The sequence below is a fragment of the Allobosea lupini genome (assembly GCF_900109525.1).
GTDB lineage: Bacteria > Pseudomonadota > Alphaproteobacteria > Rhizobiales > Beijerinckiaceae > Allobosea > Allobosea lupini.
In genome coordinates this window covers 220,187-331,179 of the sequence record NZ_FOAN01000006.1, presented here as the reverse complement: position 1 = coordinate 331,179, position 110,993 = coordinate 220,187, and the positions used below count along the sequence as shown (strand labels likewise).

At 67.0% G+C, this 110,993-nt stretch carries 104 protein-coding genes, 1 tRNA gene and 1 riboswitch (2 of these 106 running past the window's edge); of the genes, 47 read left to right on the top strand and 58 right to left on the bottom strand.

The features are described 5' to 3' along the window. Nucleotides 1–736 carry the 5' portion of a mandelate racemase/muconate lactonizing enzyme family protein gene (locus tag BMZ21_RS19410; protein WP_091837868.1) on the bottom strand. The gene continues 395 nt to the left of window position 1, outside the view, so the window shows 736 of its 1,131 coding nt (coding positions 1–736); the start codon lies at nt 734–736; its stop codon lies off the left edge, out of view. Between the two features lie 23 nt (nt 737–759). Beyond that, nucleotides 760–1,443, bottom strand: coding sequence for a GntR family transcriptional regulator (locus tag BMZ21_RS19405; protein ID WP_091837865.1), 684 nt, complete (start codon nt 1,441–1,443; stop codon nt 760–762). A gap of 145 nt (nt 1,444–1,588) precedes the next feature. On the opposite strand from BMZ21_RS19405, the gene BMZ21_RS19400 reads away from it, so the two are divergent. The 3 genes from BMZ21_RS19400 to BMZ21_RS29980 all read left to right on the top strand — a co-directional run bounded on the left by BMZ21_RS19400 (nt 1,589) and on the right by BMZ21_RS29980 (nt 4,614). Continuing rightward, entirely contained in the window at nt 1,589–2,293 is a 705-nt protein-coding gene (locus BMZ21_RS19400) for a GntR family transcriptional regulator (protein WP_091837863.1), read from the top strand. A gap of 175 nt (nt 2,294–2,468) precedes the next feature. Beyond that, on the top strand, nt 2,469–3,428 hold the full coding sequence (locus tag BMZ21_RS19395) for a dihydrodipicolinate synthase family protein (RefSeq protein WP_091837861.1): 960 nt from the start codon (nt 2,469–2,471) through the stop codon (nt 3,426–3,428). A 436-nt stretch (nt 3,429–3,864) separates the two neighbouring features. Beyond that, nucleotides 3,865–4,614, top strand: coding sequence for a hypothetical protein (locus BMZ21_RS29980; RefSeq protein WP_143079738.1), 750 nt, complete (start codon nt 3,865–3,867; stop codon nt 4,612–4,614). Nucleotides 4,615–5,034: 420 nt separating this feature from the next. On the opposite strand, the gene BMZ21_RS19390 is transcribed toward BMZ21_RS29980, so the two are convergent. Next, entirely contained in the window at nt 5,035–6,069 is a 1,035-nt protein-coding gene (locus BMZ21_RS19390; protein WP_091837858.1) for an Ldh family oxidoreductase, read from the bottom strand. 97 nt (nt 6,070–6,166) lie between these two features. Between BMZ21_RS19390 and BMZ21_RS19385 the strand changes: the two genes are divergently transcribed. Continuing rightward, nucleotides 6,167–7,168 (top strand): 4-hydroxyproline epimerase, encoded by a 1,002-nt coding sequence (locus BMZ21_RS19385; RefSeq protein ID WP_091837855.1) that lies wholly within the window; start codon nt 6,167–6,169, stop codon nt 7,166–7,168. 55 nt (nt 7,169–7,223) lie between these two features. Here BMZ21_RS19385 and BMZ21_RS19380 read toward each other — a convergent pair whose 3' ends face one another. The 8 genes from BMZ21_RS19380 to BMZ21_RS19345 form a co-directional block, all read right to left on the bottom strand. Further along, the gene (locus tag BMZ21_RS19380; RefSeq protein WP_091837852.1) at nt 7,224–8,063 is read right to left on the bottom strand and encodes a sugar phosphate isomerase/epimerase family protein; all 840 of its coding nucleotides are present in this window, start codon (nt 8,061–8,063) and stop codon (nt 7,224–7,226) included. A gap of 116 nt (nt 8,064–8,179) precedes the next feature. Continuing rightward, nucleotides 8,180–8,794: an NIPSNAP family protein gene (locus BMZ21_RS19375; protein ID WP_091837849.1), complete on the bottom strand. Its 615-nt coding sequence runs from the start codon at nt 8,792–8,794 to the stop codon at nt 8,180–8,182. 21 nt (nt 8,795–8,815) lie between these two features. Then, on the bottom strand, nt 8,816–10,534 hold the full coding sequence (locus BMZ21_RS19370) for an FAD-dependent oxidoreductase (protein ID WP_091837846.1): 1,719 nt from the start codon (nt 10,532–10,534) through the stop codon (nt 8,816–8,818). Further along, a complete protein-coding gene (locus BMZ21_RS19365; protein ID WP_091837844.1) occupies nt 10,531–12,267 on the bottom strand; it encodes an FAD-dependent oxidoreductase in 1,737 nt (578 codons plus the stop codon). The genes BMZ21_RS19370 and BMZ21_RS19365 overlap by 4 nt, the downstream gene beginning before the upstream one ends. Before the next feature lie 9 nt (nt 12,268–12,276). Then, on the bottom strand, nt 12,277–13,083 hold the full coding sequence (locus BMZ21_RS19360; protein ID WP_091837841.1) for a shikimate dehydrogenase family protein: 807 nt from the start codon (nt 13,081–13,083) through the stop codon (nt 12,277–12,279). An 81-nt stretch (nt 13,084–13,164) separates the two neighbouring features. Next, nucleotides 13,165–15,687: a branched-chain amino acid ABC transporter ATP-binding protein/permease gene (locus BMZ21_RS19355; RefSeq protein WP_091837838.1), complete on the bottom strand. Its 2,523-nt coding sequence runs from the start codon at nt 15,685–15,687 to the stop codon at nt 13,165–13,167. Beyond that, nucleotides 15,684–16,553, bottom strand: a complete 870-nt coding sequence (locus BMZ21_RS19350; protein WP_091837835.1) for a branched-chain amino acid ABC transporter permease — start codon at nt 16,551–16,553, stop codon at nt 15,684–15,686. The genes BMZ21_RS19355 and BMZ21_RS19350 overlap by 4 nt, the downstream gene beginning before the upstream one ends. Nucleotides 16,554–16,645: 92 nt before the next feature. After that, nucleotides 16,646–17,917, bottom strand: coding sequence for an ABC transporter substrate-binding protein (locus tag BMZ21_RS19345; protein WP_091837832.1), 1,272 nt, complete (start codon nt 17,915–17,917; stop codon nt 16,646–16,648). 201 nt (nt 17,918–18,118) lie between these two features. Between BMZ21_RS19345 and BMZ21_RS19340 the strand changes: the two genes are divergently transcribed. The 4 genes from BMZ21_RS19340 (at nt 18,119) to BMZ21_RS30410 (ending at nt 21,233) form a co-directional block, all read left to right on the top strand. Further along, entirely contained in the window at nt 18,119–19,165 is a 1,047-nt protein-coding gene (locus tag BMZ21_RS19340; RefSeq protein ID WP_091837829.1) for a Gfo/Idh/MocA family protein, read from the top strand. Between the two features lie 4 nt (nt 19,166–19,169). Beyond that, nucleotides 19,170–20,027, top strand: coding sequence for an IclR family transcriptional regulator (locus BMZ21_RS19335; protein WP_091837826.1), 858 nt, complete (start codon nt 19,170–19,172; stop codon nt 20,025–20,027). A gap of 42 nt (nt 20,028–20,069) precedes the next feature. Then, nucleotides 20,070–20,903, top strand: coding sequence for a sugar phosphate isomerase/epimerase family protein (locus BMZ21_RS19330; protein ID WP_091837823.1), 834 nt, complete (start codon nt 20,070–20,072; stop codon nt 20,901–20,903). A gap of 174 nt (nt 20,904–21,077) precedes the next feature. Next, nucleotides 21,078–21,233, top strand: coding sequence for a hypothetical protein (locus tag BMZ21_RS30410; RefSeq protein WP_167561679.1), 156 nt, complete (start codon nt 21,078–21,080; stop codon nt 21,231–21,233). A gap of 33 nt (nt 21,234–21,266) precedes the next feature. On the opposite strand, the gene BMZ21_RS19325 is transcribed toward BMZ21_RS30410, so the two are convergent. The 3 genes from BMZ21_RS19325 to BMZ21_RS19315 all read right to left on the bottom strand — a co-directional run bounded on the left by BMZ21_RS19325 (nt 21,267) and on the right by BMZ21_RS19315 (nt 23,679). Beyond that, entirely contained in the window at nt 21,267–21,956 is a 690-nt protein-coding gene (locus tag BMZ21_RS19325) for a GntR family transcriptional regulator (protein WP_167561678.1), read from the bottom strand. Between the two features lie 153 nt (nt 21,957–22,109). Further along, nucleotides 22,110–22,928: a sugar phosphate isomerase/epimerase family protein gene (locus tag BMZ21_RS19320; protein WP_167561677.1), complete on the bottom strand. Its 819-nt coding sequence runs from the start codon at nt 22,926–22,928 to the stop codon at nt 22,110–22,112. A 10-nt stretch (nt 22,929–22,938) separates the two neighbouring features. Continuing rightward, nucleotides 22,939–23,679: an SDR family NAD(P)-dependent oxidoreductase gene (locus tag BMZ21_RS19315; protein WP_091837813.1), complete on the bottom strand. Its 741-nt coding sequence runs from the start codon at nt 23,677–23,679 to the stop codon at nt 22,939–22,941. Between the two features lie 151 nt (nt 23,680–23,830). Here BMZ21_RS19315 and BMZ21_RS19310 point away from each other — a divergent pair, with 151 nt between their 5' ends. The 8 genes from BMZ21_RS19310 to BMZ21_RS19275 all read left to right on the top strand — a co-directional run bounded on the left by BMZ21_RS19310 (nt 23,831) and on the right by BMZ21_RS19275 (nt 29,892). Then, the gene (locus tag BMZ21_RS19310) at nt 23,831–24,559 is read left to right on the top strand and encodes a hypothetical protein (RefSeq protein WP_091837811.1); all 729 of its coding nucleotides are present in this window, start codon (nt 23,831–23,833) and stop codon (nt 24,557–24,559) included. Further along, nucleotides 24,556–25,461, top strand: coding sequence for an NAD-dependent epimerase/dehydratase family protein (locus tag BMZ21_RS19305; protein WP_091837809.1), 906 nt, complete (start codon nt 24,556–24,558; stop codon nt 25,459–25,461). The genes BMZ21_RS19310 and BMZ21_RS19305 overlap by 4 nt, the downstream gene beginning before the upstream one ends. A 126-nt stretch (nt 25,462–25,587) precedes the next feature. Continuing rightward, nucleotides 25,588–26,418 carry a transporter substrate-binding domain-containing protein gene (locus tag BMZ21_RS19300; protein ID WP_091837806.1) on the top strand — a complete coding sequence of 277 codons (831 nt, stop codon included), beginning with the start codon at nt 25,588–25,590 and terminating at the stop codon, nt 26,416–26,418. An 89-nt stretch (nt 26,419–26,507) separates the two neighbouring features. Next, nucleotides 26,508–26,942, top strand: a complete 435-nt coding sequence (gene aroQ / locus BMZ21_RS19295) for a type II 3-dehydroquinate dehydratase (protein WP_091837803.1) — start codon at nt 26,508–26,510, stop codon at nt 26,940–26,942. Then, on the top strand, nt 26,939–27,769 hold the full coding sequence (locus tag BMZ21_RS19290; RefSeq protein ID WP_091837801.1) for an aldo/keto reductase: 831 nt from the start codon (nt 26,939–26,941) through the stop codon (nt 27,767–27,769). The genes aroQ and BMZ21_RS19290 overlap by 4 nt, the downstream gene beginning before the upstream one ends. A gap of 27 nt (nt 27,770–27,796) precedes the next feature. Next, nucleotides 27,797–28,459, top strand: coding sequence for an amino acid ABC transporter permease (locus tag BMZ21_RS19285; protein WP_091837798.1), 663 nt, complete (start codon nt 27,797–27,799; stop codon nt 28,457–28,459). A 10-nt stretch (nt 28,460–28,469) separates the two neighbouring features. Continuing rightward, on the top strand, nt 28,470–29,114 hold the full coding sequence (locus BMZ21_RS19280; protein ID WP_091837795.1) for an amino acid ABC transporter permease: 645 nt from the start codon (nt 28,470–28,472) through the stop codon (nt 29,112–29,114). Nucleotides 29,115–29,118: 4 nt separating this feature from the next. Then, nucleotides 29,119–29,892 (top strand): amino acid ABC transporter ATP-binding protein, encoded by a 774-nt coding sequence (locus BMZ21_RS19275; RefSeq protein ID WP_091837792.1) that lies wholly within the window; start codon nt 29,119–29,121, stop codon nt 29,890–29,892. Between the two features lie 26 nt (nt 29,893–29,918). On the opposite strand, the gene BMZ21_RS19270 is transcribed toward BMZ21_RS19275, so the two are convergent. The 9 genes from BMZ21_RS19270 to BMZ21_RS19230 all read right to left on the bottom strand — a co-directional run bounded on the left by BMZ21_RS19270 (nt 29,919) and on the right by BMZ21_RS19230 (nt 41,482). Beyond that, nucleotides 29,919–30,188, bottom strand: a complete 270-nt coding sequence (locus BMZ21_RS19270) for a formate dehydrogenase subunit delta (RefSeq protein ID WP_244543915.1) — start codon at nt 30,186–30,188, stop codon at nt 29,919–29,921. Then, complete coding sequence (gene fdhD / locus BMZ21_RS19265; protein ID WP_091837789.1) at nt 30,185–31,030, bottom strand: formate dehydrogenase accessory sulfurtransferase FdhD; 846 nt, start codon at nt 31,028–31,030, stop codon at nt 30,185–30,187. Before fdhD ends, BMZ21_RS19270 begins: the two co-directional genes overlap by 4 nt. After that, entirely contained in the window at nt 31,017–33,899 is a 2,883-nt protein-coding gene (gene fdhF / locus BMZ21_RS19260; protein WP_091837787.1) for a formate dehydrogenase subunit alpha, read from the bottom strand. The genes fdhD and fdhF overlap by 14 nt, the downstream gene beginning before the upstream one ends. A 10-nt stretch (nt 33,900–33,909) precedes the next feature. Next, a complete protein-coding gene (locus tag BMZ21_RS19255; protein WP_091837784.1) occupies nt 33,910–35,481 on the bottom strand; it encodes a formate dehydrogenase beta subunit in 1,572 nt (523 codons plus the stop codon). Then, nucleotides 35,478–35,948: an NAD(P)H-dependent oxidoreductase subunit E gene (locus tag BMZ21_RS19250; protein ID WP_091837781.1), complete on the bottom strand. Its 471-nt coding sequence runs from the start codon at nt 35,946–35,948 to the stop codon at nt 35,478–35,480. Before BMZ21_RS19250 ends, BMZ21_RS19255 begins: the two co-directional genes overlap by 4 nt. Before the next feature lie 227 nt (nt 35,949–36,175). After that, the gene (locus tag BMZ21_RS19245; protein WP_244543914.1) at nt 36,176–37,090 is read right to left on the bottom strand and encodes a LysR family transcriptional regulator; all 915 of its coding nucleotides are present in this window, start codon (nt 37,088–37,090) and stop codon (nt 36,176–36,178) included. 160 nt (nt 37,091–37,250) lie between these two features. After that, nucleotides 37,251–37,475: a hypothetical protein gene (locus tag BMZ21_RS19240; protein WP_091837779.1), complete on the bottom strand. Its 225-nt coding sequence runs from the start codon at nt 37,473–37,475 to the stop codon at nt 37,251–37,253. A 255-nt stretch (nt 37,476–37,730) separates the two neighbouring features. Further along, complete coding sequence (locus tag BMZ21_RS19235) at nt 37,731–40,361, bottom strand: AAA family ATPase (protein ID WP_091838332.1); 2,631 nt, start codon at nt 40,359–40,361, stop codon at nt 37,731–37,733. Then, entirely contained in the window at nt 40,361–41,482 is a 1,122-nt protein-coding gene (locus BMZ21_RS19230; RefSeq protein WP_091837777.1) for a metallophosphoesterase family protein, read from the bottom strand. Before BMZ21_RS19230 ends, BMZ21_RS19235 begins: the two co-directional genes overlap by 1 nt. A gap of 326 nt (nt 41,483–41,808) precedes the next feature. On the opposite strand from BMZ21_RS19230, the gene BMZ21_RS19225 reads away from it, so the two are divergent. The 5 genes from BMZ21_RS19225 to BMZ21_RS19205 all read left to right on the top strand — a co-directional run bounded on the left by BMZ21_RS19225 (nt 41,809) and on the right by BMZ21_RS19205 (nt 48,110). Then, nucleotides 41,809–43,284, top strand: a complete 1,476-nt coding sequence (locus tag BMZ21_RS19225) for a sensor histidine kinase (RefSeq protein WP_091837774.1) — start codon at nt 41,809–41,811, stop codon at nt 43,282–43,284. Then, nucleotides 43,263–44,681 (top strand): sigma-54-dependent transcriptional regulator, encoded by a 1,419-nt coding sequence (locus BMZ21_RS19220; protein ID WP_091837771.1) that lies wholly within the window; start codon nt 43,263–43,265, stop codon nt 44,679–44,681. The genes BMZ21_RS19225 and BMZ21_RS19220 overlap by 22 nt, the downstream gene beginning before the upstream one ends. A 99-nt stretch (nt 44,682–44,780) precedes the next feature. Continuing rightward, on the top strand, nt 44,781–45,479 hold the full coding sequence (locus tag BMZ21_RS19215; protein WP_091837769.1) for a hypothetical protein: 699 nt from the start codon (nt 44,781–44,783) through the stop codon (nt 45,477–45,479). A 106-nt stretch (nt 45,480–45,585) separates the two neighbouring features. Then, the gene (locus BMZ21_RS19210) at nt 45,586–46,872 is read left to right on the top strand and encodes an MFS transporter (protein WP_091837766.1); all 1,287 of its coding nucleotides are present in this window, start codon (nt 45,586–45,588) and stop codon (nt 46,870–46,872) included. A 5-nt stretch (nt 46,873–46,877) separates the two neighbouring features. Next, nucleotides 46,878–48,110: an anion transporter gene (locus BMZ21_RS19205; RefSeq protein WP_091837763.1), complete on the top strand. Its 1,233-nt coding sequence runs from the start codon at nt 46,878–46,880 to the stop codon at nt 48,108–48,110. Nucleotides 48,111–48,586: 476 nt separating this feature from the next. Here BMZ21_RS19205 and BMZ21_RS19200 read toward each other — a convergent pair whose 3' ends face one another. From BMZ21_RS19200 to dapA, 6 genes are all read right to left on the bottom strand, one after another. Further along, nucleotides 48,587–49,762: an alpha-hydroxy acid oxidase gene (locus BMZ21_RS19200; RefSeq protein WP_244543913.1), complete on the bottom strand. Its 1,176-nt coding sequence runs from the start codon at nt 49,760–49,762 to the stop codon at nt 48,587–48,589. 33 nt (nt 49,763–49,795) lie between these two features. After that, entirely contained in the window at nt 49,796–50,557 is a 762-nt protein-coding gene (locus BMZ21_RS19195) for an amino acid ABC transporter ATP-binding protein (protein WP_091837760.1), read from the bottom strand. A 10-nt stretch (nt 50,558–50,567) separates the two neighbouring features. Next, nucleotides 50,568–51,233 carry an amino acid ABC transporter permease gene (locus BMZ21_RS19190; RefSeq protein WP_091837758.1) on the bottom strand — a complete coding sequence of 222 codons (666 nt, stop codon included), beginning with the start codon at nt 51,231–51,233 and terminating at the stop codon, nt 50,568–50,570. 90 nt (nt 51,234–51,323) lie between these two features. Next, entirely contained in the window at nt 51,324–52,172 is an 849-nt protein-coding gene (locus tag BMZ21_RS19185) for a transporter substrate-binding domain-containing protein (RefSeq protein ID WP_091837755.1), read from the bottom strand. A gap of 128 nt (nt 52,173–52,300) precedes the next feature. Beyond that, nucleotides 52,301–53,728, bottom strand: a complete 1,428-nt coding sequence (locus BMZ21_RS19180) for an FAD-binding oxidoreductase (protein WP_091837752.1) — start codon at nt 53,726–53,728, stop codon at nt 52,301–52,303. A 10-nt stretch (nt 53,729–53,738) separates the two neighbouring features. Beyond that, nucleotides 53,739–54,638 carry a 4-hydroxy-tetrahydrodipicolinate synthase gene (gene dapA, locus BMZ21_RS19175; RefSeq protein WP_091837749.1) on the bottom strand — a complete coding sequence of 300 codons (900 nt, stop codon included), beginning with the start codon at nt 54,636–54,638 and terminating at the stop codon, nt 53,739–53,741. 234 nt (nt 54,639–54,872) lie between these two features. On the opposite strand from dapA, the gene BMZ21_RS19170 reads away from it, so the two are divergent. The 7 genes from BMZ21_RS19170 (at nt 54,873) to BMZ21_RS19140 (ending at nt 63,703) form a co-directional block, all read left to right on the top strand. Next, on the top strand, nt 54,873–55,511 hold the full coding sequence (locus tag BMZ21_RS19170; protein WP_091837746.1) for a helix-turn-helix domain-containing protein: 639 nt from the start codon (nt 54,873–54,875) through the stop codon (nt 55,509–55,511). A 122-nt stretch (nt 55,512–55,633) separates the two neighbouring features. Then, nucleotides 55,634–56,794 carry an ABC transporter ATP-binding protein gene (locus BMZ21_RS19165; RefSeq protein WP_091837744.1) on the top strand — a complete coding sequence of 387 codons (1,161 nt, stop codon included), beginning with the start codon at nt 55,634–55,636 and terminating at the stop codon, nt 56,792–56,794. Then, nucleotides 56,791–57,669 carry an ABC transporter permease gene (locus tag BMZ21_RS19160; protein ID WP_091837741.1) on the top strand — a complete coding sequence of 293 codons (879 nt, stop codon included), beginning with the start codon at nt 56,791–56,793 and terminating at the stop codon, nt 57,667–57,669. Before BMZ21_RS19165 ends, BMZ21_RS19160 begins: the two co-directional genes overlap by 4 nt. After that, nucleotides 57,666–58,490, top strand: a complete 825-nt coding sequence (locus BMZ21_RS19155) for an ABC transporter permease (protein WP_244543912.1) — start codon at nt 57,666–57,668, stop codon at nt 58,488–58,490. The genes BMZ21_RS19160 and BMZ21_RS19155 overlap by 4 nt, the downstream gene beginning before the upstream one ends. Nucleotides 58,491–58,534: 44 nt before the next feature. Beyond that, nucleotides 58,535–59,572: an extracellular solute-binding protein gene (locus tag BMZ21_RS19150; protein ID WP_091837739.1), complete on the top strand. Its 1,038-nt coding sequence runs from the start codon at nt 58,535–58,537 to the stop codon at nt 59,570–59,572. Nucleotides 59,573–59,666: 94 nt separating this feature from the next. Beyond that, complete coding sequence (locus tag BMZ21_RS19145; protein ID WP_091837737.1) at nt 59,667–61,715, top strand: hydantoinase/oxoprolinase family protein; 2,049 nt, start codon at nt 59,667–59,669, stop codon at nt 61,713–61,715. Then, nucleotides 61,712–63,703, top strand: coding sequence for a hydantoinase B/oxoprolinase family protein (locus BMZ21_RS19140; protein WP_091837734.1), 1,992 nt, complete (start codon nt 61,712–61,714; stop codon nt 63,701–63,703). Before BMZ21_RS19145 ends, BMZ21_RS19140 begins: the two co-directional genes overlap by 4 nt. Before the next feature lie 589 nt (nt 63,704–64,292). Here the strand turns inward: BMZ21_RS19140 and BMZ21_RS19135 are convergent. Further along, nucleotides 64,293–64,369, bottom strand: a tRNA-Arg gene (locus tag BMZ21_RS19135). Nucleotides 64,370–64,516: 147 nt separating this feature from the next. Here BMZ21_RS19135 and BMZ21_RS19130 point away from each other — a divergent pair. Further along, the gene (locus BMZ21_RS19130) at nt 64,517–64,915 is read left to right on the top strand and encodes a hypothetical protein (RefSeq protein WP_091837732.1); all 399 of its coding nucleotides are present in this window, start codon (nt 64,517–64,519) and stop codon (nt 64,913–64,915) included. 25 nt (nt 64,916–64,940) lie between these two features. Here BMZ21_RS19130 and BMZ21_RS19125 read toward each other — a convergent pair whose 3' ends face one another. From BMZ21_RS19125 to BMZ21_RS19085, 9 genes are all read right to left on the bottom strand, one after another. Then, nucleotides 64,941–68,075, bottom strand: a complete 3,135-nt coding sequence (locus BMZ21_RS19125; RefSeq protein ID WP_091837730.1) for an efflux RND transporter permease subunit — start codon at nt 68,073–68,075, stop codon at nt 64,941–64,943. Between the two features lie 4 nt (nt 68,076–68,079). Beyond that, nucleotides 68,080–69,234 carry an efflux RND transporter periplasmic adaptor subunit gene (locus BMZ21_RS19120; protein WP_244543911.1) on the bottom strand — a complete coding sequence of 385 codons (1,155 nt, stop codon included), beginning with the start codon at nt 69,232–69,234 and terminating at the stop codon, nt 68,080–68,082. A 159-nt stretch (nt 69,235–69,393) separates the two neighbouring features. Beyond that, complete coding sequence (locus BMZ21_RS19115; protein WP_208862324.1) at nt 69,394–71,001, bottom strand: FMN-binding glutamate synthase family protein; 1,608 nt, start codon at nt 70,999–71,001, stop codon at nt 69,394–69,396. 104 nt (nt 71,002–71,105) lie between these two features. Next, complete coding sequence (locus BMZ21_RS19110) at nt 71,106–72,113, bottom strand: DUF6925 family protein (protein WP_091837724.1); 1,008 nt, start codon at nt 72,111–72,113, stop codon at nt 71,106–71,108. Next, entirely contained in the window at nt 72,110–72,901 is a 792-nt protein-coding gene (locus BMZ21_RS19105) for an ABC transporter ATP-binding protein (protein ID WP_091837721.1), read from the bottom strand. The genes BMZ21_RS19110 and BMZ21_RS19105 overlap by 4 nt, the downstream gene beginning before the upstream one ends. Continuing rightward, nucleotides 72,901–73,926, bottom strand: a complete 1,026-nt coding sequence (locus tag BMZ21_RS19100; protein ID WP_091837718.1) for a FecCD family ABC transporter permease — start codon at nt 73,924–73,926, stop codon at nt 72,901–72,903. The genes BMZ21_RS19105 and BMZ21_RS19100 overlap by 1 nt, the downstream gene beginning before the upstream one ends. After that, nucleotides 73,923–74,744: an ABC transporter substrate-binding protein gene (locus BMZ21_RS19095; RefSeq protein WP_208862323.1), complete on the bottom strand. Its 822-nt coding sequence runs from the start codon at nt 74,742–74,744 to the stop codon at nt 73,923–73,925. The genes BMZ21_RS19100 and BMZ21_RS19095 overlap by 4 nt, the downstream gene beginning before the upstream one ends. 287 nt (nt 74,745–75,031) lie before the next feature. Next, entirely contained in the window at nt 75,032–76,975 is a 1,944-nt protein-coding gene (locus BMZ21_RS19090) for a TonB-dependent receptor plug domain-containing protein (protein ID WP_244543910.1), read from the bottom strand. A gap of 120 nt (nt 76,976–77,095) precedes the next feature. Continuing rightward, a riboswitch (cobalamin riboswitch) is annotated at nt 77,096–77,295 on the bottom strand. A 47-nt stretch (nt 77,296–77,342) separates the two neighbouring features. After that, nucleotides 77,343–78,098, bottom strand: a complete 756-nt coding sequence (locus tag BMZ21_RS19085) for a GntR family transcriptional regulator (protein ID WP_091837712.1) — start codon at nt 78,096–78,098, stop codon at nt 77,343–77,345. 137 nt (nt 78,099–78,235) lie between these two features. Here BMZ21_RS19085 and BMZ21_RS19080 point away from each other — a divergent pair, with 137 nt between their 5' ends. Next, the gene (locus tag BMZ21_RS19080; RefSeq protein ID WP_091837709.1) at nt 78,236–80,623 is read left to right on the top strand and encodes an AI-2E family transporter; all 2,388 of its coding nucleotides are present in this window, start codon (nt 78,236–78,238) and stop codon (nt 80,621–80,623) included. Nucleotides 80,624–80,638: 15 nt separating this feature from the next. On the opposite strand, the gene BMZ21_RS19075 is transcribed toward BMZ21_RS19080, so the two are convergent. The 3 genes from BMZ21_RS19075 to BMZ21_RS19065 all read right to left on the bottom strand — a co-directional run bounded on the left by BMZ21_RS19075 (nt 80,639) and on the right by BMZ21_RS19065 (nt 83,300). Further along, complete coding sequence (locus BMZ21_RS19075) at nt 80,639–81,535, bottom strand: hypothetical protein (RefSeq protein WP_091837707.1); 897 nt, start codon at nt 81,533–81,535, stop codon at nt 80,639–80,641. A gap of 120 nt (nt 81,536–81,655) precedes the next feature. Beyond that, nucleotides 81,656–82,231: an NUDIX hydrolase gene (locus tag BMZ21_RS19070; RefSeq protein ID WP_091837704.1), complete on the bottom strand. Its 576-nt coding sequence runs from the start codon at nt 82,229–82,231 to the stop codon at nt 81,656–81,658. A 37-nt stretch (nt 82,232–82,268) separates the two neighbouring features. Next, nucleotides 82,269–83,300: a DUF3616 domain-containing protein gene (locus BMZ21_RS19065; protein ID WP_091837702.1), complete on the bottom strand. Its 1,032-nt coding sequence runs from the start codon at nt 83,298–83,300 to the stop codon at nt 82,269–82,271. 380 nt (nt 83,301–83,680) lie between these two features. Between BMZ21_RS19065 and BMZ21_RS19060 the strand changes: the two genes are divergently transcribed. Then, nucleotides 83,681–84,124, top strand: a complete 444-nt coding sequence (locus BMZ21_RS19060; RefSeq protein ID WP_143079737.1) for a hypothetical protein — start codon at nt 83,681–83,683, stop codon at nt 84,122–84,124. A gap of 78 nt (nt 84,125–84,202) precedes the next feature. On the opposite strand, the gene argC is transcribed toward BMZ21_RS19060, so the two are convergent. Continuing rightward, nucleotides 84,203–85,177 (bottom strand): N-acetyl-gamma-glutamyl-phosphate reductase, encoded by a 975-nt coding sequence (gene argC, locus BMZ21_RS19055; RefSeq protein ID WP_091837697.1) that lies wholly within the window; start codon nt 85,175–85,177, stop codon nt 84,203–84,205. Nucleotides 85,178–85,512: 335 nt separating this feature from the next. Between argC and BMZ21_RS19050 the strand changes: the two genes are divergently transcribed. Continuing rightward, nucleotides 85,513–85,905, top strand: coding sequence for a hypothetical protein (locus BMZ21_RS19050; protein ID WP_091837694.1), 393 nt, complete (start codon nt 85,513–85,515; stop codon nt 85,903–85,905). A gap of 98 nt (nt 85,906–86,003) precedes the next feature. On the opposite strand, the gene aceB is transcribed toward BMZ21_RS19050, so the two are convergent. Then, a complete protein-coding gene (gene aceB / locus BMZ21_RS19045; RefSeq protein ID WP_091837691.1) occupies nt 86,004–87,611 on the bottom strand; it encodes a malate synthase A in 1,608 nt (535 codons plus the stop codon). Nucleotides 87,612–87,809: 198 nt separating this feature from the next. Here aceB and BMZ21_RS19040 point away from each other — a divergent pair, with 198 nt between their 5' ends. Beyond that, on the top strand, nt 87,810–88,097 hold the full coding sequence (locus BMZ21_RS19040; protein WP_244543909.1) for an SH3 domain-containing protein: 288 nt from the start codon (nt 87,810–87,812) through the stop codon (nt 88,095–88,097). Nucleotides 88,098–88,205: 108 nt separating this feature from the next. Here the strand turns inward: BMZ21_RS19040 and BMZ21_RS19035 are convergent, their stop codons facing one another. Genes BMZ21_RS19035 through ygfZ form a run of 3 tightly spaced genes read right to left on the bottom strand, consistent with a single transcriptional unit; the run spans nt 88,206 to nt 90,327 of the window. Next, a complete protein-coding gene (locus BMZ21_RS19035; RefSeq protein ID WP_091837685.1) occupies nt 88,206–88,808 on the bottom strand; it encodes a YfbR-like 5'-deoxynucleotidase in 603 nt (200 codons plus the stop codon). After that, nucleotides 88,808–89,443, bottom strand: coding sequence for a DNA-3-methyladenine glycosylase I (locus tag BMZ21_RS19030; protein WP_091837682.1), 636 nt, complete (start codon nt 89,441–89,443; stop codon nt 88,808–88,810). The genes BMZ21_RS19035 and BMZ21_RS19030 overlap by 1 nt, the downstream gene beginning before the upstream one ends. After that, nucleotides 89,440–90,327, bottom strand: coding sequence for a CAF17-like 4Fe-4S cluster assembly/insertion protein YgfZ (ygfZ, locus tag BMZ21_RS19025; protein WP_091837679.1), 888 nt, complete (start codon nt 90,325–90,327; stop codon nt 89,440–89,442). Before ygfZ ends, BMZ21_RS19030 begins: the two co-directional genes overlap by 4 nt. A 287-nt stretch (nt 90,328–90,614) precedes the next feature. On the opposite strand from ygfZ, the gene BMZ21_RS19020 reads away from it, so the two are divergent. The 4 genes from BMZ21_RS19020 (at nt 90,615) to BMZ21_RS19005 (ending at nt 93,632) form a co-directional block, all read left to right on the top strand. Further along, on the top strand, nt 90,615–91,277 hold the full coding sequence (locus tag BMZ21_RS19020) for a dihydrofolate reductase family protein (protein WP_091837677.1): 663 nt from the start codon (nt 90,615–90,617) through the stop codon (nt 91,275–91,277). Between the two features lie 115 nt (nt 91,278–91,392). Continuing rightward, nucleotides 91,393–91,815 (top strand): YciI family protein, encoded by a 423-nt coding sequence (locus BMZ21_RS19015; RefSeq protein ID WP_091837674.1) that lies wholly within the window; start codon nt 91,393–91,395, stop codon nt 91,813–91,815. A gap of 74 nt (nt 91,816–91,889) precedes the next feature. Continuing rightward, complete coding sequence (locus BMZ21_RS19010) at nt 91,890–92,315, top strand: YciI family protein (RefSeq protein ID WP_091837672.1); 426 nt, start codon at nt 91,890–91,892, stop codon at nt 92,313–92,315. A gap of 42 nt (nt 92,316–92,357) precedes the next feature. Next, nucleotides 92,358–93,632 (top strand): RNA polymerase sigma factor, encoded by a 1,275-nt coding sequence (locus tag BMZ21_RS19005; RefSeq protein WP_091837670.1) that lies wholly within the window; start codon nt 92,358–92,360, stop codon nt 93,630–93,632. Nucleotides 93,633–93,737: 105 nt separating this feature from the next. Here BMZ21_RS19005 and BMZ21_RS19000 read toward each other — a convergent pair whose 3' ends face one another. The 5 genes from BMZ21_RS19000 to pdxH all read right to left on the bottom strand — a co-directional run bounded on the left by BMZ21_RS19000 (nt 93,738) and on the right by pdxH (nt 96,627). Further along, on the bottom strand, nt 93,738–94,007 hold the full coding sequence (locus BMZ21_RS19000; protein ID WP_244543908.1) for a hypothetical protein: 270 nt from the start codon (nt 94,005–94,007) through the stop codon (nt 93,738–93,740). Between the two features lie 274 nt (nt 94,008–94,281). Next, on the bottom strand, nt 94,282–94,731 hold the full coding sequence (locus BMZ21_RS18995) for a TIGR02301 family protein (protein WP_091837667.1): 450 nt from the start codon (nt 94,729–94,731) through the stop codon (nt 94,282–94,284). Continuing rightward, nucleotides 94,728–95,222 carry an NUDIX hydrolase gene (locus BMZ21_RS18990; protein WP_342029040.1) on the bottom strand — a complete coding sequence of 165 codons (495 nt, stop codon included), beginning with the start codon at nt 95,220–95,222 and terminating at the stop codon, nt 94,728–94,730. Before BMZ21_RS18990 ends, BMZ21_RS18995 begins: the two co-directional genes overlap by 4 nt. After that, complete coding sequence (locus BMZ21_RS18985; RefSeq protein WP_091838316.1) at nt 95,219–95,941, bottom strand: SDR family NAD(P)-dependent oxidoreductase; 723 nt, start codon at nt 95,939–95,941, stop codon at nt 95,219–95,221. The genes BMZ21_RS18990 and BMZ21_RS18985 overlap by 4 nt, the downstream gene beginning before the upstream one ends. A gap of 71 nt (nt 95,942–96,012) precedes the next feature. Further along, nucleotides 96,013–96,627: a pyridoxamine 5'-phosphate oxidase gene (gene pdxH / locus BMZ21_RS18980; protein ID WP_091837665.1), complete on the bottom strand. Its 615-nt coding sequence runs from the start codon at nt 96,625–96,627 to the stop codon at nt 96,013–96,015. Nucleotides 96,628–96,775: 148 nt separating this feature from the next. Between pdxH and BMZ21_RS18975 the strand changes: the two genes are divergently transcribed. From BMZ21_RS18975 to BMZ21_RS18955, 5 genes are all read left to right on the top strand, one after another. Then, on the top strand, nt 96,776–97,216 hold the full coding sequence (locus tag BMZ21_RS18975; protein ID WP_244543907.1) for an RT0821/Lpp0805 family surface protein: 441 nt from the start codon (nt 96,776–96,778) through the stop codon (nt 97,214–97,216). A gap of 85 nt (nt 97,217–97,301) precedes the next feature. Further along, complete coding sequence (locus tag BMZ21_RS18970; protein ID WP_091837660.1) at nt 97,302–98,225, top strand: DnaJ C-terminal domain-containing protein; 924 nt, start codon at nt 97,302–97,304, stop codon at nt 98,223–98,225. A gap of 97 nt (nt 98,226–98,322) precedes the next feature. Beyond that, the gene (gene fabI, locus BMZ21_RS18965) at nt 98,323–99,162 is read left to right on the top strand and encodes an enoyl-ACP reductase FabI (RefSeq protein WP_091837658.1); all 840 of its coding nucleotides are present in this window, start codon (nt 98,323–98,325) and stop codon (nt 99,160–99,162) included. A 108-nt stretch (nt 99,163–99,270) separates the two neighbouring features. Continuing rightward, nucleotides 99,271–99,525, top strand: coding sequence for an AbrB/MazE/SpoVT family DNA-binding domain-containing protein (locus tag BMZ21_RS18960; RefSeq protein WP_091837655.1), 255 nt, complete (start codon nt 99,271–99,273; stop codon nt 99,523–99,525). Next, complete coding sequence (locus BMZ21_RS18955; RefSeq protein WP_091837652.1) at nt 99,519–99,839, top strand: type II toxin-antitoxin system PemK/MazF family toxin; 321 nt, start codon at nt 99,519–99,521, stop codon at nt 99,837–99,839. The genes BMZ21_RS18960 and BMZ21_RS18955 overlap by 7 nt, the downstream gene beginning before the upstream one ends. On the opposite strand, the gene folK is transcribed toward BMZ21_RS18955, so the two are convergent. From folK to folP, 3 genes are read right to left on the bottom strand one after another with little or no spacing between them, the layout of a single operon-like run. Then, entirely contained in the window at nt 99,827–100,351 is a 525-nt protein-coding gene (gene folK / locus BMZ21_RS18950) for a 2-amino-4-hydroxy-6-hydroxymethyldihydropteridine diphosphokinase (RefSeq protein ID WP_091837646.1), read from the bottom strand. The two genes, BMZ21_RS18955 and folK, sit on opposite strands and share 13 nt — an antisense overlap. Beyond that, a complete protein-coding gene (gene folB, locus BMZ21_RS18945) occupies nt 100,348–100,716 on the bottom strand; it encodes a dihydroneopterin aldolase (RefSeq protein WP_091837644.1) in 369 nt (122 codons plus the stop codon). The genes folK and folB overlap by 4 nt, the downstream gene beginning before the upstream one ends. Continuing rightward, on the bottom strand, nt 100,713–101,546 hold the full coding sequence (folP, locus tag BMZ21_RS18940) for a dihydropteroate synthase (protein ID WP_091837641.1): 834 nt from the start codon (nt 101,544–101,546) through the stop codon (nt 100,713–100,715). The genes folB and folP overlap by 4 nt, the downstream gene beginning before the upstream one ends. Before the next feature lie 145 nt (nt 101,547–101,691). Here folP and BMZ21_RS18935 point away from each other — a divergent pair, with 145 nt between their 5' ends. Beyond that, nucleotides 101,692–102,300, top strand: a complete 609-nt coding sequence (locus tag BMZ21_RS18935) for a histidine phosphatase family protein (protein WP_208862322.1) — start codon at nt 101,692–101,694, stop codon at nt 102,298–102,300. Between the two features lie 224 nt (nt 102,301–102,524). Further along, on the top strand, nt 102,525–106,532 hold the full coding sequence (locus BMZ21_RS18930; protein WP_091837638.1) for a Pls/PosA family non-ribosomal peptide synthetase: 4,008 nt from the start codon (nt 102,525–102,527) through the stop codon (nt 106,530–106,532). Between the two features lie 12 nt (nt 106,533–106,544). On the opposite strand, the gene BMZ21_RS18925 is transcribed toward BMZ21_RS18930, so the two are convergent. Further along, nucleotides 106,545–106,982, bottom strand: coding sequence for a type II toxin-antitoxin system VapC family toxin (locus tag BMZ21_RS18925; protein ID WP_091837636.1), 438 nt, complete (start codon nt 106,980–106,982; stop codon nt 106,545–106,547). After that, complete coding sequence (locus BMZ21_RS18920) at nt 106,979–107,221, bottom strand: type II toxin-antitoxin system Phd/YefM family antitoxin (protein WP_091838311.1); 243 nt, start codon at nt 107,219–107,221, stop codon at nt 106,979–106,981. Before BMZ21_RS18920 ends, BMZ21_RS18925 begins: the two co-directional genes overlap by 4 nt. A gap of 140 nt (nt 107,222–107,361) precedes the next feature. Between BMZ21_RS18920 and aroC the strand changes: the two genes are divergently transcribed. Then, a complete protein-coding gene (aroC, locus tag BMZ21_RS18915) occupies nt 107,362–108,480 on the top strand; it encodes a chorismate synthase (RefSeq protein WP_091837634.1) in 1,119 nt (372 codons plus the stop codon). 4 nt (nt 108,481–108,484) lie between these two features. On the opposite strand, the gene BMZ21_RS18910 is transcribed toward aroC, so the two are convergent. Next, complete coding sequence (locus BMZ21_RS18910) at nt 108,485–109,117, bottom strand: TetR/AcrR family transcriptional regulator (protein WP_208862321.1); 633 nt, start codon at nt 109,115–109,117, stop codon at nt 108,485–108,487. Between the two features lie 116 nt (nt 109,118–109,233). Between BMZ21_RS18910 and BMZ21_RS18905 the strand changes: the two genes are divergently transcribed. Both BMZ21_RS18905 and ribB read left to right on the top strand, forming a co-directional pair. Continuing rightward, nucleotides 109,234–110,385, top strand: a complete 1,152-nt coding sequence (locus BMZ21_RS18905; RefSeq protein ID WP_244543906.1) for a serine hydrolase domain-containing protein — start codon at nt 109,234–109,236, stop codon at nt 110,383–110,385. Between the two features lie 84 nt (nt 110,386–110,469). Then, on the top strand, nt 110,470–110,993 hold the 5' portion of the coding sequence (gene ribB / locus BMZ21_RS18900; protein ID WP_091837631.1) for a 3,4-dihydroxy-2-butanone-4-phosphate synthase. The gene runs 763 nt beyond the window's last position; 524 of the gene's 1,287 nt are visible here — the first part of the coding sequence; it begins with the start codon at nt 110,470–110,472; its stop codon lies beyond the right edge, outside the window.

Genomic DNA, 110,993 nt, shown 5'->3' with positions numbered 1-110,993 from the left:
CGATCGGCACCGTGGTCGATTGCGACAGGCGGCGATGGCCACCGACATCGTCGGCATGGATCGGCTCCTCGAACCAGGCGACGTCGAGCTTTTCATAGTGGCGCGCGCGCCGGATCGCCTCGTCGAGCGAGAGGCCCTGATTGGCGTCGGTCATGATCTCCCAGCCGAAACCGACCTTGTCCCGCACGGCCGAGAGGCGCTTGACGTCCTCGGCGACATGCGGGCGCCCGACCTTGACCTTGGTGCCGCCGAAGCCGCGTTCCTTGGCCTTGACGGCTTCGTCGACGAGCTCGGCCTCGTCCATGTGGAGCCAGCCGCCCTCGGTGTAGTAGAGGTCGATGGCGTTCTTGGCGCCGCCGGCGAGACGGTGCAGCGGCAGGCCGGCCTTGCGGGCGCGCAGGTCCCAGAGCGCGGTATCGATCGCGGCGAGTGCGATCGAGGTGATGGCGCCGACCGTGGTGGCGTGGACGCGATAGAACAGCGTGCGCCAGAGCCCTTCGATCTCCTCGGCATCGCGGCCGATCAGCACGGGCGCGAGATGGTCGTCGATCAGCTTGCAGACCGAGGAGCCGCCGGTGCCGATGGTGTAGCTGTAGCCGGTGCCGGTGACGCCGTCGGCATCGGTGATGCGTACCAGCGGCGTCTCCTGCAGCTCGAAGCTCTGCACGGCGTCGGTGCGCTTGACCTTGGGCTTGAGGTCGGCCTGCAGCACGTCGACGGATACGATCTTGGCCATTCCGGAGGTCCTTGTCGGGGGTGTCAGCGCGCGCCCGGCTGGTCGGCATGCCAGCTGCCGTAGCGGCGCCACGAGGTCGTCAGATGGGCGGCGACGGCCGCCTGCGCGCCGTCCTCGTCGCCGCGCTCGATCGCGTCGAGGATGGCGCGGTGCTCGTCCAGCAACGGGCCGATGTCGTGCGGGATGCGGCTGAACAGGCGGGCGTGGTGCAGATGCGGATGCAGGCTGCGGACCGCCTGGGCCAGGATCTCGTTGCCGCTGGCCGCCAGGATTGCCTCATGGAAGGCCTCGTCGGCCTGGCTGGCGCCGACATAGTCCGATGTCTGCCCGTGCAGCGGGACTGCCTCAATGGCTGCGATGCTCTCTCGCATGCGGGCGATGGCATCGGGATCGCGGCTGCGGGCGAGCTGCCTGGCGGCCCAGCCCTCGTTCAGGATGCGGAAGTCGCGCAGCTGCTCGAACCAGTCCCGCGACGGTTCGGGTGCGACGGAGAAGCCGGTGAAGGACGCTGCGGCGACGAGGCCGAGACCTGACAGGCGGGTCAGAGCCTCGCGGATCGGCGAGGAGCTGACCTCGAATTCGCGCGACAGCGCATCGATGTTGAGCTTCTCGCCGGGTGCGTAGTCGCGGTCGAGGATGCGCTCCATCAGCAGCGCCGTCACCTGATCGACCAGCGCGACGCGCGCCAGAACGGGCTTGCGGATCATCCTCGTCTCCTCCCTGACGATCACTATCGAAGATGAATCATCGATCGTCAATGACCGATCGTGCACGATCTACGAAATGACGATGCGGCCTTGTTTGCGGCGCTCTCTGCGGAGCTGTATTCGTCATGTCGACAAGGGACCGCACATGACCGACAAGACCATGGCCGTGCCGGCCGAGCGCAAGCGGGGCGAGGGCGTCAAGCTCGTCTACGACATCCTGCGCGACGACATCATCGACCTCGTGCTGCCGCCCGGCAGCCCGATCGACGAGATCCAGCTCGCCGAGCGGCTGTCGATGTCGCGCACGCCGATCCGCGAGGCGCTGGTGCGCCTGGCGAGCGAGGGGCTGGTGACGACGCTGCCCAACCGCTCGACGGTGGTGTCGAACATCGACTTCCTCAACCTGCACACCTTTTTCGACGCGATCACGCTGATGTACCGCGTCACCACGCGGCTGGCCGCCGAGTTCCATGTGCCGGCCGATCTCGACGTCATCCGCGCCCGGCAGGCCGCCTTCGCGGCGGCCGTCGCGGCGCAGGACGCGCTCGCGATGATCGCGACCAACCGCGATTTCCATGCCGCGATCGCCGGCGCTGGGCGCAATCCCTACTATACCGGGCTGTTCTGCCGCCTGCTCGACGAGGGCCGGCGTATCCTGCGGCTCTATTACTCCTCCTTCGAGGATCGGCTGCCGCAGCGCTATGTGGCGGAACATGAAGAAATGATCGCGGCGATCGCCGCCCGCGACGTCGAAGGCGCCGACCGGCTGGCCAGAGCCCATGCCGACCAGATCGTCCAGCAGATCCAGCAATTGATCGCGCGCGACCGGCGCCAGACGCTGGCGCTGTAGCGCGCACTCCAAACCTCGCCTTTCGCCGCTCCGGAGCCGTCTGTGACGTCCCGGAACGGTGAGTTCTTGCGCGGTGATTTTTCTTGTCGACAAAAAAAATACAAAGAGTATTATCATTGTCGATCAAGGCGGCGAGACAGGCCGTCCATGGAACCGCCAGCCCGAGGAGCGCGTGATGAAGGCCCAGATATTTTCCGGCTGCATGCCGGCGCTGATGACCCCCTGCAAGGACGACCGCAGCCCCGATTTCGAAGCGCTGGCGCGCAAGGGCGAGGAACTGATCGCCGCGGGCATGTCGGCCGTGGTCTATTGCGGCTCGATGGGCGATTGGCCGCTGCTGACCGACGCGCAGCGCATGGAAGGCGTCGAGGCCCTGGTGAAGGCCGGCGTGCCGGTCATCGTCGGCACCGGGGCGGTCAACACGGCCTCCGCCGTCGCCCATGCCACCCATGCCCGGAAGGTCGGCGCCAAGGGGCTGATGGTGATCCCGCGCGTGCTCTCGCGCGGTTCGGTGGTCGAGGCGCAGCGCCACCACTTCAAGGCGATCCTTTCCGCCGCGCCGGACTTGCCGGCGGTGATCTACAACAGCCCCTATTACGGCTTCGCCACCCGCGCCGACCTGTTCTTCGCGCTGCGGGCCGAGCATCCGAACCTGGTCGGCTTCAAAGAATTCGGCGGCGCCGCCGACATGCGCTATGCCGCGGAAAACATCACCAGCCGCGACGATGACGTCTCGCTGATGATCGGCGTCGACACCTGCGTCTTCCACGGCTTCGTCAATTGCGGCGCGACCGGCGCGATCACCGGCATCGGCTGCGTGCTGCCCAAGGAGGTGCTGCACCTCGTCAGCCTGAGCCAGGCGGCGGCGAAGGGCGACGTCGAGGCGCGCCGGCTGGCGCTCGAGCTCGAGGCGGCGCTCGCCGTGCTCTCCTCCTTCGACGAGGGGCCGGAGCTCGTTCTCTACTTCAAGCACATGATGGTGCTGAAGGGCGACGCCGAATACAGGCTGCACTTCAACCCGACCGACGTGCTCGGCGAGAGCCAGCGTGGCTATGTCGAGGCGCAGCTCAAGCTGTTCGACGCCTGGTACGCGCAGTGGTCGAAGCAGGCCGGTGCGCTGAAGCGCGCCGCCTGAGGATTGAGGGGGACCCGGCCCTCCCGGCGACGGGAGAGCCTCTCTATTGAGCTAGGGGTGTCAAGCTGCCCGACTGACGAATGTCTCAGTTGGGTCGTTAGCAGAAGTCGCTTGAGCGGCTTTCAGCTTCGCGCCAACGTGTCGCCCGCAGTGCGGCGAAGTTGGTGGATGAGGCACAAAGCTCTAATCGGCTGGTTGGCTATCTCCATGACGATCTCGCCGATCTGACCGAGGCCATGCCTTCGCCGCCATGTTGGCGGCGCTGCGACGGGCCGACTGAGTCGTCTAGTTGCGAAGCACGACGGTCGTTAGTTCATTAGGCGTTCAGGACGCACTCCCCTAGGTAAGGCAAATAACAGCGAGGCTGGGGATTCGGATGAAGTCGTGGATGGGGTCGTTTTCTGCGTGCGCGATAACGGTGTTTGCGAGCACAGCCGTGGCCGCTCATTCGTTTGAAGAGTTGGTCGGGATTGGCCTTTCGGGCTTCCCCCTCGGAAAATCTAGTTCAAGAGCGCCTGATCCTGTCGACTCTTTCTCTGAGATCAAGGAAGAAGGGTTGCTGTTTAAGAAGAGGCGTTTTGAACATAAACTCAAGTACCTAGAATCAAATGATTCTTTTGAATTTGTCGCAAGTGATTTTTGGGATGATTGCTCTTTTCGCGTTACGACGAAAATGATGGCCGGAACGTTGGAGTTGGGCGACGACGTGCGAATATACCTCGCTCGCCTTACTGACTTCCAGGCAAACCCACGCATCAATCTTATAAGCTTGCGTGGAAAAAATATCGCATGCAAGTACCGCGACAACAAACTCGTCGACAGCGAATGCGGCGATTATTTCTCACTCGGAATAAGCTTTGATGCGCCTTTATCGTCACGCAAACTTTCCGAAGCTGTCACAAAGTTCTGCAAGCGCAATTCGCTTCGTCAAGATATTTCTGGTAAATATGTTCACGATAACAACTCCGATTTTACGTTCCTGAGCACTGGAGATTTCGTTGTCCAGGTTCCCAACAATAACACCGCGCACGGAACCTGGAAAATGGCAGACGGGAGGCTACTGATGAACTTGTCCGGTTTCGCAGGTGCAGCAGTAGGGCCGCAATTATGCAATCTCGAGCGCAGCCTGCACCTTATGGAGCTGAAGGGCTGCGACTTTTCTGGGCGATACTATCACTTCGATTGAGATTATTGATCTCACACTGCGACGGAGAACGATCCTCCGTCGCGAATTCTGCAATCCGGCCTCACAGCCCGATGACCTCTTTCGGCAAACCGTCGGAGACGAGGAGATTCGCCGTCCTCGCTCTCGGCATTTAGAGCTGGATCCGATCAGATTGAATCAATCTGATCGGTGAATCCGTCTCTCACGTTGAGTTTAGAGACCGTTTTTCCGATCGGCTTGCTATGCAAGCTGATCGGAACGGGCTCTAGGCGGAAGAACTGCCCTTGCCGGGAATATCAACAAATACAGCCTGATCGGGACTGTTCTGGTGCTTCCGGCGGGACGGGTGTTGGCCAGTGTCGTTTGAATCCGAGACCCAAGAACCGGCGTCGTCTATGGGTCGTGAGCTGACCGCCCCACCGAGCCTCGCTTCCTTGCCGCTCACGCCACCGCGTCGAGGCCCTGCGCTTCCAGCCGGTCGAGCTGCCCGATCTCGGCGGCGGTCAGGGCGATGCCATCCGCCAGCGAGCCCTCGCGAGCCTTGAAGCGACGCTGCGAGGGCAGGCGTGCGCCCTGGCCGGCGATCGCCTCGAACATGATTTCGGCGCGGGCGAAGGGATCGCCGGGACGGCCGGCGGCGAAGCGCTCAGGCGAGAATGCCAGGATCAGTTCGCCATGCTGCGGCGCCAGCGTCGTGGTGCCGAGAAAGTCGAGCGCACCCTGGCTGGTCAGGTCGCCGATCATGACGCCGGCCAGCAATTCGATCATGGTCGAGATCGCCGAGCCCTTGTGGCTGCCGAACGGCAGCATCGCCCCGGCAAGTGCTTCTGTCGGGTCCGTGGTCGGCTGGCCGCTTGAATCGAGCGCCCAGCCCTCGGGCAGCGGGTTGCCGGCGCGTCGGTGCAATTCGATCTCGCCGCGTGCGGCGACGCTGGTGGCGAAGTCGAAGACGTAAGGGTGCCCGCCCTGGCGCGGCCAGCCGAAGGCGAGGGGATTGGTGCCGAGCAGAGCCGCCGTTCCGCCTGCGGGGGCGACGGTGGCATAGCTCGGGCACATCGCCAGGGCGGCGACGCCCATGTCCGCGAGCGTCTCGACCTCCGGCCACAGCGCCGAGAAATGCGTGCAGTCGTTGATCACCAGAGCGGCGAGGCCGAGCTGCTTCGCCCGTTCCGCCAACGCAGGCGCACCCAGCTCGAACCCGGCGCGGGAGAAGGCGCCGCCCGCCGCCACCCGCAGCACGGCCGAGCCGTCATCGTGCAGGGTGGGTTCGGCGTCAGTCGAGACCTTGCCGGCCTTGATCGTGCGCAGGCAGCCCTCGACCCGGAAGACTCCATGAGACTTGCAGCCGTCGCGCTCGCCGGCCGCGATCACGCGGGCCAGCGCGCTGGCATGCTGCGGCGACAATCCGCCCTTGCGGAAGACCGCCTCGATCCGGCGCGTCAGCGCCTCCATGCTGAGGATCGTCGTCTCGCTCATGGCGCGCTCCGCTCGTTGCAAATCTGTATACATGCTGTATTCAGAAAGCCGACATGACTTCAAGCAGGCTTTGCGCGCCTGAGGAAAGTTCTGAACCATGGCCAGCCACACCTTCTCCTGCATCGACGGCCACACCTGCGGCAACCCGGTCCGCCTGGTTTCGGGCGGCGGCCCCCGCCTCGAAGGTGCGACCATGCTGGAGAAGCGGGCACATTTCCTGCTCGAGTTCGACTGGATCCGTACCGGGCTGATGTTCGAGCCGCGCGGGCACGACATGATGTCGGGCTCGATCCTCTACCCGCCGACACGGCCCGATTGTGACGTCGCCGTGCTGTTCATCGAGACCTCGGGCTGCCTGCCGATGTGCGGCCATGGCACGATCGGCACGATCACCATGGGCATCGAGAACGGGCTGATCACGCCGCGCGAGCCGGGGAAGCTCTCGATCGATGCGCCGGCCGGCAAGGTCGACATCAGCTATCGCCAGGAGGGCCGCTTCGTCGAGGAGGTCCGCCTCACCAACGTTCCGGGCTTCCTCTATGCGGAAGGCTTGACCGCCGAGGTCGAGGGGCTCGGCGAGGTCGTCGTCGACGTCGCCTATGGCGGCAATTTCTATGCGATCGTCGAGCCGCAGAAGAACTTCCGCGATATGGCCGATCATACCGCCGGCGAGCTGGTCGGCTGGTCGCCGAAGCTGCGGGCGGCGCTGAACGCGAAATACGAGTTCGTCCATCCGGAGCATCCGGAGATCCGGGGCCTCTCCCACATCCAGTGGACCGGCAAGGCGACGCAAGGTAGCGCCCATGCCCGCAACGCCGTGTTCTATGGCGAGAAGGCGATCGACCGCTCGCCCTGCGGCACCGGAACCTCGGCGCGGATGGCGCAGCTCGCCGCCAAGGGCAAGCTTAAGGTCGGCGACGAATTCGTGCACGAGTCGATCATCGGCTCGCTGTTCAAGGGCCGGGTCGAGGCGGCGACGACGGTGGCGAACCGCCAGGCGATCATCCCCTCGATCGCCGGCTGGGCCCGCATGACCGGCTACAACACCATCTTCATCGACGATCGCGACCCGTTCGCGCACGGCTTCGTGGTGAAATAGGGCGAGATGGCAGCGGTCATGCCGGTTGTCAGGTTCCGCTGACGCGTATCTCTGTTTACCGACGCAGCGAAGCGCCCTTGGCCACCGCCGCATCGCGGGCGGCGAGGGTGTTGCGCGCCGCTGCGAGTGCCTGGCGGGCCCATTCGCGGACACCGAGCTGCGCGGTGCGTTCGAGATGCGGGACCTCGACGCTGACCGGCAGCTCGGCCGGGAGCTGGCTGAAGATGCCGACGAGGTCGATGCCGCCCTCGCCCGGCAGCAGGCGGGCCTGCCGGGCGGTGTGGATCAGGCCTTCGGTCGTGGTGGGGATCTCGGCCGGTGCGTCGCAGAGCTGGGCATAGCTCAGGCGCGCGGTCGGGATCGCGGCGATGTCGGCGAGCGTGGTGCTGGAGCGGCCGGCATGGAGCGCATCGACCAGAACGCGGCCATTGGGCTGATCGGCGCCGGTGACGATGCGCAGTGCCGTGCTGGCGTCCGGAACCTGTGTCCACGGCATGAATTCGAGGTCGCCGGTGAGGCCATACGGCGCCGCCGCAGCGCAGAAGGCGGCGAAGGAGGCTGTGAGACGCGCCTCGTCAGGATCGTCGCCGGCGACCAGCACGGCGCGGGCCTGCAGCGCGCCGCAGACATCAAGGAAGGGCCTGACGGCCTCGACGGAAAAATCGGCGCCGAGCCGGATGATCTCGACATCGAAGACCGGGACGCCGTCGGCGATGGCGCGCCGGGTTTCGGCCAGCAGCGCGGTATCCTCGATCAGCGGGCTGGTGTCGCCGCCCGGCGCTGCCGGGAGGGCGCGCAGGCCGACGGTGTCATAGCCGAGTTCGGCGGCGAGCCGGACCGCATCGGGCGGGCTCAGCGGCACGGTGGTGAGATAGGCCAGCGACATCAGCGGCATGACGGGTATCCCTGTTCGAGTGCGCCGATGCCTGGTTCAATCGTCGGCACATTCTCATCCTTGTTGCGAAGCATGATCTTTTCGGAAAACCGGTTTCCACTTGTCCGGATCATGCTTCAGGCGAGCGGCGAGATCGCGGTCGGCAGCGCGATCGTCGAATACATCTCGCCGGTCAGCCATTCCGGCCCGCCCTTGGGCGGCCAGATGCCCTTCGCGACGGCCTCGGCCCTGACGGCGGCACGCTGGTCGAGGCTGGCGAAGGGCCAGATATGCGTGAAGCGCGGCGGGCCGTCGAGCGCGTACATGGCGATGACGAGCGGGGAGAGCGCGACGCGCGCCGGCACGGCCGCCTGCCAGGCGGCGATCGTCGCCGGCACGCCGCCATGCTTCAGCATATAAGTTCGGATCTCGTAGACCGCGCCGAGCTTGCCGGGCTGCACCGGCGGCAGGAAGGGGAAGGGCGCATAGCTGTCGAAGGCGAGCCTGGCGATGTCCTCGCCGGCTCCGAACGGGTTGCCGCTTGAGAGCAGGCGCTGGCGCTCCGACAAGAGCTCGGTCTCGTCGGCGAAGCTGCGCAGCAGGATGACCTGGTTGAGCGTGCCGATCTCGCTCGCCCAGCAGCCGAGCAGGCGGCCCTTCGCCTCCGGTGCCTTCAGTGCGGCGTCGACCGCGGCGACGACCGCTCCGGCCTTGCCGAGGCGGACGGTGAGGGTGGCGATGTCATAGCGCATGGCGGTTCTCCGGGCGCGGGATCAGGAACGGTTGTTGGCGAGCGGGATGCCGCCGGCATGGTGGGCGGCGACGTAGCCGAAGGTCATGGCCGGGCCGAGGGTGATGCCGCCGGCCGGATAGCGGCCGGCCATCATGCTCGACATGTCGTTTCCGACCGCATAGAGGCCCGGAATCGGCGCATCGTGCTCATCGAGCACGCGCGCCTGCGCGTCGGTCCTGAGGCCGGCGAAGGTGCCCAGGCTGCCGGGCACGATCCTGACCGCATAGAACGGCCCCGGGCCGAGCGGCGCGACGCACGGGTTCGGCTGATTGTCGGCCGCGCCCTGGATGCGGTTGTAGGGCGTATCGCCGCGGCCGAATTCGGGGTCGCGGCCCTCGGCGGCGGTGGCGTTGTAGGCGTCGAGGGTGCGGGCCAGCCCGTGGGCATCGATGCCGCAGGCCGACGCAAGCTCGGCGATCGTCGTGCCGCGCTTGAGATAGCCGTTGCTGAGCCAGGGCTGGATCGGGAAGGGCCGCGGCCGGACGCGGCCGAGCCCATAGCGGCGCAGGAAGGCGTGATCGCAGATCAGCCAGGCTTGCGCCGGCTCGCCCGCGGGCGTCGCGGCAAAGAGGGCCTGCATCACGTCGTGATAGGAATCGGCCTCGTTGCAGAAGCGCCTGCCGTCCCGGCGCACCATCAGCGCGCCGGGCTTGGCCCGCTCGACCAGATGCGGGAAGCGGCCAGGCTCGCCACCCGGCTTCGGCACCAGCGAGACCGGGGCCCAGGCGCCGGCGTGCGTGAGGTCCGACCGGACATGTCCCCCGGCGGCCTCGCCGAGCCTGAGGCCGTCGCCGGTATTGCTGCAAGGCGCCGCAGACCAGTGCTCGCGGCCGGTCGGCGCATGCGGGAACAGCGCCGACTTGCGGGCGAGATCATGCGGGAAGCCGCCGGTGGCGAGCACGACGCCGCGTGTCGCCCGGATTGTCCGGCGTGTGCCCTCGTGCTCGATAACGGCGCCGGCGATGCGCTCGCCGTCGCGCAGCAGTTCCACCGCCGCGGTCTCCTTCAGCAAGGCTATACCGACATCATCGGCCGATTTGAGCAGGCGCGCGACAAGGGCGTTGCCGTTGACCAGATGCAGGCCGCGGCCATGGCTGGCGCGATCAATGAAGTGGCGCGCCAGCCGGCGCAGGACATGCAGGAAGGAGGGAAGCTTGCGCGTCGCATTGAGGAAATGCTGGAGGTCGGCGCCCGACGCGATGTTCATGCCGAAGGGTGCGATCTCTTCGAGCGGCGGGCGCAGGTCCTGCAGGCGTGCGCCGAGCTCGCGCCCGTCATAGGGCTTGGCGCAGAGCGAGCGGCCGCCGGCGCCTGCGCCGGGGACGTTGCCGTGGAAATCAGGCATCAGGTTGCCGTCGATGAAGTCGACCGTGCTCTCGCGCCGGAAGAAATCGACCATGCGCGGCCCGTGCTCGATCAGCATGGTGACGAAGGCCTCGTCATAGCCTTCGCCGAGTTCGTGGCGAAGATAGGTGCGGATCGTCTCCTCGTCCTCGTCGATGCCGGCGGCGCGGGCGAGCGGGTTGCGCGGCAGCCACATCCAGCCGCCGGACCAGGCGGTGGTGCCACCGAAATGGCGCTCCTTCTCGATCACGACGACATCGAGGCCGAGCACGGCCGCGGTGACGGCGCTCGCCAGCCCGCCGGCACCGGAGCCGATCACCAACAGATCGCAGGAGCTGGGCAGGTCGCTGCTCATTCCGCAGCGCGCTCCGCTGGCGGGCGCAGGCCGAGTGCGTGGCGGATCGCGCACCAGGCGAAGGTGATAGCCGGGCCGATGGTAATGCCGGGGCCGGGATAGGTCCCGCCCATGACGGACTGCGCCTCGTTTCCGCAGGCATAGAGCCCGCCGATCGGCCGGTCGCCCTCACCGAGCACCTGCGCGTTCTCGTCGATGACGAGGCCTGTGGCGGCGCCGATATCGCCGGGCGTCAGCTTGACCGCGTAGAAGGGGGCCGTCGCGATCGGGCCGAGCGTCGGATTGGGCAGGCCGCGCGAGGCGTCGCCGTTGACGCGGTGATAATTGGTGGTGCCGCGGCCGAATTCGGGATCGACGCCGCTGCGGGCATGGTCGTTCATGCGGGCGATGGTGTCGCCGAGCGCAGCGGGATCGATCGAAAGCTTGCCGGCGAGTTCGGCGATGGTCGCGCCTTCGACGAGATAGCCGTCGGCGAGGAAGGGGTTCAGGTTGCGCGTGCCCATCCTGACCATGCCGAGCCCGTAGCGCCTGAGACCTTCGGCGTCGGTGATGATCCAGCAGGGGATGGTCGGACGCGTCCGGTTCGCCTCGAACATGGCGCGGCTGAACAGATGATAGGAGGTGGATTCGTTGACGAAGCGCCGGCCGGTCTGGTCGACACAGACAGTGCCCGGCTTGCTGCGGTCGAGTACGAAATGCGGGAAGACCGCGGTGCTGCCATCCGGCCTTTTCCGCGTCGAGACGGGCGCCCAATAAGCGTTGTCCCGGCTGCCCTCGCCGAAGCGCGCGCCGAGCTTGAGCGCCAGGTCCTGCATCGCGCCGGTATGGCCGGGGGCGGCCGGGCTGAGCGCCGGCGTCGGTGAGTGCAGCATGGCGCCGCGGCGCTGCGGATGGCGGTTGAAGCCGCCGGCGGCGAGCACAACGGCGAGGCCAGCCGCGATCGCGCGCGTCGCACCGCCCTGCTCGACGACGACGCCGGTGACGCCGTCAGGGCCGCTCTGCAGTTCGGTGATCGCGGCGTTGAGCAGGACGCTGCCGCCATGCTGCTTCAGGGTCAGCAGCAGGCTGCCGATCAGGGCGTTGCCCATGACGAGGCGTGTGCCGCGCTTGCCGCTCAGGCGGTCGAGACCGTAGCGGCCGAGAATGGCGGCTGCGTGCTTGAAGGAGGCCCAGGACGTCCGGAGCTTGAGCAGGTGGCCGATATCGGTGCGGTCGATCATCATGCCGCCGAACAGGGTGAATTCCGGGATCGGCGGGCGGATACGCTGGAGATCGGCGCCGAGCCGGCGGCCATCGAAGGGGATCGGCTCCAGGGCGCGGCCGCGCAGGGTCGAGCCTTCCACATCCGACTCGTAATCGGGATGGGTCGCGTAGGGGCGGAAATGCACCGCGGTGCGCTGTTCCAGCGTGGCGATCGCCTGCGGCCCCGCGCGCAGGAAGGCTTCGCGCAGCTGCGCCGAGGAATGGTTGCCGACGACGCCGTCGAGGAAACGAGCAGCCTTTTCAAATGAGTCCCCGGTCGCGACCTTTTCGGCATGAAGCGAGTTCGGAATCCAGGTGGTGGCGGCGGAGAGGGCACTGGTGCCGCCGACGTACTCGGTGCGCTCGACGACCAGCACCGAGCGGCCCTCGATCGCGGCGAAGACGGCCGCCGCCAGTCCTGCCGCGCCGGAGCCGGCGACGATGACGTCGTAGGAGGTCTGTTCCGGCAGGGCCGCCAGCGTCGTGAACATCACAGAACCTCAGCCGATGCGCTCGCCGGCGAGCAGGAAGTCGACCATGGCGCTCTGCAGCGCCTGGTACATGTCGCTGCCGGTCGAGGTCGGGCAGCCGCGCTTGCGGGCAGCCTCGATCAGCGGTGAGACCACGGGAACCGTGATGACGCAGCCGACGAAAGTCCCGGGCGCAAGCTTGTCGACCTCGACCGGCAGCGGGTCACCGGGCTTCATGCCGGCCGGAGAGGCATTGGCGACGAGCTCGAATCCGGTTGGATCGGCCGAGCCGACGATGACCTTCGTGCCGCCCCGCCCGTCGAGGCGGGCGATCAGCCGGTCGCGGCGCTCGGCGTCGGCATCGTGGATGGCGAGTTCGCTGACGCCGGCATCGACGAGGGCGAGCGCGATCGCCGAGCCGGCGCCGCCGGCGCCGACCAGCAGGGCGCGCTTGCCGGCAGGCTCGCCGCCATTGGCCTTGACCGCGCCGACGAAGCCGAGCCCGTCAACGATGTCGCCATGCCAGGCGCCGTCCTTGCGCCGGCGCATGATGTTGACGGTGCCGAGGAAGTCGCCGCGCTCGGTCGCGCTGGCGCAATGGCGATGGCAGGCGAACTTGTGAGGCACGGTGACGATGATGCCGTCGCAGTTCGGCACATGGTCGAGCGCGCTCAGGAAGGCAGCGAGATGGTCTGGCGCGACGCGCACCGGCGCGACGATGCCGTCATGGCCGCGCGCGGCGAAGGCGGCGGTCATGCCGGCCGGCGACTTCACCTGTGCGATCGGCTCGCCGACGATGACATTGAGGCGGGTCGCGCCGGTGATGGTGATGCTCATGGTGATGTCCTCCGGCCGCAGCAGTTTTGAGTTGGCCCATTTTCTTCACGCGAACCGGTGTCCACTTCGCTCGAAAATGCTTTAGGCCGCACGAGTGTCCTGGGTTTCGACGACGCCGAGAAGCCGCGCCTGCAAGGCTTCGTCATGCTCCAGCTGGGCGGCCTCGCCGGCGAAGGCGACCTGGCCGTTGACCAGCACATAGGCGCGGTCGACGATCGGCAGCACGAGCTCGGCATGGTGCTCGACGATGACCATGGCGACACGTCCGCGCAGCTTCACCAGCGCTTCCATGACCTCGTTGACCACGGCCGGGGCCAGGCCCTCGAAGGGCTCGTCGAGCAGGACGAGCTTGCTCGGCACCATCAAGGCTCGGGCGATCGCGACCATCTGGCGCTCGCCGCCGGAGAGGTTCTCCGCCTTGGCGGCCTGGCGCGTCCTGAGGCGCGGGAACAGAGCGAAGGCCTCCTCCAGCGTGATGCCGCCCGGCCGCTGCGCCAGCAAAAGGTTCTCGGTGACGGTGAGGTTGGGGAAGAGCCGGCGCCCCTCCGGCACCAGTGAGATGCCGAGCCGGTTGATCTCGAAGGGCCTGAGCTTGCGCAGGTCCGTGCCGGCGAAGCTGATCGAGCCTGCGTCGAGAGGCAGGCTGCCGGTCAGCGCGCGCAGCGTCGTGGTCTTGCCGACGCCGTTGCGGCCGAGCAGCGCGACAGCCTCGCCCTCGCGGATGGTAAGATCGACCCCGGAGAGAACGGTGCTGCCGCCATAGCCGACGGCGATGCCTTCTGCATTGAGCAGGACCGGGCTCGTCGCGCCCGCACGTCGTGTCACTGCTGGGGCGGACGCCCGCTCGCCGTCCTGGGCGGCGCCGAGATAGGCGGCGATGACCTCGGGATTGCGCGCGACCTCGGCCGGCTTGCCGTCGGCGATCATCCGGCCCTGATGCAGCACCGAGATGCGGTCCGAGATGGCCAGGACCCGGTCGATGTCGTGCTCGATCAGCAGCACGGCGTGGCGTTGGGCGAGCTTGCGGATGAGGTCGGCGACGACGATGCGATCGGCTTCGGCCAGGCCCGCCAGCGGCTCGTCGAGCAGCAGCAGCTTGGCCTCGATCGCCAGGGTGACGCCGATCTCGAGCAGGCGCTTGGCGCCATGCGGCAGGTCCTGGGCGAGCTCGGCGGCCTGATCAGCGAGACCGACGGCGTCGAGGATCGACCAGGTTCGCGCGTTGATCGCCTGATCGGCATGGGCATCGCGCAGCAGGCCGCGCGCGCCGATCCGCTGCGCCTGCACGGCGATGCGGACATTCTCGAAGGCGCTGAGATTCGGGAAGATCGAGAGGATCTGGAAGGAGCGGCCCATGCCGAGCCGGGCGCGCGCATGCATCGGCAGGCGGGTGACCTCGCTGCCCTCGAAGAAGACCTGGCCGCTGGTGGGCCGCAATACGCCGGTCAGCATGTTGTAGAAGGTGGTCTTGCCGGCGCCGTTGGGGCCGATGATCGAGTGCAGCACGAAGGGCTTGACCTGAAGGTCGATCTCCCGGGCCGTCACCAGGCTGCCGAACTGCTTGGAGAGCTTGCGCGTCTCCAGGATCGGCTTGTCCGGATCCATCGCCTGGGCGGCGCTGACATAGGGCTCGATCAGCGCCGGCCGCGGCGGGATGCTGCCCCGGGTCAGGGTCCAGCGCTGCTTGCCGATGAGGCGCTGGGCCAGGCCCTGGATGCCCTCCGGCGAGAGCAGGGCGAACAGAATCAGGATCGGCGCGAAGATCAGCCACCAGTTCTCGGTGATCGCCGAGAGCCGGTTCTCCAGGATGATGAAGGTGATCGCGCCCCAGAGCGGGCCGAGGAAATGATGCACGCCGCCGAGCACCGTCATCAGCAGCGCGTCGCCCGCATGCTGCCAGCTCAGATTATTGGCGTAGACGCCCTGCAGCAGGAAGGTCAGCAGCGCGCCGGAAAAGCCGACGAAGCCGGCCATCAGCACGAAGGAGCCGAGCCGGAGCAGGTAGACGTTGAAGCCGAGGCTGCGGGCGCGCTGCTCATTGTCGCGCACCGCCTGGAGCGCCCTGCCGAAGGGCGAATGCACCAGCCGCCAGAGCAGGCAGATGCCGGCAACGACGGCGGCCAGCACGAAGAGATGGAAGGAGAGGTCGCTGGCGAAGCTGGCGCGGGCGACGCCTTGCAGGCCGTTCTCGCCGCCGGTGACGGCCGTCCACTTGAAGGCGACCTCGAAGGCGATCTGCGAGCAGGCCAGCGTCAGCAGCGAGAAATAGAGGCCCTTGCGGCGCAGGATCAGCGCGCCGAGCCCGAATGCCAGCACGAGCGAGAACAGCACGGCGAGCACGATGCCGAAGACGTCGTTGCTGATCCGCCCGAGCACGAAGAAGGCGGCGGCATAGCTGGCGCAGCCGAAGAAGACTGAGGCACCGAACGGGACGAGCCCGGTATAGCCGACGAGCAGGTTCACGCCCATGCCGTAGAGCGTGTAGATCGCGATTTGGGTGATCAGGCCGATCGGCGCGCCGAGGCTGAGCCAGAGCAGCGTCAGGCCGGAGAGGACGAGGCTGGCCCAGAGGGCGGGATGCGCAAGGAAGCCGCGGGCGTTCATTCGAAGCGCTCCCACTTTTCACCGAAGAGGCCACGGGGACGCACGAGCAGGATCGCCGCCATCAGCACATACATCGCAGCGCCGGCCCATTCCGGCTGGAACTGGATGGTCATGGCGATGGTGACGCCGACGAGCAGCCCGGCGACGATAGCGCCGGCATAGGAGCCGAGCCCGCCGATCGTGACGATGACGAAGGCCGGCATGATCGCGCTCGCCGCCATGGTCGGCGTCACCGTCCAGAGGGGGGCTGCGAGCAGTCCAGCCAGGCCGGCGAGCAGACAGCCGATGCCGAAGACGAAGCTGAACACCACCGGCAGGTTGATACCGAGCAGGCCGACCATCTCGGCATCGCGCGAGCCGGCCCGGATGATCCGGCCGAAGGGCGTGTAGGTCAGGAAGGCCCAGAAGGCGACGAGAGCGGCGACCGTCACCAGCAGCACGAACATCCGGTATTTGGTCAGCAAGACCGGCCCGTATTCGACGAAGCCGGAGAGGAAGCGCGGCGCGCTGAACGGCAGGGGCGCCCCGCCGAAGATCATGCGCAGCACCGCCTCGAACAGCAGCGCCAGCGCGAAGGTCAGGATCAGGCCGAGCAGCGGCTCCTTGCCGTAGAGATGGCGGATCAGCACGATCTCGACCAGCATGCCGAGCGCGCCGGTGACGAAGGGCGCGAGCAGCGCCGCCCACCAGCCGAATTCGCGCGCCAGCACCAGAGCGACATAGGCGCCGACAGCGAAGAAGGCGCCATGGGCGAAGTTCACGATGCCGAGCAGCCCGAAGATGATCGAGAGCCCGACGGCGATCAGCACATAAAGGAAGCCCAACACCAGGCCGTTCACAGCCTGGGACAGGATCATATCGAGCATGGCAGGCGCTCCTCGAACGGGCGCGGCGAGGGAAGAGGAAGGGACCGGCCGGCGCGTGGCTCGGCCGGTCCTTCATCCGGCTGGACGGAGCGTCAGAGCGCGTCCATCTTGCAGGCGCTTTCGGCCTGCGAGCCGAAGGCCTTGTCGATGTCCCCTTGCGTCTTCGGCAGCTCGGCCTTGATGTCGAAATAGTCCCATTTGTCGGTGATCTTCGGCTTGATGCCGGCGATCAGCAGGCGATTGACCATCTGATGGTCGAAGTCGCGATAGTGGACATCGAGGTCGCCGCGCTTGACCTGCCATTTCTCCAGCGCGGCGACGATCGCCGCCGGCTCGGTCGACTTGGCAGCCTCGATCGCGTCGAGCAGGCTCTTCATGCCGAACCAGCCCATCCACGCCTTGTCGGCGGCGGGGCGGTTGTATTTCTTCTCATAGGCCGCCGCCATCGCCTGCTCTTCCGGCGGATTGTTCGGGTTCTTGTAGTACCAGGTCAGGGTGTAGAGCCCGTCGGCAGCCTCGGGCCCGACGCCCCAAAGGTCGGTATTGCCCACCGAGATCTCGGCGAAGGGGATACGGCCCTTCATGCCGAGCTCGTTCCACTGCTTCAGGAAGGTCGTGAGGTCGCTCGCCGCGACGCCGCCGATGACCACATCGGGCCTGGCGGCGCGGATCTTCAGGATGAAGGAGCTGTAGTCGGGCGTGCCGACCGGCACCTCGTCGGCGCCGACGATGGTGATGCCGTTCGCCTTGGCGTAGGCCTCGAAGGCCCTCTTGATGTCCTGGCCGAAGGCGTAGGCGGCGGTCAGCAGGTACCACTTCTTGCCGATCTCGCCGCAATAGGGCGCGAGCGCGCGAACATGCACCTCGACCGGCGGCTGCAGGCGGAAGGTATACTTGTTGCAGGATTTTCCGGTGAGGTCGCCGGTCGCGGCGTTGGCGGCGACATAGGGGATCTTGGCCTTCTTCGCCACGGCCGAGATGCCCAATGCGAAGGAGCTCAGTGCGCCGCCGACCATGCCGACGACCTTGTGCTCGCCGACGAGGCGCTCGGCGTTCTGCTGGGCGCCCTGCGGATTGGGCTCGTCGAGCCAGACGATTTCGGCGGGGCGACCGAGCAGGGTGTTGTTGCGCTGCTCAAGCGCCAGCATGCCGCCCTGGGCGAGATATTCCGACTGGTCGACGATGCTGCCGGTCTTGGCCCAGATCATGCCGATCTTGATCGGCTCGGCCGCGGCGGCGTTGCCGATATAGGGCATGCCGAGCCGGGCCGATGCGAGCCCGCTCGCGCCAAGCGAGCCGGCGCCGAGGAGCAGGCTCCGGCGCCTGATGGTGGAAATCCGCTGCGGCTTGTCTGAGTCGGTCACGACGTCCCTCCCTGCGTTGGCGTTCCCCGGAGGCCTTGCCTGGCTCCGATTGGCTGGCTCCGCGATGCGTGCCGGCGGCGATGCTCTAGCATGAATGGAATAGAATTCCAGTCATATTTTCAAAAATGGAATCTTGTTCCAGATAACTTGACCGATGATCCCGCCAGCGGGATAAGGAGGCGCAACGCAGGAGGCCGGGGCATGTCGCCATTCTCAATCGGGATCGTCGGGGCCGGAGCGATCGGTCGCCTCCATGCGGACGTGATCGCGGGAACGGATTTCGCCGTGGTCGCCGGCGTCGCCGATCCGACCGAGGCCGGCCGGGCCTTTTGCGAAGAGCATGGTTTGCGCTGGTTCCCGGATCACCACTCCCTGATCGCCGCGGGTGGTTTGGAGGCGCTGATCGTCGCGACGCCGAACCAGACCCATCTGCCGATCGGGCTCGATGCGATCGCGCAGGGGATTCCGGCGCTGATCGAGAAGCCGGTCGCGGTGACGGTGGCGGAGGGCGAGGAGCTCGCGCGCGCTTCGGCGCGCGCCGGCGTGCCGGTCCTCGTCGGCCATCACCGCCGCTACAACCCGATCATCGCCACGGCGCGCGAGACGGTGCAGAGCGGCGGGCTCGGACGGCTGACCACCGCCACGGTGCTCTACACCTTCTACAAGCACGACGCCTATTTCGATCTGGCCTGGCGGCGCGAGCCCGGCGGCGGGCCGGTTCTGATCAACCTGATCCACGAGATCGACCTGATCCGCTTCATCTGCGGAGAGATCGTCGCGGTCCAGGCCGTCACCTCCGATCGCATCCGCGGCCTGCTGGTCGAGGATACCGCCGCAGTGCTGCTCGAACTCGCGAATGGCGCGCTGGTGACGGTCAGCCTGTCCGACACTGCGGTGACGCCGTGGAGCTGGGACCTGTCCTCGGGCGAGTTGCCGAACTATCCGGCGCAGCCGGCACCGGTGGCCTCGCATTTCCTGTCGGGGACGGAAGGCTCGCTGACGCTGCCCGGGCTCGATCTCTGGCGCTATGACGGGCAGAAGAGCTGGTTCGCGCCGATCTCACGGCAGACGCTGCCGATCACGCGCGAAAGCCCTTATCTGCGTCAGCTGCGTCACCTTCGCGATGTCGTGCGCGACGGCGCCAAGCCGCTGATCGACGCCGCCGATGCGACCCGCACCTTGCGGGCCACACTTGCCGTCCACGAAGCGGCACGCCAGAGACAACGCCAGGAACTCCATGATGGATAGGGCCATGGCGAAGAAGCTCGTCGCTGACACGGAAGAGGCCGAGGCCGATCAGGCTCCGAGCGGGCTGCTTGAGCGGACGCTGGGGGTGATCGAGCTCCTGGCGGCCCATGCGCACGGGCTGCCGCTCTACGAGATCGCCGAGCGGCTGAGCATCCCGCGCAGCGCGACGCATCGTGTCCTGACCAGCCTGGTCGAGCGCGGCTATGTACGCCAGGAGCGCCATCACGGCATGTACCAGCTCACGGCCAAGATCGCCTCGCTCGCCTTCAGCTTTCTCGCCGGCAGCGGCATCACCGATCTCGCCCAGCCGGTGCTCGACCAGCTGGCGCGCGAGACCGCCGAACTGGTCCGCCTCGCTTTGATCGATGGGCGCGAGCTGATCTGGGTGGCAAAGTCGCAAGGCTCACCCTTCGGGCTGCGCTATGACCCCGACATGGGCCAGTCGGGCCGGCTCTCCTGCTCGGCCAGCGGCCATGCCTGGCTCTCCTGCCTGCCTGAGGAGGAGGCGCTCGCGATCGTCGAGCGCCAGGGGTACGGCTCGCGCGAGGAGTTCGGCCCGAAGGCGCCGCAGACGCCGGCGGCCTTGCTCAAATATCTGCGCCAAGCGCGCAAACGCGGCTTCAGCATGGTGAGCCAGACCTATTCGCCCTGGATGAGCGCGACGGCGGCGCCGATCCGCAGCGCCCAGAGCGGCGAGGTCATCGGCGCGCTGGTGATCGCCGGGCCGCATATCCGCCTGACCGAGGAGAAGATGCTGACCTTCTCGCCGATGCTGCTCAGTGCCGCGCGGGAACTGTCGCTCGCGCTGGGAGCGAGCCCGACGCTGGTCTCGCATCAGCCGCGGGGCCCCTTCTTCGGCTGAGGCAAGGCTTCGCAGGCAAACTTCGCAGGGACGCGTGAGAGAATGCAGCTGGCGGCCCATACCTTCGGTTTCGTCTGGCAGGAGGAGGCGGAGGCGGCGGTTGCGGCGCTGGCCGGCGCCGGTTTTCGCCGGATCCAGCTGATGGCTTCGCCGCCGCATTTCGATCCCTGGCTCGATGACGAGGCCCGGACCGCGCGGCTGCGCCGGCTCGTCGAAGACCATGCCCTCGAATTGCTCGCCGTGGACCTCGCCAGCAGCGACATCAACCTCGCCAGTGCCGCGCCCGAGGTCGTCGCCTTCTCGGTCGAGGCCTATCGCCGGCTGGCGCTGCGCTGTGCCGAGCTGGGCGCGCGCCATGTCTGCGTCGGCTCCGGGCGGCGCCACGCGCTGCTCGCCAGGGCCAATGATCGGCTGATGCAGAGCTTCCGGCCGGCTTTCCGTCAGGTGGTGGAAGTAGCGCGCCGGGCTGGGGTCGGCGTCATCTTGGAAAACCATCCGCAGGGGCTGCTCGACAGCGCCGCGACGATCGCACGCTTCCTCGACGAGGAGGGCTATGACGACATCGCGGTGATCTACGACGTCGCGAACGGTTTCGCGATCGGGGAGGATCCGGCGCAGGGCCTGCGCTTGCTCGCCGGGCGCATCGGCATCGTCCATCTCTCGGACAGCCCTGCCGGCCAGTGGCGGCATGATCCGATCGGCAGCGGCGCCATCGATTTTTCCGCGATCAGGTTGGAGCTAGAGCGGCAGGGCTATGCCGGGCCGGTGGCGCTGGAAATCCTGTCGGAGGCGCCGCTCGCAGGGCTGCTCGATGGGGTGGCGCGGCTGGTGGCGCAGGGCTGGCACTTCGACGGGGGGCTGCCGAAAGCTGCCTAGCTCGGCGGTCGCGATACAGGCTGCGCGCACGGCACCATCAGCAAATTCATTTGAACGCGGGCGCGACCGCGTCCAGCCCGGCCGGGACCTTGCGACCTTCAGGATCGACCTGCCGCGCCCGCACAGCATCGCGACGACCAACCTGCCGTCCTGCGCATCCCGCTCGGCGCGGCGATGATCGAGTTCGTGCGGGCCAAGCAGGGCGTCAGCTACATCACCTTCTACCACTGGGAGGTGCGCAACCCCGAGACGATATATGCCGGCCTCGTCGTGGTGATGGCGCTCGGCGTGCTGCTGACCTACGGCCGGCAATGGCTGCAGCCCGGCTGATGCCCTGGCAGCGCTGAGGCCTCGGCCGGAGGCTCAATCCAGCAACGGGCTGAACTGGTCGAGCGAGGAGCTTCGGGGCGCGCGTCCGGTCGCCCTGCGGCCGGGCATCGGCTCGACATCGTAGCGCTTGGCCATCTTCAGGATATGGGTGTTGAGCGCGGCCAGGGCGCCCGGCAGGTCGTCGTTCTCCAGCTTCTCGACAATGTCGAAATGCTCGGCGCTCGCCTCGTTCTTCACCAATGCTGTCGAGCGATGCGAGCGCAGCGCCGAGACCTTGCTGGAAATCAGGCGATAGGCGCTGATCAGATACGGGTTGGCGCTGTTCTCGATCGCCACGAGGTGGAACTCGGTGTCGGCATTGGCGCTGCCATAGTGATCGTCGGCCAGGATCGCCTCATGCATCTTGCGGGCGGCAATCGTCATCGCGGCGAGGGTCTCGTCGCGCTTGCGGGCCATCGCCAGGCTCAGCGCCTCCGCCTCGACCATGCGACGGAATTCGCAGAGATTGCCGATGTCCTCCCGCGTCGGCAGGAAGACGAAGCTGCCACGCTGCGGCCGGATGTCGATCAGGCCCTCCTGCTCCAGCGCCGTCAGCGCCTCATGGACCGGGCTGCGGCTGACCCCGAGCCGGGAGGCGAGCTTGTCCTCCGACAGGGCGTCGCCGAGCTCGACCTCGCCGTCGAGAATGGCCCGGCGCAATCGCTCGGTGACGCGCGCCGTCAACAGCCCTCGTGGCCTTGCATCCACTGTGATGGACCTCCTCGACCCTATCGGATGCCGGCTCGTCCCGAATGAGGCGAGCGGCATCCGCAATCCTGTGGCGTCAGTCAGAAGAGCGGTCTTCCGGCAGGTGGCTTTCTGTCAAGTTGCAAGTGGTCAAGTCGCGAGTGAATCGAGGAATACCCGCGTCGCCTGCATTCCCCGCTTTGCCTTCTCCGTGAAGCTCAGCCCCGCAACGCTTTCATGCGGGGTCTCGACACTGATCCAGATGTCGCTCGGCAGCTGCGCCATCAGCTCCTTCAGCCAGAGATCGCCTTCCGCCGGCAGCAACCGCGCGCCGCGCGCCTCGGCAATGGCATCCGCATCGCTGGCGGGCTGCGCGGACGGTGCGTCGCAGAGCTGGAGATAGAGCATCAGCTCGCGCGGCAGCGCGGCGACGCTGGCCGGGCTGCCGCCCGAGCGCGACAGGTGCAGCGTGTCCAGCAGGATACCGACATTGTCGCGACCGGAGGCTCGCGCCAGCGCGGCGGCGTCTTCGATCGTCGCAGCAGTGCGCCAGCGCATGAACTCGATCGCCATCTTGATGCCGTGCCGGGCGGCGGCATCGGCGATCCGCCCGAGATTGTCGGCGGCGCGCGATCCCTCGGGGTCTTCCGAGGTGATCTGCATGATCGGCATGCCGAACTCGGCGGCGGTCTCGATCACCGGCAGCCAGGCCTCGACATCGGTCTGCGGCAGCAAGGTGAAGACCTCGCCATCGAAGAAGCTGACGCCGAGATCGGCGGCCACGGTCTTGATCTGCCGGGTCAGGGCCTTGTCGCCGACGATCGGATGGGCGAGCTCGAGTCCATGCGGCGCGATCAGCCTGAGGCCGGCGGCGTCGTATCCGGCCGCGGCGGCGGCCTGGACATGCTCGACCGGGGGGCAACCGAAAACAGTCAGATATGCGAGCGAAAGGGGATAAGTCTGGTGCAAGGCGAAATCCTCAATAGGTCGCGCGGCCGCCGGACACATCGAAGACCGCGCCCGTCGAGAACGAGCATTCCTCCGAGGCGAGCCAGCCGACCAGCGCCGCGACCTCTTCCGCCCGGCCGAGGCGGCCCATCGGGATCTTGGCGGTGACGAAGGCCTTGAACTCCGGCGTCAGCTGGTTGAGCATCTCGGTCTCGATCGCCGCCGGCGTCACGCAGTTGACCACGATCGGCGTCGTCGCCAGTTCCTTGCCGATCGACTTGGTCAGGCCGATCACGCCGGCCTTCGAGGCGGAGTAGGCGACTGCGTTCGGGTTCCCCTCCTTGCCGGCGATCGAGGCGAGGTTGACGATGCGGCCATAGCCGGTCTTCAGCATCTCGCGCACCGCCGCCTGGCAGCAATGGAAGACGGCATCGAGGTTGAGCGCCATGACGAAGCGCCAGCCCTCGGCCGGATACTCCGCAAACGGGGCGAGCGGGCCGTTATGGCCGGCGCAGGTGACGAGGATGCCGAGCGGGCCGAGATCGGCCACGACCTTCTCGGTGGCGGCAGCGACCGCGGCGGCATCGGTGACGTCGACCTTGTAACCCCTGGCGTTTGGCAGCCTCGCCGCGGCCTGCTCGGCGCGGCCGGCATCGATATCCCAGATCGCGACCCTGTGCCCCTTGGCTGCAAGCCGCTCGGCGATCGGAAAGCCCAACCCGCCCGCTCCGCCGGTCACGATCGCGACTCGAGCCGTTTCCGCTGCCTGCATCTCGCTTCCTCCCTGTTGGCGAGCCGGTGATTACCCACTTGACTCATCCAACATACTAACATTCTAGTAGGCTAGTTGTTGAGGAAACGATCCCGTTGTCAAGCCGCCGGTACAGGCCGGCTGATGGCGGGAGGCTCGAGAGACGGACGAGATGGGACTGAAAGGTTCAGCCTTCCTGGCGATCTGGCACGACATCGCCGAAGGCCAGCACGGCGAATACATCGAGTGGCATACCCGGGAGCACATGCCGGAGCGCCTTTCCGTGCCGGGCTTTCGGACCGGCAAGCGCCTGCATGCGCCGGACGCCGCCCGCTATGTCTTCGGCACGATCTATGCGGGCGATGATCTCGAGGTCTTCCGCTCGCCCGGCTATCTCGCCCGGCTGAACAATCCGACGCCGTGGACGGCGGCGGTGGCGCCGAGCTTCCAGAATTTCCTGCGGGTCGCCTGTGAGCGCGTGGCCAGTGCCGGCAATGGCGATGGCGGCAGCATGGCGACCATCCGCTTCGATTTCGCGCATGCAAAGGCCGAAGTGACGTTGAGACAGGGCGCGCGGGCGCTCGTCGATGCGATCCTGGCGCTGCCCGGGGTGTCCTGCGTCCATCTCGGCATCGCCCGCTCCGAGGTTTCGGGCGTGCGCACCCGAGAGACCGAATTGCGCAGCGCGATGGCGGAGAAGGCGTTTGACGCGGTGATCCTGGTCGAGGGCTCGCAGCGCGCCGGCCTCGAAGCGGCAGTGCCGGAGATCGAGCGCCTCGCCATCGCGACCGGTACGCTGACCGCGCCGGCGGTGGACCTCTACGAGACCGCCTTCAGCCTGACCAGCGAGGACATGCAAGGTCAGGCTTTGCAAGACGCGAACCGGCAGGTGCGGGCATGACACGCATCCTCGTCACCGGTGGCGGCGGCTTCCTCGGCGCCTGGATCCTGAAGCGCCTCGCCGAGGGCGGCCATGCCGTCAGGATCTTCGATCGCTCGACCGACCGGCGCGTGCTGCGCGAGATCGCCGGCGAGCTGGCCGAGCAGGCCGAATGGGTCCAGGGCGACATCACCGATGCTGCGGCCCTGGTCCGAGCGGCGCGCGACTGCTCCGCCATCATCCATCTCGCAGCCCTGCTGACGCCGGCCTGCAAGGCCGATCCGGTCCTCGGCGCGCAGGTCAACCTGATCGGAACGCTCAACGTCTTCGCTGCGGCCAAGGCGAACGGCATCGCGCAGGTCGCCTATGCCAGCAGCGGCGCCGTCTTCGGGCCGGATGACGGCGCAAGGCCGGAGCCGATCACCCATTACGGCGCCTTCAAGCTGGCGACCGAAGGCTGTGCGCGCGCCTATTGGCATGACGACGGCATCGCCAGCGTCGGCCTGCGCCCGACCATCGTCTACGGGCCGGGCCGGGAGATCGGGCTGACCGCCGGGCCGACGCTCGCCTGCCGTGCCGCTGCGGCCGGGCAGCCCTTCACCATCGACTATTCCGGAGCGCAGGACCTGATCTTCGTCGACGATGTCGCCGCGGCCTTCGCGGCGGCCGCGACGAAGCCGATCACCGGCGCGCACGCCTTCTCGCTGACCGGCGGTACAGCCGACGTCGCCGATGTCATCGCGGCCATCGAGGCGGACGTGCCGGGGGCACGGATCGGCTTCGACGGGCCGCCGGTGCCGATGGCGGCGAAGATCGCGCCGACCCCGTTCGAGGCGGTCCTGGGGGCGATCCCGCGGACATCGCTGCGCGAGGGCATCACCCGGACGCTGGCGCATTACCGTGCGCTCGCGCCGGCTGCTTGAGCGGGCGGAGGAGAGAGACGCAAGCCGATCAAAGAGATTGCCGTCGCGAAAACGGAGCTAGGCCACCACAAGACCAGCGCGACTGCAGGAACTGGTGACGACACGACAAACCGGAGGAGGAAAATCATGTTGGGCAAGTTTTCGCGCCGTGCCGCGCTCGCGATGGTCGCGGGTCTCGGCCTCATCGGCGCCGCATCCCAGGCGGACGCGCAGACGCTCGAGAAGATCAAGAAGGCTGGCGTCATCCGCATCGGCGTCATGGGCGAGCAGGCGCCCTGGGGCTCGATCGACGCGAGCGGCCAGAACATCGGCTATGACGTCGATGTCGGCCGGCTGATCGGCGAGGAGCTCGGCGTCAAGGTCGAGTTCGTGCCGAACGCGGTCGCTGCCCGTATCCCGAACCTCCTGACCAACAAGGTCGACCTGCAGATGGCGGTGATGGGGATGTATCCCGACCGGGCCAAGGCGGTGCAGTTCTCCAAGCCCTATTCCGGGCTGAAGATCATCCTGCTCTCCAGCAAGAAGAACAAGATCGAGAAGATCGAGGACGCCCGCAACCTGCGCATCGGCGTGCCGCGAGGCGCCGCCCAGGACAAGGCGATCACCACGCTGCTCGGCGACGTCCCGAACATCCGCCGCTTCGACGACGACAGCTCGACCATGCAAGCGCTGGTCTCAGGCCAAGTCGACGCGATCGGCGGCAACACCACCTACAAGATCAATCTCGACAAGGCCGCGCCCGGCAACGACTTCGAGCAGAAGCTCGTCTTCAACGAGCAGTGGCAGGGCGTCACCACCAAGCTCGGCGATGCCGAGATCAACGCCTGGCTGAACGCGTTCATCGACAAGGCCACGGCCGACGGCCGGCTCGAGAAGATCAGCCAGAAATGGCTGGCGCAGCCGCTGCCGACCTTCCCGGCCGCGGTCGAGGGCGTGCCCTTCACCGTCGCCAAGTAAGGGCGGCTCAGCTCCTATACGCCAGGACAGGCATGGGCGCGGCGGTTCTCGCCGCCGCGCCGGCATCACCGCTGTCGCGGAGGACGGGAATGCGGACGATCTTCATCCTGAACGGACCGAACCTCAATCTGCTGGGGCAGCGCGAGCCCGAGATCTACGGGCATACGACGCTGGACGAGATCCGCGGCTGGTGCGAGGCCGACGCGGCCGAGCTCGGCCTTGCCGTCGAGTTCCGCCAGTCGAATTTCGAGGGCGAGATCATCGAGGCCATCCACGCGGCCCGGATCAAGGCGGCCGGGATCATCATCAATCCGGCCGGCTACAGCTTCACCTCGATCGCGATCCTCGATGCGCTCAAGATGTTCGAGCGGCCGAAGATCGAGCTGCACATCTCGAACATCCACCAGCGCGAGGCGATCTACCACCATTCGCTGGTTTCGAAGACGGCAACCGCCGTCATCGCCGGCCTCGGTGCCTACGGCTACCGGCTCGCCCTGCGGGCGATGGCGGAGATGACGCGATGACGGGCTCGACGATCAAGACGATCCAGGGCGAGGTCATCCCGGCGCTGGGGCTCGGCACCTTCGAACTGACCGGTCCGGCGGGCGAAGATGCGATCCGGACCGCGATCGACCTCGGCTACCGCCAGATCGACACCGCGATCCGCTATGGCAACGAGGTCGAAGTCGGCCGCGCGATCCGGGGCTCGGGCGTGGCGCGGGGCGAGCTCTTCGTCACCACCAAGATCTGGTTCAACGACCTCCAGCCCGACACGGTCCACCGCCGCGTCGACGAGAGCCTGGAGCGGCTCGGGCTCGACCAGGTCGACCTCCTGCTGGTCCATTGGCCGGCAAAGGATGTGCCCCTCGGCGAGACGCTGGCGGCCTTCGCCGAGGAAAAGCGCAGGGGCCGGACCCGGCTGATCGGCGTCAGCAATTTCACGGTCGCGCTGCTCGACGAGGCGCTGGACGTGCACAAGGCGGATCTCTTCTGCAACCAGGTCGAATATCACCCCTTCCTGTCGCAGCAGACCCTGCTCGCCAGGATGCGGCGGGCCGGCATGCTGCTCAACGCCTACCAGCCGATCGCGCGCGGCAAGGTCTTCGACAACGACGTGCTCAAGGCGCTCGGGCGCAAATACGGCAAGAGCGCCGGGCAGGTGACTCTGCGCTGGCTCGTCCAGCAGGACGGGGTCGGCGCGATCCCGCGCTCGGCCCGGCCGGAGAACATGCGCGCCAACCTCGACATCTTCGACTTCGAACTGTCGCCGGACGACATGGCGGCGATCCACGGGCTCGCCAGTGGCCAGCGCTATTCGCGCTTCGACTGGGAACCGGCCTGGGACGACTAAGCAAGAACAGGGGATTGGGGAGGACCGATGACACTCGATTTCAGCGTCGTGACCGGCGCCTGGCAGTCGCTGCTCCTGGGCACAGTCGGAACGCTGTTCCTGGCCTTCTCAGGCATGGCGCTCGCGATGATCATCGGCGTTCTCGGCGTGGTCATCCTGAGGATGCAACTTCGGCTGCCCTCGCTGCTGGTCAACGCCTTCATCGAGATCGTGCGCAACACGCCGTTCCTGGTGCAGATCTTCTTCCTGTTCTTCGCCCTGCCGCTCGCCGGCATCCGCCTCAACCCGACGCTGACGGCGATCCTGGCGCTCGGGGTCAATGGCGGCGCCTATGCGATCGAGATCATCCGCGGCGGCGTCGAGAGCGTGCCCAAGGGGCAGACCGAGGCGGGTCTGGCGCTCGGCCTGCACAAGCACGAGGTCTTCCGGCTGATCGTGCTGAAACCGGCGCTGCGGGCGATCTACCCGTCACTGTCGAGCCAGTTCATCCTGCTGACGCTGACTACGGCGATCTGCACCTCGATCTCGGCCTATGAACTGACCTCGGTCGGCCAGCGCATCGAGGCGGAAACCTTCCGCAGCTTCGAGGTCTATTTCACCCTGACCGGCATCTATCTGGTGATCTCGCTGGTGACGATGTGGCTGCTCGCGGCGATCGGCCGGCGCGCCTTCAGCTATCCGCAGCGTTGAGGAGGGCGGAATGGGCATCCTCGAACTCACCTATCTCCTGCAGGGCCTGCTCTGGACTCTGCTGCTGGCCGCAATCGGCTTTGCCGGCGGCATCGTCTTCGGCGTCATCGTCGCGCTGATGCGGGTCTCGGCATCGCCCTGGCTGCGGATTCCGGCGATCGGCTGGATCGGCCTGTTCCAGGGCACGCCGCTGCTGATGCAGTTGTTCGTCGCCTATTTCGGGCTGCCCCTGCTTGGTTTCGACGTCCCGGCCTGGGCCGCCGTCTCGGTGGCGCTGACGGCGCATGCCTCGGCCTTCCTCGGCGAGATCTGGCGCGGCGCGATCCAGGCGGTGCCACGCGGCCAGAGCGAGGCCGCCGATGCGCTCGGCCTGCCCGCCCGCAGCCGCATGGTCGACGTGATCATGCCGCAGGCCTTCAAATTGTCCCTGCCGGCGACCGTCGGCTTCCTCGTGCAGCTGCTCAAGGGGACTTCGCTCGCCGCGATCGTCGGCTTCATCGAGCTGACCCGGGCCGGCACGATCGTGTCCAACCAGATCTACAGGCCGTTGCTCGTCTTTGGCGTGGTCGGGGCGATGTATTTCGCCCTGTGCTGGCCGCTCTCTCTGTGGGGCCGCAAGCTCGAGCAGAAGATGGCGGCCGCGACGGCGAAATGAGGGGATGACCGTGACCGAGCCCAACAGCGCCAGAAATGCCACCGCTCCGATGATCGAGATGCGGCATGTCGAGAAGTTCTATGGCCCCTTCCATGCCCTCAAGGACGTCAATCTCACCGTGGCCAAGGGCGAGAAGATCGTGCTCTGCGGCCCTTCGGGCTCGGGCAAGTCGACGCTGATCCGCTGCATCAATCACCTGGAATCGATCAAGAGCGGCGAGATCACCGTCGCCGGCCACCGGCTCAGCGACAGCCAGAAGGCGGTCGACGCGGTGCGCCGCGAGGTCGGCATGGTCTTCCAGCAGTTCAACCTGTTCCCGCACAAGACCGTGCTGGAGAACTGCATCCTGGCGCCGATGCGGGTGCGTGGTCTTTCTCGCGCCGAGGCGGAAGCGACGGGGCGGAAGTATCTGGAGCGGGTCCGGATCGGCGACCAGGCGGCGAAATACCCGGCGCAGCTCTCAGGCGGCCAGCAGCAGCGCGTTGCGATCGCGCGGGCGCTGTGCATGGAACCGATGGCGATGCTGTTCGACGAGCCGACCTCGGCGCTCGACCCGGAGATGGTCAAGGAGGTCCTCGACACCATGGTCTTGCTCGCCCGCGACGGCATGACCATGATCTGCGTGACCCACGAGATGGGCTTCGCCCGGCAGGTGGCGGACCGCGTGATCTTCATGGCCGACGGCGCCATCGTCGAGGAGAACGATCCCGAGAGCTTTTTCCGGGCCCCGGCGCATGCCCGCACCCGCGCCTTCCTCGGCGAGATCCTGCATCACTGAAGTGGCCTGTGGCGTGAGTGGAAGGCTCAGGCTGCCGGCGCTGGCCTGACCTTGTCCCGCACCTGCCGCACCAGTGGCGACAGTGCTGACGCGTCCCTTTCGAAGCCGGTGCGGAACTCCTCGCGCATGCGCTTCGTCCAGAACTGGTTGATGTGGTCGGCGATCGAAGCGATGGCCTCGGCCTCGGGATAGGACTTGAAGAAATCGCCGATCTGGTTCGCCATGAAGGCGAGCTTGGCCAAATGCTCGCTGGCGTGATCCTGGGTTATCGCCTCGTTGCTCTTCATCTCGATCATCTCGCGACGCTCTCCACGCTCTCGGCGAGGCGCCCGGCGAAGACGGTCGCGGAATCGGCCCGGGCGATGCAGACCAGGGTCAGGCCGAGCGCATTCGCCCGCTCGATCGCCAGCGAGGTCGGTGCCGAGATCGAGACCAGCGCGCCGGCCCCGAAGATCGCTGCCTTCTCGACCATCTCGAAGGAGGCGCGGCTGGTGACCAGCACGAAGCCGTCACTGGCATCGTGGCCGGCGCGCAGGCGGGCGCCGATCAGCTTGTCCAGGGCGTTGTGCCGGCCGACATCCTCGCGCACCGCCAGGATCGCGCCATCGCGGTCGCACCAGGCGGCGGCATGGACCGAGCGGGTCAGGCGGTGCAGCGGTTGCTGGCGTTCGAGCGCGCCGAGCGCCGCGCCGATCGCCGCAGGCGCGATCGGTATCGCCGTCGCCGCGCGCGCTTCCGCCGTCGGCAGGTCGGCGAGCGCCTCGACGCCGCAGAGGCCGCAGGAGGTCCGACCCGAGAGGTTGCGGCGGCGGGCGAGGTGTTCGCGGAAGCGGCCGGGCGCCAGCGCGAGGCTGACGACGATGCCGTTCTGCTGCGGGGCGACAGTAATCCCTCTGATCTCGTCGACGTTGCGAACGATGCCCTCGGTCAGGCTGAAGCCGGCGACGAAATCCTCCAGGTCGGACGGCGTCGCCATCATCACCGCATAGGGCATGGTGCCATAGACGATGTTGACGGGTGCTTCGACCGCGACTTCGGCGCTCGCTGCAGTCTCGTGATCGTCCGAGCTGAAACGCACGATCCGGACCTGGACCGCGTGGCTCGCCGGCGGCTGGGCGGGCGGGCTATTCCGCGGCATCGGGCAAGCGCCCCGCGATCAGGCGCAGCGAGACATCCTGTTCGCGATTGCGCTCCTGCCATTCGGAGTAATAGTTCGTCCTGCGGACCTCGACCGCCGTGACCTTGTATTCCGGGCAGTTCGTCGCCCAGTCGGAATAGTCGGTGGTGATGACGTTGGCGCCGGTCGCGGCGTGGTGGAAGGTGGTGTAGACCACGCCCGGCTGCACCCGCTCGGTGATCTCGGCGCGCAGCGAGATGTCGCCGGAGCGACTGGCGAGCGCGACGAGATCGCCGTCCTTGATGCCGCGGCTCTCGGCGTCGAAGGGGTGGATTTCCAGCATGTCCTCGTCGTGCCAGGCCTGGTTCTGCGTCCGCCTGGTCTGCGCGCCGACATTGTATTGCGAGAGGATGCGCCCGGTGGTCAGGATCAGCGGATAGCGCGGGCCGGTGCGCTCCTGCGTCGGCACGTAGTCCGTGATCATGAACTTGCCCTTGCCGCGCACGAAGCGGTCGACATGCATCAGGGGCGTGCCGGCCGGGGCCTTGTCGTTGCAGGGCCACTGCACCGAGCCGAGCTTCTCGAGCTTGTCGTAGCTCACCCCGGCGAAGCTCGGCGTGAGCCTGGCGATCTCGTCCATGATCTCGCTGGGATGGCCATAGGCCATCTCGTAGCCGAGCGCCCGCGAGAGATCGATCGTCGCCTGCCATTCCGATTTGCCCGACAGCGGCGCCATCACCTGGCGGACGCGGTTGATGCGGCGCTCGGCATTGGTGAAGGTGCCGTCCTTCTCCAGGAAGGAGGAGCCCGGCAGGAAGACATGGGCGTATTTCGCCGTCTCGTTCAGGAACAGGTCCTGGACGACGACGCACTCCATCGCGGCGAGACCGGCGGTGACGTGCTGGGTGTTCGGGTCGGACTGGGCGATGTCCTCGCCCTGGACGTAGAGCCCCTTGAAGCTGCCGCCGACGGCCTCGTCCAGCATGTTGGGGATGCGCAGGCCCTGCTCGGCGTCGAGCGGCACGCCCCACATCATCTCGAAGACCTGCCGGGTCGCATCGTCGGCGACGTGGCGATAGCCGGTGAACTCGTGCGGGAAGGAACCCATGTCGCAGGCTCCCTGGACATTGTTCTGCCCGCGCAGCGGATTGATGCCGACGCCGTCTCGGCCGATGTTTCCGGTTGCCATGGCAAGGTTCGCCATCGCCATCACCGTGGTCGAGCCCTGGCTATGCTCGGTCACCCCGAGGCCATAATAGATCGCGCCGTTGCCGCCGGTGGCATAGAGCCGCGCCGCGGCGCGGACATCGGCCGCCGGCACGCCGGTGAACTCCTCCGTGACCTCGGGCGAATTGCGCTCGTCGGCGACGAAACGGGCCCAGAGCTCGAAATCGGCGAGGTCGCAGCGCTCGCGGACGTATGTCTCGGCGATCAGCCCTTCGGTGACCACGACATGGGACATCGCGTTGAGCAGCGCGACATTGGTGCCGGGCTTCAGTTGCAGGTGATGGTCGGCCTTGACGTGCGGCGACTTGACGAGGTCGATGCGGCGCGGGTCGGCGACGATCAGCCTGGCGCCCTGACGCAGGCGCTTCTTCATGCGCGAGGCGAAGACCGGGTGGCCGTCGGTCGGGTTGGCGCCGATGACGATGATGACGTCGGACTTGGCGACCGATTTGAAATCCTGAGTGCCTGCCGAGGTGCCGAGCGTGGTCTTCAGGCCATAGCCGGTCGGCGAATGGCAGACGCGGGCGCAGGTATCGACATTGTTGTTGCGCAAGGCGGCGCGCACCAGCTTCTGGACGAGGAAGACCTCTTCATTGGTGCAGCGCGAGGAGGTGATGGCGCCGACCGACTCGCGGCCGTACTTGGCCTGGATGCGCTTGAACTCCGAGGCGGCGTAATTGATTGCCTCCTCCCATGAGACCTCGCGCCAGGGATCGGTGATCGCGTCGCGGATCATCGGCCTGGTGATGCGGTCCTTGTGCGTCGCATAGCCCCACGCGAAGCGGCCCTTGACGCAAGAGTGGCCTTCATTCGCCTGGCCGCCCTTGTAGGGCACCATGCGCACGACGCGGTCGCCCTGCATCTCGGCCTTGAACGAGCAGCCGACGCCGCAATAGGCGCAGGTCGTCACCTTGGAATGCTCGGGCTGGCCGAGCTCGATCACCTTGTTCTCCATCAGCGTTGCAGTCGGGCAGGCCTGGACGCAGGCGCCGCAGGAGACGCATTCGGAGCCGAGGAAATCGGTCGGCCCCGCGGCGACGCGCGAGTCGAAGCCGCGGCCGGCGATCGTCAGCGCGAAGGTGCCCTGCACCTCGGCGCAAGCGCGTACGCAGCGATTGCAGACGATGCACTTGCTGGGATCATAGGTGAAATAGGGGTTGGAGGTGTCCTTGGGCAGCCAGTTCTCGTTGGCGTAGCCTTCGGAGGTCGCCGGCTTGACGTGGTTCTCGCCGTCATAGCCGTAGCGGACCTCGCGCAGGCCGACCGCGCCGGCCATGTCCTGCAGTTCGCAATCGCCATTGGCCGAGCAGGTTAGGCAGTCGAGCGGATGGTCGGAGATGTAGAGCTCCATCACGCCCTTGCGCAGGGAGGACAGGTTCTCTGACTGGGTGCGCACGACCATGCCGTCTTCGGCCGGGGTGGTGCAGGAGGACGGCGTGCCGCGCCGGCCCTCGATCTCGACCAGGCAGAGTCGGCATGAGCCGAAGGGTTCGAGCGAATCCGTGGCGCAGAGCTTGGGGATCTTGGTGCCCAGGCTCATCGCCGCCGCCATCACCGAGGTGCCAGCGGGGACCGTGATGCTCTGCCCGTCGATCGTCAGCGTCACCGTCGTCTCGGCGACCCGGATCGGCGTTCCGAAATCGATCTCCTTGGTCAGGCTCATCGCTGTTTCCTCACTCGGCCGCCAGCGGCAGCTTCGGAGCCGGCGGGCGGTCGAAATCCTCGAAGAAATGGTTGAGCGCGCTCATCACCGGCATCGGAGTGAGCCCGCCCATGGCGCAGAGCGAGGCGTCGGTCATCAGCTTGTTGAGATCGCGCAGCACGGCGAGGTTCTTCGGCCGCTCGGTTCCGGCGACGATCCTGTCGACAAGTTCGACGCCGCGCGTCGCGCCGATGCGGCAGGGCGTGCACTTGCCGCAGCTTTCCTTCGCGCAGAACTCGAAGGCGAAACGGGCTTGCTTGGCCATGTCGACGCTGTCGTCGAAGACGACGATGCCGCCATGGCCGAGCATCGCCTTGATGCCGGCGAGCGCCTCATAGTCCATCGGGGTGTCGAGCTGCTTCTCGGTCAGGTACGCGCCGAGCGGGCCGCCGACCTGCACGGCGCGGATCGGCCGGCCCGACAGCGTGCCGCCGCCCATGTCCTCGATGATCTCGCGCAGCGGGATGCCGAAGGCGAGCTCGATCAGTCCGCCGCGCCTGACGTTGCCGCCGAGCTGGACCGGCAGCGTGCCGCGCGAGCGGCCCATGCCGTAATCGGCGTAGGCCTTGGCGCCGTGGGTCAGGATCCAGGGCACGGCGGCGAAGGAGAGCACGTTGTTGACGAGGGTCGGCTGGCCGAACAGGCCCTGCAGAGCCGGGATCGGCGGCTTGGCCCGGACGATGGCGCGCTTGCCTTCCAGGCTCTCCAGCAGCGAGGTCTCCTCGCCGCAGATATAGGCGCCGGCGCCCAGTCTGACCTCGAGTTCGAAGGCCCTGCCGGACCCGAGCACGGATAGGCCGAGCAGGCCGGCATTGCGCGCCCTCAGGATCGCCCGCTGCAGCACCTTGTGGGCGTGCGGATATTCCGAGCGCAGATAGATGTAGCCCTTGGTGGCACCGACCGCGATCGCGGCGATCGCCATGCCCTCGATCAGCAGGAAGGGATCGCCTTCGATCAGCATACGGTCGGCGAAGGTGCCGCTGTCGCCTTCATCGGCATTGCAGACAATGTATTTCTGCTCCGCCCTGGCGTCGTGGACGGTCTTCCACTTGATCCCGGTCGGGAAGCCGGCGCCGCCGCGGCCGCGCAGGCCGGACTCCCGGACTTCCTCGACGATCGCGGCGCCGGTAAGCGAGAGCGCCTTCTCAAGGCCCTTCAGCCCATCATGGGCGCGATAATCGGCGAGCGAGAGCGGGTCGGTGACACCGACCCGGGCGAAGGTCAGGCGCTGCTGGCGCTTCAGCCAGTCGAGCTCCTCCGCCTGGCCGAGGCGCAAGGCGTGCGCGCTGCCGGTCTGGAAGCCGGCCTCGAACAGGCCGATGATGTCTCTGGCCGCGACCGGGCCATAAGCGATCCGCCCCTCTGAGGTCTCGACCTCGACCATCGGCTCAAGCCAGAGCATGCCGCGCGAGCCGTTGCGGATGAGCTCGATGGCGATGCCGCGCGCCTCAGCCTCCTTCGCGATAGCCTGCGCCACGCCTTCCGCACCGACCGAGAGGGCGGCAGCGTCGACGGGCACGAAGATACGAATCGCCTCGCTCATTGCCGGGCTCCACAGAGCGCCGCGACGCTGTTGGCATCGACCCGGCCGATCAGCTCGCCCTCGACCAGGGCGGAGGGGCCGAGCGCGCAGTTGCCGAGGCAATAGACGGTCTCGACCACCGCGTCCTGGCTGCGGGCGTGAGCATCGACGACGATGCCGTGGTCGCGCGCCAGGTCCTGTGCAAGCGTTTCGCAGCCGAGCGCCTGGCAGGCTTCGGCCCGGCAGAGCTTGACGATCCGGCGCGGCGGCGGGGCGGTGCGGAAGTCGTGATAGAAGGAGATGGTGCCGTGCACATCGGCCCGCGACAGGTTGAGCGCGTCGGCGATCAGCGGCACGGCCTTGGGATCGACATAGCCGAACTCGTCCTGCAGCGCATGCAGGATCGGCAAGGCCGCTCCTTCGAGATGCGAAAGCCCTGCGATGATCAGGCGAGCGCCATCTTCGTCCCAGGCCGGGTATGCCGCCATGTCTCCTCCATCTTCAGCCCGTTCGGCTCTCGATTGGAGGAATTGGACCTGAAGCTTGGAACAGGTTCAAATCGTTTGTTCCAACCGTACGATAGGTAAAGTCTATCAAAAATGACGGGCGCGTGGATGGGATCGGATGAGCATAGCGCGATCTGGCCGATAAGCATCGATTATCGCGTGTCTTTGCGATGCGCAAAAAGCCTACGCTGCGCTGCGATAGGGCAGGGCTATCGTACGATCGGCCGCCTCGGGAGCGCGGCCTCGGCGACCGGGCGCGTCATCATCAGCAGGTTGCGCGCCAGCGGTGCGAAAGGCTGCCGGTCGGCGACAATGAGGCCGATCGTGCGCTGCGCCGCCGGCTCGACCAAAGGCAGCGCCTTGGTGCCGATCGGCACGCCGAAGAATTCGAGCAGCTGGATCGAGACGATACTGGAAACGCCCTGGATGCCGGCATGGGAGCAGAGGTTGAAGATCGAATTGGTCTCGATCGCCGGCCGCGGCGCCGCCCCGACCGAGCGGAAGATGCCGTCGATGATGCGCCGGTTCTGCATGTCGGTGGTGAGCAGGCAGAGCTTGAGCTCGGCCGCTTCCGCCCAGGTGATGGTGTCACGTTGGCCGAATTCGCCGTCCTCGCGCGTCAGCAGCACGTAGGATTCCAGATAGATCGGCTTGGAGATCACCCGGTCGAGCGGTTCGTTGTCGAGATAGGTCAGGCCGACATCGAGCTCGAAATCGTCGATGCGCTGCTGGATCTCGGCCGAGGTCAGCGACAGCACCGTGAGCGACACTTCGGGATAGCGCGAGGAGAACGGCGCGGTGATGTGCGCGATCATGGGCAGGGCGGTCGGGATCGCGCCGAGCCGGATGCGGCCGCTGATGCCCTCGCGCAGCTCCGCGATCGACTCCTTCATCATGTCGGCCTCGGCGAGGATGCGCCGGGCATGGGCGAGCACCGCCTCGCCCTCCTTGGTCAGCCCTTGGAAGCGCCGGCCGCGTTCGACGATCAGCACGCCGAGCTCTTCCTCGAGCTGGACGATCGCGGCCGAGAGCGTCGGTTGCGAGACATGGCAGGCCTCGGCCGCCTTGCGGAAGTGTTTTTCACGCGCGAGCGCGTCGAGATAGACGAGCTGGCGGATGATCATGGCCGCATCTCAGGCGTTTCCATGGACAGGCGCCGGCTCCGGTTCGACTCTCGCTCCATGTGGCGCGCTGCGCGCAGTCTTCCCAGATTTCCGGGATTTCCGATAGGCACGACGAAAAGGGGCCGCTGTTGCGGCCCCTTTCCAGTGCATGCCCCGGCGCTCAGTTGTGATGCGGCAAGACGCCGGCACCGCGGCCCGGCTGGCTTTCCACGTCCTTGAAGTGCCCGTGATAGGCGAGGTACTGCGCCTGCTCGGCAAGAGCTCGCTGGTTCTGGGCCTGCTCGTGCACGATGCTCTCGGCCCCGAGCTCGGTGGCATAGGCCATGGAGCTTGCTCCCGAAAGCAGAAGCGCCGCCGCGAGGGCGACAATCTTGCGCGAAAGCATGGCAATCTCCTGTGTGATCGAGTCGCCCGTGCGATGAGCTAGTCACCGTCCGACGGTTTCCAACGGCCCTGCGACACGTAAGGGCTCACATTCCCGTTACGCTCTCAAAGTTGGCTTCGGGCCATGCTTGGCAGGCGCATCTCTCAGGCCATCGCCTTTGGTCTCACCTGGTTCGCCACCATCGGCGCCGCTCGCGTGGCCATACCCTTGAAGACGGGGGCGAGCTGCGGTTCTGACGTGGCTCGTCGCCCGAGATCAATGCTCGGGCTGCCACGGCTCCATACGCAGAACGCGGCCACCCAGCCGGGCAAAGGCGCGCTGGCGACAGGAGAAGACGATGACCTGCTGGGCACTGGCCTGGCGATGCAGCGCGTCGAACATCTTCTCGATGCGATCATCGTCGGAATAGACCAGCGCGTCGTCGAGGATGACGGGCGTCGGCTGGCCGCCCTTGGCGAGCAGCCGGGCGAAGGCCAGCCGCGTCAGGATCGCGAGCTGTTCGCGCATGCCGCCGCTGAGGACGCCGACCTGTTCGTCGAGGCCGTTGCGTAGCACCGAGCGGGGCAGCAGCGTGTCCTCGTCGAAGGTGACGCTGGCATCGTCGAACAGCAGGCCGAGGAGCGGACACAGCTCCTGCAGCACCGGCGCGAAATAATGGTCGCGCGCCTGCGAGCGCGCGGCTTCGAGTGCACCGCGCAGCCGGGTCAGGATAGCGACCTCGCGGGCGAGCACGGCAGTGCGCCGCTGCGCCTGCGCGAGCCTGTCGCGGGTTTCCTGCCAGGCCTCCTCGATCGCGGTCTCAGTGCGGGTCTGGATGCGGCCATCGAGGCCCGCCGCCTCCTCGCGCAGGCGGGTGATCTCCTCGCGCGCCGCGTCCATGACCGAGCGCAGGCGCAGCTGGCGGGCTTCTGCCGCCGCAAGGTCGATCCTGCGCGCCGCGAGCTCCTCGACCTGCCGCTGCGCCGCCCGCCAGGCGAGGTTCGTCTCGGCATGCTCCGCGGCAAGGCGCTCCTCGCGCCCGCGCCATTGCGTCTCCGGACCCAGGCTCTCGGCGAGCGCGGCAAGGGCGGAGGACAATCCGGCGGCATGGCGTTCCGCCTCGACCAGAGCGGAGGCCGAGGTCTCGGTCCGGGCCTGCGCGGCTCGGGCCGCCTCGCGCACGGCGCCGACGCGCGCTTCGACGGTCCCAAGCTGCCGGCTTGCCGCGTCCAGATCAGCGGGCACTTCGTCCGCGCTGGCCGCTTCGGCCTCCAGGCGCGCGATCTGTTCCTGCAAGGCTGCGAGCCCGCCGGGCGCGAACAGCTGGAGGCGCCGGCGCGCCAGGTCGAGATCGGCCTTGAGGTCGCGCGCCTGCACCTCGCGCTGACGCGCTGCGGCGAGACTGTCGACCTGAAGCTCATCGAGCAGTGTTTTCCGCTTGGCCTTCGCGCGGGCGAGGCTGCGGTCGTCTTCCTCGGCCTGCGGCGCCGTCACGGTCAGGCGGCCGATCGCGGCGATCTCGATCTGCGTCGTGCCGGCAAGTGGCCGCTCCTCGGCCTGCGCCAGCATCACGCCCGCGATCGAGATCCCGCCTTCGGCGCCGGCGGCGTAGTCGATGCGCAGATGCGGTGCCCGCGCCTCGGCCCTGGCCTGCAACTGCAGGAGCTGGCCGTCGATCTCTTCCAGCTCGGCAATCTTGCCGGCAGGCAGGATGAGACTCTTGAGGGTCGCCTCCATGCGCTCAATCTGCTCGCGGGTCGCCTGCGCCTCGCGCTCGCTGTCGCGGGCCGTGGCCAGCCGGCGCGCCGCCTCCTGCGCGCGCAAGGCCCGCTCCAGGCGGGCGAGCAGGTCGCGCTGCTCGCGCTCCTCGCGTTCGGCGCTCTCGACCGCAGTCGCCGCCTCGCGCACAACGCCGGCGGCACCCTGATGGCGGGCGCGGGCGGCGTCACGCTCCTGCGCGGCGCCGGCTTCGGCGTCGCGAAGGCTGGCAAAGCGGGCGAGCGCCTGCCGAAAGCCGCTCAGGGCCTGCTCGGCAGAGACGCGCCGGTTCAGCGCCAGGGCGGCCTTGCTTTCAGCCGCCTTCAGCGATTCAGCCTGGGCCTTGGCGGCGGACAGCTCCGCCTCGGCCTCCGCGAGCGCAGCCTGGCGTTCCCGCGCCATCTCGGGCGTGTCGATCTCGGCGAGCCGCACCCGGATCGTGCGGCGCCGGTCGAGGGCCGCGCGCAGATCGGCGACCTCGGCGCCAAGGCGGCGCTCCTGTTCCGCCAATTGCTCGCTCTCGTCGATGGCGCTGGCGTAGGGACCGCCGGTCTTGGGCCTGCCGGTCGCCGTCACCAGCCGCAGCAGCTCTTCCTCGCAGGCGGCGAGGGCTTCGGTCATGCGCCGCCCGCCGGTCAGCGCCTCGACCTCGCCCTGGACCGAGGTCAGCACGGTTTCCCGTGCGCGCCTCTCCGTCTCGTCCTCGGCCTTGGCGCGCCGCTCGATGCCGGTCACGCCCTGTCGGACCCAGAGCAGGCCAGCCGGCCCGCTGATGCCGCCCTTCACCAGAGCGGAGATGAAGCGCTCGGCCTCGTCCGCCTGCGCGATCAGGCGGCCGCTGTCACGCTCGCGGACCTGGGCGCGGCGGCCGCCATAGAACTGCTTCGTCAGCCGGAAGGCGCCATCGGCGGTGGTGAGGTCCGCCTCGACCAGCGGGTTGCCGCCGCTATAGGGCCGCAGCGCCTGGACAGAGCCCGGCGTGCCGGTATGCGGCTGGAAGAACAGCGCGTGCAAAGCGTCGAAGCAGGTCGACTTGCCGTGTTCGTTGGCGGCGCAGAGCACGTTGATGCCGTCGCCGATGTTCTCGATGCGCACGCCGGTGCCGGCGAAGCGGCGCACATTGTGCAGGCGCAGGGCGGTCAGCTTCATCAGGACGCCGTCGCGCAATAGGAGAACAGGCGCATCAGCGCCTCGCGCGCCACCTCGCGCTCACCGGAGGAGCGGCCGTCGTCCCGGCTCTCTGCGAGCAGCATGTCGGCCGCCTGCCGCAAGGCGCCGGCATGGTCGATCTGGTCGAGATCCTCGCTCTCGCATTCCGTGACCAGCTCCTGCGCCTCCAGCTGCAGCAGGGCGAATTCGGGCGCAATCGCCTTGATATCGGCTTCCAGCCGAGCCCGCGCCGGCGGTCGCGTCCGGCCGGTCGCGAGGATGCGAAGGAGTGTCTGGCGCCGCGCAGGACCGGCCGGCAACAACGCCGCCAGATGCGCGCCGGGCTCGTCGCCCGCCAGGCAGTCGAGCACGAGCGTGCGCCAGTCGAAGGATCCGGTCTCGATGGGCTCGACCACGGGCTCGGTTCCCGCCGCTGGAATCGTGACCAGCAGGGCACGGCCCGAGGCGTCGTGCTTGAACCGGTCCGGCTCCGGCGCGCCGCTGTACCAAGTGCGCGGTCCGATCCGCATCTGGCCGTGCCAATCGCCGAGGGCGAGATAGTCGAGACCGGCGCGGGTCGCCCGGTCGGGAGCGATGACGTCGCCGGCGCCGCCATCTTCCGAAAAGCTCTGCACGGCGCCGTGGGCGAACCCGATCCTGATCGTGCCCGGCGGCGTCGCTGCCCCGTCCAGCCATTCGGTGAGGTCGCGACCCGGCCGGCGCGTCGTGCAGGGCGCCGGCAGGAGGACGACGTCGTCGGCGAGCCGGACAGGAGCCGGCTCGGTCGCGAGGACGACGTTGGCGGGCCGCGATGTCGCCAGGCCGGCCCAGAGTGCTTCCGCGGCGAGCGAATCGTGATTGCCGGGCAGCAGGATCCAGCGAACGCCGTCATGCCCTGCCATGGCAGCCAGCGCCTGGCGAAGCACGGCCGGGCTCGGCGTTTCCGTGTCGAACACGTCGCCGGCCAGCAGAATCGTCTCCGCCGCTGCAGTGCGAGCCTGGGCAGCCAGCCGGTCGAGCACGGTGTGGCGGGCCTCGCGCAGCCGCCCGCGCAGCTCGTCCGGCATCGAACCGAACGGCTTGCCGAGATGCAGGTCGGCGCTGTGAAGGAAACGGACCATCCGACGTGGTCTACCTGCCGCTTCCGGCCGTGACCAGATGCCGGCTGCCCGCCTCGCTCTGGACCGGGCCGATCGATGAAGCCGGGAGCTCGATCACGCCACAGATTCGCCACATCGGCAACGATCTGGGTTTAACTGAAGCGACGCACATGGCCCAATCGAGGACACTTGCATAATCGCTATCTGCTTTGAGAGGGTAGGCCGCTCTTGCGGCGCGCACAGTTGCGCAGCACTTATCGTCAGGCACCGCCTGTTTCGGCCGGCTGCCGTCCGACGATCTCGAGGCTCGACCATGCTCCCCCCGGCGTTGGCCGCAGGCCGATGAGATGCTGACGTCCCTGCGCTCCCTGTTGATCGGGCTTTGGCTTTTGATCGTCCTCTCGGCGGGCGCGACCGGCTTTCTGTTCGTCTCGTTCTATCGGGAGACGGCGAGCGTCCAAGCCGGGCGTGCGCAGGATAGACTGGCCTCGGCCTGCCGCGGCATCGCCGATCGCTACACGTTCTTTGCGTCCGGCTGGCGCGGGCCTTGGCCGAGGCGGACCGACGAGGAGCTGCGCCAACAGTTGACCAATGTCGTCCAGCTTGCGCTGGCCCACTCGCCTGAGATCGAGGGTGGCATCTGGCGCGAGGCTGAGGGCTCGCTCGGCTATGCCTTCCCGACCTACGAAGGAACGGGCCCGAAGACCGACCTGCCGGCGGCGGAGCAACCGACGATCGGCGAGGTCAATGCCGCGGCTGCGACCGCCGGCAAGCCGGCTATGGTCGAACGGCGGGGACGTTCGCAGATCCTGCTGCTGCATGCATGCCCGCTCGGAGGAGCGACCGATACAGGACTGACCGGCTGGACGATGACGCGTATCGCGGCCGGCGCGGAGCCGGCCTATAACCGGCTGATGATCGGTTTCGCGGTTCTCGCAGCAACCGTGCTGGGCTCCGCGCTCTGGCTGGGCTGGCTCCTGGTCGCGTGGTCGCGGCGGATCGCCCGGCTTGAGGCCGACCTTGCAGCCGGTCATGACGCTGATCTTCCCCACCTCTCACCGACGGGCTTGCCTGAACTCGACCGCCTCGTGCATGCGCTCAACGCCAGCGGCGAGAGGCTGTCCGAGGCGCGGCGACGAGCCGCGGGAGCCGAGCGGCTGGCGGCGGTCGGGCGCCTCGTCGCCGGCGTCGCTCACGAGGTCAGGAACCCTGTGGCGGCCATGCGACTCAAGGCTGAAAACGCGCTCGCCGCGGCTGACGAGCAGCGCCGTATCTCCGCACTCGGATTTATTCTCGACCAGATCGCCAGGCTCGATCGCCTGTTGCGCGATCTCCTGACGATGAGCCAGCCGCGCGAACCCAAGGCGGAGACTGTCGACCTCGCGCGCTTCCTCGCCGGAATTGTCGTCGCCTTCGGCGATCGTGCGGACGCAAGTCAGGTGAGCTTGATCGATCGTTTGGACCCGGCTGCCGGCGTCGGATCACCGCCCTCCTTCGATGCGGGCGAAATTGGCCGAATCGTCGAGAATCTCGTCGGCAATGCTTTGCGCCATACGCCAGCCGGGGGCAGAGTGGAGCTCAGTGCAACGAGGCGCGGCGAGAACCTCGTGATCGCCGTGCGCGATGATGGCCCCGGCGTGCCGTCTCAGATCCGCGAGCGCCTGTTCGAGCCCTTCGTGACCGGGCACCCGGAAGGGACGGGCCTCGGCCTCGCCATCGCGCGCGAGATCGCCGGCGTTCATCACGCCACCTTGCGCCTGCTGCCCTCCGATCGAGGAGCCCATTTCGAGATTGAGCTGCCATGGCGCCATCGACCATCCTGATCATCGACGACGAGGCCGGCCTGCGGGAGAGCCTTGAAGAGACGGTGCGCGATCTCGGTTACGACGCCGCGATGGCCGCATCCGGGCGAACCGGCCTTGATCGCCTGCGCGGCGAGGCGATCGACGCGGTCCTGCTCGATCTGCGCCTGGGCGGCGACATGGACGGCCTTGCGGTTCTCAAGGCCATCCGCGCCCTCCCGGTGCCACCTCCGGTGACGATCCTGACTGCCTATGCGACGGCGGAAAACACTATCGAGGCGATCAGGCTTGGCGCCTTCGACCATCTCACCAAGCCGATCGGCCGAGCCGAACTCGCCGATAATCTGACGCGGATGCTCGCATTGCGGGCGATGGAACAGACGGCTCCGGTGGCTGCGGAGGATGCGCAGCTTGCCTCCCGCTTTACCCCGATCGGGTTGAGCGAGCCGATGCGGATGGTGCAAAAGGCCATCGGACTGGCTGCCGACAGCGACACCACCGTCCTCGTCATCGGTGAGACCGGCACCGGCAAGGAGCTCGTCGCACGGGCGCTGCACGAATACAGCAGGCGCAAGCCTGAGCCGTTCATTGCCGTCAACTGCGCCGCCATCCCATCCGACCTGCTCGAATCCGAGTTGTTCGGGCATGTGAAGGGCGCGTTTACCGGTGCGTCAGCCGATCGAAACGGCGCGTTCCGCGATGCGGACGGCGGCACGCTCTTCCTCGACGAGATCGGCGACATGCCGCCTGCCATGCAAGCCAAGATCCTTCGGGTGCTGCAGGACAAGATCGTCACGCCGGTCGGGGGGCGTCCGGTCCAGGTTGATGTCCGCATCGTCGCGGCCACGCATCGCAAGCTGCCAGAGCGCGTCGCGCAGGGCCTCTTCCGCGAAGACCTCTACTACCGGCTGAACGTGCTGACGATCCCGCTCGCTCCCCTGCGCGAACGGCTCGCCGACATCGTGCCGCTCGCCGAGCATTTCCTGCGCCTGGCAGCGCGTCCGGGTGAACGTCCGAAACGGATGACCGGGGCGCTTGCGGCGCATCTGCTCTCCCGCCCCTGGCCGGGAAACATCCGGGAGCTCAAGAACGCAATCGACCGCGCCGTGGTCCTGGCGCGAGGCGATACGCTCGACGTTGCGGATATGGGTGATGCCGGCATCGAGACGGAACCCGACGTCCCGCCTGCCGGATGGCTCGACGGAGACCTGCCCACCGCAGTGGCCAGGCTGGAAACCGAGATGATCCGTCGCGCACTTCAGACCTGCGCGGGAAACCGGACCGAGGCCGCGCGGCGCCTCGGCATCAACCGGCAGCTCCTCTACACCAAGATCGAGCGCTACGGCCTCGACGCCGGCGAGGCGTCCGGATCCATGACGGGTGCCGTCAGGAATGCAGACAGCCGCGAGATCGGCTGACCAGGCAAGCCTTTGAAATATAAAGACCTGCATGTTGGCACGCTGGTTGCGGATGACGTCTCATCCCGCCGGGTACCCGGCACAACAGCAGGTGAGATCATGACGAACAGAGCTCGCTCGACAGTCGCCACCCTTCTGTTGCTGGGAGGTACAGCGCTCGGGGCCGCTACAGTCTTTGCCCAGGCCCGTGGTGGCCTGATCTATGACGCTTCCCAGCTTCCGCAAACCAAAGGCGTCGTGAAGCAGTACACGCTCAGCCCGCGCGGCGAGATCGATGGGCTGCTGCTCGCCGACGGAACCGAGGTCAAGCTGCCGCCGCATCTATCCACCCCGACGGCTTTCGCGCTGCGGCCGGGCGATGCGGTCACCGTCCGCGGCCTGAAGGCGCGGGCTCTGCCGCTGATCGACGCCGTCTCGGTTACCAACGATGCGACCGGCGCGGTGGTGCTCGACCAAGGCGGCCCGGAGGAACGCTCTGTCGCCGCCGAGGTCATGACGAGCAAGATCGTGGCCGTGCTGCACGGCAAGCGCGGCGAGGTCAACGGGGCGGTTCTCGATAACGGCGTTCAACTGCGGCTGCCGCCGCATGAGGCCGAGCGCTTCGCCGACCTGCTCAAGCAGGATCAGACGATCTCGGTTCGCGGTGAAAGCATGAAGAGCCCGCTCGGCATCGTGATCGAGGCGACCGCGCTCGGTGCCACGCCGGATCGCCTGGCGCAGCTCGACACGCGCCGCCCCAAGCCGCCGCGCCCAGATGATCGCGCTCCGCCCCCGCCGCCTCCCGGACCGCGCGGCTGACCCAAACAAGCCGAGCCGTGTCCGGACCCTTCTTTAGGCCTGGACGCGGATTTGCCCGCCGAACGCCCGCCCGGGCTGCATCTCTTTTCCCGCAGCGAGTCGACACATGGCCGCAAAATCACATGATCGCGCCCCGTCTCGGCGGGCGCTTCTCGGTCTGGATGCACTCAATTTCTTCCTCGCCGACGTACGTGACGGGCTCGGGCCCTATCTCGCCATCTATCTGATCGCGGTGCGTGGCCCGGAGCAGGGCTGGAACGAGGCGACGGTCGGCCTCGTCATGAGCATCGCCGGCATCGTGGGCCTGCTTGCCCAGACCCCGGCCGGAGCGTTCATCGACAGGGGCCGCCACAAGCCGGCGATCGTGATCGCCTCCGCAGCCGCGGTGACACTGTCGTGCCTGGCGCTGCCCTTCATCGGCAATTTCTATCTGGTCGTCGGCACGCAATCGGTCGCCGCCATTGCGGGCGCGATCTTCCCGCCGGCGCTGGCGGCGATCACGCTCGGCCTGGTCGGGCCGAAGATGTTCTCCAAGCGCATCGGCCGCAACGAGGCCTTCAACCATCTCGGCAATGCCGCCTCGGCCGCGATCGCGGGGGCGACCGCCTATTTCTTCGGGCCGATCGTGGTGTTCTGGCTCATGGCCGTGCTCGCGGTTTTCAGCATCGGCGCCATGCTGATGGTGCCGGAGAAGGAGATCGACGACGACCTCGCGCGCGGGCTTGAGGAGGCCGTCGACGACGAGAAGCCGTCCGGCCTCAAGGCCCTGCTGCAGAACCGCCATCTGATGCTGTTCGCACTGCTTTGCGCGATCTTCCATCTCTCCAATGCCGCAATGCTGCCCTCAGTCGGCCAATTGCTGACCCGCGTCGTCGGCAAGGAGCAGGCGACTTCGCTGATCGCGATCTGCATCGTGGCCGCCCAATGCGTCATGGTGCCGATGGCGATCATCGTCGGCGCCAAGGTCGATGCCTGGGGCCGCAAGCCGATCTTCCTTCTCGCCTTCGGCGTGTTGGCGCTGCGTGGCGCGCTCTACGTCGTCTCGGACAACCCGTTCTGGCTGGTGGCCGTTCAGGCGCTCGACGGCGTCGGCGCCGGCATCTTCGGCGCGCTGTTCCCGATTGTCGTGGCTGACCTGACGAGAGGCACCGGCCGCTTCAACGTCTCGCAAGGTGCGGTGGCGACAGTCCAGGGCGTCGGTGCCTCGATCTCCACCTCGTTGGCGGGCGTGATCATCGTGACAGCCGGTTACTCCGCCGCTTTCGTTACGCTCGCAACGATCGCGGCCGTCGGCCTCATTCTCTATCTCTTTGCCATGCCGGAGACCCGCGGTTACGTGCCGCCAACCGACGGCGCCCGCCAGAGGCCGGTGCCGAGCGCGAGAATGGCCTGATCCGCATGACGGGCTGGGTTCTCAACGCGACGCAGATCCTCGCTATAGCGATCTTCCTTGCGACCTATGTCGCCATTGCCATCGGCCGGATGCCGGGGTTGCGCGTCGATCGTGCGGGAGCGGCGCTGATCGGCGCAGCTCTGATGGTCGGCTGTGGTGCGCTTTCGCTGGAAGATGCCTACCGGGCGATCGACATGGACACCATCACGCTGCTGCTTGGCATGATGATCGTCGTCGCCAATCTGCGCCTGTCCGGCTTTTTCAAGATCGTGACCGGCTGGGCCGCTGGCCGCGCGCGGCATCCGGCGCTGCTGCTGTCGGTCGTGGTGATCACGACCGGCGTGCTCTCCGCCTTCCTCGTCAACGACGCGATCTGCCTGGTGATGGCCCCCATCGTCGTCACGCTAACCCGTGCTCTCGAGCGCAATCCGGTGCCCTATCTGATCGCGGTGGCGCTCGCCTCGAATGTCGGCTCGACGGCGACGATCACCGGCAACCCCCAGAACATGATCATCGGCAATCTCTCGGGCATCTCCTACGGCACCTTCACCGGCCAACTTTTGCCGATAGCTGCACTCGGCCTGCTGGTGACGATCCTGCTCGTTCTACTGCTCAATAGGCGCGAGTTCATGACGCGGCAGATGCTGCGCAGCGTGGCAGTTCCCACTCACTACCACGGCTGGCTCGCAACGAAGGCAGCGCTGGCGTCGGTGGCGATGATCGCCCTGTTCTTCCTCGGACAGCAGGTAGCGAAGGTGGCGATCTGCGCGGCGGCGCTGCTGCTGCTCACCCGCAGGATCGAGCCGCGCAAGGTCTATGCCGAGATCGACGGGCCGCTCCTGCTGATGTTTGCCGGGCTTTTCGTCGTGGTGCGAGGGCTAGAGCACGCTGTGTTGACGCCTGACCTGCTGGCGCAGGCCGCCCGCCTCGACCTCGGCAACACGGCGATCCTGACGGCCATAACGGCGATCCTGTCCAACCTCGTCAGCAACGTCCCGGCGGTCTTGGTGCTGAAGCCTTTCGTCGAGCATCTGCAGGATCCCCAGCGTGCTTGGCTCACCGTGGCGATGGCCTCGACACTCGCCGGCAATTTTACGCTGCTCGGCTCCGTCGCCAACCTCATCGTCGCCGAACGCGCCGCCAAGGACGGCATCACCGTCGATTTCTGGACTTATTTCAAGATCGGCGCGCCCCTGACGATCGCCACGCTGGCAGTCGGCGTCTTCGTTCTCGCATAGCCTCAATCAGCGGCTTTATCTGACATGGGTACTCGGAAATTTCAGATTCAACGATGGCGCGGTCACGTCGGGGCGGCCCAGCCAGTTTGCGAAATCGTGATAAGGTGTCCTGCCACTGGACTACCCGTAGAGACGGGCGAAACGACAGCAGCAACGCAAGTCCAGCGGGCGGGAAGCAAACGAATTCTGCGCAACTGTCCTGCCTGCGGTCAATCGCATGAATGGCTCTCACGCGATGCGTGGCTGATCGGGGTGGTTGCGGAAACCCTGCCTGATAACAGCCGCGATGCGGTATTGATCTGAAGAGGCGGGGTGCCGGAACTCTGTAACAGTCCGCTGTTTTGACGTGCTTCAAGCCGCGGGGAGACGACCAGCGTGTCATAGGCACGAACAGGGCCTCGCCCATCTGGCCCCCACTCGCCATTGCTCGTTGACCTCAAGAAGCGCTGCTCGCGGTGCGCGACGGCTTCGCTCCGCTATCGGCCAACTTGTTGCGCGGACTCGACCCGCCGGATGTCGGCCAGCTTTTGCGCGCCCAGCATCCCCATCGTCGTCCGCAACTCCGTCGACAGCAGATCGAGCACGCGGGCGGCTCCACCGGCGCCTCCCATTGCAACGCCATAAAGCGTGGCCCGACCAATCATGACGCCACGCGCTCCCAGCGCCAGAAAACGGGCTATATCCGCGCCACGCCGCACTCCACTATCCGCGAATATCTCCATCCTATCCCCGACCGCTTCGGCGATCTGCGGCAGCACGTCGGTCGGCCCCGGCGCGCAATCGAGATTGCGGGCGCCATGGTTGGAGACGACGATGGCATCGACGCCATGCGACCGGGCCGCCAGCGCATCCTCGACGCGCAGCACTCCTTTCACGACAAGCTTGCCTCGCCAGCGTTGCCGCAGCAGGCGAACGTCATCCCAGGTCACGTCCTTCGCGAGGCTGACCTCATCGGCGAGGGCTTCGCGTCCGAGCCGCGTGCGGAATTCCGCAGGGTAATGGGCATAGGTCGGAATTCCGGAGCTCGCCAGCGCGCGCAGCATGACTGTCGCCGCCCAGCGTGGATGCAAAGCCACATCCAGCGCCGCCCGCCAAGACGCTTTGAGCGGAATTCCGAAGCCGTTCCGCAGGTTGTATTCACGGTTCGGGCCGACCGCGGTGTCTGCCGTCAGCACCAGCGTTTTCACGCCCGCCGCCCAGGCCCGGTCGAGCAGATTCAGCATGCGCCGGCGGTCCTTCCAGACATAGAGCTGAAACCAAAGATCGGCGCCGGATTCTGTCGCGATCCGTTCGACCGAGGTGATCGACTGCGTGGAGACGCAGAAGGGAATGCCTGCGCGCGCCGCCGCCCGCGCGAGCGCGATCTCGCCGTCATGCCAGACCAATCCTGCCACTGCCGTCGGCGCAATGACCAACGGCAAAGGCTGCCGCCTGCCGAGAATATCCGCTTCCATCGACGGGTGGGAGACATCGACGAGCACCCCCGGCGAGAGTGCTATGGCGTCGAGCCTGCGCCGATTGGCGAGAATCGAGATCTCGTCCTCGCAGCCGCGGTCGATGTACTCGAAAAGACCGCGTGGCAGGCGCCGCCGAGCGGCTCGGCGGGCGTCCTCGACATTCAGGATGCGGGCGAAAGCGGCAGGTTCAGCCATCGTGCCACTGGGCCAAGCGCGGAATGACGCGGCTCAGCCGCGATTGTGGAAGTGGCTGAGGAAGATTTTCGTCGCCTCCTGTTGGGGTTGGCCAATCACATCGCGGGCCGGCCCCTCCTCGACGATGATGCCGTCGCGCATGAAGACGACGCGATCTGCGACCTCCCGGGCAAACCCGATCTCATGGGTGACGATGATCATCGTCATGCCTTCGGCGGCCAGATCGCGCATGACGCCCAGCACTTCTCCCACGAGTTCGGGGTCGAGCGCCGAAGTCGCCTCGTCGAAGAGCATCACGTCGGGCTCCATCGCCAGCGCGCGCGCGATGGCGACGCGCTGCTTCTGGCCGCCCGAGAGCTTGTTGGGGAAGACGTCGACCTTGTCGCTGAGGCCGACCTTGGCGAGCAGCTTTCGGGCGAGCGCCTCGGCCTGGGGCCTGGGCATCGCTTTCACCGAGACCGGGCCCTCCATCACGTTCTGGACGACGGTCATGTGCGGGAACAGGTTGAAGTGCTGGAAGACCATGCCGGTATTGGAGCGGAACCGCGCCTGCTCGCGCGTGCCGGGCAGCTTCGAGCCGTCGCCGAAGGAAAAGCTGTCCTTGCCGATGCGGATGCGGCCGCCTTCGGGCATGACAAGCAGGTTGAGACAGCGCAGCAGCGTCGACTTGCCGGAGCCGGAAGGACCGATCAGCGCCACGACCTGGCCGGTCTCGACCTGCAGATTGATGTCGCGCAGCACGGTGAGAGAACCGAAACTCTTGCGAAGGCCGTTGACCTCGATCTTGTAGCTCATCGCCGCGCCCTCAATTGCTGTGTGCAAGCCGCTTCTCGGCTTGTTTGGCGATCACGGTCAGCGGCAGCAGCACGACCACATAGATCGCGGCGACCACGGTGTAGACCTCGAGGGCGCGATAGGTGTCCATCGCCGCGACCTGGCCCTGATAGAGCAGGTCCGGCACGGCGAGAACCGAGACGAGCGAGGTGTTCTTGAACTGGATGATCGACTGGTTCATCAGCGGCGGGATCATCCGCTTGATCGCCTGCGGGAGTACGATCCGGCGCATCACCCGCGCGGGCGTCATGCCCAGCGCGAGCCCCGCTTCGCTTTGCCCCGGCTCGATCGACACGATGCCGCCGCGGATGACCTCCGCATAGAAAGACCCGCCATAAAGCGTCAGCGTCACGATCGAGGCAGTGATCGCATCCAGCTTGATCCCGGTCAGGATCGGCAGCGCGTAGTAGAACCAGAGCAGCAGTACGAGCAGCGGCGTCAGCCGGAACATCTCGATATACGCCCAGGACAGCCAGCGGAGAGCGGGTGAACGCGAGAGCTGGGCAACGCCGGCGATCAGGCCGACGATCAGCCCGAGCAGCACGACCGCGATCGTAATGCCGATTGTGACGCCGGTTCCCGTCAGGAAGATCCAGCGATAGCTCCAGACGATGTCGAAATTCCACGTATAGGACATGCTGAACCCTGCCTGCGCATGGCGCGGCCTTGCAGAAGCCGATCGAACGTCGCACGCCGGCTTCCCGCCATGCGGGAAGCCGGCCAATGCTCAGAGCGTGATGCCCGCCGGGATGTCCTCGGAGGTGACGCCGACCTGTTCCAGGCTTTCGACAACGGCGCTACGGACGAGACCGAGGCCGCGTGCGTAAACGATCCAGGTGTTGACGAAATCCCGCCAGGTCTTGTCCGACTCGCGACGGAAGGCCGCATTCGAGGTCGAGCCGAAGAAGGGCTGCGGCACGATGACCTTGCCGAGTCCGGGATCGGCCTTCACCGCGCGCACGCCGCCCATCCAGAAGATGCATTGGGCATCGACACGGCCGGTGCGCAGCGCCAGCATGGCTTCGTTGATGGTCTTGAAGCGGCTGATCTGGGCCTTCGGGCACAAGAGCGTGGCAATCTGATCATGGGCCGAGCCGACATCGACCGAGATCTTCACCTCCGGCTTGTTCATGTCGGCCCAGTTCTTCGGCTCGAAGCCGGGCTTGGCAATGACGACCAGCGCGCTGTCATAGGCCCCAACCGAGAAATCGACCGCCATGGCGCGCTTGGGTGTGGGATTGAGGCCGAACATGATATCGATCTTGTCGGCCTGAAGGTCGAGCACCGCATTGCCCCAGGTGGTTTCCACCAGCTCGAGCTCGACCTCCATGTCCTTCGCCAGCGCAGAGCCGATCGTGTAGAAATGGCCGCTCCACTTGCCCGAGGCGGGGTCCTTGACGAACCATGGCGCGCTCGAAGTCACGGCGCCAAGCCGAAGCTTCCTGTTGGCGATGATGCGGTCGAAGGTATTCTTCCCCGCGGTCTGTGCGGCTGCCCCGTTGGAGGCCAGCGTCAGCGCGCCGACGGCCACCGCGCCAGTGCCGATGAGGCCTGCCAGATCCCTGCGTGTCGTCATTTATTCTTCTCCCGGCGTTATGGGGCGAACCCCGTCATGGTTGGTGAGCCAGGCTCCCGCTTCCCCTGCGGGCATCCGAGACCTTCCACCCCTCACCGAAGGCGGCAGCGGATTTTTCCGTCGTTCTTTCAGTTGTGCTCTGGTGCCAGCAGCACACCCGGATTCATCAGGTTCTGCGGATCGAACAGTGCCTTGACCTTGATCATCAGCTCGTAGCGAAGCGGATCGGCAAGACGCTCCAGCTCTTCGGTGAGCTTGCGGCCGACGCCATGCTCGGCGCTGAAGGTTCCGCCGAAGCGAGCCGCGACATCGTGGATCGCCCGCTCGACCTCAAGCGCAAAGGCCTCCGGGTCAGGCAACGCCGCCCAGAAGGCGTGGCTGAACATCAGGATGTAGTGCACGTTGCCGTCGCCGAGATGGCAGACCACCTCGCTATACGCCTCCGGAAACAGCTTCGCCGCCACTTCGTCCGCAGCCTTGATGAAGGGCGCTACATCGGACGTGCGAACTGCGACGTCATGCGTGATGCTGGCGCCTTCCTTCTTGTTCGCCTCGGAGACCGAGTGGCGAATATGCCAGAAGTCGGCGGCCTGCTGCTCCGAGGTTGCGATCACCGCGTCCAGCACCTCGCCCTGCTCCAGGGCCGCGCCCAGCACCTCTTCGAGGATATCGCGCAGGGCCGTCGTCGCATCCTCGCTGCCGAGTTCGATCAGGACCGACCAGGCGGGAATCTCGGTGAAGGGGAAGCGGGCGCGCTCTGCATGCTTGCGGACCAACTCGAACTGCGAAGCCGAAACCAGCTCGAAGGCCTGGATATAGGAGCCTGCCCGATCCTGCAGCGCTGCCAGCAACCCTACCGCATTGGCCGGATCGGCGGCAGCGACCCAGGCATGGGCGGTGTTCGGCGTCTGCGGGTGAAGCTTCAGCGCCGCACCGGTGATGATGCCCAGCGTGCCTTCCGCGCCGATGAAGAGATGGCGCAGCATATAGCCGGTATTGTCCTTGCGCAGCGCCGCAAGATCATTGAGCACGCGACCATCGGCCAGAACCACTTCGAGGCCTGCGACGAGATCCCGCATCGGACCGTAGCGGACGACACCGGTGCCGCCGGCATTGGTCGAGATCAAGCCACCGATCTGGGCGCTGCCCTCGCTGCCGAGATGCAGCGGGAACTGTCGGCCTGCCTGTGCCGCAGCATTGTGGAGATCGCCCAGCACGACGCCGGCGTCGACGGTCGCAATGCCGGAGGCGCGGTCGAGGCCACGGATGCGGTTCATGCGCCTCAGCGAGAGCATGATGCCGGGCTTGCCGGCGCGGTTGCTCTCCGGCACCGCACCGAAGCAGAGGCCGGTATTGCCACCGACCGGAAAGATCGGCTGCCCTTGCGCTGCGCAGAGCGCGACGACGGCGGAAACCTCCGCCGTCGAAGCCGGCTGGACCACGGCCAGCGCAGACCCTCGCCTGCGCTGACGCCAATCGACAAAATACGGTTCCATCTCGGCCGGATCGGTGATCAGGCCCTTGTCGCCGACGATGCCGCGAAGTGCGTCGAGCACGATCGCCTCCTCAGGCGAGGCTGATGGCTTTGGCCTGCGCCGCCGCGACCTTGAGCTTGGCCATGGTCTGGTCGCTGGGGCCGGTCAAAGGCAGTCGCACCCCGCCGACCGGCATGCCCGCCAAGGCCATGTATTCCTTCAGGGGGCCAGGATTGGTCTCGACATAAATGGAGTCGACGACCGGGTCGACCTTGTCCTGCAGTTTGAGTGCCTCCTTGAGCTTGCCCTGGCTGGCCAGCTCGAAGATCTCGATCCAGATCTTCGGATAGATCGTGGCAGAGGCCAGCACGCCGCCGCGCGCGCCGAGCGCGACATGGGTTGCGAAGAGGGGCTCCTCGCCGGACAGGATCGCGATCTTGTCGCCGGCGTATTTCACCGTCCGGATGAAGTCCGGCATGTCATAGGAGGAATACTTCATGCCGATGATCGAGCCGTCCTCGGCCATCGCCTGGACGGTATCCGCGAAGGCCGCAACCGTTGTCCGGCGCGGGATCTGATAGAGCATCACCGGAAGGTCGAGCGCATCGCGATAGTGCCGGAAATAAGCGCGCATCCCGTCCTGCGTTCCTGGCGCATAATAGGGCGTGACCGTCATGACCGCGGCGGCGCCAGCGGCGGCGAAGTCGCGTCCAGCCTCCAGAGCATCCTCGAAACCGGTCGAGAGCACGCCGGGAATGACCGGCTTGCCATCGGCCGCCTCGACGCAGGCCGCGACGATCTTGCGACGCTCGTCGCGTGAAAGGGCGGGATATTCGCCGGTGCCGCCGATCGGCACGATGCCCGATGCCCCGGCATCGAGCTGGAAGCGGACGAGCCGGTGCAGCGCCTTTACGTCGACGGCGCCGTCGCCGGTCAACGGGGTGACGATCGCGGTGTAGAGGCCGCTCAACTGGTCGTGAGTAAGCGTCATGTGAACCATCCCTGCCGCGCTCGACCGCCACGCTCGGCCCCTCGCCGAGCACGCGCGGTTCCCTGTGGGCGCATCGTTGGGACTGGAGCCTCTTTCACATAGGAGATGAAGTCAACATAAAACTACATAAATGTCGTATCCGACATTTCAGAACCAGAGATCGCCATCAATCTCTTTTCATGCCCTTGCTGGGCGCTTATGACAGAGACTTGGACGACGCGGCGGAGAAGCGGCATGCCGGAACTTTCATGGGCGGAGCAGACGGACGCCAGCGAACCGCCGGAGGCGAGCCGTGCCGCCGAGGAGCAGGGCGTCGACATCGGCGCCCGCCTGCTGAAGCTGCGCAAGGGCCGCCGTCTGACGCTGCAAGACGTCAGCGCGCTCACAGGCGTCTCAGCTTCGGCTTTTTCGAAGATCGAGAGAAACGAACTGTCTCCGACCATCTCCACGATGCAGCGGATTGCGCAGGGGCTCGAAGTCGAGCTGGCGACCTTGCTATCCAGTGAGGAAAACGGGGCTGCGCCCGGTTTTCCGGGGCGGCGGAGCATCAGCCGCGCCGGGAGCGGAAGCAAGCATGCGACGGGCACGTGCAACAACGTGCTGCTCTGTGCCGACCTCAAGAACAAGCGCGCAACGCCCATCCTGACCACGGTCACGGCGCGCTCACCCGATGAATATGCGGCCTGGGCCAAATCCGAAGCGGAAATCTTCGTGATGGTGCTGGAAGGCACGCTGGTCGTTCACAGCCGGCTCTATGAGCCACTCGAACTGAACAAGGGCGACTCGGTCTATTACGACGCCACGACGGAGCACACCTGGACCTCCAAAGGTGAATCCAACGCCGTCGTGCTGTGGGTATTGGTCGATCTCTGACCGCCGAACCGGGGGGTATTCGCACATGGCATTTTATATCGTTTCCGAAAAAATTTGTCTTTTCGGAATTTTATTGTTGCCAGCGAGAAAACTTGGGTTAGCCTCTCGATCAGAGAGGGACCATGACGCAAGCGACGGCAAAGGCGCAGTCATCCGTCACAGCCGGCGAGCCGGGGCTGCGGCTGCGCGATGTGTGCAAGTCGTTCGGTAGCGTCGCCGCGCTCCAGCCGACCTCCTTCGATGTGCCGGCGGGAACGCTCTGTTCGCTGCTCGGCCCCTCCGGCTGCGGCAAGACGACGACCCTGCGCATCGTCGCAGGTTTCGAGCTCCCTGATGCCGGCCAGGTCCTGATCCGCGGCGAGGACCGAACCTATGACCCGCCGCAGCGGCGCAAGCTCGGCATGGTCTTCCAGAACTACAGCCTGTTCCCGCATATGACGGTCGCGCAGAACGTCGCCTTCGGGTTGCGGATGGCGCGGGTGAACCGAGCCGAGACCGAAGCACGGACACGCCGCATGCTCGACATCGTGCATCTGCCCCAGCATGCCGATCGCTATCCGCATCAGCTGTCGGGCGGCCAGCAGCAGCGCGTCGCTCTGGCCCGCTCACTGGTGACCGAGCCCTCCATGCTGCTGCTCGACGAGCCGCTCGGTGCGCTCGACAAGAACCTGCGCGAGCAGATGCAGTTCGAGATCCGCCAGCTCCAGCGCGAGATCGGCATCACCACGCTTCTGGTCACGCATGATCAGGAGGAGGCGCTGACCATGAGCGACATGATCGTGGTGATGGATCGGGGCAGGATCCTCCAGACCGGCTCGCCGGCCGAGGTCTACGAGCATCCACGCACCCGCTTCGTGTCAGAATTTCTCGGCACCTCCAACATCATCGCCTGTACGGTGGCGGGAGCAGAAGAGGGCGGCCTGCGGCTTCGGCTGCCCGGCGACGAGGGGAGCTCCGGGTTCTTCGTTGCGGATGTCCCTGTCCGCCCGGTCGGCAGCACGGTCCTCGTGGCGATCCGGCCGGAGCACTTGCGCATCGTGCCGGCAGGCGAAGCCGGCCCCAGCGAGCCGCGCGCGACCGTCTCGGGCCATGTCTTTCGCGGCGCGACGCATGTCTTCCAATTGCAGCGCCCCGGGCTTGATCGGCCGCTGATGGCCTATCGGCAGATCACCGGGCCGGTCGGCGAGACGGCATTGCCAGTCGGGGCCGAAGTCGGCCTATCCTGGCTGCCGGGCACGGCCCGCCTGCTCGAGGATGAACCGCTGCGGGAGGACGCCGCGTGACCGCCGCGGCGGCGACATCAGGACGACGTAGCCGCCGGGCTCTCGGCGCCGGCCTCTGGCCCGTCCTGCCGGCCGTGATCTTTCTTCTGCTGTTTTTCCTGCTGCCGCTGGCCGAGAACGGCCTCCAAAGTCTTTATGTGCCCGATGCGGCCGGCAAGCTGGTCTTCTCGCTCGACTATTACGCGCGCCTGTTCACCGACGGCTACTATCTCGGCGTGCTGGGCCGAACGATCTGGGTCAGCCTGCTCGCCACCGTCATCTGCATCCTGATCGGCTATCCCGTCGCCTTCTTCATGGTCCGTCACGCCGGGCGCTGGAACGGCCTGATGATCTTCCTGCTGGTCGCGCCGCTGCTGACCTCCATCATCATGCGCACCTTCGGCTGGAACGTGATCCTGGCCCGCAACGGCGTGCTGAATAGTACCCTGATCTCGCTGGGCCTGATCGAGCGCCCGCTGCGGCTGCTGCAGGACCCGTCCGCCGTCATCATCGGCCTTGTCCATGTGCTGGTGCCGTTCATGGTGATCTCGATCGCGGCGGTGCTGAAAGGCATCGATACGCGTCTGGAGGAAGCTGCCGAACTGCTCGGCGCCAGCCGCTGGCGCACCTTCCGCGAGATCACATTGCCGCTGAGCCTCGACGGCATCGCGACCGGCGCCATCGTCGTCTTCATGCTGGCCAATGGCAGCTTCCTGACGATGCTTCTGCTTGGCGGAGGCAGCGTCGTCACCTTGCCGCTGCTGATCTACCAGCAGTTCCTCCTGGTCCAGAATCTCGGCTTCGCCGCCGCCATGGGCAATGTCCTGCTGGTGCTGGCCGTGATCTCGCTCTTCCTCCAGCTGCGCCTGATCCGGCGGGATGGAGGTGCCTCATGACCGCCACCGCATCCTGGCGCAGACTGGAAAGGCGGCTGCCGACGCTGCTACTGCTGGCCTTCGTCCTGATCTTCTTCGCCTTCCTGCTGGCGCCGATCGTCTTCGTTGTCCTGGTCTCCTTTGGCGATTCCGAGATCATCGCCTTCCCGGTCACCAGCTACTCGCTGCGCTGGTATCATCGCCTGCTGGAATATCGGCCTCTGCTCGACTCGCTCTGGTTCAGCCTGAAGCTGGCGGGCGCATCGGCCGTCCTCGCCGCACTATTCGGCGTGCCGGCGGCGCTTGCGCTCGCCCGCAGCCGTTCGGGTCTCGCCGATCTGGTCTCGACCTTTCTGCTGGCGCCGCTCTCGATCCCGATGATCCTGCTGGGCATCGCGCTGCTCTACAAGCTGTCGGCGATCGGGCTCGGCATCTCCTTCACCTCGCTGCTGATCGCCCACACCGTCGTCTCGATCCCTTATGTCGTGCGTACGGTGGTTGCCGTCTATCGCGGAATCGGCCGCAACTACGAAGAGGCAGCCGCGATCCTCGGCGCCTCGCGCCGGCAGATCTTCACCTATGTGACGCTTCCGCTGATCGGCTCCGGCATCTTCAGCGGCATGCTGTTCGCGGTGCTGATCTCGCTCGACAACCTGTCGCTCTCGCTCTTCTTCGGCAGCGCCCAGACCAACACCTTGCCCGTGGTGATGCTGAGCTACCTGCAGAACCAGTTCGACCCCGCCATCGCCGCCATCGGCACCGTGCAGATGGTCATCGCGCTGGTCGCTCTGCTGCTGATCGAGCGCACGGTCGGCCTGAAATTCATGAGTTCGCCGTCGTGACCGAGCGGTTCGCCGCGCAACATCCAAAAAAGGGGAGAACCATCATGAAGACGCTGAAGCCTTGTCGGTCTTTGCTCGCGCTTGCGGGGCTGGCTTTCACGGTTGCCCTGCCCGCCCACGCCGCCGACCTGACCGTCACCGCCTTCGGCGGTGTCTGGGAGAAGTCGTTGCGGACCTGCTATGTCGAGCCCTTCCAGAAGAAGACCGGCAAGACCGTCGATGTCGTGCTCGGCACGCCGGCGCAATGGGTCAACCAGGTTGCAGCCAATCCGGCCAAGCCGCCGATCGACGTGTTCCTGACACTGATCGACGGCGCCGAGGACGCCAAGGCGCGCGGCCTCGTCGAGAAGATCGACCCGGCCAAGGTTCCCAACCTCGCCGATGTACCGGAGCCGCTCAGGCAGGTCGTCGGTGGCGATGCCGTGGTGCTGCATTACGGTGCGGCCGGGCTGGCCTATAACGAGGCCAAGATCAAGAACCCTCCCAAGACCTGGGCCGAATTCATCGAGCGCACGCTCAAGGGCGAATGGCAGGCGGCCCTGCCCGGCATCAACGTCGCCAGCACCACGCCGACCGCCGTGATCTGGAACTTCAACGACGCGCTTGGGGGCAAGGTCGGCGACATCTCGCCGGTCATCGCCAAGATGAAGGCGCTGCGCGACAGCGGCAATGTGATCTTCTGGAACGACGTCAACCAGTTCCTGACGCAGATGCAGTCGGGCGAAGCCGATATCGGCATCTACTGGGACGGCCGTGCCTGGGCCGCGCGCGACGGAGGCTTCAAGTCGCTGAACTTCTACTATCCGGCGCCGGGCGGTGTCGTCAGCCCGACCGTGGTCCAGAAGGTGAAGAACGGCTCGCCGGCGGCCTGGGAGTTCATCGACTTCCTGTTCTCGCCCGAGCCGCAATCCTGCTGGGCCGCCGCGATCCAATATCCGGTCGCCAGCACCAAGGCGCAGTACAAGCCGGAGCAGAAGGCACGCATGCCCAAGCTCGACGAGGTGCGCTGGCCGCCCTTCGCCGAGATCCTCGCCGCGATGCCGAAATGGGTCGAGACCTGGAACAAGGATATCGGCCGCTGAGCGCCGCGGGACCGCCGGCTTGGGCGGTCCCTTCTGATCCGCGAGCGCGACGTCGAAAGCGCGCGCTCGCGCCCGAGACCATTCGGAGGTTTTGATGGGTTACCGTGTGGGCGTCGATATCGGCGGCTCGTTCACTGATTTTGCGCTGTTCGACGAGGATACGCAGAGCCTGAAGACGCTGAAGACCTTCTCCCGTCCCGACCAACCGGGGGCGGAGGTCATGGAAGGCCTCAGGCTGATCGGCGAGCGCTACGGCATCACCCCTGCCGAGGTCTCCTATTTCACCCATGGCACGACGGTCGGCATCAACACGGTGATCCAGCGCAAGGGGCTGAAGCTTGCGCTGTTCACCACCGAGGGCTTTCGCGACGTGCTCGAAGTCGCGCGGCTCAAGATCCCCGACATGTATAATCTGCTCTCCAGGCGCCCGGATCCGCTGATCCCGCGCGACCTCGTCTTCGGCATCGGCGGGCGCCTGCTGGCCGACGGCACAGAGGACCGGCCGCTGGACGAGGCGAGCGTGAGCCGCGCGGTCGAAGGCGCCAAGGCCGCGGGCTGCGAGGGCATCGTCGTCTCGCTTCTGCACGCCTATCGCAACCCGGCCCATGAGGAGGCGGTCAAGGCGATCGTCCAGCGCAGCGCGCCCGACATCCCGGTCTTCGCCTCGAGCGAGACCTGGCCGATCATCCGCGAATACGAGCGCACCATCACCGCAACCATCGGCGCTTACGTGCAGCCGCGCGTCTCGCATTATCTCGGCTCTCTGCAGTCGGCGCTGAAGAAGGCGGGCGTCAGGCCGGAGCCGCGGCTCACCAAGTCCAATGGCGGCGTCATGACCGCCGAGCAGGGCAAGAGCGAATGCGTGCAGATGATCCTGTCCGGCACCGCCTCGGGCGTCATCGGCGCCGCCTATGTCGCCGAGGTGTCCGGCATCAAGAATTGCATGAGCCTGGACATCGGCGGGACCTCGGCCGACGTCGCGGTCATCGTCGACGGCCAGCCGCAATACGGCGTCGGCGAATTGATCGGCGAGTTCCAGATCTACATCCCCTCGGTGTCGGTCTCCTCGATCGGCGAAGGCGGCGGCTCGATCGCCTGGGTCGATGGCCAGGGCGTCCTCAAGGTCGGCCCGGAAAGCGCGGGCTCGCGTCCCGGCCCGGCCTGCTACGACCGTGGCGGCGAACGGGCGACGATCACCGACGCCTTCGCGGCGCTCGGCCTCGTCGGCCTGTCCGAGATCGGCTATTCGGCCGTCACCATCGACCGGGAGAAGGCCCGCTCGGTCGTCGGCGAACTCGCGACCAAACTCGGCCGCACCATCGAGGAAACCGCCGAGGCCATCATCCGCATCGCCGTCTCCGGCATGTACACCGATGTCAGCGCGCTGGTCTCCCGCTTCGGCATCGATCCGCGCGATTTCTCCTGCCTCGCCTTCGGCGGCGCCGGCCCGATGATGGCCTGCTTCCTGGCGCGCGAGCTCAACATGCGCGAGACCGTGGTACCGCCGACGCCGGGCGTACTGTCCGCGCTGGGCGGGCTGATCGCAGATATCAAAAACGACTTCATCAAGACGCTCTACAGCGACCTTGCTCCCGACATGGGGTCGACGATCCGCGACGAGTTCGCCGGGCTGGAAACCAGGGCGAAAGCCTGGCTGCACGAGGACCAAAGCTATTCCGGCGAAAGCCAGCTGATCTATTCGGCCGAGATGCGCTATCGCGGCCAGTCCTTCGAGCTCGACACCCCGCTCGATCCATCGGCGGTCAAGGCAGGCGACGTCGCTGCCATGGCGCAGGCCTTCCATGCCGAGCATGAGCGTGTCTACGGCCACAGCGATCCCACCGCGACGGTACAGATCATCTCGCTGCGGCTCGTCATCAGCGGGCGTACCGCCCGCCCCGAATTCAAGCGTCACGCGCTGGTCTCGGAAGCTGCCCAGCCCCGCCGCCACGCCGAGGTCTGGCTCGACGGGGCGCTACGCAGCGTCGCGGTCTTTGCCCGGGGCGACCTGAAGCCCGGCCAGAGCTTTGCGGGGCCGGCCGTCGTGACCCAGGACGACTGCACCACCGTGGTCCTGCCGAACATGGCCGTCAGCGTCGACGAATACGCCAACCTTCGCATCGTTCCGGAGACCCGGCCGTGAAACTCGACAACACCACGCTGCAGGTTCTGGCCAATTACTGCGCGGCCGCGGCCGAGAGCATGGGCTGGACACTGATGCGCACCGCCTACTCCACCTTCGTCAAGGAGACCGAGGACTTCTCCTGTCAGGTGCTGACCCGCGACGGCTTGACCGTGGCTTCCCCGAAGACCTTCGGCGCGACCTGGTACACCGGCCTCGACTACGGCGACGTGATCAAGATGTTCGACTATGAGGAAGGCGACATCTGCATCACTAGTGATCCCTATTCCGGCTACGTCGCGACCCATACGCCGGACATCCACATGTGGAAGCCGGTCTTCCGCGACGGCGAGATCGTCTGCTTCGTCGGCAACCATATTCACAACACGGATGTCGGCGGTGCCGTGCCGGCGACCCTGTCGCGCACGCTGACGGAGATCCAGCAGGAAGGCCTGCGCATCCCTCCGATGCGGCTGATGCGCGGCGGCGTCCTCAACAAGGACCTGCTCGACATCATCGCCCATAACGTCCGCCTGCCGGAGCAGAACTGGGGCGACCTCAATGCCCAGATCGCCTGCGCCAATGTCGGCGAACGCAAGATCCACGAGATCCTCGACCGGTTCGGCAAGGACAATTTCGTGGCCGGTCTCGATCAGTTGCTCGACTACGCTGAGCATCAGGCGCGTGCCGTCATCAGCACGATCCCAGATGGCGAGTACTTCTTCGCCGACTATGCCGACGAGGACGAGGCGGGCGGCTATCCCGTCCGCGTCGCGGTGAACCTGAAAGTGCATGGCGACACGCTGACGCTGGACTTCACGGGCTCCGATCCGCAGCTTGCGACCTCGCACAACATGCCCACCGGAGGCAAGGAACGCCACGCCCTGGTGACGGTGGGCACGGTCTACGCACTCTACAGCCTCGACCCGACGATGATGCTGAACGCAGGTCTCATGCGGCCGACGCGCGCGATCCTGCCGGAAGGGACCATCATGAATGCCGTGTCGCCCGTCGCGGTCGGGATGCGCACCCTGGCCTGCACTCTGGCCCAGACGGTGACGCTCGGCGCCTTCTGCCGTGCCTTGCCGGATCGGATGCCGGCATCTCCGGCGAGTTCCGTCACGCTGATGAACATCAAGACCAGCACGCGCGCGGGCCGCCCGATCATGGCGTCTGTCGGCCCGGTCGGCGGTGGCGCCGGCGGCAGCGCCTTCGGCGACGGTGCGGATGGGAGCGGGGCGAATCTCTCCTTCCTGAAGAACACGCCGGTCGAGATCAGCGAGGCCGAGATCCCGGTTCGCATCAAGCGCTATGGTCTCGTGCCGGATTCGGGTGGCCCGGGCGAATATCGCGGAGGCACCGGCCTCGAGATGGAGCTCCAGCTCGACCAGCCCCAGTCCATGGTGACCGCCCGCAACCGCGACCGCTCCGTCATTTCGGCCTGGGGGCTGCGTGGTGGCCGCTCGGGCGCCGTCTCGCGCTTCGTCAAGAACCCCGGCACTGCCGGCGCTGTCGAGCTCGGATCGCAGGATCTGGTCAAATGCGACCCCGGCGACGTCATCCTGATCCAGGGGCCTGGTGCCGGGGGCTATGGCTCGCCTCTGGACCGGCCCGTCGAGAAGGTACTCACCGATGTTCGACGTGGATTGGTTTCGGTGGATCGGGCGAAGAGCGACTACGGTGTCGTCATCGCGGCCGATGGCGGGATAGAGCAGGCAGCAACCGCGCAACTGCGCGGACAATTGCGCAGCGACGCCGATCGGGCCGAGTTTGGACATGGTCCGGGTCGATTGGCCTTCGAAGCCGTGTGGACTGAAGCGCGCTACGATGTGTTGACCGGCATTCTCGCCAAGCTTCCGGTGACATGGCGCTATTTCGTCAAGCACGAGATCTTCCGGCAGATTCAGCGTCCGCCTGTCGACGGATCAGATGGCGTAGATGAGATCTATAGAGCCTACGCTCAGGTGACAGACCGCTTCGCCGATCTCCCGAAAGCTTCATACAGATAGAGCACCGCACATGCCGGTCGCACTGGATCATCGGCACATGCTTGCGACGATGATCCGTGTCGCGATGATGGGGTGGTCGACCTAATCGCTATGAGTTCGAGTGCAAACCCGCCGCTGTGCGACACGCGCTCGGCCCTTAGCCAGTTGGCCAAATTGCTCCAAGGCAACTTGCCCAAATCTCGCATGTGGCTTCATGCGGGCGAAATGCGCCGATAGCTGACCTCAGCACCCGTCCTTGAAGAGGAGATTTTGCGCCTTCGAGGCGTGATTTCCGGTTCCATCGACCTGCCCCAGCAGATGCCCGGTTGACACCATAGATGACGTGGCCCGCAGTTCTTATCCAGCGCTGAGTTCGTTTCCGGCGGTCGTGGAGCCCGTTCGGGCATGCGCAGCGACGAGCTCTGGCGCTATGCCTATCGCATAGCACGGTGCCAGGGCCCGGCGCAGGGTGAAGGTTGAAGCGAAGGCCTCAGGCGTCTGACATCCGAGTACACGCGTACCCTGTGCCAGCTGTGACAGACAGGGATTTCGAGGCTCTCTCAGAGAGGCTTCCGACGCTGAAACCGGAGTGTTTCCAAGGCTTCAGAAATGGCGCGCCCGACACGATTCGAACGTGTGACCTTTGCCTTCGGAGGGCAACGCTCTATCCAGCTGAGCTACGGGCGCAAACCGTGCAGGCTGGATAGCCGATCCCCGCTGCTTCGGCAATGCGGGAATTTGCGATGATGCGGGTTCACGCTGCAGGATCGGTCCCGCACCAGGCTCCCACGTATCGGGTGACAGCACGGGAGATCCGCCGATTTGGAGAACGGAGTGGACGGCTTCGAGATCGAGGAGGTCTTCACCGAGAACGGCGACCTCCTCGTGCTCTCTCTGGGGTTCGCGTCGGCGGGCGATCCGCTGGACATCCTGCATATCGCATGTGGCCGGCAGCGCGGCAGCCGTCAGCCGCCGCGGGTCGAAGACCTGCTCTACCTCGAACGCACCGATCAGGATCTGGCCTGCGATGGCCGCGAGGTGATCCGGCTGGCGGCGCGTCTCGACCATGTCGAGCTCGCGCTGAGCGAGGAAGGCGCGCGGCTGCTGCAACTGCCGCGTCTCGTCCAGTTCCGCTTCGGCAGCCGTCCCGAGCTGCTTGCGATCGCGCTGGCGCAACTGAAGGCGATGGCGGCAGCGGGACAGGAGTGTGTCGCCATCGACGGGCCGGCGTGACCGCCCGTCGGCGCGCGGATCCGCCTCAGGCCTGCTCCTCCTTCGGGCGCGTCGATGGCCGCAGGCGCTCGCGCAGGCCCTGGAAGACGACATAGAGCGCCGGAATCACGAAGATGCCGATGAAGGATGCCGCGAGCATGCCGCCGAAGACGGGCGTGCCGACGTCGCGCCGGGCGAGCTTCGACGGCCCTTCCGCGATCACCAGCGGCAGCAGGCCGAGGATGAAGGCGAAGGAGGTCATCATCACCGGGCGGAAGCGCAGGCGCGCGCCTTCGGTCGCCGCGTGCAGCAGCGGGTGGCCCTTCTCGCGCAGCTCCTTGGCGAACTCGACGATCAGGATGCCGTTCTTGGCGGCGAGGCCGATGAGCACGACGATGCCGATCTGGGCGTAGAGATCGAGCGTCAGCTTCGCCAGGACGATTGCGATGAAGGCGCCGAGGACGCCGACCGCGACCGAGAGCAGCACCGGCACGGGGATCGTCCAGCTCTCGTAGAGCGCGACCAGGAAGAGATAGGCAAAGAGCAGCGCGAAGGCGAGGATGATCCCCGTTTGCCCCTCGGCCCGTTTCTCCTGGAAGGAGACGTCGGTCCATTCGCCGCGATAGCCCGGCGACAGGGTCTTGGCCGCGACCGCCTCCATCGCCTTCAGCGCCTGGCCGGAGGAGACGCCCGGGGCGGGCGAGCCCTGCAGCGTCACCGCCAGGCGGTTGTTGTAGCGGATCAGCGCCTGCGGGCCGACCACGACCCTGGCCTCGACGAAGGAGCGCAGCGGCACCATGTCGCCGGACTTGCTGCGGACATTGATGCGGTAGATGTCGTTGACCGAGGCGCGGTCGGTGCCCTCGGCCTGGACCTGGACCTGCCAGGTGCGGCCGAACAGGTTCATGTCGTTGACGTAGTAGCCGCCGAGCGAGGCCTGCAGCGCCTGGAAGACGTCGCTCAGGGCGACGCCGAGGATCTGGACCTTGTCGCGGTCGATGTCGAGATAGATCGACGGGGCCGAATCCGAGAAGGTCGAGAACACCCGCCGCAATTGCGGGTCCTGGTTGGCGGCCACCGTCAGGCCGCGCAGCGCCTGGCCGAGCGCCTTGGCGTCGGAGGAGCCCATGTCCATCAGCACGTAGCTGAAGCCGCCGCCGCTGCCGAGACCGATGATCGGCGGCGGCGCGACCGGGACGACATTGCCGTCGCGCACGCTGCGGAACTTTTGGGCAAGCCGGGCGATGACGGCCGAGGCCGAATCCTCCGGGCTGGTGCGCTGGTCGAACGGCTTCAGGGTCACGACGAAGAAGCCGGCATTGGGCTGGGAGTAATTGTCGACGAAGTTGAGGCCGATGATCGTGGAATAATCGGCGATCGCCCTCTCGGTCTTGAGGATGCCCTCGACCTCGGCGGCGAGCGTCGAGGTGCGGCCGATCGAGGCGCCGTCGGGCAATTGCGCGACGACGAAGAAGGCGCCCTGGTCGTCTTCCGGCAGGAAGCCGGTCGGCGTGACCCGGCCCATGGCGTAGATGCCGGCGCCGAAGGCCGCGGTCAGCGCAAGGCTGATCGCCGAAATGCGCACGAGACGCGCCACGCCGTCGCCGTAGCGGTCGCGCGTCCAGTCGATGCCGCGCATGATATAGCCGATCGGCCCGCGCCGCGGCCCGTGATGCGGCTTCAGCAGGATGGCGCAGAGTGCTGGCGACAGGGTCAGCGCGTTGATCGCCGAGAGCACCATCGCGACCGCGACGGTGACGGCGAACTGGCGGAAGAGCTCGCCGGAAATGCCGGGAATGAAGGCGACCGGCACGAAGACCGAGAGCAGCACCAGCGTGATCGCGACGATCGGGGCGACGATCTCGCCCATGGCGCGCTTGGTCGCCTCGGCCGGCGAGAGCTCCGGATGCTCCTCCATCACGCGCTCGACGTTCTCGATCACGACGATCGCGTCGTCGACGACGATGCCGATGGCGAGGACCACCGCGAGCAGCGATACGGTGTTGGCGGAATAGCCGATGGCGTTGAGGACGATGAAGGCACCGACCAGGCTCACCGGCACGGCGATGGTCGGGATCAGCGTCGCCCTGAGATTGCCAAGGAAGATGTAGACGACGAGCACGACGAGGACGAAGGCCTCGATCAGCGTCTTCTGGACCTCGTGGATCGTGGCGGTGACGAAGGCGGTCGGGTCGTAGGTGACCTTCCAGGCGAGGCCGTCCGGGAAGGATTTCTCGAGATCGCCGATCGTCTTCTTGACCGATTCGAGGGCGGTGAGGGCGTTGGCGCCGGGCGCCTGGTAGACGCCGATCAGCACAGCCGGACCGCCGTTCAGGCGGGTGTCGCGGTCGAGATTAGCGGCGCCCAGCTCGAGGCGCGCCACGTCCGAGAGCCGCAGCACCGAGCCGTCGGCATTGGTGCGCAGCACGATCTTGCCGAACTCCTCCGGCGAGGTCAGGCGGCCCTTGGTCTGGATGTTGAGCTGTAGCTGCTGGTCGTCGGAGATCGGGCGGGCGCCGATGCGGCCGACCGCGGCCTGCGCGTTCTGGCCCTGGATGGCGGCGATGATGTCGCCGGTGGTGATGTTGAGGCCGGTCAGGGCGTCGGTGCGGACCCAGGCGCGGATGGCGTAGTCCTGTGCGCCGAAGAGCGATGCGTCGCCGACGCCGGCCGTGGACTTGATCGCGTCGAGCAGGTTGATGGTGACGTAGTTCGAGACGAAAAGCGTGTCGTAATTGCCCTTCGGCGCATAGACGGCGATGACGCCGAGCAGCGCCGAGGACTGTTTCTTGACGACGACGCCGCTGCGCTGGACCTCCTGCGGCAGCTTCGACAGAGCGAGCTGGACGCGGTTGTTGACGTTGACGTTGTTGATGTCGGGATTGGTGCCGAGCTCGAAGGAGACCTGCAGCGAGTAGCTGCCGTCATTGCCGCTGACGCTCTTCATGTAGAGCATCTTGTCGGTGCCGACGATCTGGGCCTCGATCGGCTGGGCGACGGTCTGCTCGACCACCGCGGCCGAAGCGCCGGGATAGGACGCCCGCACCGAGATCTGCGGCGGCACGATGTCGGGATATTGCGCGACGGGAATCGCGAACAGGGAGATCAGGCCCGCGATCGTGGTGACGAGCGCGATGACGATCGCCAGCCGGGGCCGGTCGACGAAGACGGAGCTCAGCATGAGGTCAGCTCCGGCCGGTCGTCAGGGTCACCGGCGAGGCCAGCACCGGCACGCCGGGCCGGAGGTTCTGCAGGCCCTGGATGACGATCTGCTCATTGCCGGAAAGGCCCTGGTCGATCGCGATATAGGAGCCGGCCTCGGCCCCGACCTTGACCCGCTTCACCACCGCCTTGCCGTCCTCGACGGCGAAGACATAGGAGCCCTGCTGGTCGGCGATCAGCGCCGATTGCGGCACCAGCACCTTCTCCTCGCTTTGAGGCGCCTGGACGCCGACGCGAACGAGCGTACCGTCAAGGAGCTTGCCCCCCGGATTAGGCAGAGTGGCGCGGACCAGCACGGTATCGGTGGAGCGCTCGACGGAGACATCGACGAAATCGACCCGGCCCTTCTGGTCGTAGGTCGAGCCGTCCGAGAACTTCAGGCTGACGAGCGGGGCGGAGCCGTCCGCCGGCAGGCGGTTCGTCTTCAGCGCCAGGAATTCGCGCTGGCTGACCGGGAAGGTGACATACATCGGGTCGTCGCTGACGATCTGGGCCAGGACGCCGCTGTCGGGTCCGACGACATTGCCCTTGGTCACCTTGGTGCGGCCGATGCGACCGGCGATCGGCGCCTTGATCTCGGTGTAGCCGAGATTGATCTGGGCGGACTTCAGATTGGCTTCGGCGACGGTCAGGTCCCCCTGCGCGCCTTTTTCCTCGGCGACGCGCTGGTCGCGGATGGCGACTGAGCCGGCATTGGTGCGCAGCAGCTCCTCGGCGCGCTGGCGCTGCACCGTGGCGTTCTGGAGCGCGCCCTGGGCCTTCTCGAGCGCGCCTTGCGCCTGCTCGACCGCCGCTTCGAACGGCGCGCGCTCGATGCGGAAGAGCGGAGCCCCCTCGGCGACGGTCGCCCCGTCCTTGAACAGGACCTCTTCGAGATAGCCGGTGACGCGGGCACGGATGTCGACGCGGTTGACCGCCTCGATCCGCCCGACGAAATCGGCGGTCTGGGTGATGGCGCGCTTCTCGGCCATGACGGTGCCGACAGGGACGGCGGTGGGTGCGGGCTGCTGGGCGAGGGCGCCCGTTCCAAGCCCGAAGGCGGCCGCAAGCGCCATGACGGAGAGAGGCAAGGTCGAAGAGATCCGCTTCGTGCGTGCCATCCGGGAACGCTCAGACATCGGCCACTCCTCTTCGCCGTCTCGCTCCGCCACTGTTGTCAGCACCGGGCGCAAACCTATCCCGCGTCGATACTGTGCGTTTTCTGTCAGGAGCGCTACGGTCTTGTTACAACCGGCGGACGCGTTCGGAATGCGTGCCTTGCGACGATGCGAGGGTGCTCACGACACCCTGTCGAAGCTGTCGGCGCGGGCGAGATCCCAGTTGCGGCGATAGAAGGCGTGCTCGCACAGCCCGGTCAGCAATTCGCCTGGCTGCAGGAAGACGTGGAGGTCGGAGAACAGGCGGATCTCGGTGGCGCTGACGCGGCGCACCAGATGATGCGGGCCGAGCTCTTCGGGATGGGTCAGGCCGGCCGCTGCCAGCATGTCGGCCAGCGCGTGCAGCGTGTTGGCGTGGAAGCGGTGGACGCGCTGCGCCTTATCCGGCACGACGAGAGCCCGCTGGCGTACCGCATCCTGCGTCGCGACGCCGGTCGGGCAGCGGTTGGTGTTGCAGGACAGGGACTGGACGCAGCCGAGCGCGAACATGAAGCCGCGCGCCGCATTGGCCCAGTCGGCGCCGATGGCGAGGACGCTGGCGATATCGAAGGCGCTGACGATGCGCCCGGCGACGCCGACCTTGACCTTGTCGCGCAGGCCGGCACCGACCAGCACATTGTGGACGAAGAGCAGGCCCTCGCGCATCGGCAGGCCGATATGGTCGCTGAACTCGACCGGGGCGGCGCCGGTGCCGCCCTCGGCACCGTCGACGACGATGAAATCGGGCACGACCCCGCTCTCCAGCATCGCCTTGACGAGCCCCATGAACTCCCAGGGATGGCCGAGGCAGAGCTTGAAGCCGACCGGCTTGCCGCCCGAGAGCTCGCGGAGTTGCGCGATGAAGGCCATCATCTCCAGCGGGGTCGAGAAGGCGCTGTGGCTCGCTGGCGATACGCAGTCCTGTCCGACCGGGACACCGCGCGTCGCCGCGATCTCGGGGGTCACCTTCGGCGCCGGCAGGATGCCGCCATGGCCGGGCTTGGCGCCCTGGCTCAGCTTGATCTCGATCATCTTGACCTGAGGATCGACGGCCTGCCTCGCGAAGCGCTCGGGATCGAAGCGGCCCTTGTCGTCGCGGCAGCCGAAATAGCCGCTGCCGAGTTCCCAGACGATGTCGCCACCGCCCTCACGGTGATAGGGGCTGATGCTGCCTTCGCCGGTGTCATGGCTGAAGCGGCCGAGGCGAGCGCCGGTGTTCAGCGCCCGGATGGCATTGGCCGAGAGCGAGCCGAAGCTCATCGCCGAGATGTTGAAGACGGACGCCGAATAGGGCTGCCGGCACTGGTCGTTGCCGATGGTGATGCGAAAGCTCTCGGGATCGGAGACCGGCGCCGGCCGGGTCGAATGGCCGATGAACTCGTAGCCTTCGCGATAGACGTCGAGCAGCGTGCCGAACGGGTGATCGCCGGCGAGGTTCTTGGCGCGGCGATAGACCAGCGAGCGCTGCGACCGCGAGAACGGCGCCGCCTCCTCGTCGGCCTCGAACAGGTATTGGCGCAGCTCTGGCCGGACCAGCTCGGCGAACCAGCGGATATGGCCGATCACCGGATAGTTGCGCCGGATGGCGTGCTCGGTCTGGGAGAGGTCCCAGAGGCCGATCAGCGCCAGCGCCAAGGCGAGCAGGCCGGGCAGCCAGAGCCAGGGATGGCTGAAGGCCAGCGGGATGGCCGCGAGCGCGACGAGGATGCAGAGGGTGAGGGTGCTGAAACGGCTCAGTCGCAACGTCATATTCAAGGCCCATCCGAAGGAGGACGCTATCTCCCCGTAGTTTCGAGCCGGTGTAAAGGCATCGTGGCCCGGCACCACGACGTGATCCGGGCTTTGGCCTGTCGTCAGCCATGGCCGTAGGCATCGGCGCCGTCTTCGCTCGCTGGCGCCTGCTTGTCGAAGGCTTCGAGCCAGCGCGACAGGCCGGGCAGCGGCGGGCCGGCCCGCAACTGCCGCAAGCTGACACGCAAGGTGTGGCGGGCGAATTTGTTTGCCGGCTCGCGGAAGCTCGCGGCGTCGGAGCCGGAGCGGATCGCCGTCACCACCTGCTGCTTCAGCGCCGTCAGCTCCGGATCTCCGGTCGCGGCGAGGAGCGCCTGGAAACGCTTATGTGCCGCGTCGTCCCAGGGCCGCGGCCGGCCCATCGCATCCTTCAGCGGATGGGCCGGGACGAGATGGGCAAAGGGGACCCAGCCCTCCGGAACTGGCTCGGTCGCCGCATGGGTGCGGCCGCTGCGCAGCAATTGCGGCAGGACATGGGTGTGCGGCCCTTCCGGGCTTTTGCCGTCGGCCGGCGGGATCGGCTGGTAGACCTCGCAGCGGCCGGCGCGGCTAATGAAGACGCGATGCGGTCCCTCCGCCACGATCGCGCCCATCGCCGGAATGCCGGCCTCGAACAGGCTCCTGCCGGCGGCGGAGCGCAAGGTCGCGATCAGCGCGGGATCGCCGGTGCGGATGCAGATGTCGACCTGCAGCGTGCCAAGGCCCATGTCGAACAGAATGCCGGCGCGGTCCTGCGGCCGCAGCGCCGCTTCGTCGGGCCCAAGCTCGGTCAGGACGCTGCGCCGGTTCATCGCGCAGGCGGCCTCCGGCAGGCAGAGCGCGACGCGATGGCTCCAGCCCTGGCCGACCGCGGTCTCCGAGGCGACGAGCCTGACCTCAGAGAGATCGCCGAAGCCGATGCCGCCGCGATCGGTGACGGCGAAGAGTCGGCCCGGCCCGTCGCCGAAATCGACCGGCTCACCGGGATCCCGCAGGAATTCGGCAATGGCGCCGAAGGTGCCGAGAGACCACTGCGTGGTCTGGGTGGCGAGTTCCTGATGGATCAGGCTGGTCGCGTCGTCTGCCGTCATCGGCTGGCTTCCTCATTGGTCAGGGCCTGCCAGGGCAGGACGAAATCCTCGCCGCCGCGCTTGCCGCGCGCGACCGCGATGCCGAAGGCGCGGGCGAGATTGTCATCGTCAAGCACGGTGGCGGGTGGCCCGTCGGCGAGGATGCGCCCGCTTTCGAGCAGGACGAGCCGGTCGCAGAAGCGCCCTGCCAGCGAAAGATCGTGCAGCACGACGACGACGCCGGTGCCGGCAGCGGCGATGCGCCTGAACAGCGCCATCGCCTCGAGCTGATGGCGCGGGTCGAGCCCGACCAGTGGCTCGTCGGCGAGCAGCATCTCCGCTTCGACCGCCAGTGCCCGCGCCAGCAGCACGCGCATGCGTTCGCCTCCCGAGAGGCTACCCAGGCTGCGCTCACGGAAGGCGCTGGCATCGGTCGCGGCGAAGGCATTGCTGATCGCGGCGCGGTCGGCCTCGGTGAGGTCGGCGAAGGGGCGCCGATGCGGCAGGCGGCCGAGCGCGACGACGGCTTCCGCCCGCATCTGCCATTGCACGCTGCCGCCCTGGGCAAGGAAGGCGAGGCGCTGTGCAAGTGCGCGGCGTCCCAGCGTCCTGGCGGGCTTGCCGTCATAAAGGACCGTGCCTGCTGCTGGCGGCAGCAGGTCGGCTAGGATGCGCAGCAAGGTGGTCTTGCCGGCGCCATTGGCGCCGATCAGGCCGACGAGCTCGCCCGGCCGTAGCGCAAGATCGATCCCGGAGAGGATCGGCTTGCCGTCGAAGGCGATCGCGATGCCGTTCGCTTCAATACGCATCACGCCTCCCGCCGCAGGCGCTGGATCAGGCTGAACAGGAAGGGCGCGCCGATCAGCGCGGTGACGACGCCGAGCTTGAGTTCGGGCCGGATCGGCATGAGCCGCAGCGCCGTGTCGGCGGCGAGCAGCAGGATCGCGCCGCCAAACCCGCTGACCAGCAGGAGCCGGCCGGGCTTGTGGCCGACTAGCGGGCGTAAGAGGTGCGGCACGACGAGCCCGACGAAGCCGATCGCGCCGGTGACGGCGACGGCGCTGCCGACGGCGAGGGCCGCGCCGCCGATCAGCCGCACCCGCAGCCAGGTCAGGTCGAAGCCGAGGCTGCGCGCGGTGTCCTCGCCGAGGGTGAGGCCGTCCAGGGCCGGCGCGGACGAGAGCAGCAAGGCCCAGCCGACCAGCATCAGCGGCAGCACCAGCCAGACATGGACCAGGCTGCGATCGGCGAGCGAGCCCATCAGCCAGAACACGATCTCCAGCGCGGCATAGGGATTGGGCGCGAGGTTGAGGGCGAGCGAGGTCATCGCCCCGGCGAAGCTGTTGATGGCGACGCCGGCGAGGATCAGCGTCATCGTGCCGGCGCCGCGGCCATTGAGGGCAAAGAGCAAGAGGACCGCGAGCAGCGCCCCGGCGATGCCGCCGAGCGGCAAAGCGAGCGCGAAGGCTCCCGCAAAGCCGGAATAGAACACGGTGACGGCGCCGAAGGCGGCGGCGCTGGAGATGCCGACGATGCCGGGCTCGGCCAGTGGGTTGCGCAGCAGCCCCTGCATCGCCGCGCCGGCAAGGCCGAGGCTGAAGCCGACCAGCGCGCCGAGGACGGCGCGCGGCAGGCGCAGTTCGACGAGCACGAGCGCGGGCAGGCTCTGCCGGCCGGCGAGCCAGTCGCCAAGCGCGGCGACAAGGTCGAGCCGGGCGTAGCCGACGGCGAGAGACAGCGCCGCCATGACGAGCGTCGCGGCAGCGAGCAGGGCGACGAGCCGCCAATAGGATATCCGTTCGGATGTGGACGATGGCATGGCAGCGCTGCTCATGGGCTTTTCCCGGCTGTCGTCGGCGCGCTTGCGTCGAGCAGCAGTTCGATCGCGTCGATCACGGCCGGACCGGCGCAGGTCCAGAGCTTCGAGGGCAGGGCGACGAGCTTCAGCCGGTCGCCCAGGCGGGCGAGGACCGGGTGATGCAGGATCTCGTGGGCCAGCGAGGGCGGGCCGTCCGGCGTAGTGTTGAGGATCAGGATATCGGCCTTGCCGAGCGCGACGGTCTCGAGCGCGATCTGGCCGTAATTGTCGATGCCGAGCTCGGCGGCGAGGTTGGTCAGCCCGGCTGCCGTCAGGATCTCGTCGACAAGCGAGCCGCGCCCGGTGGTGAAGCCGTTCGGGCGCAGCACGATGGCGCGCGGATGGGCCGGGCGAGGGCGGTCCGCCAGTGCTGCCAGCCTTGCGTCGATCTCCGCGATCAGGGCTTCGCCGTTCTGTTGCTCGCCCAGCAGGTTCGCCATGTCGCGGATCTGCGCGCGCATCTCGGCAAGGTTACCCGGCACGCCGAATTCGCGGACCGGCACGCCGACGCGCTTCAGCAGCGCGACGGTCGAGCGCGTCGTATAGGCACCTGCGACGACGAGGTCGGGCTTGTGCGCCAGCACCTCCTCGACCAGCCCGTGATTGGCCGGGATCGTCAGGGCGCGCGCGGCCATGTTGGCGTTGCGCGGGTCCTGCGACAGCCAGGTCACCGAGGCGATGTGTTCCGGCGATGCCAGCCGCAGCACCAGCTCGTCGGTGCACATGTTGAGCGAGACGATGCGCTGCGGCTTCGCGGGTATGTCGTCGGCGTGGGTGGCGGCGTTCGCGGCCACCAGGCAGAGAACAGCCGCACTCAGACGGAGAACAGTCTGCTGAAGAGTCGTCAGTATGCGATGGCGGCAAGCGTATCCGCGGGGAACCCCTCTCCCGGATGGGATAGGGGTGAGGGACCGCCGCTGATTATTGGCGCGCGACGGCGCAGCTGCGGCTTCAATGGGCGAGGGCAGGCCCTCATCCCTGCCCTTCTCCCACACGGGAGAAGGGTTCCCCGCGTTCTTCATCGGACGACCCGCGTCATCTTTCGCCGCAAGGGCGAGCATGACGGCGGAGCTCGACAGCCTCACAGGCTCACCCTGATCCCGCCGAAGGCGCTGAGGCCCGGCACCAGGAAGCCGACCGGGTTCTCGTAGCGCTTGTCGAACAGGTTATCGACGCGGCCGAACAGGGTGAGCTTCTCGTCGACCTTGTAGTCGGCGGCGAGGTTGACGATCGCGGCGCCCGGCGCGCGCATCCTGGAGATCGAGAAGTCGCGGTTCCCGTCCATGCGCTCGCCGACATAGATCAGCGTCGCCGACAAGGTCAGCTTCTCGATCGGCACCCAGCTCGCGGTGATGCTGGCCTTGTGGCGTGGCCGGCGCAGCAGCTCCTGATGCGCGGTCTCATCCTTGGCGAGGGTGAAGGTGTAGTCGGCGCGGACCTTGAACTGCGGCGTCAGTTCCAGCGCCGCGAAGGCCTCGACACCCTTGGTCGTGGCGCGGCCGATATTCGTATAGGAGGTGCGCGCTGTGTTGGTCAGGATCAGGTTGTCGATGTCGTTGTGGAAGTAGGTCGCACCGACATTCACCTGCCCGTTCACTAGCGGCTGCTCGAAGCCGACATCCCAGCCGCGGCTTTCCTCCGGCTTGAGGTTCGGGTTGCCATAGAAGTTGAAGGCCGGGCGGGAATCGCTGAAGCGTTCGCTCAGCGTCGGCGCCTTGAAGCCGGTGCCGTAGCTCGCCTTCAGCTTGGTGTCGGTGCCTGGCACGATGAAGACCGGTGCGATGCGATAGGTGGTGTGGCCGCCGAACTTGTCGTCGTCATCGTAGCGGATATTGGCGGTGGTGAAGAAGCGGTCGGTCCAGTTCGACTGCAATTCGACGAAGGCGCCCCGGTTTCCGTTCGAGACGGTCTTGTTGGGCGTGTCGAAGCGTTCGTTCTCGTATTGCAGCCCCATCACCAGTGTCTGGCTCCGGGTGAGCTTCAGGTCGCCGCGCCAGTCGTATTTGATGCGCTCGCCGAGGTTCTCGGTCGGCACGTCGAGGATGCCGAAGGCGTTAGGCCGGCGATTGGAGCGATCCTGGTTGCTGTAGGAGACACCGAAGCGGTTGACGAACTGCCCGCCCAGTGGGTCCCAGACGATCTCGCCGCGGGTGAAGGCCTGGCGATAGTTCTGGCTGGACCGGAAGCTGCTGGGCAGGCTCGGGAAGCCGGAATCGCCTGTGAACAGCAATTGCCCGTCGATATAGCGGCCGACCCAGTTGACGCTCAGCGTGTCGGTGAGCCTGGCGCCGAGACGGGCGGAATAGCTCCAGTTGTCATAGGAGTTGGGATTGCGCCGCCGGCCGGCGGGAACCAGGTCCGATGGTGTCACCGGTGTCGAATCCGCCCGGAAATGGCTGATGCCGAAGGCGTAGTCGAAGCGGTCGTCGCCGCCGCTGACCCCGAGGCTCTTGTTGAAGGTGCCATAGGAGCCGGCTTCGACCGAGCCGGTCACCTTGGGCGGCCCCTCGCCGCGCTTGCTGGTGATCGAGATCACGCCGCCCAGCGCATTGGCGCCATAGAGACCGCTCTGCGGGCCGCGCAGCACCTCGATGCGCTCGATGTCGGTGGTCAGCATCTGGCCGAAGTCGAAGGAGCGGTTCGGCGTCGAGGGATCGTTCACCTCGATGCCGTCGATCAGCACCTTGACGTGGTTGGAGTTGGTGCCGCGCATGAAGACCGAGGTGAGCCCGCCCGGTCCGCCGGTCTGGACGGTATTGAGGCCGGGGACGGCGGCGAGCGCCTGCGGAAGGGTGCGGCGCTGCTCGCGCTCGATCTCCTTCGCGGTGACGACGGTGACGGAGCTGGCGATCTCCCTGGCGGGGGTCGGAACGCCGGTCGGGCTGATGACGATCTCGTCGAGCGCGATCGGCTTTTCGCCCGACTGCGCCAGCGCGGAAAGCGGCGTTAGCAGGGTCGAGGCGGCGAGCAGGCGGAAGGCAAGTGGGCAACGCCCGCTCCTGGCGGGCTTTGGCAAACGGAACACGGGAAACCTCGGCGGTAACGTCAGTGGCACGTCACCGCGAACGAGATGTCCCCACCCGCGCCCGAAACCGGGCGCGCGCAGTTCTACCACCCATCAGCGCACCCCGGCCGATGTGTTCGCGTGTGACCACGGCTGACGGCAGGTCTCCTGGCTCGCGGGTCGCTGCCCTTCGCCGCCTTCCCAGGGCCGAGGTCCCAGTGGCGTATGGCGAAAGGCTCGCCGCTTACAGTTGCGGGGGCAGCCGCAGCATGAGATGGCCAGGCCATCCGCACTGCGTTCCCTTTTGATCCCGTGAGGGAACCGTCACGTTCACGAGTAGGGTGGAAATGCGGCAGCGTCAATTCGCCCGCCAGCCGTTGTGAGCGGATTATTCGGCTGCCTTGAGCGAGCGCTTCGGACGCGGTTTGACGGCGGGTTGAGGGGCCTGCGCATAGGGCGCCAGGATCGCCATGATGTCCCGTTCGCGCGGCTTGGCCTCGGCTACCAGCGCGCGCTCCGCCACCGAATCGAGATGACTGTGCATCAGTCTCGTGACTTTTTCGACGTCGCCGGTCGCGAGGGCGTCGATCAGCAGGCGGTGCTCGTTAACGCCGCATTCCGAGGAATGCGGCCGGCTGTACAGCGAAAGGATCAGGCAGCAGCGATAGGACAGCTCGCTGACATAGCGGATGAGGATCGGGCTCTCCGTCATCTCTGCGAGCAGGATGTGGAACTCGGTCGCGAGCCGGATCGAGATCGCGTCGGGCCCGCCACGCGCCTCATCCTCGGAGTCGACATGGGCCCGCAGCGTCGCAAGCTGCGCTTTGGTCAGCCGGCCGGCGAGCTGGCGCACGACGAGCCGCTCCAGCTCGATGCGGATGTCGAAGGTGTCGCGCGCCTCCTGCCAGCTCGGCGTCGCCACAACGGCGGAGCGATTGCGGCGCAGTTCGACCAACCCTTCGGCGGCGAGCTGGGCGAGCGCATGGCGCGCCAGCGTACGGCTGACACCGAAGCGTTCGCCGAGCGCATCCTCGGGCAAGGCCGCGCCGGGCTCGAGCGCGCGCTCGATGATCGCGCGGCGCAGCGCCCGGCAGATCATCCCGGCCTTGTCCGATGCGCCGTTTCCGGCCTCTTCCCGCGCCATCGCCGATACCAGTGGTTGAACGTCCTTCGTCTTAGCGTCTGCGCCTTGCAGTTCGCAATGCAGATTGGGATGCCGGGGAACCGGGCAGCCCCTCTAACGTTCATAAGGCGACCCAATGCGGGCCGGGGGGCTTCGCCATGACAACGACACCGGCTCCTAGCCGAAGGGTGGTCCAGCCAGAGGCGGGCGCCATCGCTGCGGCCGATCTGGCCGGGGCGGACATCGTCAAGGTGGCGGCGGCGCTCGTCTCGGCTGCGGTGATCATCGCAGCACTCTATTACGGGCAGGACATCCTGATCCCGCTCGCCTTCGCCTTCCTGATCGGCTTCGCGCTCAATCCCCCGGTGCTGTGGCTGCGCCGGCGCGGGCTGCCCAAGGTGATCGCGATCGTGGCGGTGATGACCGTCGTGCTCGTCCTGCTCGCCGGCCTCTTCCTCGTGCTGGGAACGCAGGTCCGATCGCTGGGCGAGCAACTCCCGAGCTATCAATCGACCATCCACAACAAGCTCAACGATCTCAAGGCGCAGTTCAGGGCGCCGGGGATGCTCGACGGCGCGCTCAACGCGATCGCGTCCCTGCAGAAGGAAGTGGAATCGGTGCAGGGCGCCGGTGCTCAGCGGGTCGAGATCGTGCCAGCGCCGGGCACCCAGATGCAGGTCGCGCTGGTCTGGCTCGGCCGTGTGCTCGAACCGCTGGCGACGGCCGGTATCGTCCTCGTCTTCGTGGTGCTGGCACTGCTTGACCGGACCGACCTGCGTGACCGGCTGCTGCGCATCCTTGGCGGCAACCTGCACCGCTCGACCGATGCCATCGAGGATGCCGGCAGGCGGATCAGCCGCTATCTTCTGATGCAGCTCGTGGTGAACACGACCTTCGCCATCCCGCTGGCGCTCGGCCTGTGGCTGATCGGCGTGCCCGGTGCGCTGCTCTGGGGCGTCGTCGCAGCCGTGCTGCGCTTCGTGCCTTATCTTGGCGCGCTGATTTCCGCGGTCTTTCCGCTGGCGCTGGCGTTCGCGGTCGATCCCGGCTGGCACATGGTGCTGTGGACGCTGGCGCTGATCGCGGGGCTCGAGCTCATCAGCAACAATATCGTCGAGCCGATGCTCTACGGCACCAGCACTGGCCTCTCGGCGATCTCGCTGATCGCCGCCGCGACATTCTGGACCGCGCTCTGGGGTCCGGTCGGCCTGATCCTGTCGACGCCGCTGACGGTCTGCCTATTGGTCCTCGGCAAGACCCTGCCGCAATTGCAATTCCTCGACACCCTGCTCGGCTCGGTGCCGGTGCTCAGTCCGACCGAACGCATCTACCAGCGCCTGCTCGCGGGCGATGTCGACGAAGCCATCGAGATCGCCGAAAGCGAGATCGAGACGCTCGCGGCGGTGCCTTTCTATGACGCCGTCGGCGTCGCGGTGCTGCGCCTCGCCAGCGACGATTATGGTCGGCAGGCGACTGCGGCGCATCGGCTGCGCGTCGCGGAGGGGATGGAGGCGCTGCTGGAAGAGTTGCGCGAGGCGCATCCCGCCACGGCTGCCGAGGGCCTGGCGCCCAAGGTGGTCTGCATCGGCGGCAAATGGGAGATCGATGCGATCGCCGCGCAGATGCTGACCCATGCGCTCGATCTCGAAGGCATCCCGGCGCAGGTGCGCAGGATCGCCCATGTCACGACGGGCTCGGTCGCCAGGCTCGATCTCGACGGGGTGCCGATCGTCTGTCTCAACTATTTCAGCAGCGAGCCCGATAGTGCCGCCCGGCAGTTCTGCCGGCGCCTGCGCCAGCGCTGGCCGGAGCTGACGATCATCGTGGTTCTCTGGAATGTGCCGCCCGAGAGGCTCGCAGGCGAGGCGAGCAAGGAGATCGGTGCCGACGAGATTGCGGCCTCGATCCAGGAGACGATCGGCCGGGTCCAGCGCCTGTTGCCAGAGACAGCGAGCGAACCGGCTGTGGCAGCGATGCCGGCCGACGATACCGAGCGCGTGGCGGCGCTTCATGGCACGGCGTTCCTCGACGAGGCGCTGCGCGACGATCTCGATGCGATCGCCAAGCGCGCAGCCGATGCCTTCGACGTCGACGTGGCGATGATCTCGGCGATCGATGCCGAGCAGGAGGTCGTGATCGGTGGCAGCAAGGAGCTGTCGGGCTTCGGCCGGGACGAGGCCGGACGGCCGATCCTGCCACGCCGGGCGGCGATCTGCGACCATGTCGTGGCCAGCGGCGAGACGTTGGTCGTCGCCGATACCGAGCGCGATGCCCGCTTCACCGACAATCCCGTCGCCAAGGCTTGGGGGTTGCGCTTCTACGCCGGGGCACCGCTGCGCTCGTCCGACGGCCATGTGCTGGGAGCGCTATGCATCCTCGATGCGGAAGCCCGCAATCTCGACCAGCGCGAACGCGAGCTGCTTGAGAAGCTCGCGGCCGATGTCGTCGAGACGATCAGCCGGGCTCGTGCCGGCAGCTCGCGACAGCAGTCCGGCGAGCCGGAAACCGAGGCAAGCGCGACCGTCGCGCAGCAAGTCCCGGACTGATCGCTGCCGCGTGCCTCAGAAGCTGTAGGCCGCCTTCACCTTCAGCAGATGCTGGCTGAAATTGGTGATGTCGAGATCGCCCGGCACGCCCTTGGCCTTTCCGGCGATCTGGACGTTGTAGGCGGCCGAGATGGCGAGCTGCTTGCTCGCCTGCCAGAAGATGCCGGGGCCGGCGAAGGTGGCGTAGCCGGCTTCCTTGCCGAAGCCGAGTTCGTTGTGGCGGCGCTGATGGCGCACTTCGCCGCTGAGATAGAGTCCGTCGAGCACTTGCCAGGCGAGCGACCCGCCGACCGTGAAGGTCGAGGAGCGCAGATAGGGGCTCGGCCCCGTCCAGGTCAGGTCGTGCGAGAGGTTGAGCGCGGCGTAGAGCTTGCCGGGGACGAGCGTCTTGTCGGCGAAAATGCGCAGGCCGGTGTTGTAGGTGGTGAAGTTGCCTGCGCCGGTCGGATCGGTGCGGTTGAAGCTGGGATCGACGATGACCGTCAGGCCGATGCCGTGCAGGTCGCGGCCGAGCAGCCGGTATTTCATCTCGACGCCGGCACCGGCGCTGCGGCTGTCGGCCTTGGCGCCGGCGATGGTGGCGTCGGTGTACCCGCCGAGGAGGTAAGGGCCGACCTCGAAGCAGGGGAAGAGCCCGTAGGAGCCCTGCAGCTGCAGGCCATGCGCGGCCTGGCGGCCGTCGCGGACACCGAAGCCGCCATTATAGGTCAGGCTGGCGCCGAAGGAGCCGGGATCGGCGACATCCGAGCCGGTGGTGAAGCCGAAGGCGTCGGTCGGGATGCCCTCGCTTTCGGTGCAGGCCGAGAGCACCGGCGGCGCGGCCGGGGCGCCCTTGCGCGAGGGCAGGTCGGCCGCGAAGGCGGGCGAGAACAGGCTCGCAGCGGCGAGAGCGACGACGGCGGGCTTGAGCATGGCTGGCGATCCTGTTGACGGACCCACTGTCGAGTAAATGCGAATGAGTCGCAACATGCACTCTTCGGTCACCGCGCTATACCGGCGTATTGTTGCTGCAATGCAACAGGCGCTGGCGGCTCAGCCTGGGACGCCTACGGTGCGCAGCCTTGCGAACGCCACCGGCGCGATCTCCGCCAGAGCTGCGATGGGCTTCCACGCGGCGGCATGGACTTCCTCTTCCTGGGCGATCAGCGGCAGGGCGGGATCGGCGATGAAGAGATATTGCAGGTCGTGATGGATGTGCGGCGGCTCGCTGCGGCGCGGATTGCCCGGCACCTCATGGCTGTCGATGGCGAAGGGCAGATCGCCGTCGCGATGCCAGGAATGCAGGACCGCAGCGGCGACACCGGTCTCCTCTACCGCCTCGCGCAGTGCCGAGTCGTGGAAGCTCGCGGCCGGCTCGTAATGGCCGCCGGGCTGGAGCCAGCGGCCGATCACGACATGGTCGATCAGCAGCACCTGCGCATGGTCGGGCGAGAGCACGAAGGCGCTGGTGGTGACATGGCCCGGCATGGTCTCGCGCCGGTCGAGGATATGGCGCTCGGAGATCTGCCAGCGCAGCAGTGCGAGCCGTTCGCGCGGGCCTGCGACCTCGGCGAGATAACGGGAGACGGTCGAATCGAGGCGCGCAAGGAAGCTCATGGCCGTGCGCATCGCATGTCCCGGGCCAGCCGGAAAGGCTGCATTCCGATCAGGGCAGCTTCAGCCGGTATTCCTCGAAGCCGCCGTTCTTCACGCTGTCATAGCCGACGAGGACGCGCAGTTCGCCGCGCTCCTGTGCCAGCACGGCGAGCGCCTCCGCCTTGCCGTCCTTGCGCCGGGGCAGCTGGCCGAGCTCGCTGGCGCCGGCTGGGTCAGCGGGGTCGAGCAGCATGATCGCATAGGGTACGTCCTGCTCCTGCGCCGGGCCGACGAGGACGAGCAGGCGGCCATCGGCGAGCGGGGCGAGATCGCGCACGCCGCGCTGAGCTCCGGCGGCAAAGGCGAGGAGCTGCGGCTTGCCCGTTCCCGGCTCGCTGCCCGGCTTGAACAGTTCGGCGACGCTGCCGCCGACGAGGAAGGCGCGCCCGCCAAGTGCTGGCGCGCGCAGGCCGAGCCAGAGCCGGTCGCCGACCACCGCGAGGCCTTCGATGTTGAGCCCGTTGCTCGTCTCGTCGAGCGCCTTGCCGACGAAGGGGGCGACCTCGCCGGCCGCGCCGAGCAGATCGGCGACGCGCCAGCTCAGCTCGGGCGTGCCCGCCTCGCCGTTGCCGGCAGCGATCCGGGCCAGCAGGAAGGATGAAGGCCGGTATTCGCCGCTGCGCCGCGAGCAGCCATGCGAGCCGACGACATAGAAATGGCGGTCGGCAAAGGCGACGCCCTCGCCGTCGAAATCCTCGAAATCGCCCTGCTGCGGGCAGCCGATCGTCGGCTGGCGCCCGCTTGCGCCGGCGGGGGCGCTATCCTTGATCAACGGCAGGCTCGGGCCTGGGACGATCCCGCCCTGCTTCAGCGTCGCGAACTGGGCGGCCTTGTTCTCGTCATTGATCACGAGGCAGCGATAGTCGCCGCCGGCAGGCGGGCGGCAGGCGATGCCGCTGATGTCCTTGGCGGCCTTGCGCGGCTTCTTGCCGGCGAAGTCGGAGGTGGCCTCGACCTTGCGCTCGGGCTTCAGAGCCTCGGCGCGAGCGGCATCGGTTGCGAAGAGGCCGAGCGCGAAGGCGGACAGGATCACGAGCCGCATGGTCTTGCTCCGATGGAAAGAGCGGAAATAGGGGGGACAGGGGCGGTTGCAAAGGCCGGAGCGTCAATTCTTGCGCCGGGCGAGGACGGCTGATTGGAGGAGCGATTTTCGCCTTTCGAGATGAGCGCGCGGTCAGTTCCGCTGCCCACGTCCAAGCGCTGTCCCCACCCGAGGCGATCCCGCAGGCGTTGTACCGATTGAGCGGCCGCGAGGCTTGGCAGGCGCGTGCGCTGCTCGCTATCGTGGGGAATGGGCCAGGAAGCGGCAGGCGAGGATGCTCGAGCCGCTATCTTCCGCGCTTGTAGTCGAACGAGGTGGCGGTGGCGAATGTCGAGCCCGGCGGCAGCTCATTCTTCGGCAGGGCGCCTTGGCTGCTTCTCATGCTGTCGGCCGGGCTCGCCGCCTATTTCGGGCTGTCTTCGCTGCTGCTGCCGTTCTTCGGGGCGCCGGACCTCTACACGGGAATCGAGCGCTGGATCGTTCCGGCAGCAGGCGCGCTCCAGCTCGCAGCCGCTGCGGTGGCCTTCATGTTCATCGCCCGGCGCGATCTGCGCGGCGCAACCCTCGCCGTGGCCGCGTGCTGGATGCTGGGGTGCCTGGGGGCTCTGCCAGCCGTCATCTGCAGCGGGTTCGACGTCAACGCCGAACCGCGGCTCACATTGGCCTACTTCCTCGCATTGCCCGTGATCGCGGTCTCGGCCGCGGCGCTGGCGTGGGGGAACCGCCATCCGATCCTGGCCGCCTTCATCGTGACCGCGCCGACATTGGCCGGCCTCCTGTTCACCATCGCCTTCGCGATCATGATCGCGCTGCACGGCTTTTGAACCGCGACGCCGGCTCCGCTTCCGCACATGAGCGGACCTCCGCAGCAGATTGAACAACTGCGCGGAGGCCCGCCGTCATCACGGCCAGACGGGTGCGCCGTCCAGCCCCGCTGTTTCCGGCAGGCCGCAGATCAGGTTCGCGTTCTGCACCGCCTGGCCCGCCGCTCCCTTGCCGAGATTGTCGACCACGCCCAGCGCGATCACCAGGTTGCGCTCCGGATCGGCCGCATAGCTGACGAAAGCGAGGTTCGAGCCGGTCGCCCATTTGGTCTGCGGCGGCCTGTCGGTCACGCGGACGAAGGAGCGCCCGGCGTAGAAGCGCCGCGCCGCGTCCAGGCACTGCTGCGTAGTGGCGCGGCCGCGGCAGTAGATGGTGGCGAGGATGCCGCGGGTCATCGGCACCAGATGCGGCGTGAACACCAGCCCGGCCGCGCTGCCGCCGCTCAGCCGCTCGATCGTTTTGGCGATCTCGGGCATGTGGGTGTGCCTGAGCAGCCCGTAGGGCACAAGGTTCTCGTTGCTCTCGGCATAGCCGAACTTGCTGTCGCCGCCCCGGCCGGCGCCGGAGATGCCTGTCTTGACGTCGATCACGATGTTGCCGGGCTCGATCAGCCTGTCGGCCAGCAGGGGCGCGAGCGCGGTCAGCGTCGCCGCAGGGAAGCAGCCGGGATCGGCGACGCGGCTCTGCCCCTCGATCTCGGCCGGCCAGATATCGGCGAGGCCATAGGCCCAGCCGTCGACATAGCGGTGGTCGCCGCCGATATCGACGATCTTCACGTGCCTGGGGACGCGTGCCAGCGCCTCGGCCGAGGCGCCGGTGGGCAGCGACGCGAACAGCAGGTCGAGCTTCGGCAGGGCCGCAGGGTCCCATTTCTCGATGACCAGTTCGGCCAGCTTGGCGGGCACACCGGGGAAGCGGTCGACCAGGCGGCTGCCGGCGCTGCTCTCGCCGGCGGCGTAGACCAGCTCGAATGACGGGTGGCTCGCGATCAGGCGCAGCGCCTCGCCGCCGCCAAAACCGCTGATGCCGACAATGCCGACGCGAATGCTCATGGTGGTGTCCTCTTGGGGGGTGGGCAAAGAAAAACCCCCGGAGCCGAGGGCTGCGGGGGTTCAGGAATGCGGGTCGAAGTCGCTTCGGCTGTGGCCTATGGTGAGGCCTTTACGCGGAAGGACGGTGATCGACGCGCAGCCAAGAAGCCGCCGCTCGGATGAAGCGGCGTCGGCGTCGGTCGCAAATGGTCCGGTTCCTGAGCATGCCCCGGGACACTGTCGGCACCGATAGTCGTCGTCAAGTGCGATGGCTGCCGACGGCCCGAGTCGGACTTGTCGCACAACATACTGGAACCACCGTTGTCGAAGGCCACCCGGTCGTGCATGCATCTCTCATGACGACGCTCAAAATTCATGATGGGGACCCGAACGGTCATTTGGCATTCGGTCTCAAGGAGATTCTCGCGCTCATACGGCCCAGTTCCGATGGCGCCGAATGGGAGATCGACCATGCTAGTGAAGAGTTCTGGGCGACAGGTGAAGACGTTCGTGGAATCGAAGCACTGGTCGGATCAGGAAAGCGAGTGTCAGGCGAAGCCCTGCTTTCGCTTGTCGATGGCTTGCATCAAGTCATCTGGGGCGAATTTAGAGCGTTCGATGGATCAGATACCCGTCCTTGGGTGACTGTGCGCGCGATTGATAGTTCATATTTCGACATCGAGACAAATGACGATATGATCGTCAACCTGGTGAGACGGCATTGCAATAATGTTCAGTCAGCAGGCTGACGTCCGCTTCCGGCCAAAAGCGGACACAGACTGACATCTACGGCCAAGCGTCAGAAAGCAAACCCGCGCCACCCATCTGAGCGGCGCGGGTCGTTAGCTCAGCCCAGCTTCCCGTAAGCCGGCACGGTCAGGAACTCCTCGAACTCCGGCGCGAGTGAGAGCTTCGAGAACAGGTCGATCGCCTCGGGGAAGCGGCCCTTGTCATAAGCCTCGGCTCCAAGCTCGCCCTTCACCCGCGCCATCTCCTCGGGCAGGCAGCGCTTGAACAGGTCGGCGTCGACCTTGGCGCCGCCTTCGAGCGCGACGCCGTACTGGACGAACTGCCAGATCTGGGCGCGGCTGATCTCGGCGGTCGCAGCGTCTTCCATCATGTTGTAGATCGGCACCGCGCCGCGGCCGCGCAGCCAGGCTTCGAGATACTGCACGCCGACGCGGATGTTCTCGCGGAAGCCCTCTTCGGTGCGGGTGCCCTGATGCACTTCGAGCAGGTTCTCGCGCCCGACCTGCACATCTTCGCGCAGCTTGCCGAGCTGGTTCGCCTGCGGCATCAGCCGATCGAACACCTCCATCGCGACGGGGACGAGGTCGGGATGGGCGACCCAGGTGCCGTCATGGCCGTCGCCGGCCTCGCGCTCCTTGTCGGCCTTGACCTTGGCGAACGCGGCGGCATTGGCCTCGGGATTGTTCTTGACCGGGATCTGCGCCGCCATGCCACCCATGGCGAAGGCACCACGGCGATGGCAGGTCTTGATCAAGAGCAGCGAATAGGCGCGCAGGAAGGCCTTGGTCATCACCACCTGCGAGCGGTCGGGCAGGACGAAGGCCTTGTTGCGGGCGAGCTTCTTGATGAAGGAGAAGATGTAATCCCAGCGGCCGCAGTTCAGGCCGGCCATGTGCTCGCGCAGTTCGTAGAGGATCTCGTCCATCTCGAAGGCGGCGGGCAGGGTCTCGATCAGCACGGTCGCCTTGATCGTGCCGGTCTTCAGGCCGAGCGCGGTCTGGGCGGCGACGAAGACGTCGTTCCAGAGGCGTGCCTCGAGATGGCTCTCGAGCTTGGGCAGGTAGAAATAGGGGCCCGAGCCCTGGGCCAGCGCCGCCTTGGCGTTGTGGAAGAGATAGAGGCCGAAATCGACCAGCGAGCCCGAGGCGACCTCGCCGTCGATCTCGATATGGCGCTCGGGCAGGTGCCAGCCGCGCGGGCGGATGATCAGGACGGCGGGCTTGTCCTTGAGCTTGTAGGCCTTGCCCGAGGTCGCATCGGTGAAGTCGATCTTGCCGGCCCAGCGGTCTTTGAGGTTGATCTGGCCCTCGACCATGTTGGCCCAGACCGGCGAGGAGGCATCCTCGAAATCGGCCATGAAGACCTTGGCGCCGGAGTTCAGGGCGTTGACGATCATCTTGCGGTCGACCGGACCGGTGATCTCGACGCGGCGGTCCTGCAGATCGGCCGGGATGGCTGCGACCTTCCAGTCGCCTTCGCGGATGTGCCTGGTCTCAGGCAGGAAGTCCGGGGTCTCGCCGGCGTCGAAGCGCTTCTGGCGCTCCTTGCGCAGAGCGAGCAGGCGCTTGCGGGTCTCGTTGAAGCGGCGCTGCAGATCGGCGACGAAAGCGAGCGCGTCATGGCTCAGGACCTCGTCATAGCGCTCGGCGAGCGCGCCCTTCACGACGACGCCGGCAGGAAGCTTCAGGCTGGTCGGGGCGGTCATGGCTGTCATCTCCCAGAGCTGCGATCGGATGAATGCATTATGGGGCTACATGATTATTGCTGGAACCGCAGAGAATGTCAGATGATCTGATCACGAATGGAAACAATCCGTAGCGGACGCGAAAGCGGCCCTGACGTCGCCATTGCAAATGCGTGTCACGGCGCGGGGCGTGCCGGTTGACGATCAGGGGATATGTTCATGACCGCCATCCGCCTCGGCCTTCTGACAGCCGCATTCGCCGCGTGCCTATCGGCTGCGCCGGCCTTCGCCCAGAACCGTTGCGCCGTCACCGATCCGACCGGCACGCCGCTCAACATCCGCGAGACGCCGAATGGCGAGATCATCGGCCGCGTCAGCAATGGCGCCGGCATCCGCGTGATGAATACGTCCTTCGACGAGCGCGGCCGACCCTGGGCCCTGATCAGCCCGCGCGGGCGGAATCATGTGGTGGGCTGGGTCTACCGGGAATTCGTGTCCTGTTATTGAGCAAGGGCGTCATGCTCGGGCTTGACCCGAGCATCTCGGAAACCAGTGCCTTCTCGTCCTGAGATTCTCGGCTCTTCGCTGCGCTCCGGCCGAGAATGACGTGCGGCACTACCGCTCGGCCAACTCGCCAAATCGCCTCAGAAACGCGCCCTGCGCCACTTCCGTCGCCTGCGGCTCGATCAGCGCCAGCACCTCGCGCGGCAAAGCCTGAGGCCGCCCGAAGAAGCGCAAGGCCTCTTCGCGCTCGAAGCCGGCGAGCTCTGTCGCTTCCAGGAAGGCCGAGATCTTGTCGGCGTCCTTGGTCTTGCGCTTGACGATCGCCGGCGTTGCCGCCGGCAGGCCGAAGCGCAGATGGATCGCCGCCAGCAAGCGCAGTTCGACGCCCTTGTAGGCATCGCCCATCACTGCCTTGAACGGCGAGATCATGTCGCCGATGACGTATTCCGGCGCGTCGTGCAGCAGCGCCATCAGGCGCCATTCACGCGACCAGTCCGGATTGAGATGGCCGGCGATCGCCTCGACCAGCAGGCAATGCTGCGCCACCGAGAAGGAATGCGCGCCGCGTGTCTGGCCGTTCCAGCGGGCGACGCGAGCAAGGCCATGGGCGATGTCCTCGATCTCGACATCGAGTGGCGAGGGGTCGAGCAGATCGAGCCGCCGGCCCGAGAGCATGCGCTGCCAGGCGCGCGGCGGAGCGGGCGGTTTGGCCATCAGGCGGCGGGGCGCGTGTCGCGGGCGAGGGCCGCGCATTCCTGCCAGCGGAAGCAGCCGGTGAGGTGGTCGTTGACCATGCCGCAGGCCTGCATCACCGCATAGACGATGGTCGGGCCGCAGAAGGTGAAGCCGGCCGCCTTGAGCTCCTTGGAGATCGCCTTGGAGACGGCGGTCTCGGCCGGAACCTGCTCATGGGTGCGGAAGGCGTTCTGGATCACGCGTCCGTCGAGATGCTTCCAGAGGAAGTCGGCGAAGGGGCCCTTTTCGCTCAGCCTGAGATAGGCCTGCGCATTGCGGATCGTGCCCTCGATCTTGCCGCGATGGCGCACGATGCCGGCATCGGCCAGCAGCCTTTGGACATCGGTCTCGCCGAAGCGGGCGACCGTCTCGGGCTCGAAACCGGCGAAGCCGGCGCGGAAGGCGTCGCGCTTACGTAGGATGGTGATCCAGGACAGGCCGGCCTGGAAGCCGTCGAGCATCAGCTTTTCCCAGAGCGTGCGGGAATCGTATTCCGGCACGCCCCATTCGGTGTCGTGATAGGCAAGATAGAGCGGATCGCTCCCCGGCCAGATGCAGCGATATTTGCCGTCGTGCCCCTCGACCGCCTCGCGCCCGCCGGTAACGTCATTCATGCTGCCGCTCCGAATTCTGGTTCGCCCGGATAGGGGAAGCGGATGAAGGACGGCTTGGGCGCCAGCGTGAAGGCGAGGCCACCGGCGTCCATTTCGTGCCCGGCGGCGAGCGCATCCGCCACCCGGTCGAGCCGCAACAGGGCAAGGCCGCGGCCATCGGCACAGGAGCCGACGCGGCCGAGCGTCTTGCCGCCGGCGCTGGCCTCGACGCCGTCATCCGGGTTGAGGCCCTCGCTGAAAACGACCGGCACGACGCGCGAGCGGGCGGTGCCGCGGTGCTGCATGCGCGAGACCACCTCCTGGCCGATATAGCAGCCCTTCCTGAAGGACACGCCGCCGAGCTGGTCGAACAGCGCTTCATGCGGGAAGGTGTCGCCATAGAGGAAATCGCGCCCGCCATCGGGAATGCCGAGGCCGATGCGACGGGCGTGGTAGTCGTCCATCGACGCATCGACGAGCTCGTCGGCGCCATCCAGATCGACGATGGCGCGCTCGCCGAGCTCGGGGAGGCGCGGATCGGCATAGACCAGCCCGGCATCGGCCGGCAACCTGCCGCCATCGGTCGCGGCGATCACCGTCGCTCGCTCGCTGAGATCGTCGAGCGCGACCTTGGCGCGCAGCTTGTAGAGCTTCAGCTTCTTCATCAGGTCGGGGATCTGGAGCAAGGGCGTATCGAGCAGGAAGCCGCCGCCTTCCGCGTCCGGCACGGCGACAACCAGAAAATCGCCGATGATCTTGCCTTGCGGTGTCAGCAGCCCGCCGTATCCGGCGCGCTCGGGCGTGACGGTCTCCATCGCGTTGGTGACGATGTTGTCGAGGAAGTCGCGGGCGTCGTCGCCGCTGACGCGGATGACGCCGCGGTCGACCAGTCTGGTTACCGGCATGGTGGGGCTCTCTGAGCGATCGCTGTTTCGGCATGGGGCGCCGTTCGCCCCGATAGTTAGGGTGCTTCGGCCAAAGGCTCAACCGATGCGATCGGGGTGACAGGAAACGGGTGCCGTACGCCGCGCGGCCGCCCCGGTGAAATTTTTTCCGAGGACCTGTCGATCCGGCGTTTTCCCATTCGACGTGTCAGCAAGAAGCAGCGGAGGCCGCTGGTCATTGCGGCGCCCGCCCGAGCTTCGAAAGACGCAATGCGGGACCAGGCTCCCGCGCGTTCGGGAGAGATCAGATGAGACAAGTCGTTGCTGCCACCTTCGTGTCCCTCGATGGCGTCATGCAGGCGCCGGGCGGCCCGCAGGAGGATCCGCAGGGTGGCTTCAGCCATGGCGGCTGGACCTTCCATTACTGGGACGAGGCGATGGGCAAGGTGATGGACAAGGCGTTGTCCGACGAGTTCGACCTGCTGCTCGGCCGCCGGACCTACGACATCTTCGCGGCGCACTGGCCCTATGCCGGCGACGATCCGATCGCGGTCAAGTTCAATGCCATCACAAAATATGTCGCGACCTCGGAGCCGCAGACGCTGAGCTGGCAGAACAGCGTCGCGCTCCATGGCGATGTCGCGGCGGAAGTCGCGGCGCTGAAGCGCCAGGATGGGCGCAAGCTCCTGCTGCAGGGCTCGAGCGAATTGATCCAGGCGCTGCTGGCGAAGGACCTGATCGACGAGATCACGCTGCTGACCTTCCCGGTCGTGCTCGGCAAGGGCAAGCGGCTGTTCGGCAAGGGCGCCATGCCCGCCGCCTTCAAGCTCACCGAGAGCAGCGCGTCCAGCACCGGCGTCCTCATGGCGACCTATCGCCGCGAGGGCGAGGTCACCACCGGCTCCTTCGAGTTCGCCGAGCCGAGCGCCGCCGAAATCGCCCGCCGCGAAAAATATGCGGCCAGGGGCTGAAAAAAATTCGCAGGCCTGTCGATCGGGGCGCGCCTCGTTCGACGTGACGACAGAGGGCGGGAATTCTCCCGCCCTATAGCGAAGCGAAACCAACGCCACAGACAGGAGAAGACCGATGCGTGTGATGGTTCTGGTCAAGGCCGACAAGGACAGCGAAGCGGGCGTGATGCCGAGCGAGGACATCCTCACCCGGATGGGCGCCTACAACGAGGAACTGGTGAAGGCCGGCGTGATGCTGGCGGGCGACGGTCTGCATCCGAGTTCGAGGGGGGTGCGCATGCGCTTCTCAGGATCGCAGAGGGTGATCACCGACGGCCCCTTCGCCGAGACCAAGGAGCTGCTCGCCGGTTTCTGGATCTGGCAGGTCCGCTCTTTCGACGAGGCGGTCGAGTGGCTGAAGCGCGCGCCGTTCGACGGCGGCACCGAGATCGAGCTGCGCCCGATCTTCGAGATGGAGGATTTCGGCGAGGCCCTGACGCCGGAGCTGCGCGAGCAGGAAGAACGCCTGCGTGCCGAGACGGAGAAGCGCGCCGGCTGACATTCTCAGAACGTCATTCAACCAGACCGGTGCGAGGCGAGGCCCGCGCCGCTCCAACCAAGCGGAGAAGACAGATGCGTTTCATGGTTCTGGTCAAGGCGACCAAGGACAGCGAAGCCGGCGCCCCGCCGACCCGCGAGCTGGTCGACGCGATGATGGCCTATAACGAAGAGCTGGTGAAAGCCGGCATCATGAAGGGCGGTGACGGGCTGCAGCCGAGCGCTAAGGGCGCACGCGTGCAGTTCGATGGCGAGAAGCGCGCTGTGGTCGACGGGCCGTTCGCGGAGACCAAGGAACTGGTCGCCGGCTACTGGCTCTGGGAGTGCAAGTCGCTCGACGAGGCAATCGCCTGGGTCAAGCGCTGCCCCAACCCGATGCCTGGGCCGTCCGAGATCGAGATCCGCCCGGTCGTCGACCTCGCCGATTTCGGCGATGCTGTCTCGCCCGAGGCCGACGCGGCCTGGAAGCGTCTCAAGAAGGAAGTCGGCGACAACGGCTGAGCCGCTTGCCAGCTTCCATGCTGATGGTGTGTATCGCAGGCCATGACGGCAAGCGATGCACACCCCGCCATCGAGGCGGTCTTCCGGATCGAGGCCCCGAGACTGATCGCGGGCCTCGCCCGCGTCACCCGCGATGTCGGCCGGGCCGAGGAGCTGGCGCAGGACGCGCTCGTCGCTGCGCTGCAGCAATGGCCGAGCGAGGGCGTACCGCGCAATCCCGGCGCCTGGCTGATGCAGGTGGCCAAGCACCGCGCGCTCGACGACCTCCGGCGCGCCAGGATGCTGAAGCGCAAGCATGAGGAGATCGGCCGCGACCTCGACGAGGACGATGACCCGGTCGCCGGGATCGAGGACGCGCTCGACGACGAGGTCGGCGACGACCTGCTGCGCCTGATCTTCACCGCCTGCCATCCCGTCCTCTCGGTCGAGGCTCGCCTGGCGCTGACGCTGCGCCTGATCGGCGGCCTCACCACCGAGGAGATCGCCCGCGCCTTCCTGGTGCCGGAATCGACGATGGCGCAGCGCCTGGTCCGGGCCAAGAAGGCTCTGGCCGAGGCCAAGGTGCCCTATGAGGTGCCGCATGGTCCCGAGCTGGCGAACCGCCTCGCCTCGGTGCTGGAGGTGGTCTACCTGATCTTCAACGAGGGCTATGCCGCGACTGGCGGCGAGGACTGGGTCCGCCCGGCTCTGTGCCAGGAGGCGATGCGGCTCGGGCGCATCCTTGCCGGGCTTGCGCCGCAGGAGCCGGAGGTGCACGGCCTCGTCGCGCTGATGGAGCTGCAGGCTTCGCGCCTGCGCGCCCGGATCGGCCCGGACGGCGAGCCGGTGCTACTGCTCGACCAGAACCGGGCGCGCTGGGACCGTCTGCTGATCAATCACGGCCTCAAGGCGCTGGAGACGGCGCGGCGGCTGTCGACCGAGCCCAGCCCTTATGTCCTGCAGGCCGAACTCGCCGCCTGCCATGCCCGCGCCAATACCGCCGAGGAGACCGACTGGCGCAGGATCGCTTCGCTTTATGGCGCTCTTTTTGCTCTGACGCCCTCGCCGGTGATCGAACTCAATCGCGCCGTGGCAGTCTCGATGGCGGAGGGGCCGGCGGCGGGACTGGTGCTGGTCGATGCGCTCGCCTCGGCACCGGCGCTGAAGAACTACCACCTGCTGCCGAGCGTGCGCGCCGATTTCCTGGTCAAGCTCGGCCGGCATGATGAGGCGCAGGCCGAGTTCACCCGGGCCGCCGGGATGACCCGGAACCGGCGCGAGCGCGATTTGCTGCTCGGACGGGCGGAAACGGCGCGACAGGCGCAAGGCGTGAATTGAATGCGCCGGTCGTCATTCTCGGCCGGAGCGTAGCGAAGAGCCGAGAATCTCAGGACGGTCAGGCACTCGTTTCCGAGATGCTCGGGTCAAGCCCGAGCCAGGCGCTCAGTGGCGCGTGCCGGTGGTGAAGTTGCCGCAGCGGATCTTCTCCGGCAGGGCCTCGGCGAAGACGGCGGTCGCCTCCTCGCCATAGGTCTCGACCAGCGTGCGCATCGCCGCGAACAGCGCGGCATGGGCCAGCGAGTCGGAGTCGAGCCCGTCCTGGCGCGCCTCGATGAAGGCGTCTTCGACATAGCAATAGGCAACGCGGCGGGCGTCCTTGACGTCCTCGGCGAGGGTCGGGTCGAGCGGCAGGTCGTCGGAGAGAGCGGACATGAAGGCAGCGGTATCCGGCGTCTGAAGGAACCTGTCGGACGGAACGGGCGCGCATGGACCGCGACTGTTCCAGTGATTTGCCCGGTCAGGATACGATCCGTCGATGGCCGGCGCCATCACGGTCTTTAAGAAAGGTTAATTCTCGGGGGACAATTCTGCTTAAGAATGGCGCAAGCCCGTGCCGAAACCGCATCGCCAAGCCTCCCGGACGATGCAAAACGGGAGTTCATCCTGCGCCAAAATCGTTGATTGTCCCGAAAACGGGCATCCTGCTTCAGCCGCCGAAGCGGCTCGCCAGCGCCTTGGCCAGCTTCTCGCCCTCTTGCGCCAGACGGGCGGAGGCCTCCTGGGTGCCGTCGCTGCAGGTGCGGTGCGTCGCCGAATAGGCGCGGTAGCCGCGGTTATAGGCGCTGGCCAGCCGCTCGCGCCGCTGGGGCGAGCGGCCTTCCGATTCGAGCAGGGTTGCCATGCGTTCGCGCCAGTCCTGCGCCTCGCGGGCCTCGCAGAGCGTGCGCAGATAGGAGAGCGAGCCGATGATCTCGGCGAGCTGCAGCAATTGCGGCTCATAGGGCGGGGCGGGCGATTCAGGTTCCGGCGGGGCCGGCTCGGCGGGACGTTGCTGCTGCTGTTGCGGCTGGGCCGGCCGCCGGGCCTGCGCCAGCAGCGCCTGCGGGCTCGCGGTCAGCGCGGCGAGCATCAGGGCTGCGAGCGCGCCTTTCGTCATGCGCCGGCCTTGCCAGTGACAATGGCGGCAGCGCGGCGCAGCACGTCGCCGAGCTCGCGCGTCGTCGGCAGGCCGCCGAGCTTGAGGGGATCTGCCCACATCACGGCACCGGCTTCGGGGCCCGGCCGCGGCTCGCCGGCGAGCCATTCGCCGACGAAGGAAGCGATGACGAAATGATGGGTCACCGCGCCCTTGGGGTCGCGGCCGACGATCTCGACATGGCGGTTAAAGCCGATGATCCGGGCACTGATGCCGACCTCCTCCTCGAGCTCGCGCAGCGCCGCCTCCTCCAGGCTCTCGCCGGCCTCGACCTTGCCGCCGGGCAGCGACCAGAGCTGGTCGGCCGGAGGCTTGGTCCGCGTCGCCAGCAGGACCTTGCCGTCGCGGAAGACGGCGATCGAGGCGGCCAGCACCGGGCGCGCCGCGGCGCGGGCGGGATTGGGGAAGGGGATGACCCGGTTGTTGTCCTGGCCGTTGTCCTGCCCGCTCACACGTGCTGCCCGCCATTGATATGGAGCTCGGCGCCGGTGACGTAGCTCGAGGCATCGGTGCAGAGGAAATGGATCGCCTTGGCGACCTCCTCGGTCTTGCCGAGGCGCTGCATCGGCAACTTCTCGACGATCTTGTCGGTGCCGGGGGAGAGGATGGCGGTATCGATCTCGCCGGGCGAGATCGCATTGACGCGGATGCCGAGCGGGCCGAAATCGGCGGCCATCTCGCGGGTCAGGCTGGCGAGCGCTGCCTTCGAGGTCGCATAGGCCGCCCCGGCGAAGGGGTGGACGCGCGAGCCGGCGATCGAGGTGACATTGACGATCGCGCCCTTCGCGACGGTCAATTCGTCGAGCAGACCGCGCGCCAGCATAATCGGCGCGAAGAAGTTGACCTGGAAGACCTGGTGCCAGTCGTTGAACGAGGTCGTCGCAGCCCCGAGCCGGCCGCCCTTCGGCCCCTTCGGCGAGATGCCGGCATTGTTGACGAGCGCGTTGAGCTTGCCGCCCTCGGCGGCGAGGCGCTTCTTGATCTCGGCGATGCCGCGCATCGTGTCCTCGGGGTCGCCGAGGTCGATCTGGACGTGGTCGTCGGCGCCCGAGGGCCAGGGGCACTTGTCCGAGAAGGCCTGGCGCGAGCAGGACAGGATGCGCCAGCCGGCCATGGCGAACTGCATCACCGTGGCATGGCCGATGCCGCGGCTGGCGCCGGTCAGCAGCATGACCGGGCGCTTGCCCGCTTCAGTCTTCGGGAAGTCGAACTTGGGCATGGCCATGTGGTTGTGACTTTCCCTCAGGGGTAGAGCCGCGCCTTCGTCCAGGCGTCGGCCGGCGTGGCGCGGCGGAAGACGATGCGGTCATGCAGGCGGAAGGCACCGTCGCGCCAGAACTCCATGTAGACCGGGGCGATGCGGAAGCCGGTCCAGTGTGGCGGGCGCGGCACCTCGCCGACGCCGAATTTCAGCGCGTAGCTCGCCACCGCCTTTTCAAGCGCGAACCGGCTTTCAAGCGGCCTGGACTGCTGCGAGGCCCAGGCGCCGATCCGGCTGTCGCGCGGGCGCGACTGAAAATAGGCGTCGGCCTCGGCGTCGCTGACGCGGCTGACCGGGCCCCGGAGGCGGACCTGCCGGCGCAGGCTCTTCCAATGGAACAGCGCGGCCGCCTTGGGCTGGCCGGCGAGCTCCTCGCCTTTCTGGCTCTGGGTGTTGGTGTAGAAGACGAAGCCCTCGGGGCTGCGCCCGTTGAGCAGGACCATGCGGGAATTGGGCATGCCGTCGGCATCGACCGTCGAGAGAGCCATGCCGTTCGGATCGTTCGGCTCGGAGGCCTTGGCTTCCTCCAGCCAGCTTTCGAACAGGGCGAAAGGCTCCTGAGCCTCGGTGAAGTCACCGCTCGTTAACGGATTCACGTCTTAAATCCTCGCAAGTTTTGGAAGCGTCGGGCGAGCGCGATCCGTAATGCGGTTTGAGTTGGCAGTCATATATAAGCCCCGCGCGCAGCGGAGCCAGAGGCCGCGTGAGCGCAGTCCCCTTGCATCAGGGGCATCGCTCCTCGGCGTGCTCCTGCTCGGGTTGGCCTCGGCGGGCTGCTCGATCTCCTTCCCGATCATGGGTCTGTCGAGCAAGGCCGAGGACGAGGTCGCGATGACCACCGCCTCGGTGCTGCCGGCCCGCGCCGTCGAGGGCAAGAGCCCGCTCGCCACGCTCGCGCCCGATCTCGGTCCCGAGGACTGGCGCCGGGCGGAGGGCGCCATGGCGCTGGCGCTCGATCCGCAGGGCAACGGCGCGCCGGTCTCCTGGGACAACGCCCAGAGCGGCATGAAGGGCACGTTCACGCCGGTCGGCGGGCCGTTCCTGAGATCGGACGAGATCTGTCGCGCCTTCCTGGCCTCGATGAGCCTGCAGACCGGCCCCGTGAAACTGCAGGGCACCGCCTGCCGGCCGTCGGGTGGCGAATGGGCGGTGAAAGATGCAAAACCGTGGAAAGGTGCGGCCTGAAGCCTGTTGCAACCGCGCCACAGTCTTCCCATCTAGGGAGCGGTTCCGGTACGCCGGAATACGAAGCTTCCGAGGGTGTGTTTGAATGCGTGATCCGTATCAGGTTCTGGGCGTGGCGAAATCGGCCGACGAGGCCGATATCAAGAAGGCTTATCGCCGCCGCGCCAAGGACCTGCATCCCGACCGCAACCAGGGCGATCCGAAGGCGCAGGAGAAATTCTCCGAGCTGAACACGGCTTATGAAGTCCTCGGCGACGCCGACAAGCGCAAGCAGTTCGATCGCGGCGAGATCGACGCCGAGGGCAAGCCGCGCTTTTCCGGCTTCGAGGGCATGGGTGCCGGGCGGCGCGGTGCGCAGCATGGCGGCTTCGATTTCCATTTCGACGGCGGCGGCCCCGGCCGCGGCGGCGATCCCGGCTTCGATCCGGCCGATATTTTTGGCTCGCTCTTCGGCGAGGCGGCCAGACGCGGTGGCGGGCGTGGCCGGCAGAGCCAGCCGCAGAAGCCGCCGGAGCAGAGCTTCACCCTCGAGGTCGGGCTGGCCGAGGCGGTCAATGGCGGCACGCGCCGGGTGAAGCTGCCCGGCGGGCGCGAGGTCGAGGTGACGATCCCCGAGGGCGTCGCCGACGGCAAGGTCATGCGCCTGCGTGGCCTCGGCCAGACCCATCCGCTCACCGGCGAGGCCGGCGACGTGCTGATGACGATCAAGGTGAAGCCCGATTCCCGCTTTACCGTCGACGGCATCAATCTGCGTGCGCGCGTCGCGGTGCCGCTGGCGACCGCGGTGCTGGGCGGGCCGATCCATGTGCCGACGCTGTCGGGCGCCGTCGAGATGAAGGTGCCGCCGCTGACCGGCACGGCGCGCCAGTTCCGCCTGCGCGGCAAGGGCCTGCCCGGCGCCAAGAAGGGCGAGCATGGCGACCTTTTCGTCTCAATCGACATCGAGATGCCCAGCGAGGATGCCGAGCTGACCGCGCTGATGAAGGCGCGGGCCGGCGGAGACGCCTGAACAGGATTTCGGCACAGGGCGCTTCCACCCTTCGGCCGCCTCGGTTATGAGACCGTCCGGTTCTCTTTTGCCGGTTCGTCCAGTTCGAAGGTCTCAGATGCCTGAATCCAGCAGCGCCGCCCCGACCGCCAACCTCCTGCGGGGCAAGCGCGGTCTCGTCATGGGCGTCGCCAACAACCGCTCGATCGCCTGGGGCATCGCCAAGGCTGCGGCGGATGCCGGCGCCGAGCTCGCCTTCACCTATCAGGGCGATGCGCTGAAGAAGCGGGTCGAGCCGCTGGCGCAGCAGCTCGGCGGCCATGTCGTCGGCCATTGCGACGTCACCGATGGGGCGACGATCGACGCCGTCTTCGCCGAAATCGAAAAGCTCTGGGGCAAGCTCGACTTCGTCGTCCACTGCATCGCCTTCTCCGACAAGGATGAGCTGACCGGCCGCTATGTCGACACGACCGAGGCCAATTTCTCGAAGTCGCTGCTGATCTCCGCCTACTCGTTCACCGCGATCACCCAGCGTGCCGAAAAGCTGATGCCGGATGGCGGCTCGCTGCTGACGCTGACCTATTACGGCGCCGAGAAATGGATGCCGCACTACAACGTCATGGGCGTCGCCAAGGCCGCGCTGGAATCGAGCGTGCAGTATCTCGCCGCCGATCTCGGCCCATCGAAGATTCGCGTCAATGCGATCTCGGCCGGGCCGATCAAGACATTGGCGGCGTCGGGCATCGGCGATTTCCGCTATATCCTGCGCTGGAACGAGTACAACTCGCCGCTGCGCCGCACGGTCACGATCGAAGAGGTCGGCGAGACCGCGGTGTTCCTGGTCTCCGACATGTCGCGCGGCATCACCGGCGAGGTGATGCATGTCGATGCCGGCTACCATGTCGTCGGCATGAAGGTGCCGACCGCGCCGGACATCTCGCTCGACAAGGGTGAGTGAGGCTGAGGCGCGCCCGCAACGGCGTGCTGCAGGGGGCCTATTCTGTAGCTACTTTGTTGTAACGGAATGGCATATCGCCTATCTTGCTCGCGAGATCGGGAGCGAGCGATGCTGAGTGCAGTCAAGAAATTCGGGAACTCTGCCGGCATCCTGATCCCCAAGCCCTTGCTGGCCGAGATCGGCGCCAAGGCCGGCGACAGCGTCGAACTCAAGGTCGAGGGCGGGCGCCTCGTGATCGAGCCCGTTATCCGCCCGGCGCGTGCTGGCTGGGCCGAGGACTCGCAGCGGCTCGCACGGGAACAGGACGACGGACTCGTCTGGCCGGAATTCGGCAACAGCGAGGATGAGACCCTGACATGGTGAAGCGCGGCGAGATCTGGCTGGCCGCGCTCGATCCAACGATCGGCAGCGAAATCCAGAAGACACGGCCTTGCGTCGTCATCTCGCCGCCGGAAATCCACGATCATCTGCGGACTGTCATCGTCGCACCGATGACGTCGGGCAGTCGCCCTGCCGGCTTTCGTGTGCCGGTGCAGTTTCAGGGCGTCGACGGGCTGATCCTGCTCGAGCAGAGTCGCGCGCTCGACAAGCAAAGGCTCCGAAGGAAGCTCGGCAGCGTTGCCGACGCGACCCTCGGGCAGGTATTGCAAACCTTGCGGGAGCTCTACGCGGACTGAGCCGGTGAGACGGAGTGCAGCCGGCGTGTTCCGTCCTCGTCCCGGTTGACATCCTGGCTCGCGATCACCGCCAGCAGATCAACGACGCTGCGTTCCCCTATCGTGATCCCCGGCGCGATCTCCGCCAGCGGCGCCAGCACGAAGGCGCGTTCGGCGATGCGCGGATGCGGGACCTGCAGGCCGGGCCGATCGATCGTCTGCCCGCCATAGGTCAGGATGTCGATGTCGAGCGTGCGTGGTCCCCAGCGCTCGCGACGCTCGCGGCCGCTCTCGCGCTCGATGGCGAGGCAGAGCGACAGCAGGTCCTCGGCCGGAAGCGTGGTCTCGATCAGAACCGCCATGTTACGGAATTCCGGCTGGTCGAGCTTGCCCCAGGGCGCCGTGCGCCAGACCGAGGACACGGCCTTGACCTCGACGGCGGCGTGCGCGCGCAGCCGCGACAGGGCCGCAGCGAAGGCCGCCACGGGATCGCCGAGATTGCCGCCGAAGCCGAGCGTCGCCTCGACGATCACCGCGTGAAGTCCAGCTTGACCCCGACCGAATCCATGCGGCCCGGGATGGGCGGGGCGGGCTTGCGCAGCGTGACCGCGACCTTGGTCACGGCGGGGTATCCGGCCAGGATCGCCTCGGCCAGAGCCCGCGCCGCCGCTTCCAGCAGCTTGAAGCGCTTGCCCGAGAAGGTGCGCGTCACCAAGCCGACGACCTCGCCATAATCGACGGTGTCGGCGATGTCGTCGCTGAGCGAGGATGCGCGCAGGTCGCAGTCCAGCACGAGGTCCATCGAGAAGCGCTGGCCGAGACGGCCCTCCTCGGCGAAATGGCCGTGATAGGCGTAGAGGTCGAGCGCCTCGATGAAGATCTGTCCGGTCGCGCTCATTGTGCTGCTCCGATCGCCACCCAGATTTTCAAGGCATCGACATGCTCGTCGACGTCATGGGCGCGGATGATGGCGGCGCCTTGCCTGACGCCGTAGAGATGCGCGGCGATGCTGGCGGCGACGCGCTGCGCCGGCACCGCCTTGCCGATGACATGGCCGAGCACCGATTTGCGGGAGGCGCCGAGCAGGACCGGGCAGCCGAGCTCGCCGAGCCGGCGAAGCTCTCTCATCAGCAGCAACGACTGCTCCGCAGTCTTGCCGAAGCGGCCGATGCCGGGATCGACGACGATCTGGCTGCGCGGCACGCCGGCTGCGATGGCGATTTCGATCGAGCGCTCGAGGAAGCGCATGACGTCGCTGAGGATATCGAGTTCGGGGTCGATCTCCTCACGGTTGTGCATCAGGACGATCGGGGCGCCATGGCGGGCCGCGACGCCGGCGATGGCAGGCTCGCGCTGCGCACCCCAGACATCGTTGACGATCGAGGCGCCGACCTTGAGCGCGGCGTCGGCGACTTCGGCCTTGTAGGTGTCGATCGAGATCGGGATGTGGCTCTGCGCGACGATGCCGGTGATCACCGGCAGGACCCGGGCGAGCTCGCTTGCCGCATCGAGGCGGGTATGGTCCGGCCGCGTCGACTCGCCGCCGACATCGACGATGTCGGCGCCCTGCCGCGCCAGCGTCAGCCCATGCGCGACCGCCACGGCGGGGTCGGCGAAGAGGCCGCCATCCGAAAAGGAATCCGGGGTGACGTTGACCACGCCCATCAGCAGGGGCCTGGCGCCGAGGTCGAGCCTGCGGCCATCCGGCAATGTCAGCGTGGCGCTCATGCGGCGATCGGGTTGATGCTGGAGGCTGCCTCTTACACATGGCGGCGGGGCGCGGCCACCACAAAGCTCACGAGGCGGTGAGGATGCGGCCTGCGGCGGTTTCGCCGCTTTGACGAGCCGGCCTGCAGCGTGCATGAGGCGAGGCATGATCCCGCTGACGATTCCCGGCCGCCTCTTCCTCGTTCGCCACGGCGAAACCGACTGGAATCGCGAGGGCCGGTTGCAGGGCGGGAAGGACATTCCGCTCAACGGGCTTGGTCGCATGCAGGCCGAGGAGGCGGCGCGCCGGCTCAAGGCGCTGACGCCGGACTACGCCACCGTCGACTATGTCTGCTCGCCGATGGAGCGGGCGCGCGAGACGATGACGATCCTGCGCCGCGAACTCGAGCTGCCACCGGACGGTTTCCGCATCGACGAGCGCTTGCGCGAGCTGACCTTCGGCGACTGGGAAGGCTTCACCTGGCGCGAGATCCGCAAGAGCGCGAAGGCCAGCGAGCGCGAGCTCGCCCGAGCGCGCGAGAGCGACAAATGGGGGTTCGTGCCGCCTGGTGGCGAAAGCTACCGCATGCTGGCCGAGCGGATCCGGCCTGTCCTCGAAGGGCTGGCGCCGGACACGGTTATGGTCAGCCATGGGGGCGTGGCGCGGGCGGTGCTGGCGCTGATCGGCGCCGTCGGCACGGCGGATGCGGCGCGTGTCGAGATCTGGCAGGGCAAGATCCTGGTGGTCGAAGGCGGCAAGGCGACCTGGATGTGAAAGGCGGCCGCAGGTGCGGCGCCGACGCTTGATACCATGCCGTCTTCAGGCTTGCCGTTCAGCCGCGGTTAAGCCAAATCTGCTCAGATACGGCCGGCAGGCGAGTTTCCGCGCGGCTGCGGGTGTCCGGCCTTGGATTCGATGGACGCGTCGTCGCGGGGAGGCGGGGCGTTCGACGTGAGGTGCAGGCCGGGCGATAAGGCCGCGACCTGCGGCGGGGCAGAATGAACGACATCACCACGGTTTCGGCGGGCGGCGCCGATACAGGCGCGACCGCGCTTGCGATGCTGGCGGGCGAGAAGCGGCCGGAGCTGCTGCGCGACGAGGTGCTCGCCGAGATCTTCGCGGCGAGCGTCTCCGCGCGCCCCGATCACCCGGCGCTGATCTGCGGCGAGCGGCGGCTGAGCTATGCGCAGGTCTGGGCGGAGGCGCAGAAGCAGGCACGCGGGCTCGCGCTGTCCGGCGTCGGGCCGGGCGACATGGTCGGCCTGTGGATGCCGCGCGGCATCGAGCTCTTGGTGGCGCAGATCGCGATCACGCTGTCGGGTGCCGCCTGGCTGCCCTTCGACGCCGAGGCGCCGGTCGAACGCATCGCGATCTGCCTCAACGATGCCAGCGCCAAGGGGCTGGTGACGCAGACCGACTGGAAGGCGCGTGCCGCTGCGACCGAACGCACCATCTGGTGTCCGCAGCAGCTCGCCGAGGCGAGCGACGGCAAGCCGATGCCGGCTCGTCCTGTCGGGCTGACGCCGGACCACCCGGCCTATCTGATCTACACCTCAGGCTCGACCGGCACGCCCAAGGCGATCGTCATCAGCCAGCGCAACATCTGCCATTTCCTGCGCTCCGGGAATGCGCTCTACGGGATGGGTCCGGAGGACGTCGTCTTCCAGGGCGCCTCGGTCGCCTTCGACCTGTCGATGGAGGAGATCTGGACGCCCTATCTCGTCGGCGCGACCCTGTTCGTGGCGACGCCGCAGATGATGGGCGATGCCGAGAAGCTGCCGGCGATCCTGACCGATGCCGGCGTCACCGTGATCGACACGGTGCCGACCCTGCTCGGCATCCTCCCGGCCGACGTGCCCTCGCTGACATTGATCCTTCTAGGCGGTGAGGCGCTGCCGCCCTCGATCGTGCAGAAATGGTCGAAGCCCGGCCGGCGCATCTTCAACACCTACGGCCCGACGGAAGCGACGGTAGTGGCGACGGCCGCGCCGGTCGAGCCGGGCGAGACGGTCACCATCGGCCGGCCGATCCCGAACTACACCGCCTATATCGTCGACGACGAGATGAAGCTGACCGGCGTCGGCCAGCAGGGCGAACTGCTGATCGGCGGTCCCGGCGTCGCCAAGGGCTACCACTTGAGGCCGGAGCTGACGGCCGAGAAGTTCATCGCCAATCCGTTCGGCGGCAGCGGCGGCGACCCGGTGCTCTATCGCTCCGGCGATGCCGTCAGCCTCGACGAGAACGGTAACATCGTCTTCCACGGCCGGATCGATGACCAGGTCAAGATCCGCGGCTTCCGCGTCGAGCTCGGCGAGATCGAGACGGCCTTGTCCGACGAGGCCGGCATCAGCCAGGCCGCCGTGGTGCTGCGGACCGATGACGGCATCGAACGCCTCGTCGCCTTCCTGGTCGGCGAGCCAGGCGTGCAGATCGAGGGCAAGGTGCTGCGGGCGTCGCTGCGCGAGAAGCTGCCGCCCTACATGATCCCGGCGCATTTCGAGCCGGTCGGCTCGCTGCCGCGCATGATCTCCGGCAAGGTCGACCGCAAGATGCTGAAAGCCGCGCCGCTAACGGCGCCGGCCGCCAGCGGCGAGCAGGAGCCGCCGCGCAACGAGACCGAGGCCGCCCTGCTCGACGCGGCCAAGCGCGTGCTCGGGGCGCAGGCGCTGCCGCTGGAAGCCGACTTCTTCGTCGATCTCGGCGGGCATTCGCTGCTGGCGGCGCGCTTCATCTCGATCGTGCGCGAGACGCCGGCCTATGCCGGCATCACCCTGCAGGACGTCTATGGCGCGCGAACCTTGCGGGCGATGGCGGAGCTGCTCGATTCGCGCGGTATCCGGGCCGAAGAGGACCTCTCCTTCACGCCGCCGCCGCTGCGCCGCCGCTTTCTCTGCGGGCTGGCTCAGGCGATCGCGCTGCCGATCATCATCAGCCTGTCGACGGCGCAATGGCTCGGCATCTTCGTCAGCTATATGCTGCTCTCGGGCGAAGAATTGTCGGCGATGGCGCAGGTTTTTGCGCTGCTCGGCATCTATGTCGCGATCACGCTCGTCACCGGCTTCATCGCGATCGGCCTGAAATGGCTGGTGCTCGGCCGGACCAAGCCCGGCACCTATCCGCTCTGGGGCGTCTATTATTTCCGCTGGTGGTTCGCCTCGCGCGTCGCCGGGCTCGTGCACATCAAATGGCTGCAGGGCACGCCGGTGATGCGCTTCTACTGGCGCCTGCTCGGCGCCAAGGTCGGGCGCGATGTCATCATCTCCGATTACGAGGCCGGCGCGGTCGACCTGGTCACGCTCGGCGACGGCACGACGCTCGGATCGAAGACCACCTTCGCCAATGCCGAGGCTGTTGGCGCCGACTTCATCATCGGCCGCATCACCATCGGCAAGGACGTCTATGCCGGCTCCTCCGTGGTGTTCGGCCATGGCTGTACCGTCGGCGACCATGCCGAGATCGGCGATCTCACGGCGATCGCGCCGGGCGCCACCATCGGCACGGCCGAAATCTGGGACGGCTCGCCGGCGCGCAAGACCGGCATGGTCGATGTCGAGGCCCTGCCGCCGCAAGCCGAGGCCAGCGCCGGGCGCCGGGCGGCGATGACCCTGTTCTACATCGTCATGCTGATCGTACTGCCGCCGATCAGCCTGTTGCCGATCTTCCCGGCCTTCTGGCTGTTCGACAGGATCGACAACTGGGTCGCGACCTGGTCGGACGTCAGCTATCTCTGGTATCTGCCGATCCTGACCTGGCCGACGGCGATCGGGCTCATCACCGTCACGGTCTTCCTGATCTGCGCGCTGCGCTGGGCGATCCTGCCGCGGGTCTCGTCGGGCACCTATTCGATCCACTCGGGCTTCTACGCCCGTAAATGGACGGTGGCGCTGGCGACCGAGGTGACCCTGGAGACGCTGTCCTCGCTGTTCGCGACGATCTATATGCGCTTCTGGTACCGGATGATGGGCGCGCGCATCGGCAACGGGGCCGAGATCTCGACCAATCTCTCCGGCCGCTACGACATCACCGGGATCGGCGCCGGCAACTTCATCGCCGACGAGGTGATCTTCGGCGACGAGGACATGCGGCGCGGCTATATGCGCCTCGACATGACCCGCACCGGCGAGCAGGTCTTCGTCGGCAACGATGCGGTGGTGCCGCCGGGTGCGGTGATCCCCGACAAGGTGCTGATCGGCATCAAGTCGAAGCCGCCGGCGAACGAGCTGATGAGCCCAGGCGACACCTGGTTCGGCTCGCCGCCGATCAGGCTACCGACGCGGCAGAAGGTCGATCTCGGTGCCGACTGGACCTACAAGCCCTCGACGGGCAAGAAGCTGGCGCGCGCCGTCTTCGAGGCGCTGCACACCTCCTTCCCGGCGATGCTGTTCATCTCCTTCGGCACGCTCGCCGTCGATCTCGTGTTGCAGCAGAAGATCTTCGACCGCGACTGGGTCGGCCTCGTATTCGCCTTCATGGGCTGCGCGGTGCTGATCGCCGTCACCCAGGCGCTGATCTGCGCGCTGATGAAATGGCTGCTGATGGGCGTCTACAAGCCGGTGATGAAGCCGATGTGGTCGTTCTGGGCGATGCGCACCGAGGCGATCGCGGTGCTGTACTGGGGGCTGGGCGGCAAGGTGCTGTTCGACTATCTGCGCGGCACGCCGTTCCTGCCCTGGTTCCTGCGGCTGTTCGGCGCGCAGTACGGGCAGGGAGTCTGGCTGGACTCGACCGACATCACCGAGTTCGACTGCATCAAGGTCGGCGACTTCTGCACCGTCAACGCCCATTCGGCGCTGCAGACCCATCTCTACGAGGACCGGGTGATGAAGGTCGGCAAGGTCACGCTCGGCAAGGGCGTCTGCGTCGGCGCCGGCGCGACCGTGCTCTACGACACCCATGTCGGCGATTACGCCCAGATCGGCCTGCTCACCGTGATCATGAAGGGCGAGAACCTGCCGGCGAACACCCGCTGGGAAGGCGCGCCGGCGGTGCCGGCGGCGGGGCATTGAGGCGGCCGGCTCTTACGGCAATGAGGGCACGAACTCGGTCAGTACGCCGAGCCCGGCGCCGGCTTCGGCTTGGAGCCTGTCTCGGGTGCAAAGCTTGAGAGTAGAGCTGGCGGCGATTGCCAGATGAAGCGCATCACCCGCTCGTAACCCAACGAAGCTGCGATTGCAGAAGGCGGCGGCTTGACGAAAATGCTCCCTCGTTACGGGAAGGCATTCGAACTCGCTGGTAATCAGATCGGCTAGCCTTGCGAGTGCGCGCTCTTGCGCTTCGGCATAAATCCGGTTCGACCGCAGTTTGACGGACAGCGCCGCGGAGAACTCGGCGACGACCCAATCGCTGATCACGAAACGATGAGAGTTTTGCCGCTCGAGCCATTCGACGATGGCTGCGGAGCTTGGTTCCATGATCAGCGCGGTAACGACGAGCGAGGTGTCCAGGTAGAGTTTCAATAGCGTGCTTCGTCACGGATGCGGCGCATGAATTCACCGCCGTCCTCTTCCTGCATCGGCATCGTGGCCAGATGCGCGCGCAGCTTGGCGATATCGAGTGGCATTCGGGGTTTCTCTACCGCTATCAGTTGTGCAACGGGCTTGCCGTGGCGGGTAATCGAGATGCTCTCGCCCGCTTCCACGGCGTCGATCAGCGCGCTCAAATGAGCCTTGACCTCCGCAAGGGCGACAGATTTCATGATCGCGCTCCTGACCAAATAATTGGTCATAACTTAGGTGAGATGCTTCCGCTTGCCAAGTGGGACGCTGCCCGTGCCTATGGACTTCCACGTTTTGGCTTTCCCGCCTAAAAGCCTGCTACGTCACACATCAGGCTTCCATGTCGCACAACACTTTCGGCCATCTCTTCCGCGTCACCACCTTCGGCGAGAGCCATGGTCCTGCGATCGGCTGCGTCGTCGATGGCTGCCCGCCGCTGATCCCGCTGAGCGAGGCCGAGATCCAGCGCGACCTCGACAAGCGCCGTCCCGGCCAGTCGCGCTACACCACGCAGCGCCAGGAGCCGGACCAGGTCCGCATCATCTCCGGCGTCTTCGCGCGCGAGGTCGATGGCGAGCAGGTCACGACCGGGACCTCGATCGGGCTGCTGATCGACAATGTCGACCAGCGCTCGAAGGATTATTCCGAGATCAAGGACAAGTATCGGCCCGGCCATGCCGATTTCACCTACGACGTGAAATACGGCATCCGTGACTATCGCGGCGGTGGCCGCTCCTCGGCGCGCGAGACTGCGATGCGGGTCGCGGCCGGGGCGATCGCCCGCAAGGTCGTGCCGGGCATGGTGGTGCGCGGCGCCCTGGTCCAGATGGGGCCGCACAAGATCGATCGCGGCAACTGGGACTGGGACGAGGTCGGCAACAACCCGTTCTTTTGCCCCGATGCCAAGGCGGCCGAGCGCTTCGCCGATTATCTCGACGGCATCCGCAAGAGCGGCTCCTCGATCGGGGCCGTGCTGGAGGTCGTCGCCGAGGGCGTGCCGGCGGGGCTGGGCGCGCCGATCTACGGCAAGCTCGACGCCGAGATCGCCGCGGCGCTGATGAGCATCAACGCGGTCAAGGGCGTCGAGATCGGCGACGGCTTTGGCGCGGCCGAGCTGTCGGGCGAGGAGAACGCCGACGAGATGCGCGCCGGCAATGACGGCAAGCCGCTGTTCCTGTCGAACCATGCCGGCGGTATCCTCGGCGGCATCTCGACCGGCCAGCCGATCGTGGCGCGCTTCGCGGTCAAGCCGACCTCGTCGATCCTCTCGCCCCGCGCCACGGTGAACCGCACCGGCGGCGAGACCGAGATGTTCACCAAGGGCCGGCACGACCCCTGCGTCGGCATCCGCGCCGTGCCGGTGGGCGAGGCCATGATCGCCTGCGTGCTCGCCGACCAGTATCTGCGCCATCGCGCCCAGGTCGGCGTGATCGAGCCGCGCTGGCCGTTCGAAAGCTGACCGATCAGCGCCGGGCGCTTGCGATCGTGGTGACGGCGAGCTCCGCGACGGCGTCGAGTTCGCCTGCAGCCGCGCCGTCATTGGCCTGGATCGAGAGCCCCTGCAGGATCGCTCCGAGATAACGGGCCAGCGCCGCGCAATCGGTCTCGTCCTTAAGCTGATGCTCGGCGACGGCGCCCTCCAGCCGGGCCTGGAAGAGGGCGATGCTTGCGGCGCGGTAGCCCGCAACCTCCCTGGCGATATCGCCGTGCTCGCTGCCGCAGTTCACCAGCGCCGCTGACAGCATGCAGCCCCTCGGCTGCCCCTCGCTGCAGAACTGGCGCACGGATGCGGCGTAGAACTGCCTGAAGGCCTCGACGATATCCGGCTCGTCGAGCGCCGCACGCGCCGCCGAGCCGACCTCGCCGAGATACCAGCCGACCGATTCGCGGAAAAGGTCTGCCTTCGACTTGAAGGCGGCATAGAGGCTCTGCGGCGTGATTCCCATCGCCTCGGTGAGATCGACGAGCGAAGCACCCTCATAGCCGAGTTTCCAGAAGGTCTTGCCGGCGGCGGCCAGCGCCTTCTCCCGATCGAAGGCGCGCGGCCGGCCGCGCGGCCGGCGATCCGTCTCATCCTTATTTATCACAGTGATCACTCTGGAATTAATTCTGGAAGCGCGATATCAGGAGCGATCGCTCCTTATATCGAAAGTCGATCGCCATGCGTAGCCTTCCCATTCTGCTGGTCGGACTCATGCTCTCGCTGCAAGCCATGGCGCAGCCGGCCGATACGGCGCTCTCGGCCCGGATCGAGCGCGTCGTCGCGCAGGCTATTGCGGAGAAGCGGCTCGTCGGGGCCGTCGTGCTCGTCTCGCGCGGTGGCAAGCTCATCCATCATCAGGCCGCGGGGTTCGCCGATCGCGAGGCGGGCCGGCCGATGCAGGAAGATGCGATCTTCCGCTTCGCCTCGGTGACGAAGCCGATCGTCTCTGCGGCAGCGATGAAGCTGGTGGAGGAGGGCAAGCTTCGCCTGGATGATCCGGTGACGCGCTTCCTGCCGGATTTCCGGCCTGCCCTCCCGGATCGAACGCAGCCGACGATCACGGTGCGCCAACTCCTGACCCACACATCGGGGTTGAGCTATCGCTTCTTCGAGCCGTCGGGCAGCGCCTATCACACGCTCAACGTGTCGGACGGAATGGACCAACCCGGGTTGAGCCTGAAGGAGAATCTGCGCCGCCTCGGCCAAGCGCCGCTCGGATTCGCTCCCGGGACGAAATGGAGTTATTCGCTCGGCATCGACGTGCTCGGCGGTGTGCTCGAGGCTGCCTCGGGCGAATCGCTGGCCGCGGTCGTCCAGCGCCTGGTCACCCGCCCGCTCGGCATGAAGGACACCGGCTTTGCGGTGGCGGATTCGACGAGGCTCGCCGTGCCCTACGCCGACGGAAGGCCCGCCCCCGTGAGGATCACGGACGACATGGCGGTGCCGTTTGGGACGGGCAGTGTTCTCTTTACCCCGAGCCGCGTCCTCGATCCGGCCTCATTTCCCTCGGGCGGCGCCGGAATGGTCGGCACCGCCGGGGACCTGCTGCGGTTCTTGGAGGCGATCAGGACGGGCGGTGCGCCGATTTTGAAGCGCGAAACGGTGGCGGCGATGATGCAGGACCAGGTCGGAGTCCAGGCGGCGACGCAGGGGCCGGGCTGGGGCTTCGGCTATGGCTGGGCGGTGCTCGACGACCCGAAGGCGGCCGCGACCCCGCAGGCCCGGGGCACGCTGCAATGGGGTGGTGCCTACGGCCACAGCTGGTTCGTCGATCCGGCCAATGAGCTCATCGTGGTCGCGCTGACCAACACGGCCTTCGAGGGCATGGCTGGGCCGTTCGTGACGCAGTTGCGCGATGCCGTTTATGGCACGGCCAGATGACGCCAGATCGCGCTTTTCAGTAATACTGAAATTGGCCGATCCGCTTCATTGAAATCGAAGGGTGGCGGTGCTAGCTATCACGCCATGAAGCTCGACGCCTGGCTCCAGCAAACCAAGACCGCCCGCAGCGCCTTTGCGCGGCAGGTCGGCCTGTCTCCGGCCAGCGTCACGGCGCTCTGCAACGATCCCACTTCCTGGATCTCCCGCGAAAGCGCCGAGCGTATCGCCGCCGCGACCGGAGGCGCCGTCACCCCCAACGACTTTCTGGGCCTGCAGAGCCCGCGCGAGGCTGCCATGACCGCAAGCAATGTCGCCGAGACCGTCGAAGCCTTCGCGCGCGGCGAGATCGTCATCGTCACCGATGACGACGATCGTGAGAACGAGGGCGATCTCATCGTCGCCGCCTCGCTCTGCACGCCGGAGAAGATGGCCTTCATCATCCGCAACACCTGCGGCATCGTCTGCGCGCCGCTGACGTCGGGCGAGGCGCGCCGCCTGCGGCTCGACCCGATGGTCTCCTCCAACGATGCCCCGCTCGGCACCGCCTTCACCATCACCGTCGACGTCAAGCATGGGCTGACCACCGGCATCTCGGCCGAGCAGCGCAC

What these genes read in the sequence shown, in the direction of transcription:
- BMZ21_RS19395 (WP_091837861.1), top strand. Translation starts at nt 2,469, where the DNA reads ATGAAGGCCCAGATATTTTCCGGCTGCATGCCGGCGCTGATGACCCCC.
- BMZ21_RS18935 (WP_208862322.1), top strand. Translation starts at nt 101,692, where the DNA reads ATGATCCCGCTGACGATTCCCGGCCGCCTCTTCCTCGTTCGCCACGGC.
- aroQ (WP_091837803.1), top strand. Translation starts at nt 26,508, where the DNA reads ATGCGGACGATCTTCATCCTGAACGGACCGAACCTCAATCTGCTGGGG.
- BMZ21_RS19290 (WP_091837801.1), top strand. Translation starts at nt 26,939, where the DNA reads ATGACGGGCTCGACGATCAAGACGATCCAGGGCGAGGTCATCCCGGCG.
- BMZ21_RS18930 (WP_091837638.1), top strand. Translation starts at nt 102,525, where the DNA reads ATGAACGACATCACCACGGTTTCGGCGGGCGGCGCCGATACAGGCGCG.
- BMZ21_RS19380 (WP_091837852.1), bottom strand. Translation starts at nt 8,063, where the DNA reads ATGCCGCTGATGTCGCTGGCCTATCTCACCACCGTGCCGCTGAGCCCG.
- BMZ21_RS19255 (WP_091837784.1), bottom strand. Translation starts at nt 35,481, where the DNA reads ATGAGCGAGGCGATTCGTATCTTCGTGCCCGTCGACGCTGCCGCCCTC.
- BMZ21_RS19080 (WP_091837709.1), top strand. Translation starts at nt 78,236, where the DNA reads ATGACAACGACACCGGCTCCTAGCCGAAGGGTGGTCCAGCCAGAGGCG.
- ygfZ (WP_091837679.1), bottom strand. Translation starts at nt 90,327, where the DNA reads ATGCCGGTAACCAGACTGGTCGACCGCGGCGTCATCCGCGTCAGCGGC.
- fabI (WP_091837658.1), top strand. Translation starts at nt 98,323, where the DNA reads ATGCCTGAATCCAGCAGCGCCGCCCCGACCGCCAACCTCCTGCGGGGC.
- folB (WP_091837644.1), bottom strand. Translation starts at nt 100,716, where the DNA reads ATGAGCGCGACCGGACAGATCTTCATCGAGGCGCTCGACCTCTACGCC.
- BMZ21_RS19110 (WP_091837724.1), bottom strand. Translation starts at nt 72,113, where the DNA reads ATGACGGCAGACGACGCGACCAGCCTGATCCATCAGGAACTCGCCACC.
- BMZ21_RS19050 (WP_091837694.1), top strand. Translation starts at nt 85,513, where the DNA reads ATGACGACGCTCAAAATTCATGATGGGGACCCGAACGGTCATTTGGCA.
- BMZ21_RS19315 (WP_091837813.1), bottom strand. Translation starts at nt 23,679, where the DNA reads ATGCAGGCAGCGGAAACGGCTCGAGTCGCGATCGTGACCGGCGGAGCG.
- BMZ21_RS19200 (WP_244543913.1), bottom strand. Translation starts at nt 49,762, where the DNA reads ATGGCTGAACCTGCCGCTTTCGCCCGCATCCTGAATGTCGAGGACGCC.
- BMZ21_RS18970 (WP_091837660.1), top strand. Translation starts at nt 97,302, where the DNA reads ATGCGTGATCCGTATCAGGTTCTGGGCGTGGCGAAATCGGCCGACGAG.
- BMZ21_RS19115 (WP_208862324.1), bottom strand. Translation starts at nt 71,001, where the DNA reads ATGACGTTGCGACTGAGCCGTTTCAGCACCCTCACCCTCTGCATCCTC.
- dapA (WP_091837749.1), bottom strand. Translation starts at nt 54,638, where the DNA reads ATGACGCTTACTCACGACCAGTTGAGCGGCCTCTACACCGCGATCGTC.
- BMZ21_RS18920 (WP_091838311.1), bottom strand. Translation starts at nt 107,221, where the DNA reads ATGAAATCTGTCGCCCTTGCGGAGGTCAAGGCTCATTTGAGCGCGCTG.
- BMZ21_RS19390 (WP_091837858.1), bottom strand. Translation starts at nt 6,069, where the DNA reads ATGAGCGAGACGACGATCCTCAGCATGGAGGCGCTGACGCGCCGGATC.
- BMZ21_RS19165 (WP_091837744.1), top strand. Translation starts at nt 55,634, where the DNA reads ATGACGCAAGCGACGGCAAAGGCGCAGTCATCCGTCACAGCCGGCGAG.
- BMZ21_RS19210 (WP_091837766.1), top strand. Translation starts at nt 45,586, where the DNA reads ATGGCCGCAAAATCACATGATCGCGCCCCGTCTCGGCGGGCGCTTCTC.
- BMZ21_RS19185 (WP_091837755.1), bottom strand. Translation starts at nt 52,172, where the DNA reads ATGACGACACGCAGGGATCTGGCAGGCCTCATCGGCACTGGCGCGGTG.
- BMZ21_RS19195 (WP_091837760.1), bottom strand. Translation starts at nt 50,557, where the DNA reads ATGAGCTACAAGATCGAGGTCAACGGCCTTCGCAAGAGTTTCGGTTCT.
- BMZ21_RS19355 (WP_091837838.1), bottom strand. Translation starts at nt 15,687, where the DNA reads ATGAACGCCCGCGGCTTCCTTGCGCATCCCGCCCTCTGGGCCAGCCTC.
- BMZ21_RS19330 (WP_091837823.1), top strand. Translation starts at nt 20,070, where the DNA reads ATGCAGCTGGCGGCCCATACCTTCGGTTTCGTCTGGCAGGAGGAGGCG.
- BMZ21_RS19075 (WP_091837707.1), bottom strand. Translation starts at nt 81,535, where the DNA reads ATGCTCAAGCCCGCCGTCGTCGCTCTCGCCGCTGCGAGCCTGTTCTCG.
- aroC (WP_091837634.1), top strand. Translation starts at nt 107,362, where the DNA reads ATGTCGCACAACACTTTCGGCCATCTCTTCCGCGTCACCACCTTCGGC.
- BMZ21_RS19275 (WP_091837792.1), top strand. Translation starts at nt 29,119, where the DNA reads ATGACCGTGACCGAGCCCAACAGCGCCAGAAATGCCACCGCTCCGATG.
- BMZ21_RS19225 (WP_091837774.1), top strand. Translation starts at nt 41,809, where the DNA reads ATGCTGACGTCCCTGCGCTCCCTGTTGATCGGGCTTTGGCTTTTGATC.
- BMZ21_RS19245 (WP_244543914.1), bottom strand. Translation starts at nt 37,090, where the DNA reads ATGATCATCCGCCAGCTCGTCTATCTCGACGCGCTCGCGCGTGAAAAA.
- BMZ21_RS19370 (WP_091837846.1), bottom strand. Translation starts at nt 10,534, where the DNA reads ATGAGCAGCGACCTGCCCAGCTCCTGCGATCTGTTGGTGATCGGCTCC.
- BMZ21_RS19300 (WP_091837806.1), top strand. Translation starts at nt 25,588, where the DNA reads ATGTTGGGCAAGTTTTCGCGCCGTGCCGCGCTCGCGATGGTCGCGGGT.
- BMZ21_RS19100 (WP_091837718.1), bottom strand. Translation starts at nt 73,926, where the DNA reads ATGAGCAGCGCTGCCATGCCATCGTCCACATCCGAACGGATATCCTAT.
- BMZ21_RS19230 (WP_091837777.1), bottom strand. Translation starts at nt 41,482, where the DNA reads ATGGTCCGTTTCCTTCACAGCGCCGACCTGCATCTCGGCAAGCCGTTC.
- BMZ21_RS19155 (WP_244543912.1), top strand. Translation starts at nt 57,666, where the DNA reads ATGACCGCCACCGCATCCTGGCGCAGACTGGAAAGGCGGCTGCCGACG.
- argC (WP_091837697.1), bottom strand. Translation starts at nt 85,177, where the DNA reads ATGAGCATTCGCGTCGGCATTGTCGGCATCAGCGGTTTTGGCGGCGGC.
- BMZ21_RS19125 (WP_091837730.1), bottom strand. Translation starts at nt 68,075, where the DNA reads ATGCTGAGCTCCGTCTTCGTCGACCGGCCCCGGCTGGCGATCGTCATC.
- BMZ21_RS18905 (WP_244543906.1), top strand. Translation starts at nt 109,234, where the DNA reads ATGGCGCAGCCGGCCGATACGGCGCTCTCGGCCCGGATCGAGCGCGTC.
- BMZ21_RS19385 (WP_091837855.1), top strand. Translation starts at nt 6,167, where the DNA reads ATGGCCAGCCACACCTTCTCCTGCATCGACGGCCACACCTGCGGCAAC.
- BMZ21_RS19215 (WP_091837769.1), top strand. Translation starts at nt 44,781, where the DNA reads ATGACGAACAGAGCTCGCTCGACAGTCGCCACCCTTCTGTTGCTGGGA.
- fdhD (WP_091837789.1), bottom strand. Translation starts at nt 31,030, where the DNA reads ATGCCGCGGAATAGCCCGCCCGCCCAGCCGCCGGCGAGCCACGCGGTC.
- BMZ21_RS19105 (WP_091837721.1), bottom strand. Translation starts at nt 72,901, where the DNA reads ATGCGTATTGAAGCGAACGGCATCGCGATCGCCTTCGACGGCAAGCCG.
- BMZ21_RS19375 (WP_091837849.1), bottom strand. Translation starts at nt 8,794, where the DNA reads ATGCGCTATGACATCGCCACCCTCACCGTCCGCCTCGGCAAGGCCGGA.
- BMZ21_RS19305 (WP_091837809.1), top strand. Translation starts at nt 24,556, where the DNA reads ATGACACGCATCCTCGTCACCGGTGGCGGCGGCTTCCTCGGCGCCTGG.
- BMZ21_RS19285 (WP_091837798.1), top strand. Translation starts at nt 27,797, where the DNA reads ATGACACTCGATTTCAGCGTCGTGACCGGCGCCTGGCAGTCGCTGCTC.
- folP (WP_091837641.1), bottom strand. Translation starts at nt 101,546, where the DNA reads ATGAGCGCCACGCTGACATTGCCGGATGGCCGCAGGCTCGACCTCGGC.
- BMZ21_RS18995 (WP_091837667.1), bottom strand. Translation starts at nt 94,731, where the DNA reads ATGACGAAAGGCGCGCTCGCAGCCCTGATGCTCGCCGCGCTGACCGCG.
- BMZ21_RS19150 (WP_091837739.1), top strand. Translation starts at nt 58,535, where the DNA reads ATGAAGACGCTGAAGCCTTGTCGGTCTTTGCTCGCGCTTGCGGGGCTG.
- BMZ21_RS19040 (WP_244543909.1), top strand. Translation starts at nt 87,810, where the DNA reads ATGACCGCCATCCGCCTCGGCCTTCTGACAGCCGCATTCGCCGCGTGC.
- BMZ21_RS19340 (WP_091837829.1), top strand. Translation starts at nt 18,119, where the DNA reads ATGTCGCCATTCTCAATCGGGATCGTCGGGGCCGGAGCGATCGGTCGC.
- BMZ21_RS19120 (WP_244543911.1), bottom strand. Translation starts at nt 69,234, where the DNA reads ATGTCTGAGCGTTCCCGGATGGCACGCACGAAGCGGATCTCTTCGACC.
- BMZ21_RS19060 (WP_143079737.1), top strand. Translation starts at nt 83,681, where the DNA reads ATGCTGTCGGCCGGGCTCGCCGCCTATTTCGGGCTGTCTTCGCTGCTG.
- BMZ21_RS19000 (WP_244543908.1), bottom strand. Translation starts at nt 94,007, where the DNA reads ATGTCCGCTCTCTCCGACGACCTGCCGCTCGACCCGACCCTCGCCGAG.
- aceB (WP_091837691.1), bottom strand. Translation starts at nt 87,611, where the DNA reads ATGACCGCCCCGACCAGCCTGAAGCTTCCTGCCGGCGTCGTCGTGAAG.
- BMZ21_RS19240 (WP_091837779.1), bottom strand. Translation starts at nt 37,475, where the DNA reads ATGCTTTCGCGCAAGATTGTCGCCCTCGCGGCGGCGCTTCTGCTTTCG.
- BMZ21_RS19035 (WP_091837685.1), bottom strand. Translation starts at nt 88,808, where the DNA reads ATGGCCAAACCGCCCGCTCCGCCGCGCGCCTGGCAGCGCATGCTCTCG.
- BMZ21_RS19360 (WP_091837841.1), bottom strand. Translation starts at nt 13,083, where the DNA reads ATGAGCATCACCATCACCGGCGCGACCCGCCTCAATGTCATCGTCGGC.
- BMZ21_RS19170 (WP_091837746.1), top strand. Translation starts at nt 54,873, where the DNA reads ATGCCGGAACTTTCATGGGCGGAGCAGACGGACGCCAGCGAACCGCCG.
- BMZ21_RS19280 (WP_091837795.1), top strand. Translation starts at nt 28,470, where the DNA reads ATGGGCATCCTCGAACTCACCTATCTCCTGCAGGGCCTGCTCTGGACT.
- BMZ21_RS19205 (WP_091837763.1), top strand. Translation starts at nt 46,878, where the DNA reads ATGACGGGCTGGGTTCTCAACGCGACGCAGATCCTCGCTATAGCGATC.
- BMZ21_RS19190 (WP_091837758.1), bottom strand. Translation starts at nt 51,233, where the DNA reads ATGTCCTATACGTGGAATTTCGACATCGTCTGGAGCTATCGCTGGATC.
- BMZ21_RS18955 (WP_091837652.1), top strand. Translation starts at nt 99,519, where the DNA reads ATGGTGAAGCGCGGCGAGATCTGGCTGGCCGCGCTCGATCCAACGATC.
- BMZ21_RS19405 (WP_091837865.1), bottom strand. Translation starts at nt 1,443, where the DNA reads ATGATCCGCAAGCCCGTTCTGGCGCGCGTCGCGCTGGTCGATCAGGTG.
- fdhF (WP_091837787.1), bottom strand. Translation starts at nt 33,899, where the DNA reads ATGAGCCTGACCAAGGAGATCGATTTCGGAACGCCGATCCGGGTCGCC.
- BMZ21_RS19350 (WP_091837835.1), bottom strand. Translation starts at nt 16,553, where the DNA reads ATGCTCGATATGATCCTGTCCCAGGCTGTGAACGGCCTGGTGTTGGGC.
- BMZ21_RS19020 (WP_091837677.1), top strand. Translation starts at nt 90,615, where the DNA reads ATGAGACAAGTCGTTGCTGCCACCTTCGTGTCCCTCGATGGCGTCATG.
- BMZ21_RS19085 (WP_091837712.1), bottom strand. Translation starts at nt 78,098, where the DNA reads ATGGCGCGGGAAGAGGCCGGAAACGGCGCATCGGACAAGGCCGGGATG.
- BMZ21_RS19030 (WP_091837682.1), bottom strand. Translation starts at nt 89,443, where the DNA reads ATGAATGACGTTACCGGCGGGCGCGAGGCGGTCGAGGGGCACGACGGC.
- BMZ21_RS18985 (WP_091838316.1), bottom strand. Translation starts at nt 95,941, where the DNA reads ATGCTGCTGACCGGCGCCAGCCGCGGCATCGGCCATGCCACGGTGATG.
- BMZ21_RS19220 (WP_091837771.1), top strand. Translation starts at nt 43,263, where the DNA reads ATGGCGCCATCGACCATCCTGATCATCGACGACGAGGCCGGCCTGCGG.
- BMZ21_RS30410 (WP_167561679.1), top strand. Translation starts at nt 21,078, where the DNA reads ATGATCGAGTTCGTGCGGGCCAAGCAGGGCGTCAGCTACATCACCTTC.
- BMZ21_RS19400 (WP_091837863.1), top strand. Translation starts at nt 1,589, where the DNA reads ATGACCGACAAGACCATGGCCGTGCCGGCCGAGCGCAAGCGGGGCGAG.
- BMZ21_RS19015 (WP_091837674.1), top strand. Translation starts at nt 91,393, where the DNA reads ATGCGTGTGATGGTTCTGGTCAAGGCCGACAAGGACAGCGAAGCGGGC.
- BMZ21_RS19250 (WP_091837781.1), bottom strand. Translation starts at nt 35,948, where the DNA reads ATGGCGGCATACCCGGCCTGGGACGAAGATGGCGCTCGCCTGATCATC.
- BMZ21_RS18960 (WP_091837655.1), top strand. Translation starts at nt 99,271, where the DNA reads ATGCTGAGTGCAGTCAAGAAATTCGGGAACTCTGCCGGCATCCTGATC.
- BMZ21_RS19065 (WP_091837702.1), bottom strand. Translation starts at nt 83,300, where the DNA reads ATGCGGCTCGTGATCCTGTCCGCCTTCGCGCTCGGCCTCTTCGCAACC.
- BMZ21_RS19145 (WP_091837737.1), top strand. Translation starts at nt 59,667, where the DNA reads ATGGGTTACCGTGTGGGCGTCGATATCGGCGGCTCGTTCACTGATTTT.
- BMZ21_RS19335 (WP_091837826.1), top strand. Translation starts at nt 19,170, where the DNA reads ATGGCGAAGAAGCTCGTCGCTGACACGGAAGAGGCCGAGGCCGATCAG.
- BMZ21_RS19005 (WP_091837670.1), top strand. Translation starts at nt 92,358, where the DNA reads ATGACGGCAAGCGATGCACACCCCGCCATCGAGGCGGTCTTCCGGATC.
- BMZ21_RS19365 (WP_091837844.1), bottom strand. Translation starts at nt 12,267, where the DNA reads ATGTTCACGACGCTGGCGGCCCTGCCGGAACAGACCTCCTACGACGTC.
- BMZ21_RS19235 (WP_091838332.1), bottom strand. Translation starts at nt 40,361, where the DNA reads ATGAAGCTGACCGCCCTGCGCCTGCACAATGTGCGCCGCTTCGCCGGC.
- BMZ21_RS19070 (WP_091837704.1), bottom strand. Translation starts at nt 82,231, where the DNA reads ATGCGCACGGCCATGAGCTTCCTTGCGCGCCTCGATTCGACCGTCTCC.
- BMZ21_RS19310 (WP_091837811.1), top strand. Translation starts at nt 23,831, where the DNA reads ATGGGACTGAAAGGTTCAGCCTTCCTGGCGATCTGGCACGACATCGCC.
- BMZ21_RS19270 (WP_244543915.1), bottom strand. Translation starts at nt 30,188, where the DNA reads ATGATCGAGATGAAGAGCAACGAGGCGATAACCCAGGATCACGCCAGC.
- BMZ21_RS19010 (WP_091837672.1), top strand. Translation starts at nt 91,890, where the DNA reads ATGCGTTTCATGGTTCTGGTCAAGGCGACCAAGGACAGCGAAGCCGGC.